The sequence below is a fragment of the Streptomyces sp. NPDC028991 genome (assembly GCF_055564775.1).
In genome coordinates, this window is record NZ_JBVHVP010000004.1 from 241,995 (window position 1) to 356,118 (window position 114,124).

Annotated in this window: 95 protein-coding genes, 3 tRNA genes and 3 pseudogenes (2 of these 101 only partly in view); 60 read left to right on the top strand and 41 right to left on the bottom strand. The window is 71.5% G+C overall.

The window, feature by feature from the left end; translation table 11 throughout:
* The 7 genes from gnd to ACZ4V1_RS11375 all read left to right on the top strand — a co-directional run.
* On the top strand, nt 1-736 hold the 3' portion of the coding sequence (gene gnd / locus ACZ4V1_RS11345; protein ID WP_468332858.1) for a phosphogluconate dehydrogenase (NAD(+)-dependent, decarboxylating). 140 nt of this gene lie to the left of the window's left edge; 736 of the gene's 876 nt are visible here — the last part of the coding sequence; its start codon lies off the left edge, out of view; its stop codon occupies nt 734-736.
* Nucleotides 737-800: 64 nt separating this feature from the next.
* The gene (gene recF / locus ACZ4V1_RS11350) at nt 801-1,922 is read left to right on the top strand and encodes a DNA replication/repair protein RecF (protein WP_468332861.1); all 1,122 of its coding nucleotides are present in this window, start codon (nt 801-803) and stop codon (nt 1,920-1,922) included.
* Nucleotides 1,919-2,491: a DciA family protein gene (locus ACZ4V1_RS11355; protein WP_468332864.1), complete on the top strand. Its 573-nt coding sequence runs from the start codon at nt 1,919-1,921 to the stop codon at nt 2,489-2,491. The genes recF and ACZ4V1_RS11355 overlap by 4 nt, the downstream gene beginning before the upstream one ends.
* A 469-nt stretch (nt 2,492-2,960) precedes the next feature.
* Complete coding sequence (gene gyrB, locus ACZ4V1_RS11360) at nt 2,961-5,021, top strand: DNA topoisomerase (ATP-hydrolyzing) subunit B (RefSeq protein WP_468332867.1); 2,061 nt, start codon at nt 2,961-2,963, stop codon at nt 5,019-5,021.
* A 42-nt stretch (nt 5,022-5,063) separates the two neighbouring features.
* The gene (gene gyrA / locus ACZ4V1_RS11365; protein WP_468332870.1) at nt 5,064-7,658 is read left to right on the top strand and encodes a DNA gyrase subunit A; all 2,595 of its coding nucleotides are present in this window, start codon (nt 5,064-5,066) and stop codon (nt 7,656-7,658) included.
* A gap of 18 nt (nt 7,659-7,676) precedes the next feature.
* Nucleotides 7,677-8,405 (top strand): DUF3566 domain-containing protein, encoded by a 729-nt coding sequence (locus ACZ4V1_RS11370; RefSeq protein WP_468332873.1) that lies wholly within the window; start codon nt 7,677-7,679, stop codon nt 8,403-8,405.
* Between the two features lie 100 nt (nt 8,406-8,505).
* Nucleotides 8,506-8,582, top strand: a tRNA-Ile gene (locus tag ACZ4V1_RS11375).
* A gap of 641 nt (nt 8,583-9,223) precedes the next feature.
* On the opposite strand, the gene ACZ4V1_RS11380 is transcribed toward ACZ4V1_RS11375, so the two are convergent.
* The gene (locus tag ACZ4V1_RS11380; RefSeq protein ID WP_468332876.1) at nt 9,224-13,513 is read right to left on the bottom strand and encodes an nSTAND1 domain-containing NTPase; all 4,290 of its coding nucleotides are present in this window, start codon (nt 13,511-13,513) and stop codon (nt 9,224-9,226) included.
* Between the two features lie 648 nt (nt 13,514-14,161).
* Here ACZ4V1_RS11380 and ACZ4V1_RS11385 point away from each other — a divergent pair.
* Together ACZ4V1_RS11385 and ACZ4V1_RS11390 are read left to right on the top strand one after the other, a co-directional pair.
* The gene (locus ACZ4V1_RS11385; protein ID WP_468332879.1) at nt 14,162-14,356 is read left to right on the top strand and encodes a ferredoxin; all 195 of its coding nucleotides are present in this window, start codon (nt 14,162-14,164) and stop codon (nt 14,354-14,356) included.
* Nucleotides 14,357-14,525: 169 nt separating this feature from the next.
* Nucleotides 14,526-15,419, top strand: coding sequence for an FkbM family methyltransferase (locus ACZ4V1_RS11390; RefSeq protein WP_468333523.1), 894 nt, complete (start codon nt 14,526-14,528; stop codon nt 15,417-15,419).
* A gap of 76 nt (nt 15,420-15,495) precedes the next feature.
* Here the strand turns inward: ACZ4V1_RS11390 and ACZ4V1_RS11395 are convergent, their stop codons facing one another.
* Together ACZ4V1_RS11395 and ACZ4V1_RS11400 are read right to left on the bottom strand one after the other, a co-directional pair.
* Nucleotides 15,496-16,254, bottom strand: coding sequence for a glycosyltransferase family 2 protein (locus ACZ4V1_RS11395; RefSeq protein ID WP_468332882.1), 759 nt, complete (start codon nt 16,252-16,254; stop codon nt 15,496-15,498).
* 359 nt (nt 16,255-16,613) lie between these two features.
* On the bottom strand, nt 16,614-16,991 hold the full coding sequence (locus ACZ4V1_RS11400) for a DUF6344 domain-containing protein (RefSeq protein ID WP_468332885.1): 378 nt from the start codon (nt 16,989-16,991) through the stop codon (nt 16,614-16,616).
* Between the two features lie 338 nt (nt 16,992-17,329).
* Between ACZ4V1_RS11400 and ACZ4V1_RS11405 the strand changes: the two genes are divergently transcribed.
* Both ACZ4V1_RS11405 and ACZ4V1_RS11410 read left to right on the top strand, forming a co-directional pair.
* On the top strand, nt 17,330-17,458 hold the full coding sequence (locus ACZ4V1_RS11405) for a DLW-39 family protein (protein WP_003999697.1): 129 nt from the start codon (nt 17,330-17,332) through the stop codon (nt 17,456-17,458).
* Between the two features lie 336 nt (nt 17,459-17,794).
* Complete coding sequence (locus tag ACZ4V1_RS11410; protein WP_468332887.1) at nt 17,795-19,108, top strand: hypothetical protein; 1,314 nt, start codon at nt 17,795-17,797, stop codon at nt 19,106-19,108.
* 13 nt (nt 19,109-19,121) lie between these two features.
* Here ACZ4V1_RS11410 and ACZ4V1_RS11415 read toward each other — a convergent pair whose 3' ends face one another.
* A complete protein-coding gene (locus ACZ4V1_RS11415; RefSeq protein ID WP_468332890.1) occupies nt 19,122-20,798 on the bottom strand; it encodes a protein kinase domain-containing protein in 1,677 nt (558 codons plus the stop codon).
* An 87-nt stretch (nt 20,799-20,885) separates the two neighbouring features.
* On the bottom strand, nt 20,886-21,434 hold the full coding sequence (locus ACZ4V1_RS11420; protein WP_055422154.1) for a helix-turn-helix domain-containing protein: 549 nt from the start codon (nt 21,432-21,434) through the stop codon (nt 20,886-20,888).
* 180 nt (nt 21,435-21,614) lie between these two features.
* Between ACZ4V1_RS11420 and ACZ4V1_RS11425 the strand changes: the two genes are divergently transcribed.
* Nucleotides 21,615-21,687, top strand: a tRNA-Ala gene (locus tag ACZ4V1_RS11425).
* Between the two features lie 159 nt (nt 21,688-21,846).
* Here the strand turns inward: ACZ4V1_RS11425 and ACZ4V1_RS11430 are convergent.
* Nucleotides 21,847-22,053, bottom strand: a pseudogene (locus tag ACZ4V1_RS11430) (hypothetical protein); the annotation flags it as partial.
* 243 nt (nt 22,054-22,296) lie between these two features.
* Here ACZ4V1_RS11430 and ACZ4V1_RS11435 point away from each other — a divergent pair.
* Complete coding sequence (locus tag ACZ4V1_RS11435) at nt 22,297-23,283, top strand: endonuclease/exonuclease/phosphatase family protein (protein ID WP_468333525.1); 987 nt, start codon at nt 22,297-22,299, stop codon at nt 23,281-23,283.
* Between the two features lie 462 nt (nt 23,284-23,745).
* Nucleotides 23,746-24,522, top strand: coding sequence for an isoprenyl transferase (locus ACZ4V1_RS11440; RefSeq protein WP_055422156.1), 777 nt, complete (start codon nt 23,746-23,748; stop codon nt 24,520-24,522).
* Between the two features lie 200 nt (nt 24,523-24,722).
* Here the strand turns inward: ACZ4V1_RS11440 and ACZ4V1_RS11445 are convergent, their stop codons facing one another.
* Nucleotides 24,723-25,424 (bottom strand): DUF5324 family protein, encoded by a 702-nt coding sequence (locus ACZ4V1_RS11445; protein WP_468332895.1) that lies wholly within the window; start codon nt 25,422-25,424, stop codon nt 24,723-24,725.
* Between the two features lie 318 nt (nt 25,425-25,742).
* Here ACZ4V1_RS11445 and ACZ4V1_RS11450 point away from each other — a divergent pair, with 318 nt between their 5' ends.
* The gene (locus ACZ4V1_RS11450) at nt 25,743-26,276 is read left to right on the top strand and encodes a peptidylprolyl isomerase (RefSeq protein ID WP_468332898.1); all 534 of its coding nucleotides are present in this window, start codon (nt 25,743-25,745) and stop codon (nt 26,274-26,276) included.
* Between the two features lie 136 nt (nt 26,277-26,412).
* Complete coding sequence (locus ACZ4V1_RS11455) at nt 26,413-27,300, top strand: rhomboid family intramembrane serine protease (RefSeq protein WP_468332901.1); 888 nt, start codon at nt 26,413-26,415, stop codon at nt 27,298-27,300.
* Nucleotides 27,301-27,576: 276 nt separating this feature from the next.
* On the opposite strand, the gene crgA is transcribed toward ACZ4V1_RS11455, so the two are convergent.
* Nucleotides 27,577-27,831 (bottom strand): cell division protein CrgA, encoded by a 255-nt coding sequence (gene crgA / locus ACZ4V1_RS11460; protein WP_468332904.1) that lies wholly within the window; start codon nt 27,829-27,831, stop codon nt 27,577-27,579.
* A 121-nt stretch (nt 27,832-27,952) separates the two neighbouring features.
* Between crgA and ACZ4V1_RS11465 the strand changes: the two genes are divergently transcribed.
* The 9 genes from ACZ4V1_RS11465 to ACZ4V1_RS11505 all read left to right on the top strand — a co-directional run bounded on the left by ACZ4V1_RS11465 (nt 27,953) and on the right by ACZ4V1_RS11505 (nt 36,051).
* The gene (locus ACZ4V1_RS11465) at nt 27,953-28,732 is read left to right on the top strand and encodes a DUF881 domain-containing protein (RefSeq protein WP_468332907.1); all 780 of its coding nucleotides are present in this window, start codon (nt 27,953-27,955) and stop codon (nt 28,730-28,732) included.
* A gap of 45 nt (nt 28,733-28,777) precedes the next feature.
* Nucleotides 28,778-28,975, top strand: a complete 198-nt coding sequence (locus tag ACZ4V1_RS11470; RefSeq protein WP_174532177.1) for a hypothetical protein — start codon at nt 28,778-28,780, stop codon at nt 28,973-28,975.
* The gene (locus ACZ4V1_RS11475) at nt 28,972-29,610 is read left to right on the top strand and encodes an aminodeoxychorismate/anthranilate synthase component II (protein ID WP_468332910.1); all 639 of its coding nucleotides are present in this window, start codon (nt 28,972-28,974) and stop codon (nt 29,608-29,610) included. The genes ACZ4V1_RS11470 and ACZ4V1_RS11475 overlap by 4 nt, the downstream gene beginning before the upstream one ends.
* The gene (locus tag ACZ4V1_RS11480) at nt 29,607-30,647 is read left to right on the top strand and encodes a class E sortase (protein WP_468332913.1); all 1,041 of its coding nucleotides are present in this window, start codon (nt 29,607-29,609) and stop codon (nt 30,645-30,647) included. The genes ACZ4V1_RS11475 and ACZ4V1_RS11480 overlap by 4 nt, the downstream gene beginning before the upstream one ends.
* Nucleotides 30,648-30,660: 13 nt before the next feature.
* Nucleotides 30,661-31,434 (top strand): class E sortase, encoded by a 774-nt coding sequence (locus tag ACZ4V1_RS11485; RefSeq protein WP_468332916.1) that lies wholly within the window; start codon nt 30,661-30,663, stop codon nt 31,432-31,434.
* A gap of 400 nt (nt 31,435-31,834) precedes the next feature.
* Nucleotides 31,835-32,269, top strand: coding sequence for a hypothetical protein (locus ACZ4V1_RS11490; protein ID WP_468332919.1), 435 nt, complete (start codon nt 31,835-31,837; stop codon nt 32,267-32,269).
* Between the two features lie 120 nt (nt 32,270-32,389).
* Nucleotides 32,390-34,840, top strand: a complete 2,451-nt coding sequence (locus ACZ4V1_RS11495) for a glycoside hydrolase domain-containing protein (protein ID WP_468332922.1) — start codon at nt 32,390-32,392, stop codon at nt 34,838-34,840.
* Between the two features lie 3 nt (nt 34,841-34,843).
* Nucleotides 34,844-35,377, top strand: a complete 534-nt coding sequence (locus ACZ4V1_RS11500) for a hypothetical protein (protein WP_468332925.1) — start codon at nt 34,844-34,846, stop codon at nt 35,375-35,377.
* A 2-nt stretch (nt 35,378-35,379) separates the two neighbouring features.
* Nucleotides 35,380-36,051 (top strand): M15 family metallopeptidase domain-containing protein, encoded by a 672-nt coding sequence (locus ACZ4V1_RS11505; RefSeq protein ID WP_468333527.1) that lies wholly within the window; start codon nt 35,380-35,382, stop codon nt 36,049-36,051.
* Nucleotides 36,052-36,187: 136 nt separating this feature from the next.
* Here ACZ4V1_RS11505 and pknB read toward each other — a convergent pair whose 3' ends face one another.
* The 6 genes from pknB to fhaA all read right to left on the bottom strand — a co-directional run bounded on the left by pknB (nt 36,188) and on the right by fhaA (nt 44,437).
* The gene (gene pknB / locus ACZ4V1_RS11510) at nt 36,188-38,206 is read right to left on the bottom strand and encodes a Stk1 family PASTA domain-containing Ser/Thr kinase (protein WP_468332928.1); all 2,019 of its coding nucleotides are present in this window, start codon (nt 38,204-38,206) and stop codon (nt 36,188-36,190) included.
* Nucleotides 38,207-38,395: 189 nt separating this feature from the next.
* Nucleotides 38,396-39,868 (bottom strand): peptidoglycan D,D-transpeptidase FtsI family protein, encoded by a 1,473-nt coding sequence (locus ACZ4V1_RS11515; protein WP_468332931.1) that lies wholly within the window; start codon nt 39,866-39,868, stop codon nt 38,396-38,398.
* A complete protein-coding gene (locus ACZ4V1_RS11520) occupies nt 39,865-41,301 on the bottom strand; it encodes an FtsW/RodA/SpoVE family cell cycle protein (protein ID WP_468332934.1) in 1,437 nt (478 codons plus the stop codon). Before ACZ4V1_RS11520 ends, ACZ4V1_RS11515 begins: the two co-directional genes overlap by 4 nt.
* Before the next feature lie 27 nt (nt 41,302-41,328).
* On the bottom strand, nt 41,329-42,876 hold the full coding sequence (locus ACZ4V1_RS11525) for a Stp1/IreP family PP2C-type Ser/Thr phosphatase (RefSeq protein WP_468333530.1): 1,548 nt from the start codon (nt 42,874-42,876) through the stop codon (nt 41,329-41,331).
* A gap of 141 nt (nt 42,877-43,017) precedes the next feature.
* Nucleotides 43,018-43,536, bottom strand: coding sequence for an antibiotic biosynthesis regulator FhaB (fhaB, locus tag ACZ4V1_RS11530; RefSeq protein ID WP_121748050.1), 519 nt, complete (start codon nt 43,534-43,536; stop codon nt 43,018-43,020).
* A 10-nt stretch (nt 43,537-43,546) separates the two neighbouring features.
* Nucleotides 43,547-44,437: an antibiotic biosynthesis regulator FhaA gene (gene fhaA / locus ACZ4V1_RS11535; protein ID WP_468332937.1), complete on the bottom strand. Its 891-nt coding sequence runs from the start codon at nt 44,435-44,437 to the stop codon at nt 43,547-43,549.
* Between the two features lie 579 nt (nt 44,438-45,016).
* Between fhaA and ACZ4V1_RS11540 the strand changes: the two genes are divergently transcribed.
* Nucleotides 45,017-45,103, top strand: a tRNA-Leu gene (locus tag ACZ4V1_RS11540).
* Nucleotides 45,104-45,211: 108 nt separating this feature from the next.
* On the opposite strand, the gene ACZ4V1_RS11545 is transcribed toward ACZ4V1_RS11540, so the two are convergent.
* Nucleotides 45,212-46,120: a dioxygenase family protein gene (locus ACZ4V1_RS11545; protein WP_468332940.1), complete on the bottom strand. Its 909-nt coding sequence runs from the start codon at nt 46,118-46,120 to the stop codon at nt 45,212-45,214.
* Between the two features lie 359 nt (nt 46,121-46,479).
* Here ACZ4V1_RS11545 and ACZ4V1_RS11550 point away from each other — a divergent pair, with 359 nt between their 5' ends.
* From ACZ4V1_RS11550 to ACZ4V1_RS11575, 6 genes and pseudogenes are all read left to right on the top strand, one after another.
* Nucleotides 46,480-47,949 (top strand): DUF2252 domain-containing protein, encoded by a 1,470-nt coding sequence (locus ACZ4V1_RS11550; protein WP_468332943.1) that lies wholly within the window; start codon nt 46,480-46,482, stop codon nt 47,947-47,949.
* 50 nt (nt 47,950-47,999) lie between these two features.
* Complete coding sequence (locus ACZ4V1_RS11555) at nt 48,000-48,815, top strand: hypothetical protein (protein ID WP_468332946.1); 816 nt, start codon at nt 48,000-48,002, stop codon at nt 48,813-48,815.
* Nucleotides 48,816-48,864: 49 nt separating this feature from the next.
* Entirely contained in the window at nt 48,865-49,194 is a 330-nt protein-coding gene (locus ACZ4V1_RS11560; RefSeq protein WP_376674595.1) for a rhodanese-like domain-containing protein, read from the top strand.
* A gap of 346 nt (nt 49,195-49,540) precedes the next feature.
* Nucleotides 49,541-50,500 carry a DUF5819 family protein gene (locus tag ACZ4V1_RS11565; RefSeq protein ID WP_468332949.1) on the top strand — a complete coding sequence of 320 codons (960 nt, stop codon included), beginning with the start codon at nt 49,541-49,543 and terminating at the stop codon, nt 50,498-50,500.
* A pseudogene (locus tag ACZ4V1_RS11570) lies at nt 50,497-51,759 on the top strand (HTTM domain-containing protein); the annotation flags it as partial. The gene ACZ4V1_RS11565 and the pseudogene ACZ4V1_RS11570, both read left to right, overlap by 4 nt.
* 352 nt (nt 51,760-52,111) lie before the next feature.
* Nucleotides 52,112-52,873, top strand: coding sequence for a TrmH family RNA methyltransferase (locus ACZ4V1_RS11575; protein ID WP_468332952.1), 762 nt, complete (start codon nt 52,112-52,114; stop codon nt 52,871-52,873).
* A 48-nt stretch (nt 52,874-52,921) separates the two neighbouring features.
* Here ACZ4V1_RS11575 and paaN read toward each other — a convergent pair whose 3' ends face one another.
* Nucleotides 52,922-54,613 carry a phenylacetic acid degradation protein PaaN gene (gene paaN, locus ACZ4V1_RS11580; RefSeq protein WP_468332955.1) on the bottom strand — a complete coding sequence of 564 codons (1,692 nt, stop codon included), beginning with the start codon at nt 54,611-54,613 and terminating at the stop codon, nt 52,922-52,924.
* A gap of 184 nt (nt 54,614-54,797) precedes the next feature.
* Here paaN and ACZ4V1_RS11585 point away from each other — a divergent pair, with 184 nt between their 5' ends.
* A complete protein-coding gene (locus tag ACZ4V1_RS11585) occupies nt 54,798-56,312 on the top strand; it encodes a 3-hydroxyacyl-CoA dehydrogenase (RefSeq protein WP_468332958.1) in 1,515 nt (504 codons plus the stop codon).
* Complete coding sequence (locus ACZ4V1_RS11590) at nt 56,309-56,911, top strand: TetR/AcrR family transcriptional regulator (RefSeq protein WP_468332961.1); 603 nt, start codon at nt 56,309-56,311, stop codon at nt 56,909-56,911. The genes ACZ4V1_RS11585 and ACZ4V1_RS11590 overlap by 4 nt, the downstream gene beginning before the upstream one ends.
* A gap of 39 nt (nt 56,912-56,950) precedes the next feature.
* On the opposite strand, the gene ACZ4V1_RS11595 is transcribed toward ACZ4V1_RS11590, so the two are convergent.
* Nucleotides 56,951-57,454 (bottom strand): Lrp/AsnC family transcriptional regulator, encoded by a 504-nt coding sequence (locus ACZ4V1_RS11595; RefSeq protein WP_468333533.1) that lies wholly within the window; start codon nt 57,452-57,454, stop codon nt 56,951-56,953.
* A 189-nt stretch (nt 57,455-57,643) separates the two neighbouring features.
* On the opposite strand from ACZ4V1_RS11595, the gene pdhA (ACZ4V1_RS11600) reads away from it, so the two are divergent.
* The 6 genes from pdhA (ACZ4V1_RS11600) (at nt 57,644) to ACZ4V1_RS11625 (ending at nt 64,985) form a co-directional block, all read left to right on the top strand.
* Nucleotides 57,644-58,813: a pyruvate dehydrogenase (acetyl-transferring) E1 component subunit alpha gene (gene pdhA / locus ACZ4V1_RS11600; RefSeq protein ID WP_468332964.1), complete on the top strand. Its 1,170-nt coding sequence runs from the start codon at nt 57,644-57,646 to the stop codon at nt 58,811-58,813.
* On the top strand, nt 58,810-59,814 hold the full coding sequence (locus ACZ4V1_RS11605; RefSeq protein WP_468332967.1) for an alpha-ketoacid dehydrogenase subunit beta: 1,005 nt from the start codon (nt 58,810-58,812) through the stop codon (nt 59,812-59,814). Before pdhA (ACZ4V1_RS11600) ends, ACZ4V1_RS11605 begins: the two co-directional genes overlap by 4 nt.
* Nucleotides 59,814-61,307, top strand: a complete 1,494-nt coding sequence (locus ACZ4V1_RS11610; protein ID WP_468332970.1) for a dihydrolipoamide acetyltransferase family protein — start codon at nt 59,814-59,816, stop codon at nt 61,305-61,307. The genes ACZ4V1_RS11605 and ACZ4V1_RS11610 overlap by 1 nt, the downstream gene beginning before the upstream one ends.
* Before the next feature lie 194 nt (nt 61,308-61,501).
* Nucleotides 61,502-62,485 carry an NTP transferase domain-containing protein gene (locus ACZ4V1_RS11615; RefSeq protein ID WP_468332973.1) on the top strand — a complete coding sequence of 328 codons (984 nt, stop codon included), beginning with the start codon at nt 61,502-61,504 and terminating at the stop codon, nt 62,483-62,485.
* Nucleotides 62,482-63,891 (top strand): molybdopterin molybdotransferase MoeA, encoded by a 1,410-nt coding sequence (locus ACZ4V1_RS11620; RefSeq protein WP_468332976.1) that lies wholly within the window; start codon nt 62,482-62,484, stop codon nt 63,889-63,891. The genes ACZ4V1_RS11615 and ACZ4V1_RS11620 overlap by 4 nt, the downstream gene beginning before the upstream one ends.
* Entirely contained in the window at nt 63,888-64,985 is a 1,098-nt protein-coding gene (locus ACZ4V1_RS11625; RefSeq protein WP_468332979.1) for a potassium channel family protein, read from the top strand. Before ACZ4V1_RS11620 ends, ACZ4V1_RS11625 begins: the two co-directional genes overlap by 4 nt.
* A gap of 27 nt (nt 64,986-65,012) precedes the next feature.
* Here ACZ4V1_RS11625 and ACZ4V1_RS11630 read toward each other — a convergent pair whose 3' ends face one another.
* Nucleotides 65,013-65,861 (bottom strand): ABC transporter permease, encoded by an 849-nt coding sequence (locus ACZ4V1_RS11630; protein ID WP_468332981.1) that lies wholly within the window; start codon nt 65,859-65,861, stop codon nt 65,013-65,015.
* Nucleotides 65,858-66,892 carry an ATP-binding cassette domain-containing protein gene (locus tag ACZ4V1_RS11635; protein WP_468332984.1) on the bottom strand — a complete coding sequence of 345 codons (1,035 nt, stop codon included), beginning with the start codon at nt 66,890-66,892 and terminating at the stop codon, nt 65,858-65,860. Before ACZ4V1_RS11635 ends, ACZ4V1_RS11630 begins: the two co-directional genes overlap by 4 nt.
* Nucleotides 66,893-67,131: 239 nt before the next feature.
* Between ACZ4V1_RS11635 and ACZ4V1_RS11640 the strand changes: the two genes are divergently transcribed.
* Complete coding sequence (locus ACZ4V1_RS11640) at nt 67,132-68,112, top strand: NAD(P)H-quinone oxidoreductase (RefSeq protein WP_468332987.1); 981 nt, start codon at nt 67,132-67,134, stop codon at nt 68,110-68,112.
* Between the two features lie 10 nt (nt 68,113-68,122).
* On the opposite strand, the gene ACZ4V1_RS11645 is transcribed toward ACZ4V1_RS11640, so the two are convergent.
* Nucleotides 68,123-68,356: a hypothetical protein gene (locus ACZ4V1_RS11645; protein WP_468332990.1), complete on the bottom strand. Its 234-nt coding sequence runs from the start codon at nt 68,354-68,356 to the stop codon at nt 68,123-68,125.
* A 686-nt stretch (nt 68,357-69,042) separates the two neighbouring features.
* On the opposite strand from ACZ4V1_RS11645, the gene ACZ4V1_RS11650 reads away from it, so the two are divergent.
* On the top strand, nt 69,043-69,582 hold the full coding sequence (locus tag ACZ4V1_RS11650; protein ID WP_468332993.1) for a bacterial proteasome activator family protein: 540 nt from the start codon (nt 69,043-69,045) through the stop codon (nt 69,580-69,582).
* A 111-nt stretch (nt 69,583-69,693) separates the two neighbouring features.
* Here the strand turns inward: ACZ4V1_RS11650 and ACZ4V1_RS11655 are convergent, their stop codons facing one another.
* Entirely contained in the window at nt 69,694-71,382 is a 1,689-nt protein-coding gene (locus ACZ4V1_RS11655; protein WP_468332996.1) for a protein kinase domain-containing protein, read from the bottom strand.
* 359 nt (nt 71,383-71,741) lie between these two features.
* Between ACZ4V1_RS11655 and ACZ4V1_RS11660 the strand changes: the two genes are divergently transcribed.
* Complete coding sequence (locus tag ACZ4V1_RS11660; protein WP_468332999.1) at nt 71,742-73,364, top strand: protein kinase domain-containing protein; 1,623 nt, start codon at nt 71,742-71,744, stop codon at nt 73,362-73,364.
* Nucleotides 73,365-73,455: 91 nt separating this feature from the next.
* Here the strand turns inward: ACZ4V1_RS11660 and ACZ4V1_RS11665 are convergent.
* Nucleotides 73,456-73,840 (bottom strand): annotated as a pseudogene (locus ACZ4V1_RS11665) (pyridoxamine 5'-phosphate oxidase family protein); the annotation flags it as partial.
* Nucleotides 73,841-74,426: 586 nt separating this feature from the next.
* Between ACZ4V1_RS11665 and pdhA (ACZ4V1_RS11670) the strand changes: the two are divergent.
* Genes pdhA (ACZ4V1_RS11670) through ACZ4V1_RS11680 form a run of 3 tightly spaced genes read left to right on the top strand, consistent with a single transcriptional unit; the run spans nt 74,427 to nt 78,139 of the window.
* On the top strand, nt 74,427-75,677 hold the full coding sequence (pdhA, locus tag ACZ4V1_RS11670) for a pyruvate dehydrogenase (acetyl-transferring) E1 component subunit alpha (RefSeq protein ID WP_468333002.1): 1,251 nt from the start codon (nt 74,427-74,429) through the stop codon (nt 75,675-75,677).
* Between the two features lies 1 nt (nt 75,678).
* Entirely contained in the window at nt 75,679-76,659 is a 981-nt protein-coding gene (locus ACZ4V1_RS11675; RefSeq protein WP_468333005.1) for an alpha-ketoacid dehydrogenase subunit beta, read from the top strand.
* A gap of 10 nt (nt 76,660-76,669) precedes the next feature.
* Nucleotides 76,670-78,139, top strand: a complete 1,470-nt coding sequence (locus ACZ4V1_RS11680) for a dihydrolipoamide acetyltransferase family protein (RefSeq protein ID WP_468333008.1) — start codon at nt 76,670-76,672, stop codon at nt 78,137-78,139.
* Between the two features lie 45 nt (nt 78,140-78,184).
* On the opposite strand, the gene ACZ4V1_RS11685 is transcribed toward ACZ4V1_RS11680, so the two are convergent.
* From ACZ4V1_RS11685 to ACZ4V1_RS11705, 5 genes are all read right to left on the bottom strand, one after another.
* Nucleotides 78,185-83,692 carry an aKG-HExxH-type peptide beta-hydroxylase gene (locus ACZ4V1_RS11685; RefSeq protein ID WP_468333011.1) on the bottom strand — a complete coding sequence of 1,836 codons (5,508 nt, stop codon included), beginning with the start codon at nt 83,690-83,692 and terminating at the stop codon, nt 78,185-78,187.
* Nucleotides 83,693-83,702: 10 nt separating this feature from the next.
* Nucleotides 83,703-84,011 (bottom strand): trypco2 family protein, encoded by a 309-nt coding sequence (locus ACZ4V1_RS11690; protein ID WP_468333014.1) that lies wholly within the window; start codon nt 84,009-84,011, stop codon nt 83,703-83,705.
* 64 nt (nt 84,012-84,075) lie between these two features.
* Nucleotides 84,076-85,056, bottom strand: coding sequence for a DUF1648 domain-containing protein (locus ACZ4V1_RS11695; protein ID WP_468333017.1), 981 nt, complete (start codon nt 85,054-85,056; stop codon nt 84,076-84,078).
* Entirely contained in the window at nt 85,053-85,400 is a 348-nt protein-coding gene (locus ACZ4V1_RS11700; protein WP_468333020.1) for a GntR family transcriptional regulator, read from the bottom strand. The genes ACZ4V1_RS11695 and ACZ4V1_RS11700 overlap by 4 nt, the downstream gene beginning before the upstream one ends.
* A gap of 101 nt (nt 85,401-85,501) precedes the next feature.
* On the bottom strand, nt 85,502-86,497 hold the full coding sequence (locus tag ACZ4V1_RS11705) for a D-alanyl-D-alanine carboxypeptidase family protein (RefSeq protein ID WP_468333536.1): 996 nt from the start codon (nt 86,495-86,497) through the stop codon (nt 85,502-85,504).
* A 210-nt stretch (nt 86,498-86,707) separates the two neighbouring features.
* Here ACZ4V1_RS11705 and ACZ4V1_RS11710 point away from each other — a divergent pair, with 210 nt between their 5' ends.
* Both ACZ4V1_RS11710 and ACZ4V1_RS11715 read left to right on the top strand, forming a co-directional pair.
* On the top strand, nt 86,708-87,358 hold the full coding sequence (locus tag ACZ4V1_RS11710; RefSeq protein WP_468333023.1) for a GntR family transcriptional regulator: 651 nt from the start codon (nt 86,708-86,710) through the stop codon (nt 87,356-87,358).
* Nucleotides 87,355-88,665 (top strand): MFS transporter, encoded by a 1,311-nt coding sequence (locus tag ACZ4V1_RS11715; RefSeq protein WP_468333026.1) that lies wholly within the window; start codon nt 87,355-87,357, stop codon nt 88,663-88,665. Before ACZ4V1_RS11710 ends, ACZ4V1_RS11715 begins: the two co-directional genes overlap by 4 nt.
* 124 nt (nt 88,666-88,789) lie before the next feature.
* On the opposite strand, the gene ACZ4V1_RS11720 is transcribed toward ACZ4V1_RS11715, so the two are convergent.
* Nucleotides 88,790-89,614 carry a maleylpyruvate isomerase family mycothiol-dependent enzyme gene (locus ACZ4V1_RS11720; RefSeq protein WP_468333029.1) on the bottom strand — a complete coding sequence of 275 codons (825 nt, stop codon included), beginning with the start codon at nt 89,612-89,614 and terminating at the stop codon, nt 88,790-88,792.
* Between the two features lie 220 nt (nt 89,615-89,834).
* On the opposite strand from ACZ4V1_RS11720, the gene ACZ4V1_RS11725 reads away from it, so the two are divergent.
* A complete protein-coding gene (locus ACZ4V1_RS11725) occupies nt 89,835-90,629 on the top strand; it encodes a carbon-nitrogen family hydrolase (RefSeq protein ID WP_468333032.1) in 795 nt (264 codons plus the stop codon).
* Nucleotides 90,630-90,685: 56 nt separating this feature from the next.
* Nucleotides 90,686-91,162, top strand: coding sequence for a DUF2867 domain-containing protein (locus ACZ4V1_RS11730; RefSeq protein ID WP_468333035.1), 477 nt, complete (start codon nt 90,686-90,688; stop codon nt 91,160-91,162).
* A gap of 52 nt (nt 91,163-91,214) precedes the next feature.
* Here ACZ4V1_RS11730 and ACZ4V1_RS11735 read toward each other — a convergent pair whose 3' ends face one another.
* Together ACZ4V1_RS11735 and ACZ4V1_RS11740 are read right to left on the bottom strand one after the other, a co-directional pair.
* On the bottom strand, nt 91,215-91,709 hold the full coding sequence (locus tag ACZ4V1_RS11735; protein WP_468333038.1) for an LURP-one-related/scramblase family protein: 495 nt from the start codon (nt 91,707-91,709) through the stop codon (nt 91,215-91,217).
* 109 nt (nt 91,710-91,818) lie between these two features.
* Nucleotides 91,819-92,412, bottom strand: a complete 594-nt coding sequence (locus ACZ4V1_RS11740) for an XRE family transcriptional regulator (RefSeq protein ID WP_468333538.1) — start codon at nt 92,410-92,412, stop codon at nt 91,819-91,821.
* A 104-nt stretch (nt 92,413-92,516) separates the two neighbouring features.
* Here ACZ4V1_RS11740 and ACZ4V1_RS11745 point away from each other — a divergent pair, with 104 nt between their 5' ends.
* Nucleotides 92,517-92,714, top strand: a complete 198-nt coding sequence (locus tag ACZ4V1_RS11745) for a hypothetical protein (protein ID WP_468333541.1) — start codon at nt 92,517-92,519, stop codon at nt 92,712-92,714.
* Complete coding sequence (locus tag ACZ4V1_RS11750; protein ID WP_468333040.1) at nt 92,714-92,920, top strand: hypothetical protein; 207 nt, start codon at nt 92,714-92,716, stop codon at nt 92,918-92,920. The genes ACZ4V1_RS11745 and ACZ4V1_RS11750 overlap by 1 nt, the downstream gene beginning before the upstream one ends.
* 71 nt (nt 92,921-92,991) lie before the next feature.
* On the opposite strand, the gene ACZ4V1_RS11755 is transcribed toward ACZ4V1_RS11750, so the two are convergent.
* The 3 genes from ACZ4V1_RS11755 to ACZ4V1_RS11765 all read right to left on the bottom strand — a co-directional run bounded on the left by ACZ4V1_RS11755 (nt 92,992) and on the right by ACZ4V1_RS11765 (nt 96,591).
* A complete protein-coding gene (locus ACZ4V1_RS11755; protein WP_468333043.1) occupies nt 92,992-93,243 on the bottom strand; it encodes a DUF6458 family protein in 252 nt (83 codons plus the stop codon).
* Nucleotides 93,244-93,367: 124 nt separating this feature from the next.
* On the bottom strand, nt 93,368-94,666 hold the full coding sequence (locus ACZ4V1_RS11760) for a M18 family aminopeptidase (RefSeq protein ID WP_468333046.1): 1,299 nt from the start codon (nt 94,664-94,666) through the stop codon (nt 93,368-93,370).
* 98 nt (nt 94,667-94,764) lie between these two features.
* A complete protein-coding gene (locus ACZ4V1_RS11765; protein WP_468333049.1) occupies nt 94,765-96,591 on the bottom strand; it encodes an acyl-CoA dehydrogenase in 1,827 nt (608 codons plus the stop codon).
* Nucleotides 96,592-96,753: 162 nt separating this feature from the next.
* Here ACZ4V1_RS11765 and ACZ4V1_RS11770 point away from each other — a divergent pair, with 162 nt between their 5' ends.
* The gene (locus ACZ4V1_RS11770; protein WP_107477858.1) at nt 96,754-97,221 is read left to right on the top strand and encodes an SseB family protein; all 468 of its coding nucleotides are present in this window, start codon (nt 96,754-96,756) and stop codon (nt 97,219-97,221) included.
* 121 nt (nt 97,222-97,342) lie between these two features.
* Nucleotides 97,343-98,314, top strand: coding sequence for a pirin family protein (locus ACZ4V1_RS11775; protein ID WP_468333052.1), 972 nt, complete (start codon nt 97,343-97,345; stop codon nt 98,312-98,314).
* Here the strand turns inward: ACZ4V1_RS11775 and ACZ4V1_RS11780 are convergent.
* The gene (locus ACZ4V1_RS11780) at nt 98,211-98,624 is read right to left on the bottom strand and encodes a hypothetical protein (RefSeq protein WP_468333544.1); all 414 of its coding nucleotides are present in this window, start codon (nt 98,622-98,624) and stop codon (nt 98,211-98,213) included. The two genes, ACZ4V1_RS11775 and ACZ4V1_RS11780, sit on opposite strands and share 104 nt — an antisense overlap.
* A gap of 289 nt (nt 98,625-98,913) precedes the next feature.
* On the opposite strand from ACZ4V1_RS11780, the gene ACZ4V1_RS11785 reads away from it, so the two are divergent.
* A complete protein-coding gene (locus tag ACZ4V1_RS11785) occupies nt 98,914-100,002 on the top strand; it encodes an AI-2E family transporter (RefSeq protein ID WP_468333055.1) in 1,089 nt (362 codons plus the stop codon).
* Here the strand turns inward: ACZ4V1_RS11785 and ACZ4V1_RS11790 are convergent.
* Nucleotides 99,930-102,098 carry a SpoIIE family protein phosphatase gene (locus ACZ4V1_RS11790; protein WP_468333058.1) on the bottom strand — a complete coding sequence of 723 codons (2,169 nt, stop codon included), beginning with the start codon at nt 102,096-102,098 and terminating at the stop codon, nt 99,930-99,932. The genes ACZ4V1_RS11785 and ACZ4V1_RS11790 overlap by 73 nt on opposite strands.
* 180 nt (nt 102,099-102,278) lie before the next feature.
* On the opposite strand from ACZ4V1_RS11790, the gene aspS reads away from it, so the two are divergent.
* From aspS to ACZ4V1_RS11805, 3 genes are all read left to right on the top strand, one after another.
* Entirely contained in the window at nt 102,279-104,042 is a 1,764-nt protein-coding gene (gene aspS, locus ACZ4V1_RS11795; RefSeq protein WP_468333061.1) for an aspartate--tRNA ligase, read from the top strand.
* 72 nt (nt 104,043-104,114) lie between these two features.
* Nucleotides 104,115-104,315, top strand: a complete 201-nt coding sequence (locus tag ACZ4V1_RS11800) for a Scr1 family TA system antitoxin-like transcriptional regulator (RefSeq protein ID WP_468333547.1) — start codon at nt 104,115-104,117, stop codon at nt 104,313-104,315.
* Nucleotides 104,312-104,524: a DUF397 domain-containing protein gene (locus ACZ4V1_RS11805; protein ID WP_468333064.1), complete on the top strand. Its 213-nt coding sequence runs from the start codon at nt 104,312-104,314 to the stop codon at nt 104,522-104,524. Before ACZ4V1_RS11800 ends, ACZ4V1_RS11805 begins: the two co-directional genes overlap by 4 nt.
* A 9-nt stretch (nt 104,525-104,533) precedes the next feature.
* On the opposite strand, the gene ACZ4V1_RS11810 is transcribed toward ACZ4V1_RS11805, so the two are convergent.
* From ACZ4V1_RS11810 to ACZ4V1_RS11820, 3 genes are all read right to left on the bottom strand, one after another.
* Nucleotides 104,534-104,899: a PH domain-containing protein gene (locus tag ACZ4V1_RS11810; RefSeq protein ID WP_468333066.1), complete on the bottom strand. Its 366-nt coding sequence runs from the start codon at nt 104,897-104,899 to the stop codon at nt 104,534-104,536.
* A 104-nt stretch (nt 104,900-105,003) separates the two neighbouring features.
* Nucleotides 105,004-106,620, bottom strand: a complete 1,617-nt coding sequence (metG, locus tag ACZ4V1_RS11815; RefSeq protein ID WP_468333069.1) for a methionine--tRNA ligase — start codon at nt 106,618-106,620, stop codon at nt 105,004-105,006.
* A 111-nt stretch (nt 106,621-106,731) separates the two neighbouring features.
* Nucleotides 106,732-108,195 carry a VWA domain-containing protein gene (locus ACZ4V1_RS11820; protein ID WP_468333072.1) on the bottom strand — a complete coding sequence of 488 codons (1,464 nt, stop codon included), beginning with the start codon at nt 108,193-108,195 and terminating at the stop codon, nt 106,732-106,734.
* A gap of 265 nt (nt 108,196-108,460) precedes the next feature.
* On the opposite strand from ACZ4V1_RS11820, the gene ACZ4V1_RS11825 reads away from it, so the two are divergent.
* A complete protein-coding gene (locus ACZ4V1_RS11825) occupies nt 108,461-110,557 on the top strand; it encodes a PhoX family protein (protein WP_468333074.1) in 2,097 nt (698 codons plus the stop codon).
* 35 nt (nt 110,558-110,592) lie between these two features.
* Here ACZ4V1_RS11825 and ACZ4V1_RS11830 read toward each other — a convergent pair whose 3' ends face one another.
* From ACZ4V1_RS11830 to ACZ4V1_RS11840, 3 genes are all read right to left on the bottom strand, one after another.
* A complete protein-coding gene (locus ACZ4V1_RS11830; RefSeq protein WP_468333077.1) occupies nt 110,593-111,606 on the bottom strand; it encodes an endonuclease/exonuclease/phosphatase family protein in 1,014 nt (337 codons plus the stop codon).
* 301 nt (nt 111,607-111,907) lie between these two features.
* Nucleotides 111,908-112,846, bottom strand: coding sequence for a hypothetical protein (locus ACZ4V1_RS11835; RefSeq protein ID WP_468333080.1), 939 nt, complete (start codon nt 112,844-112,846; stop codon nt 111,908-111,910).
* Between the two features lie 203 nt (nt 112,847-113,049).
* Nucleotides 113,050-113,514, bottom strand: coding sequence for a hypothetical protein (locus ACZ4V1_RS11840; RefSeq protein WP_468333083.1), 465 nt, complete (start codon nt 113,512-113,514; stop codon nt 113,050-113,052).
* Nucleotides 113,515-113,582: 68 nt separating this feature from the next.
* Here ACZ4V1_RS11840 and ACZ4V1_RS11845 point away from each other — a divergent pair, with 68 nt between their 5' ends.
* On the top strand, nt 113,583-114,124 hold the beginning of the coding sequence (locus ACZ4V1_RS11845) for a PP2C family protein-serine/threonine phosphatase (protein WP_468333086.1). The gene runs 700 nt beyond the window's last position; the window shows 542 of its 1,242 coding nt (coding positions 1-542); it begins with the start codon at nt 113,583-113,585; its stop codon lies off the right edge, out of view.

Here is a 114,124-nt window from a genome sequence, read left to right on the forward strand (position 1 = left end):
GCTCAGCGCCCCGCGCGTGGTCTGGGTCATGGTCCCGGCCGGCGAGGCGACCCAGGCCACCGTCGACCGGCTCGGCGAGCTGCTGGAGCCCGGTGACGTCGTCGTGGACGGCGGGAACTCCCGCTGGACGGACGACGAGAAGCACGCCGGGGAGCTGGCCGCCAAGGGCATAGGCTTCGTCGACTGCGGTGTCTCCGGCGGCGTCTGGGGCCTGGAGAACGGTTACGCGCTGATGTACGGCGGCGACGCCGAGAACGTCGCCAAGGTGCAGCCGGTCTTCGACGCCCTCAAGCCGGAGGGCGACTTCGGCGCCGTGCACGCCGGCAAGGTCGGCGCGGGCCACTTCGCGAAGATGGTCCACAACGGCATCGAGTACGCGATGATGCAGGCCTACGCCGAGGGCTGGGAGCTGCTGGAGAAGGTCGACTCCGTGGAGAACGTCCGCGAGGTCTTCCGGTCCTGGCAGGAGGGCACGGTGATCCGTTCCTGGCTGCTGGACCTGGCGGTCAACGCGCTCGACGAGGACGAGCACCTGGGCGGGCTGCGGGGTTATGCACAGGACTCCGGCGAGGGACGCTGGACCGTGGAGGCGGCCATCGACAACGCGGTGCCGCTGCCGGCGATCACGGCGTCGCTGTTCGCGCGGTTCGCGTCCCGGCAGGACGACTCGCCGCAGATGAAGATGATCGCCGCGCTGCGAAACCAGTTCGGCGGCCACGCGGTCGAGAAGAAGTAGCAGATACCCGAAGGTCAACGCCTGAAGGTCAACACCCGAAGGTTGGGGAGGTCGGCGAACGACCATGCACGTCACGCATCTGTCGCTGGCCGACTTCCGTTCGTACGCCCGGGTCGAGGTCCCGCTGGACCCGGGCGTCACCGCCTTCGTCGGCCCGAACGGGCAGGGCAAGACGAACCTCGTCGAGGCGGTCGGCTACCTGGCAACCCTCGGCAGCCACCGGGTCTCCTCCGACGCCCCCCTGGTGCGCGTGGGCGCCGAGCGCGCCGTGATCCGCGCCCAGGTCCGGCAGGGAGAGCGGCAGCAGCTGATCGAGCTGGAGCTGAACCCGGGCCGCGCCAACCGAGCCCGTATCAACAGGTCCTCCCAGGTCAGGCCGCGTGACGTGCTGGGCATCGTGCGCACCGTGCTGTTCGCGCCCGAGGACCTCGCGCTGGTGAAGGGCGATCCCGGTGAGCGACGCCGCTTCCTGGACGAGCTGATCACTGCCCGCTCCCCGCGCATGGCCGGGGTGCGATCCGACTACGAACGGGTCCTGAGGCAGCGCAACACCCTGCTGAAGTCGGCCGCGCTCGCCCGCCGCCACGGCGGCCGCACGATGGACCTGTCGACGCTCGACGTCTGGGACCAGCACCTCGCGCGCGCGGGTGCCGAGTTGCTGGCTCAGCGCCTCGACCTGATCGCCGCCGTGCAGCCGCTGGCGGACAAGGCGTACGAGCAGCTGGCCCCGGGTGGTGGTCCCGTCGCCCTCGAGTACAAGCCGTCCGCGCCCGGTGACGCGCACACGCGCGAGGATCTGTTCGAGCAGCTGATGGCCGCGCTCGCCGAGGCTCGCAAGCAGGAGATCGAGCGGGGCGTCACCCTGGTGGGGCCGCACCGGGACGATCTGCTTCTCAAACTCGGTCAGCTGCCGGCCAAGGGGTACGCCTCCCACGGCGAGTCGTGGTCCTACGCCCTGGCGTTGCGGCTGGCGTCGTTCGATCTCCTCAGAGCGGAGGGCAACGAGCCGGTCCTCGTCCTCGACGACGTTTTCGCCGAGCTGGACGCCCGGCGCCGGGAGCGGCTGGCCGAGCTGGTGGCGCCCGGTGAGCAGGTGCTGGTGACGGCCGCGGTCGACGACGATGTTCCGGGTGTGCTGGCGGGTGTGCGGTTCACGGTGGCCGAGGGTTCGGTGGAGCGCGTATGAGCGGGGACGAGCCGGTCCCCGGGGGGCCCTCCGATGAGGGCGCGAACGGCAAGGGCGGCCCGGAGCCGTCGGGCGTCGACCTCGCGCGGGTGGCACTCAGGGCGGCGCGGGAGGCGGCACGGGCGCGTGGTGACGCGGCGCAGCAGAAGAAGCAGGCACGGCGCGGCGGCCTGCGCTCCGGGGCGCGTGCCGACGGCCGTGATCCGATGGCGTTGGGTTCGGCGATCAACCGGCTGATCACCGAGCGCGGCTGGGAGACGCCGGCCGCCGTGGGCGGGGTGATGGGCCGCTGGCCGGAGATCGTCGGTGCGGACGTGGCCAAGCACTGTGTGCCGGAGCGGTACGACGAGGACGAGCGGGTGCTGGTCGTCCGGTGCGATTCGACGGCGTGGGCGACGAATCTGCGGCTGCTCGCCCCGACGCTGGTGGCCCGCCTGAACGAGGATCTCGGACACGGGTCGGTGCGGGTGATCAAGGTGCTGGGGCCCGGTGGCGCCGGTGGTCCCGGTCGTCGTTACGGGCCGCTGCGCGCGCCCGGCAGCCGGGGCCCGGGCGACACCTACGGGTGAGCCGCGGGCGCGGTGTGCGGGCGGTCTGACGGTGGTCTGACGGTGGTCTGGCACCCCGTCAAAGGTGGGTGATGTACCTCACATAATTGGGTGTCTGCGGTGGGTGTGAACCGCCGACACTCTCTTCGTCACACAACCGCACGCGGTTGCGAATCACGATCTGACTCCCAAGTAGCCAAGGGTTGACGCCTCGAAGCGCTGAGTGCCGTTGTGAGCCTCTTGGGGCCCCCATCCCCATATCGGGAGTCGGACGAGCCTCGTTCAGGGCGGCACATGCGGACTCAGGTACCGGCAAACCCCCATCAGTGTCAGTGGTACCGGTAGAATGGAAGACAATCCCGCCCCGAACGTGGGGACCGTCCGGGACTAGCTGAGCAACGCTGATCAAGGCTTACCAACGCAACATGCCGCAGCCGCTCCGGCAACCTGCCGACGAGCCCGGCTCGTGCTGTGCCAGAAAGGGCGCTTCGTGGCCGATTCCGGCAACCCCAACGAGAACAACCCGTCCACCGACACCGGCGTGAGCGACGCGGTGAGCACCTCGAACGCCGAGGCGCCCGCCTCGTACGACGCCAGTGCCATCACCGTCCTCGAGGGCCTGGACGCGGTCCGCAAGCGACCCGGCATGTACATCGGCTCGACCGGTGAACGTGGCCTGCATCACCTGGTGCAGGAGGTCGTGGACAACTCCGTCGACGAGGCGCTCGCCGGCCACGCGGACACGGTGGACGTCACGATCCTCGCGGACGGCGGTGTCCGGGTCGTCGACAACGGCCGTGGCATCCCGGTGGGCATCGTCCCCTCCGAGGGCAAGCCCGCAGTGGAGGTCGTGCTGACCGTGCTGCACGCGGGCGGCAAGTTCGGCGGCGGCGGCTACGCGGTCTCGGGTGGTCTGCACGGCGTGGGTGTCTCCGTCGTCAACGCCCTCTCCACGAGGGTTGCCGTAGAGGTCAGGACCGACGGCTACCGCTGGACGCAGGACTACAAGCTGGGTGTCCCCACGGCACCGCTGGCCCGGCACGAGGCCACCGAGGAGACCGGCACGTCGGTCACCTTCTGGGCCGACGGTGACATCTTCGAGAGCACCGACTACTCCTTCGAGACGCTCTCCCGGCGCTTTCAGGAGATGGCCTTCCTCAACAAGGGCCTGAGGATCAACCTCACCGACGAGCGTGAGTCGGCGAAGGCCACCGCCGGCGCGGACGAGGCGGGCGAGGACGAGAAGCACGAGGTCAAGACCGTCTCGTACCACTACGAGGGCGGCATCGTCGACTTCGTGAAGTACCTCAACTCCCGCAAGGGAGAGCTGGTGCACCCCACCGTGATCGACCTCGAGGCCGAGGACAGGGACAAGAGCCTGTCGCTCGAGATCGCGATGCAGTGGAACGGCGGTTACACCGAGGGTGTCTACTCCTTCGCCAACATCATCCACACCCACGAGGGCGGTACGCACGAGGAGGGCTTCCGTGCGGCGCTGACCTCGCTCATCAACAAGTACGCGCGCGACAAGCGCCTGCTGCGCGAGAAGGACGACAACCTCACGGGTGACGACGTCCGCGAGGGTCTGACGGCGATCATCTCGGTGAAGCTGGGCGAGCCGCAGTTCGAGGGCCAGACCAAGACCAAGCTGGGCAACACGGAGGTCAAGACCTTCGTCCAGCGGGTGGTCTACGAGCGCCTGGCCGACTGGCTCGACCGCAATCCGAACGAGGCGGCGGACATCATCCGCAAGGGCATCCAGGCGGCCACCGCGCGCGTGGCGGCCCGCAAGGCCCGTGACCTGACCCGTCGTAAGGGCCTGCTGGAGACGGCGTCGCTGCCGGGCAAGCTGTCCGACTGCCAGTCGAACGACCCGGTCAAGTGCGAGATCTTCATCGTGGAGGGCGACTCCGCCGGCGGCTCGGCCAAGTCCGGCCGTAACCCGCAGTACCAGGCGATCCTCCCGATCCGCGGCAAGATCCTCAACGTCGAGAAGGCGCGCATCGACCGGATCCTGCAGAACCAGGAGATCCAGGCGATGATCTCCGCGTTCGGCACGGGCGTGCACGAGGACTTCGACATCGAGAAGCTCCGCTATCACAAGATCATCCTGATGGCGGACGCCGACGTCGACGGCCAGCACATCAACACCCTGCTGCTGACCTTCCTGTTCCGCTTCATGCGGCCGCTGGTCGAGGCCGGCCACGTGTACCTGTCCCGTCCGCCGCTCTACAAGATCAAGTGGGGCCGGGACGACTTCGAGTACGCGTACTCCGACCGTGAGCGCGACGCGCTGATCGAGATGGGCCGCAACGCCGGCAAGCGCATCCGCGAGGACTCCGTGCAGCGCTTCAAGGGTCTCGGCGAGATGAACGCCGAGGAACTGCGCATCACGACCATGGACCAGGAGCACCGCGTGCTCGGCCAGGTCACGCTGGACGACGCCGCGCAGGCCGACGACCTGTTCTCGGTGCTGATGGGCGAGGACGTCGAGGCACGGCGCGCGTTCATCCAGCGCAACGCCAAGGACGTCCGCTTCCTCGACATCTGAGTCGGTCTCAGCTGACCGCACCAGGAAGGATCTTCACCAGCAATGACCGACGAGAACACTCCTGTGACGACGCCCGAGGGTGACGCCCTGGCGATGCGTGTCGAGCCCGTCGGGCTCGAGACCGAGATGCAGCGCTCGTACCTCGACTACGCGATGTCCGTCATCGTCTCGCGTGCGCTGCCCGACGTCCGCGACGGCCTCAAGCCCGTGCACCGCCGCGTGCTGTACGCCATGTACGACGGTGGCTACCGCCCCGAGCGCGGCTTCTACAAGTGCGCCCGCGTCGTCGGCGACGTCATGGGCAACTACCACCCGCACGGCGACTCCTCCATCTACGACGCCCTGGTCCGCCTCGCCCAGCCGTGGTCGATGCGGATGCCGCTCGTCGACTCCAACGGCAACTTCGGTTCGCCGGGCAACGACCCGGCGGCGGCCATGCGGTACACCGAGTGCAAGATGGCGCCGCTGGCCATGGAGATGGTCCGGGACATCGACGAGGAGACCGTCGACTTCACGGACAACTACGACGGCCGCTCCCAGGAGCCGACCGTCCTGCCCGCCCGCTTCCCGAATCTGCTGATCAACGGCTCGGCCGGTATCGCGGTCGGCATGGCGACCAACATCCCGCCGCACAACCTGCGCGAGGTCGCGGCCGGCGCCCAGTGGTACCTGGAGAACTACGAGGCCTCGCACGAGGAGCTGCTGGACGCGCTCATCGAGCGCATCAAGGGTCCCGACTTCCCGACCGGCGCGCTGGTGGTGGGCCGCAAGGGCATCGAGGAGGCCTACCGCACCGGGCGCGGTTCGATCACCATGCGCGCGGTCGTCGAGGTCGAGGAGATCCAGAACCGCCAGTGCCTGGTGGTCACGGAGCTGCCGTACCAGACCAACCCCGACAACCTCGCGCAGAAGATCGCCGACCTGGTGAAGGACGGCAAGATCGGCGGGATCGCGGACGTCCGTGACGAGACGTCGTCCCGCACCGGCCAGCGCCTGGTCATCGTGCTCAAGCGGGACGCGGTCGCCAAGGTCGTGCTGAACAACCTGTACAAGCACACCGACCTGCAGTCGAACTTCAGCGCCAACATGCTGGCCCTGGTCGACGGCGTCCCGCGCACCCTCTCCCTGGACGCGTTCATCCGACACTGGGTGAACCACCAGATCGAGGTCATCGTCCGGCGTACGAAGTTCCGCCTGCGCAAGGCCGAGGAGCGGGCGCACATCCTGCGCGGCCTGCTCAAGGCCCTGGACGCCATCGACGAGGTCATCGCGCTGATCCGGCGCAGCGACACCGTGGAGATCGCGCGCGGCGGCCTGATGGACCTCCTCGTCATCGACGAGATCCAGGCCAACGCGATCCTGGAGATGCAGCTGCGCCGCCTGGCGGCGCTGGAGCGCCAGAAGATTGTCCGGGAGCACGACGAGCTCCAGGCGAAGATCACCGAGTACAACGAGATCCTCTCCTCCCCGGTCCGCCAGCGCGGGATCGTCGGCGAGGAGCTGACCGCGCTCGTCGAGAAGTACGGCGACGACCGCAAGACCAAGCTGATCCCGTACGAGGGCGACATGTCCATCGAGGACCTGATCGCCGAAGAGGACATCGTCGTCACGGTCACCCGGGGCGGCTACATCAAGCGCACCAAGACCGACGACTACCGGGCCCAGAAGCGCGGCGGCAAGGGCGTACGCGGCACGAAGCTCAAGGAAGACGACATCGTCAACCACTTCTTCGTGTCCACCACGCACCACTGGCTGCTGTTCTTCACCAACAAGGGCCGGGTCTACCGGGCGAAGGCCTACGAGCTGCCCGACGCCGGCCGGGACGCGCGCGGCCAGCACGTGGCGAACCTGCTGGCCTTCCAGCCGGACGAGACGATCGCCCAGATCCGCGCGATCCGCGACTACGAGGCGGTCCCCTACCTGGTCCTGGCCACGAAGGCGGGTCTGGTGAAGAAGACGCCGCTCAAGGACTACGACTCGCCGCGCTCGGGCGGCGTGATCGCCATCAACCTGCGCGAGCAGGAGGACGGTTCGGATGACGAGCTGATCGGAGCCGAACTGGTATCGGCCGACGACGATCTGCTGCTGATCAGCAAGAAGGCGCAGTCGATCAGGTTCACCGCCTCGGACGACACGCTGCGCCCGATGGGGCGTGCCACCTCGGGCGTGAAGGGCATGAGTTTCCGTGAAGGGGACGAGCTGCTCTCGATGAATGTTGTTCGAGCCGGTACGTTCGTGTTCACTGCCACCGACGGCGGGTACGCGAAGCGGACCTCCGTCGACGAGTACCGCGTCCAGGGCCGCGGCGGCCTCGGCATCAAGGCTGCCAAGATCGTCGAGGACCGTGGGTCGCTCGTGGGTGCGCTGGTGGTCGAGGAGCACGACGAGATCCTCGCCATCACACTCTCGGGCGGTGTGATTCGTACGCGAGTCAGCGGGGTCAGGGAGACGGGCCGTGACACCATGGGTGTCCAACTGATCAATCTGGGCAAGCGCGATGCCGTCGTCGGCATCGCACGCAACGCCGAGGCGGGACGCGAGGCGGAGGAGGTCGACGGCGATGTGGTCGTCGACGAGACCGCCGAGGATGCCGCGACCACCGGCACGGACGAGGGTGAGGCGCCCTCGGCCGAGTAGCACGAGGAGAGAGTCATCGTGAGCGGAGCCACGGGCGCCGGATCGGCCGGTACCTCCAGGGGTACGGAAACGGACGGCGGCGGCCGTGGCTTCGCCGCGCGTGCGACGGATTCGCACACGACTCAACTGCGCAAGATCGACGACGACGCGACCGATTCGCACTCGGCGAGCTCGTCCAAGACGCATGGATCCCAGGGGGGAACTGTGACGGACACCCGAGGCCAGCAGACTGAAACGGCGGCCTCGCCGCTGCCGGGAGACCGGCAGCCCCAGCAGCCCGGCGGGCCGTACCACCCGCCGCAGGCCTACCAGACCCAGGGCGGCAACGCGTCCGCCGCGGTGCGCCGTCCGCGCACCGGTGCCCGTACCACGCCCCGCGTGCGCAAGGCACGCCTGCGCGTGGCGAAGGCCGACCCGTGGTCGGTGATGAAGGTCAGCTTCCTGCTCTCCATCGCGCTCGGCATCTGCACGATCGTCGCGTCCGCCGTGCTGTGGATGGTCATGGACGCCATGGGCGTCTTCTCGTCGGTCGGCAGCACGGTCTCCGAGGCGACCGGCTCGAACGAGTCCAACGGCTTCGACCTGCAGTCCTTCCTGTCGCTGCCCAACGTGCTGCTGTTCACGACGATCATCGCGGTCATCGACGTCGTCCTCGCGACGGCGCTGGCCACGCTCGGCGCGTTCATCTACAACCTGTCCGCCGGCTTCGTCGGCGGCGTGGAGCTGACGCTCGCCGAGGACGAGTGACCGCCGCTCGCCGGTCGCGCGACAACCGATTTTGGGACTGCCCGCCTCGTGCGCTAATCTTCAGGAGTCAGCGCGCGGGACATACACCGCAGAGCGCGGCGGGGCTATAGCTCAGTTGGTTAGAGCGCATCCCTGATAAGGATGAGGCCACAGGTTCAAATCCTGTTAGCCCCACCAGCGAAAAGACCCCCAGTCGGTAGCGGCTGGGGGTCTTTGACATCCATGGCCGGCATCAGCCGATGCGACCATCCCGGTCACCGGTCACCGGTCACCGGTCACCGGTCACCGGTCACCGGTCACCGGCCACCGGCCATCGGCCGTCGAGTCGGCCCAGGCAGAGACGGGCAGACGGTGTGGGCCGAAGGCGGACGGGACGGCTGCGGTCTCCGGTCTCCGCTCTAGGTGGGTGACCAGGTCCGTCGTTTGGATCAGGGTCGGGGCCTTCTGCCGAGCAGGTGTTCCGCCGGCCGCTCCCCGTAGTCGCGCTCATGACAGACTCGGCGGCGTGTCGGAGCCCCGGCGTATCGGCTTTCGGGGAATCTCGCCCAGGGCCAGGGCCAGGGCCAGGGCCAGGCCCAGGGCCGGACGGTGGACCGTCGGCTGTACGACAGGATGCGGGCCACCGGCACCGAGACCTCACGGGCACCGGGGCGCCGAAGTTCCCGAGCGTCACCGCGTTGCGTCCTGAGTTGCCGGACACCTCCAGCCATTTCCACGGCCGACGGGACGCGAAAGCGCCCGACCGCTGGCGACGGGGGATGCGCCAGCGGCCGGGCTGTGGCCAAGGCTAACAAGACCGGGTGCCTGGTGGGGGACATTCACTCATCGCACGGGCGCTCGTACGAGAGGCGGGGCAGGTATTCGTGCCACTTCTCCTCGGTCAGCACACCCTGAGTGGCCGAGCAGATGCGGTCGATGGCGTCGCCCACGCCCAGGTTCCACAGCCGGACGGTGTCCGTGCCGCTCGACACCCCGAACATGTGACTCACGGGGCTGAAGGACAGGAAGTTGCCCGAATTGGCGTTGGGGCTCATCGACTCCCCGATGGCGGCGGCCTCGGCGGGCGTGCGGACGTCCCAGAGCCGGACCGTGTTGTCGTTGGACCCGCTCGCCAGGGTGTCGCCGTCCCGGCTGAACGTCAGCGACACCACCGAGTCGGTGTGGCCGGCGAGCGTCGAGTCCGGCGGGGCCGTTTCGCGGGGGTCGGTGACGTCCCAGAGCCGGACCGTGCCGTCGTCGCTGCCGCTGGCCAGCGTATGGCCGTCCGGGCTGTAGGACAGCACGTTGACCGGTCCGAGGTGCCCCGTACGGGGCGCGCCGAGGCGAGCGGCGTGACGGGGGTCGGTGACGTCCCAGAGCCGGACGGTGTCGTCCGCGCCGCCGCTCGCGAGAGAGCGGCCGTCCGGGCTGAAGGCGAGGGCGTTGACGTATCCCTTGTGCCCGGTGAGCGGCTTGCCCAGTGGGCGGGGACGGGACGGGTCGTCGGTGTTCCACAGCTGGATGGTGCGGTCCTCGTAGGCGGTGGCCAGTGTGTGGCCGTCCGGGCTGAACGCCAGGGTGTCGGGGCCCGCGTAGCGGGTGCGCAGCGCCACGGGCGGCCCGTGCGCGGTGGGCCTGGCCGGGTCCGTGACGTTCCACAGCTGTACCGCGCGGCTTCCCGTCAGCACCGCCAGGGTGTCGCCGTCCGGGGAGAACACCAGGGAACGTACGTCACCCTCGGCCGGTCTGAAGGGTTCGCCCAGTGATCCGGGCCGGCCGGGGCTCGTCACGTTCCACAGCCTGATCCTTCCGTCGCGCGCCGCCGTGGCCAGTACGTGCCCGTCCGGACGGAAGGCTCCGATGCGGCCGATCATGTCCGAGGTCGGCAGCGACCACAGGCGGACCTTGCTGTCGCCGCTTCCGGTGGCGAGCGTGCGGCCGTCGGGGCTGAAGCCGAGGGCGTACATCTCGCCGCTGCTTCCCGCGAGGGGCACGCCGATCTGGGACGGGTAGGCCGGGTCGCTGACGTTCCACAGGCTCGCCGTGCTGTCCGCGCTGCTCGCGGCGAGCATGTCCCCGTCCGGGCTGAAGGCCACGGACCAGACGGGGCCGGTGTGGCCGGTCAGCGGCGAGCCGATCCGTGTCGCGTCGCGTGGGTCGGCCACGTCCCAGAGCCGGACGGTGTCGTCCGCGCCGCCGCTGGCGAGGGTGCGGCCGTCGGGGCTGAAGGCCACGGAGTGCACCAGGGCGGTGTGGCCGGTCAGCGGCGCGCCGAGGCGAGCGGAGTGACGGGGGTCGGTGACGTCCCAGAGCCGGACCGTGTCGTCGTCGCCGCCGGCGGCGAGGGTGCGGCCGTCGGGGCTGAACGCCACCGAGCGCACCGCCGCGGTGGGGCCCGTCAAGGCGTCGAGCGCCTTCGGCCGGCCTGGATCGGCCACGTCCCACAGCCGGACGGCGTGGTCGTCGTGGGCGGAGGCCAGCGTGCGGCCGTCGGGGCTGAAGGCGAGCAGGTAGACGGTGCCGCCGTGACCTGCGAGGGGAGGGGCGAGCGGGCGCGGGCGGCTGGGGTCGGTGACGTCCCACAACCGGATGGTGCCGTCGTCGGAGGCACTGGCCAGGGTGCGGCCGTCCGGGCTGAACACCGCGGAGCTCACCCAGCTCGAGTGGCCGGTGAGGGGCTCGCCCAGCGGCTTGGGACGAGCGGAGTCCGACACGTCCCACAGGCGTACGGTCCGGTCGTAGCTGGCCGTCGCCAGGGTCCGTCCGTCCGGGCTGAAGGAGGTGAGGTAGACGGCGCCGGTGTGCCCGAGGAGCGGCGTGGCCAGCGGCGCGTTCACGATCGAGATCAGCCGGTTCCGCACGTCCTCGTCGTCCGGCCGCAGGCGGTGCGCCGCCAGGTCGAGCTGGGCCGAGAGCGACGGGTCCGTGTACTGGACCCGGTCCGCCTCGGCCACCACCTGCTCGAACACCGCGTCGTTGCGCTGCTGCCAGGCGACCACCGCCGAACCGACCGCCACGAGCGCCAGGACGACGAGCGCCGACACCGCGGCACGACTGATCAGGACGGAGCGCTTGCGCAGCCTGACCGCGGCGGCCAGGAACTCCACCGCGCTCCGGGTCAGGAAGGTGCCGTCGGCCGACTCCGCCCAGCCGCGGGCGCGCTCGAGCCGGGAGCCCCGGTAGAGCAGGGAGGCGTCCCGGTCCGACTCCTCCCAGGCCCGGCCGTCCTCCTCGAGCCGCTGGCGCAGCAGGTTGCCGGTGCGGTCCTCGTCGATCCAGTCGCGCAGGCGTGGCCAGGCGTGGAGCAGCGCCTCATGGGTGATCTCCACGGTGTCCGCGTCGAGTGTCACCAGCCGGGCGCGCACCAGTGCTTCGAGCGACTCCTCCGTCTTGCCGGGATCCCTCGACTCCTGCGCCAGCCGGCGCCGGGCGCCGCGCCTGCGGGTGGCCTGGGTGTCCTCGCTCACCCGGACCAGCCTGAGCAGGAGCAGCCGCGCGGCCGTGCGCGCCGCCGGGTCGAGGCCCGACCAGGCCCGCTCGGCGGTCGCCGCCACCGCTCCCTGGATCCCGCCGGCCGCGCGGTACCCGGCCAGTGTCAGCCGGCCCGCCTTGCGGCGCTGCCAGGTGGCGAGGAGGGCGTGCGAGAGGAGCGGCAGCACGCCCGCGTCGTGCGCCCCACCCGGGCCGCCGCTGCTCACCTCCCGGATGATCAGTTCCGCCAGCCCGGGTTCGAGCTCCATTCCCACGGCCCGGGCCGGGCCGTTCACCGCCTCGCGAAGTTCGGCGGTGGTCAGCGGTCCGAGCACCATGTGCCGGTGCTGCAGCGCGTCCGCCAGTTCGGGATGGCGCAAGCACTGCTCGTAGAAGTCCGCGCGTACGCCGAGGGCCACGAGTACGGGCGCCGGGTCCTGCGGACCGCCGGGTGCGCACGCGGCCTGGAGGAGCCGGACGAACGCGCGGCGCTCCGACTCGTCGGTACAGAGGGTGAAGATCTCCTCGAACTGGTCCACGATGACGACCGGCCGTGCCGTCGGGGCTGCCGGGGCTGCCGGGGCTGCCGGGGCTGCCGGTGCCGCCGGTGCCGCCCCGGACCCTGGCCTCGACTCCGGGGGCGGGGGCGGGGGCGCCTCCGAATCCCGTCCCGGTTCGGGGCCCGGCTCCCGTTCCGGTTCGCGTCCCGGCTCCCGTTCCGGTTCGGGGCCCGGCTCCCGTTCCGGTTCGCGTCCCGGCTCCCGTTCCGGTTCGCGGCCCGGCTCCTGTCCCGGTTCGCGTCCCGGCTTCCGTTCCGGCTCCGTCGCGGCCTCCGCCCTGTCGCGGGCCCACGCGGCGAAGGCGTCTCTGGCCGCACGCGCGGTTTCCGGGGCGTCCGGGCCCCCCTTCGCCGCGCTCTCGGCGGCGGATACGGCGGCGACGACGGGCGCGAGCTCGGGTATCCGGCGGGCCAGCTCCCCGAGCGGATCGCCTCCCGGTACGAGTTGGAGCACCTCCCTCGGCGACCCGCTCCCGTCGTCCAGCGCGCCCTTCCGCAGGGCGGGCACCAGTCCGGCGTTCAGCAGGGAGGACTTGCCCGCCCCGGACGCGCCTACGAGCATGACCAGGCCGCCCGAGCCCTCCGCCGCGCGGAGCTGGGCGACGAGGGCGTCCGTGCTCCGCTCCCGCCCGAAGAACCAGCCCGCGTCCTGCTGACGGTACGCGGCCAGGCCGCGGTAGGGACAGACACCGCCGGGAGCGGCCGGGGCCTCGTCCGGGCCCTCCTCACTCCCGGCGGACGGCGCGGGGCGCTCGCCGGTCGGGTCGGCCACCGCCCGCTCCCACAGGCGCTGCCACTGGGCCAGGTCGTACAGGCCCGCGGAGACCGGTACGGGTCGCGCGCGCCGGGCCTGGGGGATGAGGACGTGCAGCACGGCCGCGAGGGCGGGGAACTGGGCGGGCACGTTCTTGGCTCGCCGCCAGTCGCTGATCCGCTGGGCGGAGACCCGCACGGGCCGCCCTCGTTCGTCGACCCGCTGGAGCCGGACGACCGCCTCGGACACGCGTTTGAGGGGAGGGTTGCCTGCCTCCTTGTACAGCAGTGCGAGACGTTCCGCGAAGGCCGTGCGTGCCCCTGAGTCGAAACTCAAGGTCTCCACTCCTTACTTCCCCCGCACCTGGACGTCCGGACCGGAAAACTCACTCTATACACCTGACCTGCGGCTACGTCATGTCCGCTGCAGCGGAAGCTCCTCGGCGGCGACCTCAACTGGCAGGATCACGTCGCAGTGGCGAGTCGCCCGCCCGGCACCCGGACAGGTCAGCGGCCCAGTGCCTGGAGAGCCACCCCGTAAGGCCGCACGTTCTCGGTCACCTTTCGGTGGCACCGCCCTCCCCGACCCGGTCCGGTACCGCGTACAACACGCCGTCGGCATGGCTTGGCTCCGGTCCCCACGAGGGGAGGGACCGGTGCCGAACCATGCCGACGGGCGCGGACGGCCGCGGCGGGCGCCGATCGCTCCTCGGCACTACGGCCGGCGGGCGTCGTGCGTCGGGCGTCGGGCGTCGGGCGTCGTGACCAGCAGACCGCGCTCGGACCAGCAGACCGCTCCCGGTGTGCTACTCGCCGGTGACGCCGCCCCGGATACCCGCGGTCAGTTCGCGCCCGGCCTCGGTGGCGTCGTGGAAGATGCCGGACGATCTTGTGAACGTCGGTCCAACGGACAAGCGGACAAGGCGGATTCAATGCGGTGCTCCGCGGGCAGGCACGTCGTAATGGTTTCGATTCGAGCGCCGCTGGAGTGTGTATGAGGATCTCCGTCGACCCGGAGCAGTGCTACGGCTCCGGCGACTGCGTCCACCGGGCTCCGTCCGTCTTCACCCAGGTGGACGGCCTGGGTGCCGTGATACCCGGACGCGAGAACGAGACCGACGCGCCACGGGTACGCGAGGCGGTCGAGGGGTGCCCCTCCGCCGCGATCGTCATCACGGGGGAGCACTGAGCGCCGGGGAGCGTTGAGCGTTGGGGAGCACTGAGCGTCGGAGGAGCAGTGGGTGGCCCGAGGGGCAATGGGTGGCCGAGGAGGGTTGAGTATCCGGGGAGGGCCGGGTGCCCGGGTAGGGCCGGGCGTTTCCGTGGCCGAGGGCCTGGTCACGCTCGGCAGCCGGTACGTGCGAAACGGCCCCGGCACGTTCGGGAAGGCGGCGCTCGCCGCGCGCTGGCTGAACCCCCATCTGCGCGAGCAGCCCCGCCGGCGAGTCGTCAGAGTGCGTTCCGGCGCACTGTTCGCCGTGGACACCCAGGACCTCATCCAGCGGTACCTGTACCTGTTCGGCGCCTGGGAGCCGCACATGACGGCCTGGCTGCGGCACCGGCTGCGGCCAGGGGACGGCTTCGTCGACGTCGGGGCCAACATCGGCGTCTTCAGCGTGCTCGCGGCACGGCTCGTCGGTGACGGGGGGCGGGTCGTCGCGATCGAGGCCTCCCCCGCCTTCCACCACCGCCTGGTGCGGCACGGCCAGCTCAACGGATGCCGCAACATCCGCGCGCTCAACGCCGCCGTCTCCGACGGCCACAAGACCCTGACCTTCGTCCTCGCCAGCTCGCACAACATGGGTGCGAACAGCATCGTGCCGTACGACGGCCCGGCGGAGTCCACCTTCGAGATCGAGGCCCGGCCGCTGCCGGAGCTGCTCGACCCGGCGGAGATCGCGAGCGCCCGGGTGATCAAGATCGATGTCGAGGGCGCGGAGGGGAGCGTCGTCCGCGGCCTGGCGCCGATGCTGGGCAGCCTGCGGCCCGACGCGGAGATCAGTGTCGAGGTGACGCCCGAGCGCATGGCCCGGCTCGGCGACTCCATCGACGAACTGCTGACGGTGATGCGCGACGCCGGCTTCCACGTCTACCGGCTGGCCAACGACTACGCACCCGAGAGCTACCCCGCGGCACTGGGCGGCGTGCCGGGAGGGGCCGACGAGCCCGGAGTGCCGGTCCGCTGGCGGGGACCCGTGGTCGAGGAGAGCGACCTGATCTTCTCCCGGGTCGACGCGGAGACGCTGCCTTGACCGCTGCCCTGCTCTGACCGCCGCCCTGCTCTGACCGCCGCCCTGATCGCCGCTCCGTCTTGACCGCGCGTGGGTTTCAGGCGCCGGCGGGAAAAGGCCACCTGAAGGACGCCAGCGCCCGCGCCCTGGCCTCCACGACGGCCATCCGCACATCGCGGTCGGCGGGGTCCACGTGGGCGGCCTGGCCGGTCACCTGGCCCTCCCACTTGCGGTAGAGAAGGCCCACCTCTTCGGAGAACCACCCCCGGCTCACGCAGTTGAGCGCCAGCAGCAGGCCCGTGTCCTCCGAAGCGGGCAGGGCCATCCAGCCGCCGAGAGCGAGCAGCAGGTCGCGCCGTACCAGGAGCGTCGCCGGGTGGACCTGGGCGCGGAAACCGTTCGCCTTCCAGTGGTCGAGCACCTCCCCGCACTCGATCGGCCCGTGCTCCGGGTCGCCCGGGAATCCGGCCGTCGAGCCGTCGGGCAGGAGGTCCAGGACCCGGGACGTCGCCCACCCGAGCGTCGGATCGGCCTCGAGGGCGGCCAGGTCGCGGGCCAGGGCGCCCGGTGAAAGCTGGTCGTCGGCGTCCAGGGTCTTCACGTAGTCGCCGTCCGCGTGGGCCAGGGCCAGCGTGCGGGCCACACCCGGGCCGCCCTGCCGTCCCTGCCGGAAGATGACGCGCGGGTCGTCGGGCACGTGCGGCCGGACACCGTCGGTCCGCCCGTCCTCCTGGATGACCCAGCACCACTCCCAGCCGGCGGGCAGCTCCTGCGCGCACAACGAGGCGTGGGCCTCCGGCAGGAAGGGGGCGGAGGGGCCGTGGACGGCCGTGACGATGATGACGCGCCGGTTCACGGCGGCACTCACCACCTTTCCGGGCGAGTGGTGAAGAGCAGGTCGTCCGCGATCACTTCGTAGGCCTTCGGCACTGGTACTCACCGGTCAGCTTGGTCGGGCACGGGTCTGGTCACGGTCCGGGGCCTGGTCACGGTCCGGGCCTGATCGTGATGCGGGCCTGATCGTGATGCGGGCTTCAGCCTAGGCATTCCTCACGAGGACCTGACGAGTGGGTTGACCCGGAACATGGCGGCGGCCCGGCTGCTCTGTCGAGCGGCCGGGCCGTTTCTCGCGTGTGGTGCTGTACGCAGATCGCCGTGACGTCTGGTTCGGGCGGTGTGGGCGGCGTGGCGAGTGCCTGGCGCGCGCCGGGCCGCTCAGCGTTGGAGTGGCTCGGTGTGCTGGGCGGTGGTGTGCCGGGCCGGGGAGGCCGCGGTGTCGTCGCACAGGAGGTCGGTGGACGTGGCGGCGGCTGCGTCGGCGACCGGACGGTGGCGGCAGTTGGGGGCCTTGCCGTGCGCCTCGGCGCGGATGCGCTGTTTCATCGTGGGGGGCAGGGAGCCGGTACGTGACCAGGACCAGGGTGCCGCCGCCGCGGGTGCCGCCTCGGGGGAGGCGCTCTCGGTGTTGCTGTGCGTTCCGGTCTGCGGTACGGCCGCGGAGGCGGTCGTCGTGATGAGTCCGAGCGCCGTGCACAGCGCGAGGAAGGCGGTGACGATGGTGGTCCACAGCGTCATGACCTTGTTCCGGGCCATAACCCCTCACTTTCGGGTTGGGCGAGTTGCGTACTTTCCTCATGATGTGTATGTGCGCCGCGAAGTGGTGGACCGACGCCCGTGGCGCGTCGATGTTCAGATGAACACCACCCGGATGGACGCAAGAGGTCGGAAAAGGTGCCCAGGCGGGAGGGATGCGGGCAAAAGTCACGTTCCGTCAGGGTGTGATCACCCTCCGATCGGAACGGCTTGGTCCGCTCTTATTGGGCTCCGACGGCGGGCAGTTGGCCGCCGACACAGGTCACCGATCGGTATCGGCCGGTGTGTATAGTCGGGCGGCAGAGGTCCCCTACGTCAAGGAAAGACGAGGTAGCGCGGTGAAGAAGCTTCTCCTGGTCGCACTGGCCGCCATCGGCGGGCTCCTCGTGTACCGCCAGATCCAGGCGGATCGCGCCGAGCAGGATCTGTGGACGGAGGCGACTGACTCCGTGCCCACGGGTTCGTGAGTACGACCGACATCCGGTCCTGAGCAGACCCCGGCCGTCATACGGTCGGGGTTTTGTGTTGCCCGGATTCCGCTGCCCGGATTGCGTTGCCTGGTTTCCGCCGCCGGTGTTCCGTGCGGGGGCGCGGAAGCGCGGGATCGCGCGGCAGGATGGGCACGGTCCGGTCCAGGCGGCGGCGGCAGTGCCGGTGAGCGCGAGGGGTGGCGGGTGATGGGGCGGTGGTGTACGGCTTGGTGGGGCACAGGGTCGGGGCATGCCGGGTCGGGGCGTACCGGGTCAATGCGAGCCGAGTCGGGGCGTACCGGGCCAGGGGGTGCTGGAACATGGCGTACCGGAATGTGGCGTGCCGGTTCAGGGCGTACCGAATCCGGGACTGACCGACCGCCTACGTCCGTGCGCTTGGCGGTCGTGACCGTCGTACTGGCCGCGACCGCCGCCCTGCCCGGTGGAGCGGCGCTCGCCGGAACGTCACCCGGCTACGCCTTCGCCGAGGACGCCCGGCGGATCGCGGGCGCGAGCGGCACTTCGGACGCCGTACGCCTGGAACCCGGTGCCACGTACCGCAGTTCCCTGCCGAGATCCGGCGCTCGCTACTACCGCATCGAACTCGACGCCGCCTCGGACGCCTACGTCTCCGTCACCGCCGTACCCGGCTCCGACGGTGAGGTCACCGCAGTCGACGGTATCCGGGTCTCCGTACAGGACGCCGACGGCGGTTCTTGCTCCTCCGACAGCGCTACCTTCGGCGCCGCCCACAGTCCCCGCCCCGTCACGGCCCGGGGCATGCGTGAGATCGCCCCCGGTGAGACCCGGTGCCAGGAGCCCGGCACCTATTACGTCGCGGTCGAGCGGTCCCGCCCCCAGGACTCCCCGCCGGAAGCCTGGGATCTGGAGCTCACCGCCGTCACCGAACCGCGCCCGGAGCGGACCGGCGCGACCACCGCACCCGAGGCCTGGGACTCCGCCTCCCCGGAGCCCCTCACCGGCGAGCCGCGCCGACGCACGGGCGGCGGCGGCTTCGCCCACGCCACTCCCCTCGGGCAGGGAGCGTGGCGCGACGACATCCGGCCCGGGCAGACCCTCTTCTACGAGGTGCCGGTCGGCTGGGGCCGCCAGTTGTACGCGACCGCCGAACTCGGCAGCTCCGGCGCAGGCTCCGGCTATGCCACCAGCGCCCTGCACCTGGCCCTCCACAACCCCGTGCGCGGGGAGGTCGACGACACCGCGCGGGGATACACCGGCCGCCCGACGTCGGTCGGCCTCGCTCCGCTGCCACCGGTGTCCTACGCCAACCGGTACGCCACCGACGGACAGGCCCGCGCGATGAGGTTCGCCGGCTCCTACTACCTCGTGGTGCACCTCGCGGCACAGGTGGCCGACGACTTCGGCGAGGGCCCCTTCGGGCTGACGCTGCGCGTACGGCTCGGCGGAGCGGCGCAGGCCGGCCCGGAGTACGCGGGGGAGTCCGAGCCGAAGGGTGTCTTCGAGGTTTCGGCCCAGGACCGGGCGGCCGCGTCGGTGGACGGTGGCGCGGACGACGACGTCGCCATGAAGGCGGTCGCCGTGGGCGGAATCGGCACCGGCAGCCTGCTGCTCGTGGGCCTGGGGTTGTGGACGGCGGCGGCGCGGCGCGGGCCGGTCAGGCGCTAGTGGAGGCCCGGACTCAGATACGGGTGAGGGCCCAGAAGCCCACGGCGTAGCAGGCCAGCGCGAGGAACAGGAGCGGTACCGCCACTCTGGCCGGAGGACCACCGGCACGGCGTCGCCGCCGCGCCGCGCGGTGCTGCGGGTACGACTGGGCGGGAGACCGGCGTGACTGCGGGCTCTGAGCGGTGTACGAGGCGGTGGGGGCGTCGGCTCGCTGCTGCGGGTGCGGTGCCAGTGCCTCGGCGGGGAGCGGCGGCGGGTACGGGGGCCGCGGCTGTTGCGGGTTGTGCGGGAGGGCCGGGGGCTGTGCGTGCGCCTGCGGAAGGGCGGGCGCAGGCGAGGAGGGGACGGTCTGCTGTGGGGGCGGCAGATGAAAACTGCCGGTCTCCGACATGGTGGGCGGGTGCGCGGGTCCGGGGTCCGTCACCGGCGAGGTGCCGGCCGGGGTGGACGGCACGTGGCCGATGGGTGGCGGAGCCTCGGCCGGGACCGGCGTGCCGTCCGGGGCGGGCGACGGGCGATCCGGGACCGGCAAGGCATCTGCGGCAGACGAAGCACGGCCCGGGACCGAGGCAGACGAAGTACGGCCCTGGACCGAGGCGGGCGTCGGATGGCCCGGGACCGAGGCGGGCGTCGAACGGTCCGGGACCGGCGAGGCGTCGGCGGCGGGTGACGTAGGTGCCGGGACCGGGGTGCCGCCCGGAGCGCCGGGAGTGCGGCCCGGGGGCGGCGATGGCGTGTGGTCGGGGGGCGATTCCGGGCGGGGGCGCTGCCGTGGGTCCGTCGGGGTTTCGTCCACCCCCGACGCCTTCCTGAACGGCCCGTCGGGGCCGAACCCGGTGGGCAGCGGGCCGACTTGGTCGAAGATCTCGATCAGCTCGTCGTCGGGGCCGGGTTCCGGCAGCAGCTCGGCCGCCGCGGCCAGTGCCTTGCGCGCCCCCGTGGCGGTGCGGAACCTGGCCGGTGGGTCCGGCTGCACCAGCGTCGCCACGACCTGCCACAGCGGCTCCGGGATCCCCTGCGGCGCGGGCGGCGTCCCGTGTTCGGCGAAGTACTGCACCAGCGCCTTGGCGTCCGGCTTCGCCCCCTCCAGCAGGTACAGGGCGACCAGGCCCACGGCGAACAGGTCGGCCGGGAAGTCCGGCTCCGCGCCCATCATCTGCTCCGGCGCGAGATAACCCGGCGTCCCCACCACGAGGTTGGTCTCCGTCAGCCGGGGCTCGCCCAGCCGCATCGCGATACCGAAGTCGGACAGCCGCAACCGGGGCCGGCCCGTCCCGGTCGCTTCGAGCAGCAGGTTGGCGGGCTTGATGTCACGGTGCACGACGTCCTCCGCGTGCACCGCCGCCAGGCCCGCGAGGAGCTGGTCGAGGAGGGTGCAGACGAAGGCGGGCGGCAGGGGACCGTAGTCCCCGACCAGGTGGACGAGCGAGCCGCCCGTGACCAGGTCCATGGTGAACAGGACCTTGTCGTCGTCGGCGGCCCAGCTCGCGGGTGCGAGCACATGGGGATGATCGATCCGCATTGCCTGCTCGCGTACGAACCGCAGCAGCGAGTGCGCGTCCCGCTGCTGGAGCACCTTGGCGGCCACGTACCGCCGGCGGCGATGGTCCCAGGCACGCCAGACGGCACCGACCCCGCCCCGGCCGATCGGATCGACCAGCTCGTACCGGCCCGCGAACACCTCACCCATGGCTGTGCGCCGCTCCTCCCCTGGGACCTGTCGCGCCACTCCCGCGGCCCGGCCGCCGTACCCCCTTCCGGCTACCGGGCCCCGGGGTCAGTTCTGGTGGGACTGGTAGTGCGCCACCGCGTCCGAGGTGCGGCCCGCGCCGTACACCCGCAGGAACTCCGCCAGCTCCGGGTGGGACGGGGCCAGTGCGTCCGCCGCGTCGATGATGTCCCCGGCGGCCGCCACCGAGCGCAGCAGCGACTGGATCTCGCGGACCACCCGCTTGACCGTGGGCGCCCCCGAACTACTCGTGGTCGTGGTGGTGTTGCTGAGCACCGAACCCCCCTGCGACTTCTTGATCTCGTCCATGCGCTCCGTCGCCTCGGCCGCGCTCACACTGCCGTCCGCGACCTGCCCCGCCAGGTCCTGCAGCAGCTGCACCCGCTGAACCACCGCGGGGTTGCCGATCTTCGCCCGCTGGCCGCTCATCAGCTGCGACAGCATCGGTGCGGACAGCCCCAGCACCCCCGCGAGACGAGCCTGGTTCAGACCAAGATCGTCGATGAGCCTGCGGAAGAGCGCCCCCAGCGGCTCCCCATACCAGTTCCGCTGCAGTTCCCGCGCTCTTGCGGTGGCTTCCTGCTGTGCGGCGTCCATTGCGTCTCCCCATCGCTTCCCCAAAAACCGCAGTTCGCTCCAGCGAACCACGCCGAGCATCTTACGGAGCGTGGTGTTTCCCCGGGAGCCCCAATCATTTGTGAGATACGGGGGGCGACCCGGTACTCTTGCTCTGCGGCGCCCGCCGGACCGAGATCGACCGGCTCGGACGCCTGCTACGGGGCCTTAGCTCAGTTGGTAGAGCGCTGTCTTTGCATGGCAGATGTCAGGGGTTCGACTCCCCTAGGCTCCACTCCACAGCCCCTCCGAACTGCGGAAACGCGGTTCGGAGGGGCTTTTGCGTGCCGGTGGGTCGGCACGGTGGTGCCGACGGGGATCCGAAGAGCCCCGAATCCTCCGGCGTTTGCGGAGCTCTTCGTCCCCTGGCGTCCCCCGCTTCCCCCCCCGTCCCCCACGGCTTCGTGAGGTGATCGTCGGCGCCGAGGCCGCAGCCGCAGCCGAGGCCGACGCCGCTGCCGCAGCCGAGACCGAAGCCGAAGCCGGAAGCCCTGCCGCCGAGGCGGCCGGCGGCGGTGAGCATCAGGATCGGCATGCAGCTGCCGGAGGCCACGCGCATGGCGTCGAGGCTACGGGCCGGTACATATCGCCGGCGTACCGAAAACCGCATACGTGCCGGCAACACCACGTCACTTTCACTGGCGGCAGGGCCCTGGGCCCGTAGCGGACGAACACGGAACACGGCAGTGAGCGAGGACGGGACGATGACGCGGGTGGACATGGCGGAGTCCGGACAGGGCAGTCCGACGGACACCGGAGTGCCGGGTGCCGGGTGCCGGGTGCCGGAGCCGGCGTCCCGGCGTACGGCCCCGGCGGGACCTGGCGCGCGAGCCTGCGCCGGGCGATCCGCAACTGCTTTCGGCCGGGTCCCTCGAAGCGCGGCCCGGTGCTCGCGGCACTGGCACTGTTCCTCGGCCTGTTCCTGCTGCTGTACCCGGAGATCCCGAATCGGATCGGTGGCCTCGGCAGCCTGGTGGCGACCTTCCTGCCGTGGTTCGGCCTGTTCGTCCCGGTGCTGCTGGCCGGGGCCCTGTGGCGCCGCTCCCCCGCCGCGGTGATCGCGCTGCTGCTGCCGGTCACGGTGTGGCTGAACCTCTTCGGCGGGCTGCTCGGCGACAAGGCCCACTCGGGCGGCGACCTCACCGTGGTGAGCCACAACGTCGGCGCCGACAACCCCGACCCCGCCGGCACCGCCCGCGACCTGAGCTCCTCCGGTGCGGACGTGCTGGCACTGGAGGAGATCACGCCGCAGGCCAGGGGCACGTACGAGAGGGAACTGGCGAAGGCGTACCCGTACCGCACGGTGCAGGGCACGGTCGGGCTGTGGAGCAGGCTGCCGCTGTCCGGCACCCGGCCGGTCGACATCGAGCAGGACGCCGGGCCGCTGGGGGAAACCAAGCCGGCCGAGACCAAGGCGGCCTGCAACCGGGCCCTGCGCACCACGGTGGCCACGGACCAGGGGCCGCTGGCGGTGTACGTGGCCCACCTGGGGTCCGTGCGGGTGAACCCCCGGGCGGGCTTCTGGACGGACTCCCGGGACCGAAACGCGCGGGCGCTCGGCGAGGCCGTCGCCGCCGAGCGGAACGAGCGGGTGGTGCTGCTCGGCGATCTGAACGGCACCACCGACGACCGCGCCTTGGAGGGCATCACCTCGCGGCTGGACTCGGTCCAGGACGTCGCCGGGGACGGCTTCGGCTTCAGCTGGCCGGCGAGGTTCCCGGTGGTGCGGATCGACCAGATACTGGTCCGCGGCGTGGAGCCGAAGAGCTCGTGGCTGCTGTCGGCCACCGGCAGCGACCACCGGCCGGTGGCGGCCGGAATCAGCTGGTGAGCGACGCGCGCAGCCGGTTCGAGTCCGTCGGCCGGCCGTCGCGGTGACCGGAGTGCGGAAGACCCGGGGCCGGGCCTCCGCGGTTCAAGTACGAGGTTCGGCCGGCCTGCCGGACCGAGGACGGTCCTCCGCCGGTGACGGTCGATCTCCGAAAGTGATGGGAAACACGAGGCCGTTCCCCTCGGAGATGAGAGAGCCGAGGACGCCCGCAACCGCCCCACCAGGCAAGAAAGTTGACCGAACTCCTCGGCGGACCGCCGCGCCGCACCGCCGCACCGGAGCGACCGCCGCCCCTGGGCGCGCCCCGACGCCCCAGCGCCCCGCCGAGCACCAAGGGGGAGCTGTCTGCTCTTGATATCGTCACCCCACAGGGCACCAGCGCCACACCCCTGCGGCGCGGTGCCACGTGGCTCATCGCCGTCGGAGCCGCCGGTCGCTGCCGACGAGGTGGAAGGGGTAACGATGCGGGCGAAGGTACGGGCCGCTCTCGACGCGCTCTATATGAAGCGGCTGGTCAGGGAGTTGGAGGGACGCCCACGCCCCCAGCACATCGGCATCATGCTCGACGGCAACCGCCGATGGGCCAAGATGTCAGGGATCGACGATCCGCGAGAGGGCTACCGGGCCGGCGGAGCGAAAGTGCAGGACTTCCTGCGCTGGTGCGACTCCGCACAGATCGAACACGTCACCCTGTTCATGCTCTCCGACGACAACCTCCACCGGCCCGAAGACCAGCTGAACCCGCTCATCGACATCATCGCCGAGGTCGTGGAACGGCTCGCCGCACCGGGCAACCCCTGGCCCGTCGAAGTCGTCGGCGCCCTGGACCTGCTGCCCGCCGAGTCCGCGACCCGCCTCAAGACCGCCACCGCCGCCACCCAGGGCCGCAAGGGCGGCACCAAGGTCGACGTCGCGGTGGGCTACGGAGGCCGACGAGAGATCGTCGACGCCGTCCGCTCGGCCCTCACCGAGCACAGCTCCCAGGGCGGGGACATCGACGAGTTCATCGAGACCTTCACCATGGAGCACATCTCCAAGCACCTGTACTCCAAGACCCGGTCCGAGTCCGACCTCATCATCCGCACCTCCGGCGAGCAGCGCCTCTCCGGATTCCTGCTCTGGCAGTCCGCCTACGCCGAAGTCCACTTCTGCGAGACCTACTGGCCGGACTTCCGTGAGATCGATTTCCTGCGCGCCCTGCGCTCCTACTCGCTGCGTGAACGCCGCTACGGCCGCTGAGCGACAGGTCAGCGGTCTCAACCGTTCCCACGGCCTGAAGACCGTTCTCACGGTCTCAACCGTCTCAATCGCTCCAGCCGCTCCAGCCGCTCCAGCCGCTCAACGGTTCACGGGTTCACGGTTTCACGTGAAACATCACCGCGGGACGGGGGACCCTGAAGTCTCCCGCCCCTCGGCGATGTGAAATCCGTCGACGAAGATCAGCGGGGCTCGTCGCCCTCCGCCGCCTCCTCCTGCGCCTGCTTGGCCTGCACCTCGGGATCGAGAATCGCCTCACCGGTGCCGTCCACCGACGTCAGCCGCCCCGACTCGGGAACCTCCGTCGCCTCGGGCGGCTCCACCAGCCAGTCCGGGTTGGCCTGCTTGTCCCACCACTTCCAGGCAGCGAAGGCGCCCCCCGCGACGACACCAGCCACCGCCAGGGCCCTGGCGATACGCCCGGCCCTGGCCCGGCGCCGATGCCTGCGCGTCAGCTTCTCGATCTCCTTGGCCGTGACCTGGCCCCGCAGCGCGGCCAACGCGGCGGCACCCCGCGCGGCGGCCTCATCCCTGACGGGCCCTGCCGCAGCCACCGCCTGCTCGATCACCGGCCGGGAGTAGTCGGCCGCCTGCCGGGCGGCCAGGCGGGTACGGACGGCGGCCTCCTGAGCGGCCGCGTCCATCTTCGGCGGCACATGTGTACGGGCCTGCTCCAGCCGCGGCGCGACATGCGCGCCGTACTGGTGACGGGCCTGGCACGCGGCCTGCGACACCTTGGGCGCCAGCCGTCCGCGCGCCTCCTGTGCGTAGTGAGCGGCCCTGTCCTTGGCCGTGTCGGCGTAGGGCGCCACCACTTCCGCGGCGTGCAGCACGCTGTCCTTCGCCGAACCGGTCGCGGCGCGCACGCTGTCGATGCGGGTCACGGGTTCCTCCTCCTCGGTGGCGTACGGTAATTCGACTTTCCACCCTTTTACGGATCATGCCTGCGGACGCACTGCCAGGCATGTGAGGGCGGGCATCCGGGTCACAGACGATGTCTTGGGGCTCTCTGGGGCCCTCTGGGGCAAATGGTGACGAAGTTGCGAGCAAGAGTCGATCAACATCAATAACGGGTGAATGCCGGGTAACGGGAGCCTGCCGACGACAATGCCACGGATCGGCGCCCCGCGCTCGTAAGCCAGAACTACTACCTCCGACCGTGCAAGGATCGACGAGCACGACAGGACGACGGAAGGCACAACGTGGCCGAGCAGCTCTACGCCACCCTGAAGACCAGCCAGGGCGACATCGAGATCCGGCTTCTTCCGGACTACGCCCCGAGGACGGTCAGGAACTTCGTCGAGCTCGCCCAGGGCGACCGGGAATGGACCCACCCCGCCACCGGTGAGAGGTCCACGGACAAGCTCTACGACGGCACGGCCTTCCACCGGGTGATCAGCGGCTTCATGATCCAGGGCGGCGACCCGCTCGGCAACGGCACCGGCGGCCCCGGCTACCAGTTCGAGGACGAGATCCATCCCGACCTGGCCTTCGACAAGCCCTACCTGATGGCCATGGCCAACGCCGGCCCGGACACCAACGGCTCCCAGTTCTTCATCACCGTCTCAACCACGACCTGGCTGAACCGCAAACGCACGATCTTCGGTGAGGTGACTGACCCGGCAAGTCAGAAGGTCGTCGACGCCATCGCCACCACCCGGACCAACCCCCGCACCGAGCGCCCCCTCGACGACGTCGTCATCGAGTCCGTCGTCGTCGAGACCCGCCAGGACTGACCAGGACTGACCTCCCCGCACACAGGGCAGGAATGGCAGGAACCAAACGCCCCGCTCATCCGTAGAGATGAGCGGGGCGGTGCATTTGCCCACACCGCTGCCCACAGGGCGACCGAAGGACGACCGAGGGGAAGCCATGGACCACGCCGCGGCCGGCGCACCGGACGCCGAGAGCACGCCCGGCTGCTACCGCCACCCCGACCGGGAGACCGGCATCCGCTGCACCCGCTGCGAACGCCCCATCTGCACCGACTGCATGGTCAACGCCTCCGTCGGCTTCCACTGCCCCGACTGCGCCACCGGCCGCACCGGCGGCGGTCCCGCCCCCGCCGCCTCCCGCCCCCGCACACTGGCCGGCGGCACCATCGCAAGCGACCCCCACCTCCTCACCAAGATCATCATCGGGCTCAACGCGGCGGTCTTCATCGCCGTCCACGCCCTGCCGTCGTCCTTCCTCAGCGACATGGTGCTCATCGGGCGATGGCCACCCGCCCCCTTCGTCCCGACCGAGGGAGTCGCCGAGGGCGAGTGGTACCGCCTGGTGACCACGATGTTCACCCACGAGGAAATCTGGCACATCGGCTTCAACATGCTCAGCCTCTGGTTCCTCGGCGGCCCCCTGGAAGCAGCCCTCGGCAGAGCCCGCTACCTCACGCTCTACCTCGTCTCCGGTCTGGCCGGCAGCGCCCTCACCTACCTGCTCGCCTCGCCCACCACGGCCACCCTCGGTGCCTCCGGCGCGGTATTCGGCCTCTTCGGCGCGACCGCCGCCCTCGTCCGCCGCCTCAACGCCGACATGCGGCCGGTCGTCATCCTGCTGGTGATCAACCTGGTCTTCACCTTCACCTGGGCCAACATCGCCTGGCAGGCCCACATCGGCGGCCTCGTCGCCGGCGCCGCGATCGGCTACGCCATGCTCCACGCCCCGCGCGAGCGGCGGACGCTCGTCCAGTACGGCACCTGCGCCCTGGTCCTCGTGGCTGTCGCCGGGTTGACCCTGTTGAGGACCGCTCAGCTCACCTGAGCGCGCGTTGTCCACAGCGGGTGGCGGATCTTGTGCATACCGTGCGGGAACAAGTGTGCCCCCTGTCACTGACTTGCGTTTCCGCAGGTCAGGCAGGGGGCGAACGTATTTTCGGTTGCCGGTACTTCCGTCACACCGGCGTCAATGCCCAGCGGGTTATCCACAGATCGTCTTTCTTTTCCCCATGTGGATAACGCCTGTGGATAACCCCGTGGATAGCCCTGGGGAGAGCTGTGCCCAGCCCGCGGCCCGTCTACTGCCCGGGCTCCAGCCCGGCTACTTCCACTGCGTGGAGACACCGAATCCGGCGGCGATGAAACCGAAGCCCACCACGATGTTCCAGTTGCCCAGCGCGTCGATGGGCAGTGAACCGTCGGTGACGTAGAAGACGACGATCCAGGCGAGACCGATGACGAACAGGGCGAGCATGACGGGCGCCACCCAGCTGCGGCTGGTCAGCTTGATGCTGGTCGTCTGCTTCGAGGGCGGCGGCGTGTAGTCGGCCTTCTTGCGGATACGTGACTTCGGCACGAGGGTCTCTCCTGTCGATGCGCTGCGTGGCCGCGCAGGGAACGGGGTCGGGGACTCTGAGCGCTCCCCCGGGCGTCCGTTAGCGTAGTGCTTCCGTGGCGCCGAAGGAGATAAGGGTACGTTGAGCAATTCTGCCGACTCCCCCGGGACGGGATCCAGCCCTGCCCGCGGGCGCCGATTCCGGCCCGTGCGGGTGCTCACGGCAGCCGTCTTCGCACTCGCGGGACTCATATTCTTCACCAGCTTCAATACGGCCAAGGGCACCAATATCCGCACGGACGCCTCTTTGCTCAAGTTGTCCGATCTCATCCACGAGCGCAGCCAGGAGAACGGTGAGCTCGAGGAGTCCAACGCGTCCCTGCGCGACGAGATCGACGGGCTCGCCGAGCGCGACGACGGAAGCACCAAGGCGGAGCAGGACAAACTCGCGGAGCTGAAGAAGAAGGCGGGTACGCAGAAGCTGCGCGGCGAGTCGATCTCGGTCACGCTCGACGACGCCCCGCCGGACGCCACCGCCAAGCTCCCCGGCTATCCGGAACCCGAGCCCGACTACCTGGTCATCCACCAGCAGGATCTGCAGGCGGTGGTGAACGCGCTCTGGCAGGGCGGCGCCGAGGGCATCAAGGTGATGGACCAGCGGCTGATCTCCACCAGCGCGGTGCGCTGTGTGGGCAACACCCTGATCCTCCAGGGCCGCGTCTACTCGCCGCCGTACAAGATCCAGGCGGTGGGGGACCCGGAGCGGCTGAAGGAGGCGCTGGCGGCTTCCCCGGCGATCCAGAACTACATGGTGTACGTCAACGTCTACGGGCTGGGCTGGAAGGTCGAGGACGAGGGGCGGGCGACGCTGCCCGGCTACTCGGGCACGGCGGATCTGCACTATGCCCAGCCTGTGGATTGACGCCGTTCCGCAGGGCCCCGCGCCGTTAGTCTGGTGCGGTACGGCGTGAGTCTGGCGCCGTGGTGCGACGGAAGGGACGGCATGTACGGCTGGATCTGGCGGCATCTGCCGGGGAACGCGTGGGTGAAGGCGCTGCTCTCGCTCGTGCTGGCGGTGGCCGTGGTCTACGTCCTCTTCCAGTACGTCTTCCCGTGGGCCGAACCGCTGCTTCCCTTCAACGATGTGACGGTGGACAACCAGTGAGCGCGCGCATCCTCGTCGTCGACAACTACGACAGCTTCGTCTTCAACCTGGTCCAGTACCTCTACCAGCTGGGCGCCGAGTGCGAGGTGCTGCGCAACGACGAGGTGTCGACGGCACACGCCCAGGACGGCTTCGACGGCGTACTGCTCTCTCCCGGCCCCGGTACGCCCGAGCAGGCGGGGGTCTGCGTCGACATGGTCCGGCACTGCGCGGCGACCGGGATGCCCGTCTTCGGCGTCTGCCTCGGCATGCAGGCGATGCAGGTGGCGTACGGCGGTGTGGTGGACCGGGCGCCGGAGCTGCTGCACGGCAAGACCTCGCCGGTCGAGCACGCGGGCCGGGGCGTCTTCGCGGGTCTGCCCTCTCCCTTCACGGCGACGCGGTACCACTCGCTGGCGGCGGAGCCGGCCACGGTGCCGGCCGAGCTGGAGGTGACGGCCCGTACCCACGACGGGATCGTGATGGGGCTGCGCCACCGGGAACTGCCGGTCGAGGGCGTGCAGTTCCATCCGGAGTCGGTGCTGACCGAGCACGGGCACCGGATGCTGGCCAACTGGCTGGCGGAGTGCGGCGACCAGGACGCGGTGGCGAGGTCGGCGGGGCTCGCCCCGGTGGTGGGCAGGGCCACGGCGTGACCGCGCTGCGCCCCGAGCGCGACACCGGCGCGGCCGGTGACCAGGGATCCTCGTACGGGCAGCCGTACGGGGATTCCGGTGCGTTCGGGGGCGGTTGGCACGAGGACGTCGCCTCGGAGGTGCCGTACCGGCCGGTCGTCGGCGACGACGAGACGGTGGCGCTGCGGATTCCGGACCCGCCGCCGGAGCGGAGAACCACCGCTCCACCCGTGGGCGGCGGTCGCGCGGCCCGCAGGAAGGCCGCGAAACGGCGTCACGGACGTCGTGGTGCCGCCCGGGGCCCGTTGGCGGCAGCGGAGCCGGACGAGGCGCCGAAAGCGCCTCTGTCGCGCGTTGAGGCGCGTCGGCAGGCGCGTGCCCGCAAGCCGGGACCCGCGGTGATCGCCAGCCGTGCGATAGGTGAGGTCTTCATCACGACCGGCGTGCTGATGCTGCTGTTCGTCACGTACCAGTTGTGGTGGACGAACGTGCGGGCGCAGGCGCAGGCGGACCAGGCGGCGAGCAACCTCCAGGACGACTGGGCGAGCGGCAAGCGCAGCCCGGGGACGTTCGAGCCGGGGCAGGGCTTCGCGCTGCTGCACATTCCCAAGCTGGACGTCGTGGTGCCGATCGCGGAGGGCATCGACGAGAAGAAGGTCCTGGACCGGGGCATGGTCGGGCACTACGCCGAGGGCGGGCTGAAGACGGCGATGCCGGAGGCGAAGACGGGCAACTTCGGGCTGGCGGGGCATCGCAACACGCACGGTGAACCGTTCCGGTACATCAACAAGCTGAAGCCGGGCGACCCGATCGTCGTGGAGACGCAGGACAAGTACTTCGTCTACAAGATGGCGTCGATCCTGCCGGTGACGTCGCCGAGCAACGTCAGTGTCCTCGATCCGGTGCCGAAGCAGTCCGGTTTCACCGGTCCCGGCCGTTACATCACCCTCACCACCTGCACGCCGGAGTTCACGAGCAAGTACCGGATGATCGTCTGGGGCAAGATGGCCGAGGAAAGGCCGCGCAGCAAGGGCAAGCCGGATGCGCTCGTCAGTTAAGGGCGGATGACCAGTGGCAGCGACCACCGACACGGAGCACGAAGAGCACGCCGGCGCGGACGGCCCACCGGAGCCCTCGGCACGCCGCCGCGGCCGCGGTCCGGGGCGGATCGCCGCGCAGGCCGTCAGCGTCTTCGGCGAGCTCCTGATCACCGCGGGCCTGGTGCTCGGCCTGTTCGTCGTCTACTCCCTGTGGTGGACGAACGTGGTCGCCGACCGCGCGGCGGACAAACAGGCCGACAAGGTCCGTGACGACTGGGCCCAGGACCGGGTCGGTCCGGACGGTCCGGGGGCGCTGGACACCAAGGCGGGCATCGGCTTCCTGCACGTGCCGGCGATGGGGAACGGCGACATCCTCGTGGAGAAGGGCACGTCGATGAAGGTCCTCAACGACGGCGTGGCCGGTTACTACACCGACCCGGTCAAGTCGGCGCTGCCGACCTCGGGCAAGAAGGGCAACTTCTCGCTGGCGGCGCACCGGGACGGGCACGGGGCCAAGTTCCACGACATCGACAAGATCGAGAAGGGCGACCCGATCGTCTTCGAGACCAAGGACAAGTGGTACGTCTACCAGACCTACGCGGTCCTTCCCGAGACGTCGAAGTACAACGTCAAGGTCCTCGACGCGGTCCCCGAGGAGTCCGGCAGGAAGAAGGCCGGCCACTACATCACCCTGACGACCTGCACACCGGTCTACACGAGCCGGTACCGGTACGTGGTCTGGGGCGAGCTGGTGCGCACGGAGAAGGTGGACGGGGAGCGGACTCCGCCGGCGGAACTGCGCTGACCGCCGGTCCCCGCCGCCACCGCGCAGGCGGACCGGATGCGGCCGTTGCGACGGCAACGCCCCCTTCTTGTCATGTCCGGCGACTTCGGTAGGGTGATCTTCGGGCCGACCACCCGGGGGGAAGAGTTGTTCGTAGATGCCGTGCCGCTGTCGGCCCGTCCTGCGCGGGTGTCATCGGATCCATGCCGCTGACGCGGCAGACCGCGACTCCTCGTACCCACAGCCGCGGTGAAACGCGTGCGGGCCACTCCCGGCCGGCCGCCCCCGGAACTCCAGGCCCCGCCGGACGAGCCGACCAGCTCGTCGAGCCGGGTCCCGCCCGGCCCAACGGAAGAGAAGCGCTCCGGCTTGCCCGGGGCCGCTCCGCCATGCCCGAAAACAAGTCAAGAGGAACCCTGGCATGAACAAGAAGTCCCTGGTCGCCGGCATATTCGCGCTCGCCGCCGCCCTCCTTCCGCTGAGCGCGGCCCCGGCCCAGGCCGCGTCGAATCCGTGCGGTGGCCCGTACCAGACCATCGCCTACGTCGACGGCCGCCTGCCGGGCGACAGCGGCAACGACGACGGCGACATGGTCGCCTACGCGGGCGGCACCGGATACCTGTGCGTCGTCTTCTACAACGGGACGCCGGGCGGGGCGAACGAGATGTACTTCAACGTCTGCCCCGGCACGACCAGCGGCGGGGGGTGCGGCACCGACCACGGTTACTACGGCTCGTACGCCGGTCCGATCCGCATCACCGACACCGGCTGCTTCACTGCCGCGTACATGCTGCGGAACGAGAAGGACACCACCTGGCTCATCAACGGCAAGCGCAGCTACGGGCCGCGCTGCTGATCCGTGACGCTCAGGGCCGGCCCGCCCGGCCCTGATCCGGGGACGCGCACACGGCACGGGCCCGCTCCCTGCCTGAGCAGCGCGTCCCGCCACCTCCCCATCGCGCAGAGAGGGTCCCGCGTGGATCAGCAAGTCCTCAGAGCCCAGAAGTGGGTCAACGAGAAGTACGGAAGCATCGCCGGCTACCAGCGCTGTCCCGAGGACGGCCGTACCGGCTGGGCGACCATGTACAGCCTGACCATGGGCCTCCAGCACGAACTCGGCATCAGCCCGGTCGTCGCCAACTTCGGCCCGGGAACCTACTCCCGCGTGGAGGCCCTGGGCGAGATCGGCTTCGGCTGGGACAACAACCGCGACCTGCTGGCATGCGTCCAGTTCGGCATGTGGTGCAAGGGCTACTGGGCCGTCGAGCCGGAGAGCGAGGGCTGGTTCACCGGCGTCACCCGGGAAGCCGTCAAGCAGCTCCGCTCCAACATGGGCCTGCCCGAGGGGGAGGGCACCCTCAACGCGAAGATCATCAAGGCGATCCTCAACATGGACGCCTACGTCGTCGTCGCCGGCGGCAGCGAGGAGATCCGCGGCATCCAGCAGTGGCTCAACGGGGCCTACTGGAACAAGAGCGCCTACACCATCGGGCCCGCGGACGGGATCTACTCCCGGGACGTGCAGAAGTCCCTCATGATCGCCCTCCAGTACGAGCTGGGGGTCGCCGGTCCGAACGGGAACTTCGGCCCCGGCACGCAGGCGGCTCTGCGCTCCCACTCCGTCGCCCAGGGCGACTCGGGCACCCTGGTCCGGATATTCTCCGCCGCCTGTGTCTTCAATTCCCCCACCTACGACGCCGATTCGAACGAGGTCCGCACCACCTGGCGCTCCTCCTTCGACGCCAGGCTCGCCGAGTGGATCAGTGCCTTCCAGAAGTTCAACAAGCTGAGCGTCAACGGGGACGGCGACTTCCAGACCTGGTCCCAGCTCCTGGTCTCCATGGGCGACCCCGACCGGCCGGCCACGGGTTCGGACACGCGCTACGAGATCACCCCGTCGCGCGCGAAGTGGCTCAAGGACCACGGCTACGAGATCGTGGGCCGCTACATCTACGATCCGCCGGGTTCCACGCTGGACAAGGAGATCAAGCCCGGGGAACTGGACACGATCTTCTCGCACGGGCTGAGCGTCTTCCCCATCTACCAGGACAACGCCCGCGAACTGGACGACTTCACCTACGCCAACGGCTACCAGCACGGCCTCAACGCCCACGAGCTGGCCAGCGGCTACGGCTTCAACCCCGGCACCACCATCTACTTCGCCGTCGACTACGACGCCACCCAGGAGGCCATCGACGGCTCCCCGAAGGGCGTCATCGTCTACTTCCACGGCGTGCAGGCCGCCCTCGCCAGCAAGGGCAAGAAGTACAACCACGGCGTCTACGGCTCCCGCAACGTCTGCATCAACGTCACCAACAAGACGTTCGCCCGGTACTCCTTCGTCTCCGGAATGTCCTGGGGGTTCTCCGGCAACCTCGGCTTCCCGATCCCAAGGAACTGGTCGTTCAACCAGATCAAGGAGTTCAGGGTCCAGAACGGGACCGACTCCTTCGACCTCGACCGCGACGTCGTCTCCGGCCTCGACCGTGGCGTGTCCTCGGTCAACGACAAGGCCGGCCCGGCGGACGACTTCATCAGCTACGTCCAGAAGCTGTACGACCTGGCCGGCTCCTACGGAGCCAGCGGTCAGAAGCGCAGCCAGCTCGTGATGGAGTACATCCGCCACCACGAGTACGGCGACAAGGACACGCTGAACAAGATCGGCTGGTGGTACCTGATCGGCGCGTACGACACGGGATTCGTCGACTACTGCAACGCCCGCGGCATGTCCGTCAAGAAGACGTTCAAGGACCCCTTCACCGGCTACGACCTGGGCGCCGAGCACATGATGGCCACGGCCAACGCCCACCTCCTGACCGACCAGCCGTCCGACAGGCAGGGCGCCAACGGCGGTGACGTCGGCGGCTGGGCCGGTGACCTGATGACGTTCTGGTCGGACTGGCGGAACTCCGAGACGGAGTACGCCGATCCCCTCGCGTTCTGCCACGCCAAGCTCGCCGTGCCCGGAGTGTCGTCCTCGTTCGGCTTCAACGACCTCATCGAGGACGCCGACGGCTACCTGATCGCCCGCGCGGTCCGCGGCAACAAGACCGTCGTCGAGGCCGTCAAGGGCCTGTACCAGCAGGGTGGCGGCGGCCTGAGCCGCTTCAACGACTACTTCACCCAGCGCTGGGGCAACGCCACCGACTGCAAGCAGTCCGCCCACAACGCCCTGACCGCCTCCGACACCGTCCTGGGCCCGGCCCGCAAGCAGCTCATCAGCCTCAAGGGTGCCGTGCTGCCGGCCGTCTACCAGAATGCCCCGGGTGGTTTCGACAAGCTCCAGAACTTCGAGCAGGGATTCGTGGACGCTCTTCTCGCCCGCATGGGCATGGAGGAGCGCAAGGCGGCGCAGTACCGGTCCAACCACGAGGCGTTCCTCAAGGCGGCCCGCAGCCGTACCGCCTCGCGTTCCGCCAAGGGCTGACGCATGACCCAGGGAAACAAGACCTTCCGGCCCGAGCGGCTCGCCTACCTGGGCGGGCTCGCGGTGATGGGCATCGCGCTGCTTCTCCTGCTCGGCACCGGCGGCCTCGTCGTGGCCGCCGTGGCCGGGGTTCTGTGCCTCGGCGTGATCGCCGGAGGCCGCAGTGGCGTCCGGGCCGTCCGCGAAGGCAGATGGGCGCACCCCCGGACCTGGCTGTCCCTCGGCGTGGCCGGTGTGTCGACCGGTGTCGGCGGATTCGTGGTCGCCTACCTGACCGGGATCCTCTCCGGGGGCCTGGATGTCGAGGAGGCCTGCGTCCACGGCCATGGCGTCCGCTACGACGACGCCTACCGGGAAGCGCACGCGGAAGAGTTCAGCCGTTGGTTCCCGCTGCACAGCAAGTGCAACGAGAACTTCGATCTTGTTCCCTCCTGGGTCAACCCGGCCATTGTGTTCTTCGCCCTGCTGGCGGCGATCGGCGTGCTGTGCCTCGCCGCCGCGGTGGCGACTGCTCTGAGACCAAGGAGAGACGGATGAAGATGGGTGAACTGACGAGACGCCGTTTCGTCGGAGTCACGGCCGGCGCGGCGGGTACGGCCGCCCTCGGCTCGCTGCTGACCGCCGGACAGGCCACCGCGGCCGACGGGGCCGGTACCGCCGGTTCCTGGGCGAAGGGCCGCACCGCCAACGGCTGGCCCGTCCTGGAGAAGGCGGAGTCGTTCGGCATCGAGGGCAGTGACCAGAAGGTCGGACTCGCGGGCGGCGACGCCGCCGTGGTCCTGCTGTACGTGGCGCGCCGGTTCCACTATGAGATCGGCACACTGCGGGACGGCGATGTCCACGGATGGCTGGGCGAACGCCGGGTCTCGACGGACTACGAGTCGAACCACCTGTCCGGCACGGCGATCGCCGTCCGCCCTCTCTCGTACCCGGTCGGTGCGGAGAACGGCCTGTACCCGAACGAACTCGTCGTGGTGCGGGACATCCTCGCCGAGCTGGACGGTGTCGTCGCCTGGGGCGGGGACCTCACGCCGGTGAAGGAGTCCCACTTCGAGATCGCCGTCAAGCCCGGGCACCCGCGGCTGAAGGGAGTCGCCCGCAAGATCGGCGGCTGGCAGCAGGGCCCCGGGGACGAGGGGGCCGGCGCGACGGACGCGTTCGATCCCGCGCGGCGCGAGAAGGCCCGGTCCTTCGCACGACGCTCGGCGTGAGCAGTCGGCGTGAGCAGTCGGCGTGAGCAGTCGGCGTAAGCAGAGCGCGTAGCACCGCTTCGGACCGGAGAGAGCCCCGGTCCCTCCGCTCGGAGGGGCCGGGGCTCTAGCCGTGTTCGTGAGTCACCGGGGTGCGTCAGTCGTCGTCGCCGCGGAGGCCGCCGATGATGCCGCCGTTGTTGTTACCGCCGTTGTTGCCGCCGTTGTCGCCGCCCACGGTCGTGAGGGTGATCGGCGTGGCGGCCGGGTCGTCGACCTCGGTGCCGGGCTGCGGGTTCATGGCGATCACCTTGGCGTTGTCGTCACCCGGGGCGCCGGGCGTGAGCTGGACGTTGGTGAAGCCGCTCTGCTGCAGGATCTGCTTCGCCTGGCCCAGGGGCGTGCCGAGCTTGACCTCCGGGACCTTGGTCTTCTCCACGGCCTTGCCGACGACGATCGTCACCTGCGAGCCCTTGTCGACCTGCTGGCCCCCTTGCGGGGTGGTGGAGATGACCTTGTCGACCTGGTTCGGGTCGTTGGTGGGCTGGTCCGTGCAGGTGGCTTCGAGGTCGTTGTTCTGCATCTGGGCCTTGGCCTCGTCGCAGCTGCGGCCGACGACGTCGGGCACGGTGGCCTTCTCCTCGGCCTTGGCGACCTCCAGGGTCACCGTGGAGCCCTTCTCCAGCTCGTTGCCCGGGTCGGGGTCCTGGCTGAGGACGGTGCCCTCGTCCTGGGAGGACTCGGTCTGCTTGGTCTCGACCTTGAAGCCCTTCTCCGTGAGCTGCTGGGTGGCCTCGTCGACGTTCTTGTCGATGACGTTCGGCACGGCGACCTTGGGGGCGCCGGTCGAGACGACCAGGTTGACGGTGGACTTCTTGTCGACGCTGGTGCCCTGCGCTGGGTCCTGCGAGCAGATGTTGCCCTTCTTCTGGTCCTCGCAGGGCTTCTGCGTGAAGGCCAGTTCCAGCTCGGCGTTGGTGGCCTGTTGCTGGGCGTCCGCCTTGGCCAGTCCGACGAAGGCGGGCACGTCGACCTTGTTGTTGCCCGGTCCTCCGCTGCTGAACGCGTACTTGCCGATCAGGATCGCGCCGACGAGGACGAGGATGCCGGCCAGGACCAGGAAGATCGTGGAGGTGTTCGACTTGCGCGGCTGCTGGCGGCGCCGGTCGGGGCGGTCGTCGTAGCCGTAGGCGCCGTCGTCCGGGTTCATGGGCGGCAGCATGGTCGTGGCGCCGCCGCCCGCGTCCGAGCGCAGGGCGGTGGTCGGCTGCTCGTCGGGGTAGGCGCCGTAGCCCCCCGCGGCCATGGCGCCGAGCGCCGCGGTGGCGCCGACCGGCTGGCCGTCGAGGCAGGCCTCGATGTCGGCGCGCATCTCGTCGGCCGACTGGTAGCGGTAGTCGGGGTCCTTGACCAGGGCCTTCAGCACGATCGCGTCCATCTCGGGCGTGATCTCGGGGTCGAAGACGCTGGGCGTCTGCGGTTCCTCGCGGACGTGCTGGTAGGCGACGGCCACCGGGGAGTCGCCCACGAAGGGCGGACGCACGGTCAGCAGCTCGTAGAGCAGGCAGCCCGTGGAGTACAGGTCGGAGCGGGCGTCGACCTGCTCGCCCTTGGCCTGCTCCGGGGAGAGGTACTGGGCGGTCCCGATGACCGCGGCGGTCTGGGTCATGGTCATGCCGGAGTCGCCCATGGCGCGGGCGATGCCGAAGTCCATGACCTTGACCTGGCCGTTGCGCGTGAGCATGACGTTGGCCGGCTTGATGTCGCGGTGGACGATGCCGGCGCGGTGTGAGTACTCCAGCGCCTGGAGGATGCCGATGGTCATCTCCAGCGTCCGCTCCGGCAGCAGTTTGCGGCCGGAGTGGAGCAGCTCACGGAGTGTGGAGCCGTCGACGTACTCCATGACGATGTACGGGATCGACACGTTGTCGATGTAGTCCTCGCCCGTGTCGTAGACCGCCACGATCGCGGGATGGTTGAGCGAGGCGGCCGACTGGGCCTCCCGGCGGAAGCGGGCCTGGAAGGACGGGTCGCGCGCGAGGTCCGCGCGGAGCGTCTTCACTGCCACGGTGCGGCCGAGCCGGGTGTCGTGCGCGAGGTATACCTCCGCCATGCCACCACGGCCGAGCACCTGGCCCAGCTCGTACCGGCCGCCGAGGCGACGCGGCTCTTCCATGGTTACTACCAGCCCTCTCCGTCGGTCCCGACCGGCATGCTTGTACGGTCGGAGGCTGCCGTCCGGCCTACCGTACCCGGCTCGCTCCGGGTGACCTGGCCAAGCCCGATACCCGATACAGGACCGGTATCGCAACGTGCGCCTATGTGAAGGGGACGTGACCGGAGTCACGTCCTGTTCAGCCCGTGGTCACTCCTTGCTCTCCAGAACGGCTTCCATCACGTTCTTCGCGATCGGCGCCGCGAGGCCGCCGCCGGAGATGTCGTCACGGACGGCGTTCTCGTCCTCGATCACCACGGCCACGGCGACGGGCGCGCTGCCGTCGTCGCCCTTGGCGTAGGAGATGAACCAGGCGTAGGGGTTCTCCTTGTTGTCGACACCGTGCTGCGCCGTACCGGTCTTGCCGCCCACGGTGACGCCGTCGATCCGCGCGTTGGTTCCCGTGCCGTCCTCGACGACGGTCTCCATCATGTCCTGGAGGATCTCGGCGTTGTCCGCGGAGAGCGGCTCGCTCATCTCCTCGGGTTCCGTTTTCTCGATGGTGTCGAGATTGGGGGCCTGGAGTTCGTCCACCATGTACGGCTTCATCAGGGTGCCGTCGTTGGCGATGGCCGAGGTGACCATGGCCATCTGCAGCGGGGTCGCGGCGGTGTTGAACTGGCCGATGGAGGAGAGCGCGACCTCCGAGGGCACCATGTCGTCGGAGAAGACCGAGGCGCTGGAGCGGACGGGGACGAACTGCTCCTCGTTGAAGCCGAACTTCTCGGCCGTCTCCAGCATCTTCTCGTTGCCGAGGTCGGAGCCGATCTTGCCGAAGACGGTGTTGCAGGACACGCGCAGTGCCTCGCGGAGGGTGGCGTCCTCACAGGGGAGGTCGCCCTCGTTGGGCAGTTCGGTGGTGGTGCCGGGCATCGTCCAGGGCAGGGGGGAGTCGGTCTTCTCGTCCGCCGAGTCGTACAGGCCGTGCTCCAGGGCGGCCGCCGCGGTGAGCACCTTGAAGGTGGAGCCGGGCGGGTAGACCTCGCGCAGGGCGCGGTTGAGCATCGGGTCGTCCGGGTTGTTCTTCTTCTGGAGCCTGTTCCAGGCCTCGCCGGCCGCTTCGTTGCTGCCGGCGATCGACGTGGGGTCGTACGAGGGGTAGGAGGCCATCGAGAGGATCTTGCCCGTGGAGGGTTCGAGCGCGACGACGGCGCCCTTGGCGCCCTGCTTCTTCAGGCCGTCGTAGGCGGCCTGCTGGGCGGCGCTGTCGAGGGTGGTGACGACGTTGCCGCCCTCGCGCTTCTTTCCGGTGATCATGTCGAGGGTGTTGCGGAAGAAGAGCCGGTCGTCGTTGCCGGTGAGGATGCCGTCGTCGATGGCCTCGAGCTGGGTGGCGCCGTAGGCCTGGGAGACGTACCCGGTGACGGGCGCCCACATGGCGCCGTCCTTGTAGGTGCGCTTGTACTTGAAGTCGCCCTCGGTGGTGGCGTGGCCGGTGATGGCCTTGCCGTCGACGATGATGTCGCCGCGCGGTGCGGCATAGCGCTCGATGGCGACGCGGCGGTTGTGCTCGTCCTCCTTGAGCTCGTCCGCCTGGACGTACTGGAGCCAGTTGTCGCGGATGAGCAGGGTGAGGACGAGGAGGCCGCAGAAGATCGCGATGCGGCGCAGTGGCTTGTTCACGGTCGGACCACCTGGGTCATCTCGGCATCCGGGTTGGCGGGAGCGGCGGGTGCCGGTCTGCGGGCGGTGTCGCTGATGCGCAGCAGGATGCCGATCAGGGCCCAGTTGGCGATGACCGAGGAGCCTCCGTAGGCCAGGAAGGGCATCGTCATACCGGTGAGCGGGATGAGGCCCATGACGCCGCCGGCGACGACGAAGACCTGGAGGGCGAAGGCGCCGGAGAGGCCGATGGCGAGGAGCTTGCCGAACGGGTCGCGGGCGGCGAGGGCGGTGCGCACGCCGCGCTCCACGATCAGCGCGTAGAGCAGGAGCAGGGCCATGAGGCCGGCCAGGCCCAGTTCCTCGCCGAAGGTGGCGAGGATGAAGTCGGAGTTGGCGGCGAACCGGATGAGCTCGGAGTGGCCCTGGCCCCAGCCGGTGCCGAGGGTGCCGCCGGAGCCGAAGGCCCACAGGGCCTGCATGGCCTGCTCGGAGTGGCCGACCTGGCCGGCGCGGGAGAGCGTGTACTCCTTCATCGGGTCGAGCCAGGCGTCGACGCGCTGCTGGATGTGGGGTTCGAAGGTGGCGACGCCGACCGCGCCGACGGCGGACATCAGCAGACCGAAGACGATCCAGCTCGTCCGCTCGGTGGCGACGTACAGCATGATCACGAACATGCCGAAGAACAGCAGCGAGGTGCCGAGGTCGGTCTCGAAGACCAGGATGAGGATCGAGACCATCCAGACGACGAGGATGGGGCCGAGGTCGCGGCCGCGGGGCAGGTAGAGGCCCATGAAACGGCGGCTGGCCAGGGCCAGCGCGTCGCGCTTCACCATCAGGTAGCCGGCGAAGAAGATCGCGAGGACGATCTTGGCGAACTCTCCGGGCTGGATGGAGAAGGAGCCGACCTGGATCCAGATCTTGGCGCCGTAGATGTTCTTGCCCAGGCCCGGCACCAGGGGGAGCAGCAGCAGGAACAGCGCGCTGACCATGGAGATGTAGGTGTAGCGCTGCAGGACGCGGTGGTCCTTGAGGAAGATCATCACGGCGACGAACAGGGCGATGCCCATCGCGGTGTACATCAGCTGGCGAGGCGCGGCGTTGCCGGCCTGCTGGATGTCCTGGAGCAGCTCGGACTGGTCGAGGCGCCAGATGGCGACGAGTCCCAGTCCGTTGAGCAGGGTGGCCAGCGGCAGCATCAGGGGGTCCGCGTACGGCGCGAACTTGCGTACGACGAGGTGTCCGACGCCGGCCAGGAGGCCGAGGCCGAGGCCGTAGCTCAGCAGGCCGGCGGGCACCTCGTCGTTGATGGCCAGTCCCACGTTGGCGTAGGCGAAGACCGGGATGACGACGGCGAACACGAGCAGGGCCAGCTCGGTGTTGCGCCGGCTGGGGGCGCCGATGGCGCCGATCGTGGACGTGTGGTGCGTCGGCGAGTTGGAAGTACTGCTCATCGTGTGACGGGGCCTCTCACGGCTTGCCTACTGCTTACCGCACAGCGAGACGACCTTCTGCTCTTCCTCCGAGAGGGTCGGGCCGGAGCCTGGAGTGGGTGCGGTCGTGGACGGGGACTCGGACGATTCGGGGGCCTTCGGTGACCCCGACGGGTTCGGGGTCGGTGAGGCCTTGGACGTGAAGGAGGCGGGGGTGGTTCCCGTGGTGCCTCCGGCCTCGCCCTCGCCCGTCTTCGCGTTCTTCTCGGTCTCGGCGGTGCGCCGGTCGGCCTGCTTCTTGCAGGCGGAGGCCTGCACTGCCAGTTCCTCGATCTTCGCCCGGGCGTCGGCCAGGTCACTCTCGGGGATGGTGGCCTCGACCAGTTTCTGCTGGTACGGCGGCAGGTACTTGAGTTCGATCTCGGGGTGGTCCTTCTGGATCTCCGAGAGGGAGACCCAGGCGAGGTCCTGGCTGATGCCCCGGTACAGCGCGAGGTGGTCGTCCTTGGTGCCGACGTAGTACTGGGTCTGGGTCCAGCGCCAGCCGCCGTACGTGCCGCCGCCGATGACGGCGAGGGCGAGCACGGTGTAGAGGGATCTCTTCAGCCACTTGCGGCTTTTGCGGGGTTTGGCGAAGTCCTCGGGGCCGTAGTCGTCGAAGCCGCCGGACGGGATGTAGCCGGTGGTGTCGCCGCTGCCGGGCGGGCCGAACTCGCCGCCGCCGCCCCGCTGTCCGCCCTGGCGGCCGAGGCCCGCGGCGCGGCCGGCGGGGGTCTGCATGATGCCGTTGTCGCCGAACTGGGCCTGGTTCTCGGCGACGGCGCCGACCACGATCGGGGTGTCGGAGAGCTGGCCGGCGAGGGTGTCGCCGGTGTCCAGGTCGAGGACGTCGGCGATGATGACGGTGATGTTGTCGGGGCCGCCGCCGCGCAGGGCGAGCTGGATCAGCTCCTGGACGGTCTCCTGGGGGCCCTGGTAGCTGGCGAGGGTGTCCTCCATCGTCTGGTGGGAGACGACACCGGAGAGTCCGTCGGAGCAGATGAGGTAGCGGTCGCCGGCCCTCACCTCGCGGATGGACAGGTCGGGTTCGACGTGGTCGCCGCTGCCGAGGGCGCGCATCAGCAGGGAGCGCTGCGGGTGGGTGCCGGCCTCCTCCTCGGTGATGCGTCCTTCGTCGACGAGGCGCTGCACCCAGGTGTGGTCCTGCGTGATCTGGGTGAGGACGCCGTCGCGCAGGAGGTACGCACGGGAGTCGCCGACGTGGACGAGGCCGAGGCGCTGGCCGGTCCAGAGGAGGGCGGTGAGGGTGGTGCCCATGCCTTCGAGGGCGGGGTCCTCCTCGACCATCTGCCGCAGCTGGTCGTTGGCGCGCTGCACGGCGGTGCCGAGGGAGGTGAGGATGTCGGAACCCGGCACGTCGTCGTCGAGGGCGACGATGGTGGAGATCACCTCGGAGGAGGCGACCTCGCCGGCGGCCTGGCCGCCCATGCCGTCGGCGATGGCGAGCAGGCGCGGACCGGCGTAACCGGAGTCCTCGTTGCCCTCCCGGATCATGCCCTTGTGCGATCCGGCGGCGAAGCGCAGTGACAGACTCATGCGCACCTCGCCCGTCGGCTCCGGGTACAGCCGGTCGTGTCGAGCCACACTGCCCACCCTCCGGTCGGGAGCGCGCCGGGGCCCGGCGTGCCGGCCGCCGCTGCGTGCTCGCTCCGCTCGCGCTCATTCATTGGTGTAGCACTACTTCCGCAGCTCGATGACGGTCTTGCCGATGCGGATCGGTGACCCCGGCCCGATCGGTGTGGGGGTCGTCAGCCGGGACCGGTCCAGATAGGTGCCGTTGGTGGAGCCCAGGTCCTCGACGATCCACTGGCCGTTCTGGTCGGGGTAGATCCTGGCATGGCGGCTGGAGGCGTAGTCGTCGTCCAGCACGATCGTCGAGTCGTGTGCCCGGCCGAGCGTGATGGTCTGGCCCTGGAGGGCAACGGTGGTGCCGGTGAGGGTGCCCTCCGTGACGACCAGTTTGGTGGGGGCGCCCCGGCGTCCCCGGCCGCCGCTCTGCTGTTGGCGCTGCGGTGGAGGCGCCTGTCCTTGGCGCGCGGCGGCCTGCTGCGGTCGGGCGGCGTCGCGCCGCGCTCCGCGCTGGGTGACCCGCGTGCCGAACAGGTCGCTGCGGATGACCTGCACGGCCACGATCACGAACAGCCACAATACGGCGAGAAAACCCAGCCGCATGACCGTGAGGGTCAGCTCTGACATTGCCCCCGGATCACCCTTCGGCTTGCCTGTAGATAACGGTGGTGCTGCCCACGACGATCCGCGAGCCGTCGCGGAGCGTAGCGCGGGTGGTGTGCTGCCCGTCCACCACGATGCCGTTGGTGGACCCGAGATCCTGGATCGTCGAGGGCGTTCCGGTCCGGATCTCGCAGTGCCGGCGGGAGACGCCGGGGTCGTCGATCCGCACGTCGGCCTCGGTGCTGCGTCCGAGCACGAGCGTCGCGCGGGAGATCTGGTGGCGGGTGCCGTTGATCTCGATCCAGTGGCGGGTGCGTCCGCCGGCCGCGGGTGCGGCCGGGGGCTGCTGGCCGCCCGCGGGCTGCGGGTAGCCGTATCCGCCGGGGCGTCCGCCGGGTGGCGGCGCGGCCGGCATGGGCGGGGCGCCCGCGGGGGCGGCGGCCGGCGGGTAGCCGTAGCCACCGCCCGGGCCGCCGGGTGTGCCGGGGCGCCCGGTGGGGGCGGCGGGCGCGGCGGGGCCCGCGGGTGCCGGGCCGCCCTGGTGGCTGCTGGAGGAGGCGAGCGTACGGCTGCGCACCCGGTACAGGCCGGTGTCGAGGTCGTCCGCCTTCTCCAGGTGGACCTTGATCGGTCCCATGAAGGTGTAGCGCTGCTGCTTGGCGTAGTCGCGGACCATGCCGGCGAGCTCGTCGCCGAGCTGGCCGGAGTACGGGCTGAGGCGCTCGAAGTCGGGCGTGCTCAGTTCCACGATGAAGTCATTGGGTACGACGGTGCGGTCGCGGTTCCAGATGGTCGCGTTGTTGTCGCATTCGCGCTGGAGCGCTCCCGCGATCTCCACGGGCTGCACCTCGGACTTGAACACCTTCGCGAAGGTGCCGTTGACCAGACCTTCGAGACGCTGCTCGAACTTCTTCAGGACTCCCATGGGGCACCTCCTCCGTCGCTGCCGTCCTGTCCACTGCCTTGCGTACTGCTGCCTTGCGTACTGCTGCCTTGCGTACTGCTGCCTTGCGTACTGCTGCCCTGCGTACTGCTGCCCTGCGTACTGCCTACGCGTGTACCGCTCACCCGCGCACTGTCTACCTGGTACTGCTTACTGATCGTATCCACGCGCCGGTCGATCGGCTGGTTCCCCCTGTCGGCCCGGTCGACGGGTGTCGACGCCTCTCGGAGTTCCCGCCGGAGCTCCCCTTCGAACTCTCCGGGTCCTCCGGGATGCTCTCCCGCAGGTACTCATGCCCAGGATCGTAGAGGCGGCCGCAGACCAGTGTCCCGCACCTGACTGCGGACCCCTACCGGCTACTGGGGAGACGGGCCGGACCGGTACGAGGTTGATACGTGAACGGACACGGGCCGGGACGAGTGCCCGAAGGAGGGCGGGTGCCCTGCTCCCCGGGCCTGCCCCGCCTGGGAAGGGATGTGAATCCACCCCTTCCAGCGTGCTAATGTTCTCGTGTCGGAAGGCGCCGCACCGCAAGGGACGGGGCCGGAAAACACACCCAATGCGCGGGTGGCGGAATAGGCAGACGCGCTGGATTCAGGTTCCAGTGCCCGAAAGGGCGTGGGGGTTCAACTCCCCCCTCGCGCACCAGCCGGAAGCCCCCCAGGTCTCGGACCTGGGGGGCTTCCGCATGCCCGGACCCCGCGCTGTGGGGCGCTGTGGGGGATCCGTGGGACGCGGTGCGCTGTGAGGAAGGTCTCAGGACTCGCGGCGCCACAGGGCCGGCACGTTGGGCGGCTCCCAGCCGGCCATCGAGGTGTGCGCCTGGAGGCAGCGGTAGGAACCGCCGCCGTACGTGACGGCGTCGCCGGCGGCGTAGGAGCGGCCGGTCGCCCAGGTGCCGTTCGGCGGGTCGGTGGGCGGGTCGGTCGGCGGGTCGGTGGGGCCCGGATCGCCGTTCACGTTCAGGACGAAGTCGAAACTCGCCTCCTTTCCGCCGCCGGCACCGCGGACGTTCATCAGCAGCGCGGGGTCGAAGAGGGCGTCCGTGCTGTTGCGGGGCTCACCGGGGAAGTAGAGCTGGGTGGTCAGTACGGGCCTGCCGGGGGCCTGCGCCTTGACGTGGATGTGCCGGGTGCGGCCCGGGTAGAGGCCGGGGACGATCGTCCGCAGCGAGAAGGCGCCGGTGGCGTCGGTGAACTGGTGGCCGCGGAAGGCGTATCCGGCCATGTCGTAGGCGCCGGCGTTGTCGGCCTGCCAGAAGTCGAGGAGCACCCCGGACAGCGGGACGCAGTTGCGGCCGAAGACGTATCCGCTGACGGTGAGCCGGGTGCCGGCGGTGCCGGGCGTCACCAGGTTGGTGCGCAGCGGGGAGTTCGGTTTGAAGTAGGGGCCCTCCATCTGGTCGGGCGTCGGGTCGTCGCCGTCGTCGCAGAAGGGGGTCGGCGGCAGGGTCCGGCCGGTGGAGGAGCGGGCGGCGTCCCGGGCGAGCGCGAGGGAGCCGGTGGCGAGCAGCGGGACGGCGGCGCCCGCGGCGACGGCCGCCCTGAGCAGCGTCTTGCGGCTGATGCCACGGTCGCCGTCGCCGTCGCCGTCGCCGTGGCCGTCGGCGTCGGGGCCGGGGACGACGCCGGGTTCGCCGGGGGTGGTGGGGGTGTCGGAGGTCATGGCGGTTCCTCGGTCTCCTCGGTGGGGGTGGTCCCTGGGGAAGCTGGGCGGGACGTGCGACATCCGGGACGTCGGGGACGGGGAGCGCGTCCGTCCGGCGCGGGGCAGGCTGTCGTCGCTTCGGCGAGCGCGCTCCGTGCTGATCGCTGGAAACCGTATGCGCCCCGGTGGGGGGCCGGGCACCCCCTGCTTCGCCCCCTGCCCGGCGTTATGCGGGACGGGGGGCGCTGTTGGACGGGGGGCCGGGGCCCGTGTACGGGCGGTTCGCCCGGGGGTACGGTCGTGGCGCGCCGGTGCCCGGAGAGGGCGCGGCGCGGACACGGGTACGGCACGGGTGCGAGTACGGGGAGGCGGCCGCGATGACCGAGGCGACGGCGGGGACGACGGCGGAGGCGACTGCGGGGACGGCGACGGGTTCGCGTCCGGGTGCGGAGCCGCAGGGGGGCGTGCGGGTGCCCGTCGTGCCGGGGTTCGCGCGATGGCCCGTCGGCGGCTCACCGAAGGCGGAGGGCAAGGAACTGCGTACGCGCGTTCCGCGTTCCGCGCACGCCGACCTCCGCCTGGGCGCCGCCCGCCCGGACGCGGTGAGCGCGGTCGAGGCATCCAACCGCGGCCGGATACCCGGGCTCACCCCGATGCGAGTAGGACGGATGGCGGCCACCCCGTTCGCCTTCCTGCGCGGGTCGGCGGGGCTCATGGCGTACGACCTGGCGCGTACGCCGACGACCGGGATCGGTGCCCAGCTCTGCGGCGACGCGCACGCCGCCAACTTCGGTCTCTACGGCGACGCCCGCGGCGGCCTGGTCATCGACCTGAACGACTTCGACGAGACGGTGCACGGCCCCTGGGAGTGGGACCTCAAGCGCCTGGCCGCATCGATCGTCCTGGCGGGCCGGGAGGCCGGTGCCGACGAGGACACCTGCCGCGAGGCCGCCCACGACACGGCGGGCGCCTACCGGCGCACCATGCGGCTGCTGGCGAAGCTCCCGGCGCTGGACGCCTGGAACGCCATCGCCGACGAGGAGCTCGTCTCCCACACCGACGCCCACGATTTGCTCGGCACGCTGGAGCGGGTCGCCGAGAAGGCGCGGGCCAACACCAGCGGGCGTTTCGCCGCCAAGTCCACCGAGGCCACCGAGGACGGCGGGCGGCGCTTCGCCGACGCCCCGCCGGTGCTGCGGCGGGTCCCGGCCGGTGAGGCGGCGGCGGTCGCGGCCGCCCTGGAGTCGTACCTGGCCACGCTCTCCGAGGACCGGCTCCCGCTGCTGGCCCGGTACGCGGTGCACGATGTCGCCTTCCGGGTCGTGGGCACCGGCAGCGTGGGCACGCGGTCGTACGTCGTGCTGCTCCTGGACCACCGCGGCGAACCGCTCGTGCTCCAGGTGAAGGAGGCCCGGCCCTCCGTGCTGCTGCCCCACCTGAGGACCGCCGGTTTCGACGCGCCCGACGTCGAGCACGAGGGGCGCCGGGTGGTCATGGGGCAGAAGCGGATGCAGGTGGTCAGCGACATGCTGCTGGGCTGGACCACGGTCGACGGGCGGCCGTTCCAGGTGCGGCAGTTCCGCAACCGCAAGGGCAGTGTGGACGCCACGGCGCTGGCCGCCGACCAGATGGACGACTACGGCCGCATGACCGGCGCCCTGCTGGCCCGCGCCCACGCGCACAGTGCCGACCCGCGGCTCGTCGCCGGGTACTGCGGCAAGAACGACGAGCTGGACGAGGCGGTGGCCGCCTTCGCCGTCGCCTACGCCGACCGCACGGAGGCCGACCACGCCGAGCTGGTCACCGCGGTGCGGGCGGGGCGGATCGCGGCGGAGCTGGGGGTGTAGGGCTCCCGCGACCCGGTGGGGCGGGCGGCATCGTGGCCTAGGCTGGACGGGTGACGACGCCGGAAACTGAGCCCGAGCAGGGGGGTGCGCCGCGTCCCGAGGAACGGCTGGAACAGGCCGTACGGGCCGCCGAGCAGGCACTCATCGAGTACGAGATCGCACTGGAGACCTTCCGAGTGGAGGTCGAGAACTTCTCCCGGCTGCACGAACAGCGGCTCGGTCCGGTGTACGCGCGGCTCGAGGAGCTGGAGGCGCAGATCCTGGAGGCCAGGGCCGCCCGCACCGGTGATGCCGACGACCGGCGCCGGGCCGACGAGGCGCGGTCCCGGCTGATGCCGATCCCCGGGGTCGAGGAGCTGCTGAACGGCTGGATGGACGGGGACGGGCTGTTCCCGGAGGCCACGGCGATGCTCACGGACCAGCAGGTACGCCCCCCGCAGCGGGTGCGGCCGGGTGAGGAGGCCCGCAAGCTTTACCGCGAGCTGGTCCGCAAGGCCCACCCCGACCTGGCGCAGGAGGACGAGGAGCGGACCCGGCGCGAGGAGTTCATCACCCGCGTCAACGCCGCCTACGCCCGTGGCGACGCGGGCCGGCTGCGGGAGCTGGCCGCGGAGTGGGCCGCCGGCCCGGCGCCCGAGCGCCGCCCGAGCCGAGGAGAGGAGCTGTACGCCCGCCTCGAGTGGCTCGACCGGCGCAAGGAGATGCTCACGCTGCTCGCCAAGGAGCTGGAGGAGAGCGCGATCGGCGGCATGCTCCGGCTGGCCCCGGACGACCCCGACCGGCTGCTGGAGGAGATCGCCGAGCAGTTGGCGACCCAGGTGCGGGAGCGGGAGGCCGAGCTGGCGGCGGCGCTCGGGCGGGCCTGAGCCGGACGGTGGCTCCGGTAGCGTCTGAGGCATGAGTTTCGGAGCTGGTGTGCCCACGGTGGAGGTCACGGACCTCAAGGACGGCGACTTCCTGCTGGACGTCCGCGAGGACGACGAGTGGCAGGCGGGTCACGCCGCCGGGGCACTGCACATTCCCATCAGCGAGTTCGTGGCCCGTTACGGTGAGCTGACCGAGGCCGCGCCCCAGGACGGCCGGATCCACGTGATCTGCCGCTCCGGCGGTCGCTCGGCGCAGGTCACCATGTATCTGGCCCAGCAGGGCATCGACGCCGTGAACGTGGACGGCGGCATGCAGGTGTGGGCCGCGGCAGGCCGTCCCGTGGTGGACGGGAAGGGCGAACCGGGGCACGTTCTCTAGGGCCGCCCGTCCGCCCGTCCGTCCGTCCGTCCGTCCGTGCCGGGTTTGTCGGCGGGGTGTCTCCGAGGCATCTCCACGCCTCTCCTGGGCGTCTCCTGGGCGTCTCCGAGGTGTCTACGCTTCGCCTCCGGATCGCCCGGTGCCGCCTCGGGTGGTTGGCGCGCGGTGGTGGATGTGGTGACGGGTGTGGTGACGGCCACGTTGCGGTCGGTCCGCCGGGGCTGTGCGGGCGGGCGGTCCTGAGTACCGTTCCCGTTCGAACGCTGCCGAGCAGCCGCACGAGTGGTGCGCGGGCGCCAGGCGGCGGGGCGGACGGAACGACGGATCGGGACCGGAACGGGGCGGAATGGACGCGTACGACACAGGCTCGGACGCCCGGCAGGGGCGGGACGAGCCGGGGCGCCGGAACGCACTGAACCGACCGGACCGACCGGACCGACCGGACCGACCGGTTGAAGGGACCGGCGAGGCCGGCGGGATCGGCGAGACCGGCACCGAGACCGCGTCCGGGCACGGGACCGGCACCGAGACCGCGCCCAGGCCCGGGACCGGCACCGAGACCGGGCCCGAGCCCGAGATCGGCACCGGCACCGTGCCCGGGACCGGCACCGAGACCGGCACCCTCGCGGCCACCGCGAAGCCCTCTGCCGGTGTCGCGGCGCTCTCCCCGCGCTACCAGGTCGCTGCCGTGGTCGCCCTCGCGGTCGTCGCCGTCGCCGTCTGCGCCCACATAGGCCTGGTGTTCCTGCACGTGGCCCCGTCGAACACCCTCACCAAGCAGCACGGCGCCGCGGTGGACGAGTGGATCTTCCCGGAGTTCGAACAGAACTGGAAGCTGTTCGCGCCCAACCCGCTCCAGCAGAACGTCTCCGTCCAGGTCCGCGCGGAGGTGAGCACGGCGGACGGCGCGATACGCACGACCGGCTGGTACGACCTGTCCGCCGAGGACGGCCGGAGCATCGACGGCAATCCGCTGCCGAGCCACACCCAGCAGAACGAACTCCGCCGGGCCTGGGACTTCTTCGTCGCCACCCACGACTCCGACGACCGTCCGGTGGGCCTGCGGGGCACGCTGTCCGAGACGTATCTGCGCCGCATCGCGGTCCTGCGCCTGGACCGGAACGACGCCGCCGGACCCGGCGGTGTCGTCGAGCGCGTCCAGTACCGTTCCCGGACCACCAACGTGGAGCCGCCCTCGTGGAGCGGTGAGAAGGTCTCCGACCGGCCGGCCTACCGTGAGCTGCCCTGGTGGCCGGTGTCCGGCGACGAGAAGGCCGGCGACGCGCGTGAAGGGGGCGCCGCGTGAACGGCATCGCCCTCTCGGTCTCCCGCGGCATCGCCCGGGTCACCGGCGCCGCGCTCGGCCCGTACCAGACCGCCGTGATCCGCATCGGCTTCAGCGCCACCTGGCTGCTCTTCCTGCTGCGCGAAATTCCCCACCGCTACGAGCTGTACGGTCCCGACAGCCCCTGGAGCCACGGCCTCGCCGAGCAACTGATCGCGGACAACGGCGCCTTCACGGCGCTGATGTGGTCCGACGGGCGGGCCTGGTTCGAGATCGTCTACGCGTTGGCCGTCCTGAGCAGCGTGCTGCTCCTGCTCGGCTGGCGTACCCGCACCATGTCCGTCCTCTTCATGGTCGGCGTGCTCTCGCTGCAGAACCGCAGCGTGTTCATGGGGGACGGCGGCGACAACGTCCTGCACCTGATGAGCATCTACCTGGTCCTCACGCGCTGCGGCCAGGTCTGGTCCCTGGACGCGCGCCGGGCGCGGCGTGCGGACGAGGCACGCGCGCGCGGGCAGCGTGTCGTGGACCGGGCCGGGCCGGTGCTGTGGTGCGTGTTCGGCTTCGTGCTGCTCACGGTGACGCCGGCGGGCGGGCTGGACGGCGACTGGTTCGTCCCGGCGCTGCTGTGGGCGGTGTGGGTCGCGCAGGGCCTGTGGTGGGCCGCGGGGCGCGGTGCCGGGAGCGGCGAGCCGCGGGCCCTGCTCGACGTGGTCACCAACATCGTGCACAACGGCGCACTGGTCGTGATCATGGCCGAGGCGTGTCTGATCTACGCGACCGCGGGCTGGTACAAGATCCAGGGATCACGCTGGCAGGACGGCACCGCGGTCTACTACCCGCTGCACCTCGACTACTTCTCGCCCTGGCCCGCCCTCTCCGACGCGCTGGCCGCCAACGGCACGATGGTCATGCTCATCACCTACGGCACGGTCGCCGTGCAGGTCGCGTTCCCGTTCACGCTGTTCAACCGGCGGGTCAAGAACGTGCTGCTGGCCGCCATGATGACCGAGCACGCGGTGATCGCCGTGGTGCTGGGGCTGCCGTTCTTCTCGCTGGCGATGATCGCCGCCGACGCGGTCTTCCTGCCGACTTCGTTCCTGCGCCGCCTCGGCCGCTGGGCGGCACGCGCGCGTGCCGGGACGCCGGGCCGGCTGACGGCCGGGCGGGTCGGGGGCCGTACGGCGATGGTGCCCCGGCCCCGTGCGCGGACGGGCCACGAGGTCACAGGGGTCCCGGGCGCCCGGGACGAAGGCGCTCGGGACGGAAGTGCTCGGGACGGAAGTGCTCGGGGCGGAAGTGCTCGGGGCGGAAGTGCTCGGGACGAAGACGCGTGGGACGACGTCACAGAGGATGCGAGCCGGGCGGCGAAGCTGCCGGAGCCGAAGGTGGCGGAGCCGAAGGTGCCGGAGCCGAAGGTGCCGGAGCCGGAGCTGCCGGAGCCGAAGGTGGCGGAGCCGGAGCTGCCGGGGGCGGAGCTGCCGGAGCTGGAGCTGCCGGGGGCGGAGCTGCCGGAGCCGAAGGTGGCGGAGCCGAAGGTGGTGGAGCCGGAGCTGCCGGAGGCAAGGGTGCCGGAGACAAGGACGCCGGGGACGAAAAGGGCACCGAGTACGGGCACGTAGGCTGCCGGGCATGACCGACCCAGACCCGCTGGCCGCCTGGCGCCGGCACGCCGGGCCGTGCGTGCTGCTCGACGGGTTCCACGCCCTCAAGCACGCGCTGCGTTTCGGCGCCGAAGTCCCGGTGGCCGTCACCGCCGACCGCGCGGGCGCCCTCGCCCTGGCCGCGGAGCTGGCGCCGGACGTGCGGGAGGCGCTGGACGGTCTGCTGGTCGAGGTGGAGCACGAGGAGTACGCCTCGCTCGTGTCGCGCCCGCATCCCACCGCCGTGGCCGCCCTGGCCGTACGGCCCTCGCGTACGGCCGGACTGCGGGCGCTGGCGCACACGCCCCGCCGTGCGCCGGTCGTGGTCCTCGACCAGCCGCGCAATCTCGGCAACGCGGGGGCGGTGATCCGGCTGGCCGCCGGTTTCGGGGCGACCGGTGTGGTCACCACGGGCCCGCTCGACCCGTGGCACCCCACGGTGGTGCGCGGCGGGGCGGGGCTGCACTTCGCGACCGCCGTGGAGCGGCTGGAGGTGGCGGAGCTGCCGCACGGGCCGGTGTTCGCGCTGGATCCGGAGGGCGAGGACATCCGCGGGCTGAAGCTGCCGGACGACGCGCTGCTCGCCTTCGGCTCCGAGCGCAGCGGGCTGTCGCGGGATCTGCGCGCGCGGGCCGACCATCTGGTGGCGCTGCCGATGCGCCCCCAGGTCTCCAGCTACAACCTCGCGACCAGTGTGGCCATGACGCTGTACCACTGGAGCGCCGCCGGGGGCGCGGTCCGGAGCTCCTAGTGCCGGTCCGGCGGATCAGGCCGCGGGAAAGGCCCTGACGAAGCACTCCTAGGCCTGGCGCCGGACCTCCACCACCCGGAAGCGGTTGGCCACGAACGCGCCGTCGCACAGGGCGGCGTTGGCCGCCGGGTTGCCGCCCGAGCCGTGGAAGTCGGAGAAGGCGGCCGTCTGGTTGACGTACACCCCGCCGGTGAGGTTGAGGGACAGCTGGGCCGCCTCCTCCAGGCAGGCCTCCTGCACGGACTGCTCGACCTCCGCGTCGGTCGTGTACGCGCCCACCGTCATCGCGCCCTTCTCCCGGATGCTGTGCCGCAGCAGCTCCACGGCGTGCCGTGCGGAGTCGACGGCGACGGCGAAGGAGACGGGGCCGAAGCACTCGCTGGTGTAGGCGGCCTCGTCGTCGGGCTTGGCGCCGTCCAGTTTGACGATCACCGGGGTGCGCACGACCGCGTCCGGGAAGTCCGGGTTGGTCACCTCGCGCGAGGCCAGGGCCACCTCGCCGAGGCCGGCGGCGGCCTCCAGGCGGGCCTTGACGTCCGGGTTGACGATCGCGCCGAGCAGGGCGTTCGCGCGGGCGTCGTCGCCGAGGAGTCCGTCGACGGCGCGTGCCAGGTCGGCGGTCACCTCGTCGTAGGTCTTCGGGCCCTGGTCGGTGCGGATGCCGTCGCGGGGGATCAGCAGGTTCTGCGGGGTGGTGCACATCTGGCCGCTGTAGAGGGAGAGGGAGAAGGCCAGGTTGGCGAGCATCCCCTTGTAGTCGTCGGTGGAGTCGACGATCACCGTGTTCACGCCGGCCTTCTCGGTGAAGACCTGGGCCTGGCGGGCGTTGGCCTCCAGCCAGTCGCCGAAGGAGGTGGAGCCGGTGTAGTCGATGATCCGGATCTCGGGGCGGGTCGCCAGGGTCTTGGCGATGCCCTCGCCGGGACGCTCGGCGGCCAGCGCGACCAGGTTCGGGTCGAAACCGGCCTCGGTGAGCACGTCGCGGGCCACCCGCACGGTGAGCGCGAGCGGCAGCACCGCGCGCGGGTGGGGCTTGACCAGGACCGCGTTGCCGGTGGCGAGGGAGGCGAACAGGCCCGGGTAGCCGTTCCAGGTCGGGAAGGTGTTGCAGCCGATGACCAGGCCGATGCCGCGCGGGACCGGCGTGAACTGCTTGGTGAGCGCGAGCGGGTCGCGCTTGCCCTGCGGCTTGGTCCACTCCGCCGCGTCGGGGGTGCGGGCCTGCTCCACGTACGCGTACGCCACGGCTTCCATGCCGCGGTCCTGTGCGTGCGGGCCGCCCGCCTGGAAGGCCATCATGAAGGCCTGTCCGGAGGTGTGCATGACCGCCTGGGCGAACTCCATCGTCCGGTCGGCGATCCGCCGCAGGATCTCCAGGCAGACCATCGCGCGCAGCTCCGCGCCCGCGTCCCGCCACGCCCTCTGGCCGGCCTTCATGGCGGGCAGCAGCACGTCGAGGTCGGCGTGCGGGTACTCGACGCCCAGCTCGACGCCGTACGGGGAGACCTCGCCGCCGACCCAGTCGTCGGTGCCGGGCTGGCCGAGGTCGAGGCGGGTGCCGAGCAGGGCGTTGAAGGCGGCCTTGCCCGCGGCCATGTCCAGGCTGCCGTTCTCCCCGTAGGCCTTCGGGTGCTCGGGGTGGGGGGACCAGTACGCGCGCGTGCGGATCGTCTCCAGTGCCAGATCCAGGGTCGGCCGGTGCTGGGCGATCAGCTGGTGTGCGGTGAGTTCGGCGGCCATGCGGGACCAACTCCTCGTCTTTCACGAACTCGCCGTCGACTACTCGTCGACTCTCCGTCGAGTCCGTGGACCTGGGGGAAACCTGGGCAGAAACAGGCGGACACGGCTAGAGTAACCGAACGATCGGTCGGGACAAGGGGGACCGCCGCATCTGTGGAAAACCCCGTGCGGGAGGATCGCGCACATGACAGCACTCGACCTCAGCAGCCCCGTGGCCGTCGTCGGCACCGGCACCATGGGCCAGGGCATCGCCCAGGTGGCGCTGGTCGCGGGCCATCCCGTACGGCTGTACGACGCCGTGCCCGGGCGGGCCCGGGAAGCGGCGGACGCGATCGGCGCACGGCTCGACCGGCTCGTCGAAAAGGAACGCCTCACCGGCGCCGAGCGGGACGCGGCCCGCGCCCGGCTCCGGCCCGCCGAGACCCTCGCCGACCTCGCCGGCTGCGCGCTGGTCGCCGAGGCGGTCCTGGAGCGGCTGGACGTCAAGCAGGAGCTGTTCCGCGCGCTGGAGGACGTCGTCGGCGACGACTGCCTGCTCGCCACCAACACCTCCTCCCTGTCCGTCACCGCCGTCGGCGGCGCGCTCCGCGTCCCCGGACGCTTCGTCGGCCTGCACTTCTTCAACCCCGCGCCGCTGCTGCCGTTGGTGGAGGTGGTCTCCGGCTTCGCGACCGACCCCGCGTCGGCCACGCGCGCGTACGAGACGGCCCGCGCCTGGGGCAAGACCCCGGTCGCCTGCGCCGACACCCCTGGCTTCGTCGTCAACCGCGTCGCCCGGCCCTTCTACGCCGAGGCCCTCGCGGTCCACGAGCTGCGGGCCGCCGACCCGGCCACCATCGACGCGGTGCTGCGCGGGTCCGGCGGCTTCAGGATGGGCGCCTTCGAGCTGACCGACCTCATCGGGCAGGACGTCAACGAGTCCGTCACGCACTCCGTGTGGCAGTCGTTCTTCCAGGACGCGCGCTTCACGCCGTCGCTCGCCCAGCGCCGCCTGGTCGAGTCCGGCCGGCTCGGCCGCAAGAGCGGACAGGGCTGGTACGACTACCGGGACGGCGCCGAACGGCCCGAGCCGCACACCGCCGGACCGGCCGGCCGGCCCGCGTACGTCGTCGTCGAGGGGGGCCTGGGGCCCGCCGCCGAACTGGTCACGCTGATCCGTGAGGCGGGCATCGAGGTCCGCGAGGACGACGAGGGCGCCGGCTCGCTCGTGCTGCCCGGCGGCGGCCGGCTCCGCCTCGCCGACGGGCGCACCTCGGCCGAACTCGGCGGTGTCGTCCACTTCGACCTCGCCCTCGACTACCGCCGGGCCACCCGCGTCGCCCTCGCCCCGGCCGAGACCACCCCGCCCCGTGCCCTCGCCGAGGCCACCGGCCTCTTCCAGGCGCTCGGCAAGAAGGTCAGCGTCGTCGGCGACGTGCCCGGCATGATCGTGGCGCGGACGGTCGCGCGGATCGTCGACCTGGCGCACGACGCGGTCGCCCGGGGCGTGGCCTCGGCCCAGGACGTCGACACCGCGATGCGCCTCGGCGTGAACTACCCGCTCGGGCCGCTCGAGTGGGGCCGCCGGCTGGGACCCCGGTGGGTGTACGAACTGCTCGGTGAGCTGCACGTGCGTGAGCCCTCCGGGCGGCACGCCCCGTCCCTCGCGCTGCACCGCCACGCGCACGCCTCCGACGCAGAGGAGGGCACCCCCTCATGAGCACCGCCAAGCGCGACACGTACACGCCCGAGACGCTGCTGTCCGTCGCCGTGCAGGTCTTCATCGAGCGCGGCTACGACGGCACCTCCATGGAGCACCTCTCCAAGGCCGCCGGCATCTCCAAGTCGTCGATCTACCACCACGTCACGGGCAAGGAGGAGCTGTTGCGCCGGGCCGTGAGCCGGGCCCTGGACGAGCTCTTCGGCATCCTCGACGAGGAACACGCGCGCGCGGGGACCGCCGCCGAGCGGCTGGAGTACGTCGTGCGGCGCATGGTCGAGGTGCTCATGGCCGAACTGCCGTACGTCACGCTGCTGCTGCGCGTGCGCGGCAACACCGGCACCGAGCGGTGGGCACTGGAGCGGCGGCGCGAGTTCGACCACCGCGTCGCCGACCTGCTGAAGGCCGCCGCGGCCGAGGGGGACGTCCGCGCGGACGTGGAGGTCCGGCTCGCGACGCGCCTGGTCTTCGGCATGATCAACTCGATCGTCGAGTGGTACCGCCCCGCCGGGCCCGACGGCCGGGGCGGCGCGGGCGAGCGCGAAGTGGTCGACGCGGTGGCGCGGTTGGTGTTCGGAGGGCTGCGCAAGGCCTCGTGAGCGGGATCGGCGGGCTCCACCGGGCTCCCGGCCCGGCGGTCAGCTCTGCGGTTCGAGGTCCTCGGTCTCGAACACCAGCAGGGTGCGCGTGCTGAGGACCTCCGGGATGGCCTGGAGGCGGGTGAGCACCAGCTCGCGCAGCGCCCTGTTGTCCGGGGTGTGCACCAGCAGCAGGACGTCGAAGTCGCCGCCCACCAGGGCGATGTGCGAGGCACCGGGGAGCTGCCGTAGCTGCGCGCGGACCGTGCGCCAGGAGTTCTGCACGATCTTCAGGGTGATGTACGCCGAGGTGCCGTGCCCCGCGCGCTCGTGGTCGACTCGGGCGCCGAAGCCGCGGATGACGCCGTCCTCGACGAGCCGGTTGATGCGCGCGTAGGCGTTGGCGCGCGAGACGTGCACCCGCTCGGCGACCGAGCGTATCGAGGCGCGGCCGTCCGCCTGGAGCATGCGCAGGATGTCCTGATCGATGGCGTCCAGCGGGCGCGGGGGCGGCGGGCCGCCGGCGTCGTCCGGGCCGTCGGCCTCCTCCGGGCGTTCGGCCATTTGTTCAGATGCCATGTGCCCCCACCTCCCTACCATGGACGTACTGCGTCCATCTCAGGCTGTGGAGAACCGTTTGTCCACAGCCTGGGGGTGCCTGTAGCCAAACTGTGCCGGCGACCGAACAATCGGTAGGTGAGGCCCGTCACACCCGTGGCGAGCCCAGAGCCGCTCCCACGAGGAGGTGCCGTCATGACGGTCATGGAGCAGCGGGGCGCTTACCGGCCCACACCGCCGCCCGCCTGGCAGCCCCGTACCGACCCCGCGCCGCTGCTGCCCGACGCGGAGCCGTACCGGGTCCTCGGCACGAAGGCCGCCGAGCAGGCGGACCCCGAGCTGCTGCGCACGCTGTACGCCCGGCTGGTCGCCGGCCGACGCTACAACGCGCAGGCTACGGCGCTGACCAAGCAGGGCCGGCTGGCCGTCTACCCCTCCAGCACCGGTCAGGAGGCCTGCGAGGTCGCCGCCGCGCTGGCCCTCGAGGAGCGGGACTGGCTCTTCCCCAGCTACCGCGACACGCTCGCCGTCGTCGCCCGCGGCGTCGACCCCGTCGAGGCCCTCACCCTGCTGCGCGGCGACTGGCACACCGGCTACGACCCCTACGAGCACCGGGTCGCGCCCCTGTCCACGCCGCTGGCCACCCAGTTGCCGCACGCCGTGGGCCTCGCGCACGCCGCCCGGCTCAAGGGCGACGACGTGGTCGCGCTGGCGATGGTCGGCGACGGCGGCACCAGCGAGGGCGACTTCCACGAGGCGTTGAACTTCGCCGCGGTCTGGCAGGCCCCGGTCGTCTTCCTCGTGCAGAACAACGGCTTCGCGATCTCCGTTCCGCTCGCCAAGCAGACCGCGGCCCCGTCGCTGGCCCACAAGGCCGTCGGCTACGGCATGCCCGGCCGCCTGGTCGACGGCAACGACGCAGCCGCCGTGCACGAGGTCCTCACCGACGCCGTACGCCACGCGCGCGCGGGCGGCGGCCCCACGCTGGTGGAGGCGGTGACGTACCGCGTGGAGGCGCACACCAACGCCGACGACGCGACGCGCTACCGGGGCGACGCCGAGGTCGAGACCTGGCGCCGGCACGACCCGATCGAGCTGCTGGAGCGGGAGCTGACCGAGCGCGGCCTGCTCGACGAGGAGGGAGCCCGGGCCGCCCGCGAGGACGCCGAGACCATGGCCGCGGACCTGCGCGCCCGCATGAACCAGGACCCGCGGCTCGATCCGATGGACCTGTTCGCCCACGTCTACGCCGAGCCCACGCCGCAGCTGCGCGCGCAGCGGGACCTGCTGCGCGCGGAGCTGGCGGCCGAAGCGGAGGCGGAGACCGGGCCCGGATCCGGGGCGCCCGAAGGGGGACACCGATGACCACTGTCGCCGTCAAGCCGGCCACCATGGCGCAGGCCCTCACGCGCGCGCTGCGCGACGCCATGGCCGCCGACCCGGGCGTGCACGTCATGGGCGAGGACGTGGGTGCCCTCGGCGGCGTCTTCCGGGTCACCGACGGACTCGCCGAGGAGTTCGGCGAGGACCGCTGCACGGACACCCCGCTCGCCGAGGCCGGCATCCTCGGCACGGCCGTCGGCATGGCGATGTACGGGCTGCGCCCGGTCGTGGAGATGCAGTTCGACGCCTTCGCCTACCCGGCGTTCGAGCAGGTCGTCAGCCACGTGACCAAGATGCGCAACCGCACGCGCGGCAGGATGCCCCTGCCGCTGACCATCCGCGTCCCCTACGGCGGCGGCATCGGCGGCGTCGAGCACCACAGCGACTCGTCCGAGGCGTACTACATGGCGACTCCGGGGCTCCATGTCGTCACGCCCGCGACCGTCGCCGACGCGTACGGCCTGCTGCGCGCGTCCATCGCCTCCGACGACCCGGTGGTCTTCCTCGAACCCAAGCGTCTGTACTGGTCGAAGGACGCCTGGAACCCGGAGGAGCCGGCACCCGTTGAGCCGGTAGGCCGCGCGGTGGTGCGGCGCCCCGGCCGGAGCGCCACACTCATCACGTACGGGCCGTCGCTGGTCGCCTGCATGGAGGCGGCCGAGGCGGCCCGGGCCGAGGGCTGGGACCTCGAAGTCGTCGATCTGCGCTCCCTGGTGCCGTTCGACGACGAGACGGTGTGCGCTTCGGTGCGGCGGACGGGACGCGCGGTCGTCGTCCACGAGTCGGGTTCCTTCGGGGGCCCGGGCGGGGAGATCGCGGCCCGGGTCACGGAGCGCTGCTTCCACCACCTGGAGGCGCCGGTGCTGCGTGTGGCCGGGTTCGACATCCCGTATCCGCCGCCGATGCTGGAGCGCCACCACCTGCCCGGTGTGGACCGGATCCTGGACGCCGTGGGGCGCCTGCAGTGGGAGGCCGAAAGCTGATGGCACAGGTGCTGGAATTCAAGCTCCCCGATCTCGGTGAGGGGCTCACCGAGGCGGAGATCGTGCGCTGGCTGGTCGAGGTCGGTGACGTGGTCACCGTCGACCAGCCCGTTGTCGAGGTGGAGACGGCCAAGGCGATGGTCGAGGTGCCCTGCCCCTACGGCGGCGTGGTCACCGGCCGCTTCGGCGAGGAGGGGACGGAGCTGCCCGTCGGAGCGCCGCTGCTGACGGTGGCGGTGGGCGAGGGAGCCGCCGACGCCCCGGCGCGGGACTCGGACACCGGCGGCGGCGCGGCCGAGGGCACCGCGGCCGATCCGTCCGGGGCGGACCGGCCCCCGGCCGACCGTTCCGGGGCCGACCGTTCCGGGGCCGACGGGTCCCCGGCCGACCGGTCCCGGGACGATCAGGTGAAGGCCGAGCAGGCGCGGGCCGAGGGATCGGGCAACGTCCTGGTCGGATACGGCACCTCGGAGGCGCCGGCGCGCCGCCGCCGGGTACGGCCGGACCGGCAGGCAGCCGCCCCGGCGGTGACCGGGCGGGCGAACGGCAGGGTCCGCGCCGCCGAGCCGGTGGACGGCCCCGTCCCCGTCATCTCCCCCCTGGTACGCAGGCTGGCCCGGCAGAACGACCTGGACCTGCGCGAGCTGACCGGCTCCGGCCCGGACGGGCTGATCCTGCGGGCGGACGTGGAGTACGCGCTGCGAGCCGCCGCCGCACAGGGCGGCCGTACGGCGGTCCGGGAAGGCCGGGCCGGGACGACCGGCCGGGCACCGGTGGCCCCCGCGTCCTCCGTCGCGCGCTCCGGCGGCGTCCGCACCCCCCTCAAGGGCGTCCGCGGCGCCGTCGCCGACAAGCTCTCCCGCAGTCGGCGCGAGATCCCCGACGCGACCTGCTGGGTGGACGCCGACGCGACCGAGCTGATGCGGGCGCGCACCGCGATGAACGCCGCCGGCGGGCCGAAGGTCTCCCTCGTCGCGCTGCTGGCCCGGATCTGCACGGCCGCCCTGGCCCGCTTCCCGGAGCTGAATGCCACGGTCGACACGGAGGCCCGGGAGATCGTCCAGCTCGACCACGTCGACCTCGGCTTCGCCGCCCAGACGGACCGGGGGCTGGTCGTGCCGGTCGTCCGGGACGCGCACGCGCGGAACGCCGAGTCGCTCACCGCCGAGTTCGCCCGGCTGACCGACGCGGCCCGGGCCGGGCGGCTGACCCCCGGTGAACTGACCGGCGGCACCTTCACGTTGAACAACTACGGGGTGTTCGGCGTCGACGGCTCCACGCCGATCATCAACCACCCCGAGGCGGCCATGCTCGGCGTCGGCCGCATCGTCCCCAAGCCCTGGGTGCACGAAGGGGAGCTGGCGGCGCGTCAGGTCGTCCAGCTGTCGCTCACCTTCGACCACCGGGTGTGCGACGGCGGCACGGCGGGCGGCTTCCTGCGGTACGTGGCCGACTGCGTGGAACAGCCGTCGGTGCTGCTGCGCACTCTCTGACAGCGGTGTCGCAGCGGTGTCGCAGCGGCGTCCGCAGCGGCGCCGAACGCGGTGTCCACAGCGGCGCCGAAAGCGGCGGCAGCCGGCGCGGCAACCGGCGCAGCCCCGGTGCCGGCAGGGGCGCCGGTGCGCGCACCCTGATTGCGTGGCGTCCCCGCGTTCCCTGTGATCGCGCAGGGACGCATACTCGGGGGGTGACCGTGTACGAGCCCTCCCCCGGCACCGCCCCCGCGCCGGGATCCGATCCCTCCGATCCCTCCGGGAAGGACCCCGCCGGGTACGACGCCGTCGTGCTCGCCGGCGGGGCCGCCCGGCGGCTCGGCGGCGCGGACAAGCCCGGCCTGCGGGTGGGCGGCCGGGCACTGCTGGACCGGGTGCTCGTCGCCTGCGCCGGAGCACGCACCACCGTCGTCGTCGCCGAGCCCCGGCCCACCGGGCGCCCGGTGACCTGGGCGCGCGAGGAGCCCTCCGGCGGCGGACCGCTCGCCGCACTCGCCGCCGGCTTGCGGCACACCACGGCGGAGTACGTCGTGGTCCTCTCCGCCGACCTGCCCTTCCTCGCCGGCCCGGCCGTCGGGCGGCTGCTGTCGGAGCTCGCCGCGAGCGACGCCGACGGCGTGCTGCTCACCGACGCCGACGGCCGCGATCAGCCCCTCGTCGCCGCCTACCGCGCGCCCGCGCTGCGCCGCGAACTGGCCGTGCTCGCCCGGGACCGGGCAGACCTCGCCGGGCTTCCGCTGCGCCGCCTGACCGGCGCCCTCCGCCTCACTCGCGTCCCCGACGCCGTCGCCTCCTTCGACTGCGACACCTGGGACGACATCGCCACCGCAAGGGCACGCATCAGGGAGCATGGTCACGTGTTGGACGAATGGATCACCGCAGCCAAGGACGAGTTGGGCATCGACCTCGACGTCGACACCGGCGTCCTGCTCGACCTCGCCCGGGACGCCGCCCACGGGGTGGCCAGGCCCGCGGCCCCACTGACCACCTTCCTCGTCGGCTACGCGGCCGGACGCGCGGGAGGAGGTCCCGAGGCCGTCGCCGAGGCCGCCCGCAAGGCCGCCGCCCTCGCCCAGCGCTGGGCCGAGGAGGCCGCCGACGCCGGGCCCGCCCCCGCGGCGGGCAAACCCGACGTGGCGCCCGACGCCACACCCGACACCCGCCCGGACGCACGATGACCTCTCCCGGCACGCGGGCCGACGAGGAAGCGGAAGACCTCGACGTCGAGGAGGCGCTCGCCCTCGTGAAGGAGAACCCCGGCCCGCCCCACGGCGACCACGACCGCACGGCGCCGCCCGGGCCCACCGCACACCAGGGTTCCCACGGCCCGCACGGTCAGCACGGTGCCCCCGGCGAGCAGGCCGGTTCCCAGCACCGCGCGACTCCCTGGCCCGAAGCCCGGGCGACCGCCGAGCGTGCCGCCCGGGCCGCCGTCCGGGCCGCCCGCCGCGCCCCGCTCTCCGCGCCCCTCGACGCCGCCCTGGGCCTCACCCTGGCCGCACCCCTCGCCGCCCTGACCGACCTGCCCTCCTTCGACACCTCCGCGATGGACGGCTGGGCCGTCGCCGGCCCGGGCCCCTGGTCGGTGCGTGACGAGGGCGTCCTGGCCGGACACGCGGAGCCCGCGCCCCTCACCGACGGCGAGGCCGTGCGTATCGCCACCGGCGCCCGCATCCCCCTGGAGACCACCGCCGTCCTGCGCACCGAGCACGGCCGCACCGACGGCAAGGGCCGGCTGCAGGCGACCCGGGAGGTCGTCCACGGCCAGGACATCCGCCCGCGCGGTCAGGAGTGCCGCAGCGGCGACCAGTTGCTGCCGGTCGGCACCCTGGTGACGCCGGCCGTACTGGGCCTCGCGGCAGCCGCCGGATACGACACGCTCACCGCGGTCCACCGCCCCCGCGTCGACGTCCTGGTCCTCGGCGACGAACTGCTCACCGAAGGCCGCCCGCACGACGGCCTCATCCGGGACGCGCTCGGCCCGATGCTGCCGCCCTGGCTGCGGGCCCTGGGCGCCGACGTCCGCGCGGTCCGCCGGATCGGGGACGACGCCAAGGCCCTGCACCGCGCCGTCACCGCCTCCGGCGCCGACCTGATCGTCACGACCGGCGGCACCGCCGCGGGCCCCGTCGACCACGTCCACCCGGTCCTGAGCCGCATCGGCGCCGAACTCCTCGTGGACGGCGTCAGGGCGCGCCCCGGCCACCCGATGCTGCTGGCCCGGCTCAAGGACGACCAGCACCTCGTCGGCCTGCCCGGCAACCCTCTCGCCGCCGTCTCCGGACTGCTCACACTCGCCGAGCCGCTGCTGCGCACCCTCGCGGCCCGCCCGGCGCCCGAGCCGTACTCGCTGCCGCTGCTGGACGCGGTGCAGGGGCACCCGTACGACACCCGGCTCGTCCCCGTCGTGCTGCGAGGCGACGGTGCCGTGCCGCTGCACTACAACGGTCCGGCCATGCTGCGCGGCATCGCGGCCGCCGATGCCCTGGCCGTCGTGCCTCCGGGCGGGGCGCGTCCGGGCCAGGAGGCCGAACTGCTCGACCTGCCCTGGGCCACCGGCGGGATCGGAGTGTGTTTCACGTGAAACTACCGGGCCAGGACGCGATCGCCCGCCAGGCGGACGAACACCTCGTGACCCATCGGGTGAAACTCCCGAGGAAGCTGGTGGAGCACCCGATCCGCCAGGTCGGCAAGCGGCTGTCCATCGCTCTGGTGGTCCTGGTGGCGACCGCCTTCATCGTCTACGCCGACCGCGACGGCTACAGCGACAGCTCCGACGACTCCGTCGACCTTCTCGACGCCTTCTACTACGCCACCGTCACCCTCTCCACCACCGGATACGGCGACATCGCCCCCGTCAGTGACGCCGCCCGGCTGACGAACATCCTGGTCATCACGCCCCTGCGCGTGCTGTTCCTGATCATCCTGGTCGGCACCACACTGGAAGCCCTCACCGAGCGCACTCGGGAGGAGTGGCGACTGACCCGCTGGAGGTCCACCTTGCGCGATCACACTGTCGTCGTCGGCTTCGGTACCAAGGGACGGTCGGCGATCCAGACCGTCTGCGCGACCGGGCTGCGCAAGGAGCAGGTCGTCGTGGTGGACCCCAGCGGGAAGGCCATCGAGGCGGCGACGGCACACGGCTACGCGGGCGTGGTCGGGGACGCGACGCGCAGCGATGTGCTGAACCGCGCCGAGGTGTACCGGGCGAGACAGATCATCGTCGCCACCCAGCGCGACGACACGGCGGTACTGGTGACGCTGACGGCCCGGCAGCTCAACCGGGGCGCGAAGATCGTGGTCGCGGTCCGCGAAGAGGAGAACGCGCCGCTGCTGAAGCAGTCCGGCGCCGACGCCGTGATCACCAGCGCCAGCGCCGCGGGCCGCCTGCTCGGGCTCTCCGTGCTCAGTCCCGCCGCCGGCATGGTCATGGAGGACCTCATCAGCCAGGGCAGCGGGCTGGACCTCGTCGAGCGGCCGGTCATAAAGGCCGAGGTGGGCAGGAACCCGCGCGAGACGGACGACCTGGTGGTGAGCGTCGTGCGCGGACACCGGGTGCTCGGCTACGACGACCCGGCCGTCGGCGGTCTGGAGCTGACGGACCGCCTGATCACGATCGTGCGGGCGACGCCGGCCACCCACGTGGCGCCCGACGCCCGCCCGCTGCCCCGCGACTGACGCGGCGCCGGCTGCGTACCGCGGAGGCTACTTGCGGTTGTAGAGCCGCATCGTCACCGGGCCGAAGACCAGGAGGAGCAGGCCCGCCCAGCCCAGCGTCCAGGCGATCTCGGTGCCGGGCCAGTCGCCCGCCATCAGGCCGCGCACCGCGGAGGCCAGGTGCGTGATCGGGCTGTTGTTGACGAACACCTGCAGCCAGCCCGGCATCGTCTTCGGGTCGACGAAGACGTTGGACAGGAAGGTGAGCGGGAAGATCACCATCATGCTGACGCTCATCACCGACTTCTCGGTGCGCAGCATCAGCCCGAACATCGTCCAGATCCACGAGAAGGCGAACGAGAACACCAGCAGCAACGCGATCCCGGCGACCACACCGCCGAACCCGCCGTCCGGCCGGTAGCCGAGCAGCAGACCCACGACGAGCATCACGACGGACGCGATCGTGTAGCGCAGCGCGTCGCCGAGCAGGTAGCCGACCATCGCCGAGGGCCGCCAGATCGGCAGTGAACGGAAGCGGTCGAAGACGCCCTTCTCGATGTCGACGTTCACCGAGACCCCGGTGTACATCGTGATCATCACGACCGACATCACCAGGATGCCCGGCAGCACGAACTGGATGTAGTCGCTCGGTGAACCCGCCAGCGCACCGCCGAAGAGGTACGTGAACATCAACAGGTTCATGATCGGGAAGGCGGTGACGTCGAAGAGCTGTTCCGGCACGTGCTTGATCTTGAGGATCGCGCGCCATCCGAACGTCAGGGACGTGGACAGGGCGCTGGGCCGGGGTGGCCGCTCCTTGGTGACCAGCAGGGCCGCCAGCGACTCCGTGCTGACCGCGGAGAGTTCCTTGCCCTCGGTGCTCGTGGCCGTACTCATGCCGCCACCTCGTCCTTCGTGTCAGGGCCGGTGCCGGTGCCGGTGCCGTTGCCGGTGCTCTGGCCGGTGTCGTGCCCGGTCAGCGCCAGGAAGACCTCGTCGAGGCTGGGCTGTCCCAGGGAGAAGTTGTCGACGGTGATGCCGGCCCTGGTCAGCTCGCCCAGCGCCTTGGCGGCCTGGTCGGCGGCCGTGTCGCTCGCCGCCACCCCGAGGCGCGCGGTCAGCGCCACCGGGTCGGGCTCCAGCTGCACCTCGGCGACCGGCAGGTCCCGCAGCAGCCGCTCGGCCTCGGGCCGCTGGTCGGCGTCCCGCAGCCGCAGATGGACGGAGCCCGCGCCGACGGACGCCTTCAGTTCTCCCTTGGTGCCCTCGGCGATCACCTTGCCCTTGTCGATGACGGCGATCCGGGACGCCAGCTGGTCGGCCTCGTCCAGGTACTGCGTGGTCAGCAGCACCGTCGTGCCCTGGGCGACGACCGCGCGCACGATGTCCCACACCTGGTTGCGGCTGCGCGGGTCGAGGCCGGTCGTCGGCTCGTCGAGGAAGAGCAGGTCGGGTGTGTTGAGGATGGACGCGGCGATGTCGATGCGCCGCCGCATGCCACCCGAGTAGTGCTTGACCTGCTTCGACGCCGCGTCCGTCAGCCCGAAGGCGGCCAGCAGCTGGTCGCCCCGCTGCCGCGCGGCCGTCTTGCCGTGCCCGAGGAGCCGGCCCAGCAGGATCAGGTTCTCGGTGCCGGTGAGGTCCTCGTCCACGGACGCGTACTGCCCGGTGAGGCTCACCCGGCTGCGTACCTCGTCCGCCTCGCGCACGATGTCGTGGCCGAAGACGTGGGCCTGGCCGCCGTCCGGTCGCAGGAGGGTGGCGAGCATCTTCACCGTGGTGGTCTTGCCGGCGCCGTTCGGGCCGAGGACGCCGTAGACCGTGCCTGCGGGTACCGCCAGGTCCACGCCGTCCACGGCCCGTGTCTCGCCGAACGTCTTCACCAGCCCCGCGGTCTCGATCGCGAGTCCGGACGTGTGCGTACTCATTGATGGTCCTTCCGCGTTCTTCGGCTACGCAGGGGAAGATCTTCACAGTCGCGCAATCTCATCGGTCGCGCACAGGGATTTTCCGGGGGACGGTCCGAAATACCGAGGACGGTCCGGCCCGGAGACGGAGAGCGCTTCGGCCCGGAGACGGAGAGCGCTTCGGCCCGGAGACGGAGAGCGCGCCGTCCGGGCCCCGGGCGGAAGGGCCGGGACAGGGGTGGAGGAGTAGCGTCGCCCTCATGCATGCGATCACGATTTCCGAACCCGGAGGCCCCGAGGCGCTGGTCTGGGCCGAGGTCCCCGACCCGGTACCCGGCGAGGGCGAGGTCCTGGTCGAGGTGACGGCCAGCGCCGTCAACCGCGCCGACATCATGCAGCGCCAGGGCTTCTACGACCCCCCGCCCGGCGCCTCCCCCTACCCCGGCCTGGAGTGCTCCGGGCGCGTCGCCGCACTCGGGCAGGGCGTGTCCGGCTGGTCCGTCGGCGACGAGGTCTGCGCGCTCCTCGGCGGCGGCGGCTACGCCGAGAAGGTCGCCGTTCCGGCCGGTCAGCTGCTGCCGGTTCCGGAGGGCATCGACGTCAAGCGGGCGGCGGCGCTGCCCGAGGTGGTCTGCACCGTCTGGTCGAACGTCTTCATGGTCTCCCATCTCCGCCCCGGCGAGACGCTCCTCGTGCACGGCGGCTCCAGCGGCATCGGCACCATGGCGATCCAGCTCGCCAAGGCGGTCGGCGCGAAGGTCGCCGTGACGGCGGGCACCAAGGAGAAGCTGGAGCGCTGCGCCGAGCTGGGCGCCGACATCCTGATCAACTACCGCGAGCAGGACTTCGTCGCCGAGGTGAGGGAGGCGACGGGCGGCACGGGCGCCGACGTCATCCTCGACAACATGGGCGCCAAGTACCTGGACCGCAACGTCCAGGCCCTCGCCGTCAACGGCCGGCTCGCGATCATCGGCATGCAGGGCGGCCGGAAGGGCGAGCTGGACATCGGCACGCTCCTCACCAAGCGCGCGGCCGTCAGCGCGACCTCGCTGCGCGCCCGGCCGCCGGCGGAGAAGGCGGCCATCGTCGCGGCCGTACGCGAGCACGTCTGGCCGCTGTTCTCCGGTGGTCACGTCCGTCCGGTCGTCGACCGCGAACTGCCGATGAGCGACGCCCCCGCCGCCCACCGGATCGTGGAGGAGAGCGGGCACGTCGGCAAGGTGCTGCTGGTCGCCTCGTAGCGGGTGCGCGTCAGCCGCGCCGCAGGCGGAGGCCGACGAAGGCCAGGGCCAGGCCGAGGCCGATGAGGACCAGCCCGCTGCCCAGGGGCAGGACACGGACCACGGGCTCGGTGGCGTCCTCGGTGTGTGTGCCGGCCTGGGGCCGAGAACGGGACGGGGGCGCGGAGGGCACCAGAGCGGCCTCGCCGGGTGGTACGGCGGTCTCCGGATCGTCGGACAGGCCCGCGTCGCCGTCTTCGTCCATCCGGTGACGGGCGTTCTGGTCCGCGCGGTCCTCCTCCGGCTCCCGCTCCTGCGGCCGCCCGGGCCGCTGCCGCCCCTCGCCCGGCCGGCTCCCGGCCCGGGAGGGCTCCGGGCCGGTTGCCGAGGCGCTTGACGCGGAGGCAGCGGGGGAGGGGGAGGCCGTCGCGGAGCCACGCGCCTCCCCCTCCGCCGGGCCGGATTCCCCGGCGGACGGGGAGGCGGTACCGGCGTCCGATCCGTCGGGGCCGTCGTGACCCTCGTCGCGCTGGGGGTGCTCGTGCCCCTTCCGCCCGTCTTGGCCGCCGGAGCCGTCCGGGTCGGCGGCCACCGCTCCCGGGACCGAGAAGGGAGCCGGCCCGGAAGGAGACGGGGTCACCGCGGGCCCCCGGACGGCAGAGGCAGCCGTCCCCGCCGTCGCGGACCCGGCGCCGTGCGCCACCCCCACCCCGCACGGCGCCACCAGAGCGCTCACCCCCACAACCCCCACCAGTCCCGTCGCTCGCAGTGTGCGCAGCCATGGAGTCACGTCAGTGACCCCCTCCCGGTGATAGCGAGTCGCAGAAATCGACGGAACAAGCCTCACATCCACCCGCCATACCGGCATTACGGACTCCGCCGAACGTGCTCGACCACGCTTCCGTGGGGGCACCGCCCCGTCGCGCCGCGCGGGTGCGAGAGAATGACGGCATGGAGATGCCGAGGAACGACAGGTCGCCGGAGAACCCCCAGATCCTGGTCGTCGGCCAGGACGGAATGGCGCTCAGCGGCGGCGGGGACGACGACTCCCGCGAGATCCCGGTGACCGAGCAGGTGGAACAGCCCGCCAAGGTCATGAGGATCGGCAGCATGATCAAGCAGCTGCTGGAGGAGGTGCGCGTCGCGCCCCTGGACGAGGCGAGCCGGGCCCGGCTCAAGGAGATCCACGCCAGCTCGGTGAAGGAGCTGGAGGACGGACTGGCCCCGGAGCTGGTCGAGGAGCTGGAGCGGCTCTCCCTGCCCTTCACGGACGACGTCACCCCGACCGATGCCGAACTGCGGATCGCGCAGGCACAGCTGGTCGGCTGGCTGGAGGGCCTGTTCCACGGCATCCAGACCACGTTGTTCGCGCAGCAGATGGCGGCACGGGCCCAGCTGGAGCAGATGCGCCGCGCGCTGCCGCCGGGCGTCGGCCAGGACGGTGAGGAGCCGCCCCACCTGGGCGGCCGCTCCGGTGGCCCCTACCTGTAGGCGGTCCCCACCGGCACGGTCAGCCACGCACCGACACGGCGAAGGGCCCGGCAGCACCTGCTGCCGGGCCCTTCGCCATGGGCCGGGTCCTACGTCACGGGAGGCACGGGATCAGGAGGACGGCGGGTTGCCCGTCGAGACCTTGAGCTGGATCTCGGGCATGTCATCGGGGTCGACGTCCGTACCGGGCGTGGGGAACTGGTCCCGGATCGAGCCCTCGCCGTAGGTGTTCTCGTCGACCTCCACGACCTCCATCCGCCAGCCCGCGGCGTTGAAGCACTCCTTGACCGAGCCGATGTACTTGAACGTGAAGTCCGGCACCTTGATCTTGTCGGGGTCGTTGTACGACTCCTCCGGCTCGGTGCACTCGTCCTTCTCGATCGTCTTCGTCTTGTCCGGCCCGCGGTAGCCCGCCGCCTTCGAGTCCGAAGCGGACGCACTGGCGGTGGCGTCCCCGCCCTTGGGGTCGTCCCCGCCGTCGTCCATCGTCAGCGCGCCGATCAGACCGCCGGCCACCAGGACGGCGACCGCGATCGAACCGATGACCACCAGCTTGCCGCTCTTCCCGCCGCCGCCCGACGAGCCGGACGCCGGAGTGGAGGGCGAGAGGTTGTACGGCGGCGGCGTGTGCGCGCCCTGGGGCTGCTGCGGCGCGTACGGCGACGCGGCCGGTGTCGGGTAGCCGCCCTGCTGCGGGTAGCCGTAGGCGGGCGAGGGCCCGGCGGGCGCCGGGGTGCCGTACGGGTTGGGGCCCGGGTTCGGCGTCGGCTGGTACGGCGTCTGGACGGGGCCCGTGGGCACCGGTCCGCTCTGGTCGACCGGCGGGAACACCGCGGAGCCGACGCCCGCGCCGCTCGACGCGTGCGCGCCGGGCACGATGCTCGGCGGGGCCGGCTGGAAGGAGGCGGCCACGCGCAGGCACTCGTCCCGCATCGCCTCGGCGCTGGGGAAACGCTCGTTGGGGTTCTTCTTCAGTGCGCGGGCCACCAGCGCGTCCACGGCCGGCGGGAGGGCGCGGTTGACGGACGAAGGAGCCACCGGCTCCTCCTGCACGTGCGCGTACGCGATGGCCAGCGGCGAGTCCGCGTCGAACGGCAGGCGTCCGGTGACCAGTTGGAAGAGCATGATGCCCACCGAGTACAGGTCGGAGCGGGCGTCCACACCGCGGCCGAGGGCCTGCTCCGGCGAGAGGTACTGCGGGGTGCCGACGACCATGCCGGTCTGCGTCATCGAGGTGACGCCGGACTGCATGGCGCGGGCGATGCCGAAGTCCATCACCTTGACCACGCCGCGCTTGGTCATCATCACGTTGCCCGGCTTGATGTCCCGGTGGACCAGGCCCATCTCGTGGCTGATCTCCAGGGCCGCCAGCACGTCCGCGGTGATCTTCAGCGCCTTGTCGGCGGGCATCGCGCCCTGCTGCCGCACGTCCTCGTCGAGCACCGAGCCGAGCGGCCGTCCCTCGACGTACTCCATGACGATGTACGGCATCGGCATGCCGCCGCCCGCGGCGGAGTCGCTGTCGGACCACGTGTCCTCGCCGGTGTCGAAGACGGAGACGATGTTGGTGTGCGTGAGCTTGGCCACTGCCTGGGCCTCGCGGCGGAAGCGCTCGCGGAAGGCCTGTTCCCGGCCCAGCTCGGTGTGCAGCGTCTTGATCGCGACCTGGCGGTCCAGCACCGAGTCGTACGCCAGGTGCACCGAGGCCATGCCGCCTTCGCCGAGCAAGTCGCGCAGCTGGTAGCGGCCGCCGGCGAGCGCCCGCCCCGCGTACCGGCCCTGTCCGGCGTCCTGGCTCATGTCTCTGCGTCCCCCATGGGCGCCGCGACGCCGGTGGCGGCGGCACGCGCGCTCGCGTTCGTGATCGTGATCGAAAGTGCAATTCCCGGCCAAGTCTGCCCCAGGGCACCGACACGTCAAGCGCGGTGCCCGTTCCGTGACCGTACGCGAAAGAAGCGTCGCGGAAGCGTTACAGCCGACGTACCGCCGGTACACGGAATTTGCACGACAGTACGGAACCAGGGTTTCATGACCGGTCCGTCTCGATGCCGGTCCCGGCGCTCATCTCGGACCGGAGGCCCCCGCGAAGGCTGTAGCGTGGCCGACGGAGACCGTAACAACACCGCGCGCACCGCGGGCAGAAACGACGGCGAGGACTGATGGCACAGCAGCAGCGCGCCCAGGGCCCGTCCGAACCCGAGGCGACTGGCGGCGGTATGTCTGACGCGCCGGAGACCTGGGGCAACGGCGGCCTGGTCGGCGACGGCCGGTACCGCCTGACCCGCAGACTCGGGCGGGGCGGCATGGCCGAGGTGTTCGCCGCCGAGGACGTCCGCCTGGGACGCACCGTGGCGGTCAAGCTGCTGCGCGCGGACCTCGCCGAGGACCCGGTCTCCAAGGCCCGCTTCACGCGTGAGGCACAGTCGGTGGCCGGGCTCAACCACCATGCCATCGTCGCCGTGTACGACTCCGGCGAGGACTTCGTCGGCGGCCAGTCCGTGCCGTACATCGTGATGGAGATCGTCGAGGGCCGCACCATCCGCGACCTCCTGCTCAACGCCGAGGCGCCCGGCCCGGAGCAGGCGCTGATCATCGTCTCCGGTGTGCTGGAGGCGCTCGCCTACTCCCACCAGCACGGCATCGTGCACCGCGACATCAAGCCCGCCAACGTCATCATCACGCACAACGGCGCGGTGAAGGTGATGGACTTCGGCATCGCCCGCGCCCTGCACGGCGCGTCCACGACGATGACGCAGACCGGCATGGTCATGGGCACCCCGCAGTACCTCTCCCCGGAGCAGGCGCTCGGCAAGGCCGTCGACCACCGCTCCGACCTGTACGCGACGGGCTGCCTGCTCTACGAACTCCTCGCGCTGCGGCCGCCGTTCACCGGCGAGACCCCGCTGTCGGTGGTCTACCAGCACGTCCAGGACATCCCGACGCCGCCGTCCGAGGCGTCCGACGCCTGCCCGCCGGAGCTCGACGGTCTGGTGATGCGCTCGCTGGCCAAGGAGCCCGACGACCGGTTCCAGACCGCCGAGGAGATGCGCGGCCTGGTGCAGTACGGGCTGCAGATGCTGTACGAGCAGGGTGGCCACACCGGCACCTGGAACACCGGGCCGGTCGCCGCGCACGACGGCCGGCACACCCCGTCGGCCGGCCTCGGCCTCGCGGGCACCTCGGTGCTGCCGCACTCCGACCACGGCGCGTCGGGCACCCAGCAGATCCCCCAGCCGATCCTGCCGAACGGCGGCTACGGCGGGGGCGACGACGGCGGCTTCGAAGGCCGCGGCAACAAGGGCAGCGGACGCGGCAAGCTGTGGATACTGGCCTTCCTCGCGGTGATCGCCATCGCGGCGGGCGTCGCGCTGGCCCTGAACAACGGCGGGGGCGAGAAGGGTGGCACCGATACGGACAAGAGCCCGTCGGCGTCCACCTCGCAGAGTTCCGACAAGGAGTCGCCCAGCTCGTCGCCCAGCGACGAGGAGACGCAGGAGAGCACCGACCCGGGCACGGAGCAGGGCAACGGCGGGGGCGGCACGGGCGGCGGGGACTACACGCCGTCGTACACCCCGTCGTACACGCCGTCGGAGAGTGTGACGCAGGACCCGACCGGCGATCCCACGGGCGACCCGACGACGGACCCGACGACGCCGACGGACGAACCGACGGGAGACCCGACCGGCGACCCCACGGGCGACCCCACGGGAGGCCCGACGGGCGGCACCGACGGCGGCGCGACCGGCGACCCGGGCGGCGGCGGCGACCCGGCGGTCGACTGACGCGGAACCCACCCCACGCGCGCGTGCGGCCCGGAGACGGGCTCCACGCGCGCGTCGCGTTTCCGGACGGCACAGCGGGGCGTCACGGCGTGCCGCCGGCGCCGTCCGTGAAGTGCACCGAGCCGAACCGCGGCTCGATCCGCAGGTAGACCGGCTCGAAGGGCTCGCCGTCCACCTCGCGCGGCGCGGGGCCGAAGCGCTCGACTTCGCCGGCGCTCGGCTCGTGGACGTCGCACCGGCCCACGACCCGCACGGCCCACGACCCGCACGGTCCACAGGCGCTCCGCGGACCCGGCACAGCCCAGGTTGCCGGCGCCGTACGCGACGACGCTCCCGGCGCACACCTGGTGGTACCCGCAGCTCCTGGGCATGCGGAGCAGGACCCGGCCGTCGGCCACGATGTGCCGTGCGAAGGCGAGGAAGGGCAGGGCACGCATGGTGGTGGCCGCCCGGCCGTAGGCGGTGCGGCCGCGCAGGCCGACGGCGAGCTTGTTTCCGTGCCTTTCCGTTCCCGCACAGTGAGTGCATGCGCTCCGACGAACCGCAGCTCGATCCCCCGGATGTCCTTGAGGACGTAGCCGGAGGCGCCGCCACCCGTCCGGACGGCGCGTCGGCCGCCGTCCCGGCCTCGCCCACCACCTCGATGTCGGGCTCGCCCGCGAGCAGATCGTGCACCCCCCCGCCGGACGACCTCGTGGTCGTCGAGGAGGAATACCCGGATTTCTCCGTCTTCGCGCACGCGCTCAGTCTCACACACCGACTCTTCCCGTGCCCGGGGTGGCCGGGATAACGTGCCGTTGTTCCGGCCCCCTGCGAGGCTGTGACCAGTAAAACTTCCGCACTTCGCCGATTTACTTGGAAATCCGAGTAAAAACGCAGGTCAGGAGGGGTTTCACAGAAATGTGGAGCACTGGGTAACGTGCTGTTCGCAGGGCGCTCGCCGGGGCACCTGTCACGCCTGTTCCCGACCGGGCCGCACCCACCCTTGTGCGACCGCCGGGCCGCAGGTGAGCCGCACTGGCTTCCGGCGAACCCGGGGGCCGGACCGACGGAGGAGCACACGTGACCGAGAGCACTGCCGCGCGCAAGCCGCGACGCAGCGCCGGAAGCAAGGCGACCGGTACCACCGGCACCAAGGCCGGCGCCGCGGGCGCGAAGACCGGCACCACCGGAGCCAAGCGCACCACCCGCACCGCTGCCGCCAAGAAGGGCTCCGAGACGGAGCTGGTGCAGCTGCTGACGCCCGAGGGCGAACGCGTCGAGCCCGCCGAGAACTCGCCCTACGCCGAGTACGCCGGGTACGTCGCCGACATCACCCCCGACGAGCTGCGCGGCCTGTACCGCGACATGGTGCTCACCCGGCGCTTCGACGCCGAGGCCACCGCGCTGCAGCGCCAGGGCGAGCTGGGCCTGTGGGCCTCGCTGCTGGGCCAGGAGGCCGCCCAGATCGGCTCCGGCCGCGCCACCCGCGAGGACGACTACGTCTTCCCGACCTACCGCGAGCACGGCGTCGCCTGGTGCCGCGGGGTGGACCCGACCAACCTCCTCGGCATGTTCCGCGGTGTGAACAACGGCGGCTGGGACCCCAACGGCAACAACTTCCACCTGTACACCATCGTCATCGGCTCGCAGGCGCTGCACGCCACGGGCTACGCGATGGGCATCACCAAGGACGGCGCGGACTCCGCCGTGATCGCCTACTTCGGCGACGGCGCCTCCAGCCAGGGCGACGTCAGCGAGGCGTTCAACTTCGCCGCCGTCTACAACGCCCCCGTGGTCTTCTTCTGCCAGAACAACCAGTGGGCGATCTCGGAGTCCAACGAGAAGCAGACCCGGGTGCCGCTCTACCAGCGCGCCCAGGGCTTCGGCTTCCCCGGCGTCCGCGTCGACGGCAACGACGCGCTGGCCTGCCTCGCGGTCACCCGGTGGGCCCTGGAGCGGGCACGGCGCGGTGAGGGCCCGGCGCTGATCGAGGCGTACACGTACCGCATGGGCGCCCACACCACCTCGGACGACCCCTCCCGCTACCGGCACGACGACGAGCGCGTCGCCTGGGAGGCGAAGGATCCGATCCTGCGCCTTCGCCGCTTCCTGGAGTCCGCAAACCACGCGGACGAGGGATTCTTCGGGGAACTGGAGGCGGAGAGCGAGGCGTTGGGCAAGCGAGTGCGCGAAGCGGTCCGTGCCATGCCGGACCCGGACCGGTTCGCCATCTTCGAGAACGTGTACGCGGACGGGCACGCGCTCGTCGACGAGGAGCGGGCGCAGTTCGCCGCCTACCAGGCGTCGTTCGCCGAGGCAGAGGGGGTCTGACATGGCAGCGGAAAAGATGGCGCTGGCCAAGGCGATCAACGAGTCGCTGCGCCGCGCGCTGGACTCGGACCCCAAGGTCCTGATCATGGGCGAGGACGTCGGCAAGCTCGGCGGCGTCTTCCGGGTCACCGACGGCCTCCAGAAGGACTTCGGCGAGGACCGGGTGATCGACACCCCGCTGGCCGAGTCCGGCATCGTCGGCACCGCCATCGGCCTCGCCCTGCGCGGCTACCGGCCGGTGGTGGAGATCCAGTTCGACGGCTTCGTCTTCCCGGCCTACGACCAGATCGTCACCCAGCTGGCGAAGATGCACGCCCGTTCGCTGGGCAAGGTCAGGATGCCCGTCGTCATCCGCATCCCCTACGGCGGCGGCATCGGCGCGGTCGAGCACCACTCCGAGTCCCCCGAGGCGCTGTTCGCGCACGTGGCGGGCCTGAAGGTGGTCTCCCCGTCGAATTCGGCGGACGCGTACTGGATGATGCAGCAGGCCATCCAGAGCGACGACCCGGTGATCTACTTCGAGCCCAAGCGGCGTTACTGGGACAAGGCCGAGGTCGACACGGAGGCGATCCCCGGACCGCTGCACACCGCGCGTGTGGTCCGCGAGGGCACCGACCTCACGCTGGCCGCCTACGGCCCGATGGTGAAGCTGTGCCAGGAGGTCGCCGACGCCGCGGCCGAGGAGGGCCGCTCGCTGGAGGTGGTGGACCTGCGGTCCATCTCCCCGGTCGACTTCGACACGATCCAGGCGTCGGTGGAGAAGACCCGCCGTCTGGTCGTGGTCCACGAGGCACCCGTGTTCCTCGGCTCCGGCGCGGAGATCGCGGCCCGGATCACCGAGCGCTGCTTCTACCACCTGGAGGCCCCGGTGCTGAGGGTCGGCGGCTACCACGCCCCGTACCCGCCGGCCCGCCTGGAGGAGGAGTACCTGCCCGACCTGGACCGGGTGCTGGATGCCGTCGACCGCTCGCTGGCGTACTGAGGAGAGGGCCGTGACGACGATGACCGAAGGGTCCGTACGCGAGTTCAAGATGCCCGACGTGGGCGAGGGGCTCACCGAGGCCGAGATCCTCAAGTGGTACGTCCAGCCCGGTGACACGGTCACCGACGGCCAGGTGGTGTGCGAGGTCGAGACGGCGAAGGCCGCCGTCGAACTGCCCATCCCCTACGACGGCGTGGTCCGCGAGCTGCACTTCCCCGAGGGCACCACCGTCGACGTGGGTACGTCGATCATCGCGGTGGCCGTCGGTGACGCGGCGGCGGAACCCGTGCCGGAGCCTGCGCGGGCCCCCGCCGAAGGCACGCAGGCCACGCAGGCCACGCAGGCCACGGCGGACACGACGACCGCGCCGGCCGCCTCGGCCGAGGCCGAGGAGAAGAAGCCGGAGGGCCGCCAGCCGGTCCTGGTCGGCTACGGGGTGGCCACCTCCTCGACCCGCCGCCGCCCCCGCAAGAGCGTGGAGGTCCCCGCGCAGGAGGCCTCGGCCGCGATCCAGGCCGAGATGAACGGCCGCGGACCGGCGGCGCCGGTCACCCGCCAGCGCCCGCTCGCCAAGCCCCCGGTGCGCAAGCTGGCCAAGGACCTCGGCGTCGACCTGGCCACGGTCACCCCGACCGGCCCGGACGGCATCATCACGCGCGAGGACGTGCACGCGGCGGTCGCCCCGGCGGCGCGGGCCCCGGAGTCCGAGGCGGCACCGGCGGCACCCGCCGCCGCCCAGCCCGCGGCTCCCGCCCCGGCGGCGGTGTCGTACGACACGGCGCGCGAGACCCGCGTCCCGGTCAAGGGCGTCCGCAAGGCGACGGCGGCGGCGATGGTCGGCTCGGCCTTCACGGCGCCGCATGTCACGGAGTTCGTCACGGTCGACGTGACGCGCACCATGAAGCTGGTCGAGGAGCTGAAGCAGGACAAGGAGTTCACGGGCCTGCGGGTGAACCCGCTCCTGCTGATCGCCAAGGCCCTGCTGGTCGCGATCAAGCGCAACCCGGACGTGAACGCTTCCTGGGACGAGGCGGCGCAGGAGATCGTGGTCAAGCACTACGTCAACCTGGGCATCGCCGCGGCGACCCCGCGCGGCCTGATCGTGCCGAACATCAAGGACGCCCACGCCAAGACGCTGCCGCAGCTGGCGGGGTCCCTGGGCGAGCTGGTGTCGACGGCCCGGGAGGGCAAGACCTCCCCGGCCGCCATGCAGGGCGGCACGGTGACCATCACCAACGTGGGCGTCTTCGGCGTCGACACCGGCACGCCGATCCTCAACCCCGGCGAGTCCGCGATCCTCGCGGTCGGCGCGATCAAGCTCCAGCCGTGGGTGCACAAGGGCAAGGTGAAGCCGCGCCAGGTGACCACGCTGGCGCTGAGCTTCGACCACCGCCTCGTCGACGGCGAGCTGGGTTCCAAGGTCCTCGCCGACGTGGCGGCGGTCCTGGAACAGCCCAAGCGCCTGCTCACCTGGGCGTAGGACCACAGAGGAACCGAGCCGCGCCCCCGGCAGGGGAGGCGCGGCTCAGTTCTGTGCTCCTGGAACTCGCCCTCGCAGAGCGGGTACCGGCGGCAGCGGGGAAAGCCCCGCGGCGGCGCCCGGATCGCCGAGCCAAGCGGCGAGGCGGACGGGGTCCGGCGGCGCCTCCGTCGTCGCGACGCGCGTGTGGACGGCACGCACCACCTCGGGTCGGTGCATCAGTGACCAAGCCGCCGCTGCCGTGTCCCGGTCCGCGCCGGCCGTTCCGGCGACCGTACGCAGGACCAGCCCGAGCCGTGCCCAGGGCTCGGCTCGTCTCGGCCCCTGTTCCACCTGCGCGACAGCGAGGCGGTGTGCGCGGTCCGTGTCGCCGAGCAGGCGGGCCAGATCGGCGGGATCGAAGTCCTCCCGGCCCGGCACGGCGCCGGCACGCCGACCGGGCGTGGGCTCGGCAGCCGCACGGCACAGCGACGCCGTGTAGTCGTTGAGCGCCGGGACGGTCGGGTCCGGGACCACCGTGTCGCCGGCCGGGCTGGGGGAGGGGGCCGGCTGGCCGGATGCCCACCTGCCGGCGAGATCCAGCACGGCGTCGGGATCGGGGCGCACATGGCGGAGCCGCCAGCGGACGCGGTGAGCGGCGACGGCGTCCATGGCGAGAGCGGTCACTTCGTCGGGGACGGCTGCGAGCTGCGTCCGGTCGACGCTGCCGTCGCCCATCGTCGCCACGAAGTCACGGCCGGCCGCCGTCAGGTGCGGGGCCCCGAGGAGCACCTCGTACGCGGCCTGTGCCTGGGTGTGCCAGTACACGGCCTGGAACTGGGAGCGCCGGCGCAGCTCCTCGTCCGCGGCCCGACGAGCGAGGGACCACCAGAAGTCGACCACGCCGAGGAAGGCGAAGACACCGTGGAAGAACCCGGGGAGCGGGCGCGGATCGTCGCGCCACGGTGCGTAGAAGAACCTCGCCTCCGCCTCTTCGCCTTCGTCGTACAGGTCGACGGAGTCCAGGAAGGCGTTCAGCTGCATGTGCCGGAACTCGTGGACCAGCGTGGCGGCCAGTTCCTCGGCGTCCGGCGGTGTGCTGAGCACCGCACCGCCGAACGCGTCGCTCGACGACATGGAGGTCATCGTGGTGCTGCCGGAGGCGGGGCGGGGCGTGAGCGCGGTGAGGGCCGCGGCGAGCGCGTCGGCCCTGCGGGGGACGGTCTCGGCCAGCAGCGTTCCGGCGTCCCACGCGGTGCGCCGCCAGCGTGTGACGGACACGGGATCCAGGCGGCGCGGCGGCAGGGGGCCGTCCGTCTCCCGGTACGGGTCCATGTCCTCCAGGACGAGGCCGAGACGCGCGCTTCCCACGGGGCTGCTCATACGGTGCACCGGCACCCAGTTCTCGGGCCGGGGGTCGCTCCGGCTCGGCAGCCGGACTTCCGTGTCCCCGACGCGTACCACGGCGCCGGCCGACGACGCCACGACGTAGGCGGTGGTGGCGTTCCCCGCCCTCCGGACGTCGGCGGCTCCCGAGCCCGGGAAGAAGACGTAACCGTCCCGCACGGAAACGGGGAGGGCGAATGCCACCCCGGCTGCCAGGGCCGCGGTCGCCGCGACACAGTGGAGGTGCCGGAGGTCCGCGACGGGTACCTCGGGCCGGGTGTCGCCTTCACCGGGAGGGGCGTGCAGGAGGCGGAGTGTGCGGCTCAGCCAGCGGCCGACGGACGGGTGCAGCAGAACCTCGGTGACGGCCGCGGAGTCGGCCCGGTCGGCCCGCAGAAGCAGCTCTTTCACCTCGGACACCATGGGCTCCTCACCGGCCCGGACCGGCCCGGGGGCACCGGAGAGCCGCAGCAGTTCACCCAGGGCCAGTGCCCGGATCCCGCGTTGCTGAGCACGCAGCCGCGTCACCAGGAAACGGTCCTCCCCGCCGGTGGCGAGCAACCGCACGTCCGAGCGGCTGGGGAAGGACGACGGCTCACGGTGCTGCCGGGTGTCCGGTGGCTCTCCGCGAGCGGGGGCTGGGGCGGGCGGTGCCGTTTCACGGGCCGAGTCGGGGGTGTAGCTGACGGACTGGGCGGCGGGCTCCCGGCCGGCCGGAGAGGTGTAGCCGCCGCCCGAGAATCCCCCGCCGCCTCCCTCCGCGCCACCCCGGCTCAGGCGTGGCCGCACGTAACGGGCCAGCAGCCGTGCGGCGGAGGGGGCGGTGACGGCATCGTGGCTCAGGGCCTCCTCCAGGGAGAGCCCCGTCAGGTCGGGCCCTTCGAACGCTGCCGAGTCCTGATCGCTTCGGTCGGCCATGGCGGCGGCCCCTTCCACGGCGCCGGTCCCGCTTTCGACGCAAGCCGCTCCGTCGCCGGCGTGGGGACGTTCCCCGGCGCAGGGCCCCTCTTCGGCGTGGTACTCGTCCGGGCCGCTGGGGTTCGCTCCGCCGCCGGGTGACGACGACCCCCGCCCGGCGAGTTCGGAACGGACCATCGCGAGGTTGCGCGCGCAGCGTTCGATGTCGGGATGGTGCCGCCCCAGCCGCCGGGCGCCCGCCTCCAGAACCGCCGCGTAGTGCTCCGCCGCCCGCTCCGGTTGGCCCAGCAGATGCCAGACGGTGGCGAGTTCGTGCCGGGCGGCCAGGGTGTCCGGGTGGTCGGACCCGAGCCGGCGCTCTCCGATCGTCCAGATCTCGGTGAACTCGTCCCTCGCGTCGTTCAGGCACGCGATGTCCGATTCGTGGTCCCGGACGAGACGGGCGCGCTCGTGCCGGGCGATGAGAACGGCGGGGTGGCCGGGCTCCAGCACGGTGAGGTAATGGCGTACGACGTCGTCGGCGACCTCCTCCGCCTCCTGTGTGTGTCCGGCGTCGCGCAGCGCGCGAACGAGGCTGACCCGGCTGGCGAGCGCCTCGAGATCACCCTCCTGGTCCAGCCCGGTGAACTTGCCGGCTACCTCCCGCAGCTCGGCGACCGCCTCCTCGTACCGCCCCCGCTTGTACGCCAGCGTCGCCAGGTCGTGGCGAATGCGCAGGATGCCACGGGGGTGGGCTCCGGGATCTCTGCGGCGCATGGCGAGTGCGGTGTGCAGTTCGGTCTCGGCGGTTTCGTAGCGGCCCAGTCCGCGTAGTACCCGCGCCCGGCCGGTCCGGGCCGACTGCTGGTAGGGGTGGCCTGCGGGCAGGGCCCGGTCACCGGTCCGGGCAACGTCCCGGTACAGCTCGTCCGCCTGGGAGAGGTCGCCGCTCTCGTACAGGGCCCAAGCCAGGTGCAGACGGGCGGCGATGGTGGCGGGGGCCTCGGCGCCCAGCAGACGCGTCCTGACCGTGCTGAGTCGTCCCAGCTCGGCGACGGCTTCGCCGTACAGGCCCATGTGACTGTGGTACTGGGCCGCCCGCACGGCCGGCTCGGTCACGGCGACGACCGCCTCCGGGTCGACGTCGTCGGCCGCGGTCCGGTCGTCGTCGGGCAGCAGGTCGAGTGCGGCGGCGCAGTGCGGCGCGATGGCCCGCCACCGGGGCCAGTCCTGCGGGCTGCTTGCCCTCAGCGCGTGGGTGAATCGCTGCAGCAGTGCCGTGACGAGTCTCAGCAGCGATGGCTCCCGCGCGTTGAAGTCGTACTGTGCGCGGCCTGCCGCCCGGACCATGGGATGGATCGTGATCCGTCGCAGCGGTCTCCCGTCGGCCGTGTCCTCGGCGCCGCCGATCAGCTCGATCGCGACGAGCTGGAGGCCGGCGAGTCCCTTCACCGCCTCCTGGAGCCGCGGGATCGTGGGTTCGGCGAAGAGGCCGCCGGTCTCGAGCAGTTCCGGAACGAGAAGCTCCTGGTACGGAACGGGTGCGGGACCGAGTGCGGTCAGCAGGCGCAGGAGCGGCCGGGCCAGGTCGGTTCCCTGGCGATGCAGCAGATCCAGGGAGAGTTCCCAGGTGCTCACCATGGCCCGGCGGCTGCGTTCCGCCGGCCCGAGGTCCGTGTCCGGGTCGTACGCCATCTCGGCGAGGCCGTCGCCGAGACTGTGCCGGTACTCGGCGAAGGTCATCGGCGTGGAGGGCGACGGCCACGGGTCTTCCCGGGCGCGTGCCAGGTAGGAGCCGGCGAGGTTGAGGGCCAGCGGCAGACCCCCGAGGTACTCGGCGAGTTCGCGGGCCTCTCGCCGGCCGCCCGCGGCGGGTGCCAGATCGAGCAGCACCTCGGCACCGTCCGCGCCGGAGAGGTGGCCGACGGCGACCTTGTGCACCCAGGCCCCCCAGCGTTCGCGGCGGGACTCGCGGCTGGTGACCAGGACCGTCCCCCACGGATGGGCGGGCAACCGCAGCCATCCGACTCCCTCGGCGGCGCGGAACGGCGCTGCGGCGAGTGCCGAGGGGTCGTCCACGTTGTCCAGGATCAGGAGCCACGGTGCGGTCAGGGCGTCAAGACGCGTCCAGAGCACGTCCGCCGGGTGCGAGCCGACGAAGTCGGCCGTCTGGGCGCCTGCCGCGAAGGCGACCGCCCGCAGCGCCGAGGACAGGACTTCGCTGTCCTCTCCCGACACCCACCAGACCCGGGTGGTGACGTCCGCCATCCGGTGGGCCGCCTCCAAGGCGACCGTGGTCTTGCCGCTGCCCCCCATCCCGGACAGCAGCCAGACCCCGGGTACGGCCGAGTCCCCGTCGGCGCGTCGGGTGAGCGCGTCCACCAGGGAGTCCACCAGCCCGCCGCGTCCCCGGAGCCGGTCCGGCGCGATCCGGCGCTGTGGGACGGCCAGTGGTACGGCGGCCGCTCTGGAAGACGGCGGCGCGGCGGGGACGGGGCCGAGTGACCCGCCGAGCCGGTCCAGGAACGTCGGTTCCCCGGGAAGCACGCCGTGGAGGGTGCTCCGGGCGATGTCGGGCAGCTCACCGGGGGCCAGGCGCCGGCCCAGCAAGCGCTCCAGCGCCACCAGCTCGGGCCTCGACAGCGCCTCGGCCCAGCGGTCCACCCGGACAGCCGCGATGCGGGCGGGGCCGTCGGTGCGGTGATGGCGAGTGACCACGCCGACGAGGTGACCGTCGCAGAGGACGGCCGCGCCGGACATGCCCTCCCAGGCGTTGCGTCCAGGGTCCTGATCGAGTGCGGGTGGGGCCGTGACCCTGAGGTCCAGGGTGCCCTCGCGGCGATTGGAGAGCACCGAGCAGGTCGCGTCCAGGTGTTCCACGTCGCGAAACCTCGTGCCGTTCGTCTCGTCGCGCAGCTTGAAGCGTGGAAACCCCAGAGCGGTGCAGCGCAAGACGGCATCGTGCTCACCGATTCGGCCGAAGGGCACCGAGGGAAGGGCCGCACCGGCAGCGCCCGGGGGGACAGGCACCGTGAGGACGGCGACGTCGATGCCGGCATGCCGCCAGGCCACCGACGCCGTGACCGTCCGCTCCCCGGGGCGGTCCGCCTGGAAGCGCACACGGACGCTCTCCGCGCCCGCGACGACGTGTGCGGCGGTCAGCACCCTCCCCGGGGACAGGAGATAGCCGGACCCGCGTCGGCCCGCCGCGAGTTCGTCCGCGTCACCACGAGCGACGGAGACGATGATCTCCGCAGCCCGTTCGGGCAGGAGCCCTTGGTCCGTCGCCACGCTCCCGCCCTCAGCGCTCGTCGGCGACCTCGTCGCCCGCGATCAGTACCGGCCGCGGCGGGCTGCCGTCCCTGAGGACCGTGGGCGTCAGGGTGACCGTGACCCGCTGCGTCTGCGCGTGCGTGTACTTCCCGCTCGCATCGGCGTCGACGACCCAGAGCCTGACCTTGCCGCTCGCGCCGGCCTCCCGGGCGACCGCGACGGTCGCCTCGATCTCCACGGGGCCGACCTCGAACCTGACGGCCTCGTCGGCGCCCGCAGCCATCGAGGCGGCCAGTTGGGCGCGCAACTCGCCTATCACGTCGGAAAGTTCGATCACTCTTCCCCCCAGCGTCCCGTCGTCCGCATGCTACCCGGGCCGGGCGTCGGCCACGCCTCTGCGGCTAGTGGGTGCGCAGCGCGTTGAGCAGGGCCGCGCCCCGCTTCGCGTCGTCGACGCTCACCGCGAAGTCCGTACGACGGCCCCGGGCCCGTATCACCAGGCACTCCCCGGAGCGCAGCATCACGGTGGTGCCGAGGCCGCTGAGGCGGTAGCCCCAGCCGCCGACCTGGGCGGGCCCGCGGACCTCGGCGCGCGCCGAGTCGATGTCGCCGGGCGCCCAGCTGCGCCTGGGCCAGCCGAGCGGACCGAAGGACACCTCCAGGCCCCGCTCCGAGACGCGGGCCTGTACCGAGGAGAACAGGGCGCAGGACACGGACCCGGCGGCGCAGCCGGCGAACACCGCCCACAGCGGGCCCGGGGCGGCCAGACCGCCGACCAGGGCGACGAGCACGGCCACCGCAGCAAGGCCGGTGACGGCCGCCACCAGTTGGAGCCAGGGGTTGGCGGTCCGGGAGAACCACGCCAGTCGACGGCCCTTCGGCAGGGCCGGTGCGGGGGCGTCACCGCCGGGTGTCGCGTCGTCGTCCGGGGCGCCGGGCCGCCGGATGGCGAGCAGCCATCCGCCCACTCCCGCGAGCGTGGCCAGCACGAGGATCGCGACGACCCAGGCGGTCGGCTGACGGGCCTCGTGCCAGTCCGCGCGGTCCAGGTTGGCCCGGACGACGGCGGCCTGCGCGCCGGTCAGGACGATACCGGTGGGCAGCAGCGTCGCGAGGGTCCACGGACGTGCCGCCGCCGGGCCGGCCCGCATCAGCGGGACGGTGGCCACCGCCGCGGTCAGCAGCCAGATCAGTGCCGGGAAGAGGGAGGCCGCCCACAGGGGCATCGAGCCGTCGGGGGCTTCTCCCTCGAGGTTCCAGTGGGTCGCCAGCCGGTCCGGCAGCCGTCCCCGCGCCACGAGCGGCAGCGCGGCGAGCACGGCTGTGACACCGGCCGTCCACACCGCGGCCGTCGTCCGAACCGTCACCGTCGTGTTCTTCACGGCGTCCCCCTGATCATGTCGATGAGATCGGTCCTGCTGTAGCCCAGCCGCGCCGCCTCGGCGACCAGTTCCCGTACGCGGATCTGCAGCCCGGAGTGCGGCCGGGCGCCCTCCGCCACGGTCACCCCCCGGCCGCGGCGGAACTCCAGGAGGCCCTCGTCCCGCAGGCCGCGCAGGCCGCGCAGCACGGTGTTGACGTTGACGTCCAGGGCCTCGGAGAGGTCGCGGGCCGAGGGGAGGCGGTCCCCGGGGCCGCACTCCCCCTCGGCGATGGCCCGTCGGATGGCGCCGGCGACCTGCTCGTGCAGGGGGCGGGTGTCGTTCTTGTCCAGACTCAGCAGCATGGTGCTAATGAAACTAGCACCATTATCTTCATCGGTACAGAGAGCGGGCCCGTCGCCGTCGCGACGGGCCCGCTCGGGGGTGGGGTGGTGGGGACGGAGTGTCAGCCCAGCCTGGCGAAGCCGTAATTCATGAGCTTCGTCGCGTCCTTGGCGCGCAGGGCCGAGGACGAGGAGGTCAGGACCGTGCCGATGACGGTCTTGCCCTTCCGGGTCGCGGCGAAGACCAGGCAGTACTTGGCCTCCGGGCCCGACCCGGTCTTCACGCCGATGGCGCCGCTGTAACTGCCGAGCAGCGTGTTGGTGTTGGTCCAGGGCGCCATCGTGCGGGTGCCGCCCTTCTTGGTGACCGTCTTCGCCGTGTACTTCTTCGTCTTGACGATCGCGCGGAAGGTGGAGCTCTTCATCGCGCTGCTCGCGAGCTTCGTCAGGTCGCGCGGTGTGGAGTGGTTCCTGCCGTTGCCGATGCCGTCGAACGAGTCGAAGTGGGTGTTCTTCAGGCCGAGGCTCTTGGCGGTGGAGTTCATCTTGCCGATGAACGACTTCACCCGGGCCGCCCGCGTCTTGCCCGAGCCGAACTTGTCGGCGAGCGCGTACGCGGCGTCGCAGCCGGACGGCAGCATCAGCCCGTACAGCAACTGCCGGACCGTCACCTTGTCGCCGACGATCAGGCGGGCGGAGGAGGCGTTCTTCGACACGATGTAGTCGCTGTACGCCATCTGGATCGTGACCTTGGCGTCCAGGTTGAGCTTGGGCTGCGAGAGCACGACCTTCGCGGTCATGATCTTGGTCGTGGAGCCGGTGGAGCGCTTGGTGTCCGCGGCCTTGGTGTAGAGCGACTTGCCGTTCGCGTTGTTCATCACGAAGCCGCCCTTGGCGGCGACCGAGGGCGCGGCGGCGGCCTGCGGAGGCGCGGAGACCCTCCGTACGGGCACGTGTGCAGGCGCGGAGACGGTCCGTACGGGCGCGGAGACGGTCCGTGCGGGCGTGGTGGCGGCCTGTGCGGGCGTGGTGGCGAGGGCTCCGGTCGCGAGGACGGCGCCGCTGGTCAGGGCGACGGCGACGGTCTTGCGGAGACGGGCGCCGCGAATGCTGTTTATCAAGACGAGTACCCCGATTGTGGTGAATTCCCCTGGTGTGCGGCCAAGTTGTGGTCGGTACTGCTTCGGCCGCGTCTGTGCGACACGTGATTAGCACGGATGGTTGCACGGCGGTCGGCGGAGCCCGCCGCGTCCCCCTGACGGGTGGCCGGACGTCCGCATGCCGGACGGGCCCTCTTCTTGCGTCCCTGTTGTATCTATGCTGTCGGCATGACGACGGCAGTGAAGCAACCCCCCGCGGCGGACCGCGTCTACACCCACGTCAAGCAGGGCGTCCTCGAGCGCCGTTACGAGGGCGGGACCCTGCTCACCGAGGGTGAACTCGCCGAGGCCGTGGGCGTCTCCCGCACGCCGGTGCGCGAGGCGCTGCTCCGGCTCGAGGCCGAGGGCCTGATCCGGCTGTATCCGAAGAAGGGCGCGCTGGTCCTGCCCGTCTCCGCGCAGGAGATCGCGGACGTGGTGGAGACCCGGCTGCTGGTCGAGGAGCACGCGGCGCGCAAGGCCGTACCGGCCCCGCCCGGACTCGTGGAACGGCTGTCGGAGCTGCTCGACCGGCAGAAGGAGCAGGCCGCCGCCGGCGACTTCACCGCCGCCTCCGTCACCGACCGCTGCTTCCACGCCGAGATCGTCCGCAGCGGCGGCAACGAGATCCTCTCCCGTCTCTACGACCAGCTCCGCGACCGCCAGTTGCGCATGGGCGTCGCCGTCATGCACTCCCACCCCGACCGGATCGCCAAGACCCTGGCCGAGCACGAGGAGATCCTCGACGCGCTGCGCTCGGGGGACGCGGAGGCGGCCGTCGGAGTGGTCCACCGCCACGTGGGCTGGTTCTCACACCTCGCCCGGGGAGAGGTCCGATGAGTTCGGCCACGTCGGCCGGGACGACCCTGCCCGGTGATCCGCCGGGTGGCCGGCGCGCCATCGCCGTGTGGAGCATCGGCGTCGCCGTCTACTTCGTCGCCGTCATCTTCCGTACGTCCCTGGGAGTGGCCGGCCTCGACGCCGCCGACCGCTTCCACGTCAACGCCTCCGCCCTGTCCACCTTCTCCATCCTCCAGCTGCTGGTCTACGCCGGTATGCAGATACCCGTCGGACTGCTGGTCGACCGGCTCGGCACGAAGAAGGTGCTGGGCATCGGGGTGGTGCTGTTCACGGCCGGGCAGCTGGGCTTCGCCTTCTCCCCCTCGTACGGCATGGCGCTCGCCTCGCGCGCGCTGCTGGGCTGCGGGGACGCGATGACGTTCATCAGCGTGCTGCGGCTGGGCACCCGCTGGTTCCCGGCCCGGCGCGGGCCGATGGTCGCCCAGCTCGCCGGACTGGTCGGCATGGCGGGCAACCTGGTCTCCACCCTGGTCCTCGCCCGGCTGCTGCACGGCATCGGCTGGACGGCGGCGTTCGCGGGCAGTGCGCTGGCGGGTGTGGTCGTCTTCGTCCTGCTGCTGCTCTTCCTGAAGGACCACCCCGAGGGACACGAGCCGGAGCCGCTGCCGCACCAGGGGGCCGCGTACGTACGGCGGCAGATCGCCATGTCCTGGCGGGAGCCGGGGACGCGGCTCGGGCTGTGGGTGCACTTCACCACCCAGTTCCCGGCGATGGTCTTCCTGCTGCTGTGGGGGATGCCGTTCCTGGTCGAGGCGCAGGGGCTGTCCCGGGCCACGGCCGGTGAGCTGCTCACCCTCGTCGTGGTGTCCAACATGACGGTCGGCCTGGTCTACGGCCAGATCATCGCCCGGCACCACGCGGCGCGGCTGCCGCTGGCGCTCGGCACGGTGGGCGCGACGGCGCTCCTGTGGGCGGCGACGCTCGCCTACCCGGCCGACCGCGCGCCGATGTGGCTGCTCGTCGTGCTGTGCACGGTGCTGGGCGCGTGCGGGCCGGCGTCGATGATCGGCTTCGACTTCGCGCGGCCGGCGAATCCGCCGGAGCGGCAGGGCACGGCGTCCGGCATCACGAACATGGGGGGCTTCGTGGCGTCGATGACCACGTTGTTCGCGGTGGGGGTGCTGCTGGACGCGACCGGGGACGACTACGGGGTGGCGTTCTCGTCCGTGTTCGTGTTGCAGGCGCTGGGGGTGACGCAGATTCTGCGGTTGCGGAAGCGGGCGGCTCGCAGGGAGCGGGAGCGGTTGGTCGCGAGCCGGGTGGAGACGGTGCACGTGCCTGTGTAGGCACCGCGCGTGGGGACGGGCCCGCCGGGGGCTGCCGTCCCCAGACCCCCGCTGCCGGCCTGGGCGGCCTCGTCCCCGGACTCCACCGGCTGGGCCGCCCCCGGACGGGCATGGTTCACCGGCGCTACTGCGTCACCACGAAGTTCCGCAGGATCGCCGCCGTCAGGTCCTGGGCGCCCTCCGTCTTGACGCGGTCCGCCACCGCCTCCGGGGTCACGCGGCCGCAGGCCAGGCGGACGTAGGTCTCCCAGTCGAGGGTGAGGGTGGCGGCGGGGCCGAGAGCCGGGGCGGTTTCCAGGGTGCCGCGGCCCTGGATGTCGACGCGGATCGTGCGCAGGAACTCGACCGGGCCGTGGACGTCGAAGACGACGGCGGAGCTGCGCGGTGCCTCGGCGCGCTCGGCGACGACACCCGGCAGCTCGCCGAGCAGCACGTCACGGGCGACGTGCGCGCCGGGGGAGTCGAGGTTGCCGGGGCGGCCGAGGGCCGCGCGCAGGTCCTGTTCGTGCGCCCAGACGTCGAAGGCGTGCCGGCGCATCGCCTCTTCCAGGGTCAGCTCGGTGCCGAGCGGGCCGCGCACCTTCGTGCCGGGGTCCCGCGACTCGTTCCGCAGCTGGCGGTTGCGCCGGATGATCATGTACTCCAGCTCGGACGTCATCTCCGGTGCCGTGTGGTGGCGGCGGACGTCGACCTGCATCTCCATGTAACGCTGGTGGTCGTTGGTGACGTGGAAGAGGTCGCGCGGGAGCGTGTGGATGGGGCGCGGGTCGCCCAGCATCTCGGAGTCCAGACCCATCACGTGGGAGACGACGTCGCGCACCGACCAGCCCGGGCAGGGAGTGCGGCGGTTCCACTCTGCCTCCACAAGCGGCTGGACCAGCTCGGTTATCGCCTCGATGGAGTGAGTCCAGGCGTCGGCGTAGGGCTGGAGGGTGGGATGCAGACTCACGGAACGGGACCCCTCGGCGGTCGGTACACGGGCAGGTTGTGGCGGCGGTGCCAGTGGGAGGTGGCTGCGGTCGGCGTCGTCTTGGGACTCCCCCAGCTCTCGGCTGCGCTCGATCCGGGGGGGGACCCCCAAGTTACGCTGCTGTGCGGCACCCCGGCAGTGCTTTCGTGTGACGATCGTAGGCCCGTGTGGACGGCTCGAATGCCAGGACGGTGGTAGTGTGCGCGCCTCTTTGCTCCAAATCGCTGTGAATGAGGACGAGTCGGCCGAAGTGCGCCGCGTGCGCGCGGCGGCGCTGGTACGGGAACAGGCGGGTGCCGACCTCGTCGTGCTGCCGGAACTGTGGACCACCGGCGCCTTCGCCTTCGAGGAGTTCGGCGCGCGGGCCGAGCCGCTTCAGGGCCCGACGTACGAGGTGATGGCGAAGGCGGCGAGCGAAGCGGGCGTGTGGCTGCACGCGGGATCCGTCCCCGAGTGTGCCCCCGACGGACAGCTCTACAACACCTCTCTCGTCTTCTCCCCTTCCGGTGACCTGGCCGCCGCCTACCGCAAGATCCACCGGTTCGGCTTCGACAAGGGCGAGGCCGTGCTGATGGGCGCGGGGCGGGAGCTGGTGACGGTCCGTCTGCCCGAGACGACCATCGGCGTGGCGACCTGCTACGACCTCCGCTTCCCCGAGCTCTTCCGCGGCCTGGTCGACGCGGGTGCCGAGACCCTCGTCGTCCCGGCGGGCTGGCCGGAGCGCCGCCGGTCCCACTGGACGCTGCTGGCCCAGGCGCGGGCGGTGGAGAACCAGGCGTTCGTCCTCGCGTGTGGAACGGCCGGGACGCACGCCGGAGTTCCGCAGGCGGGTCACTCGATCGTGGTCGATCCGTGGGGCGAGGTGCTGGCCGAGGCCGGTGCGGACGAGGAGGTCCTCACGGTGGAGTTCGACCCGGCGAAGGTGGCGCGGACCAGGGAGGAGTTCCCGGCGCTCAAGGACCGGGTGCTGGGGACGGACACGCCCACGTTCTAGCGACCGCGACTCGGGCCCACGGCAGGCGGGCGCTCCCGTGCCCTAGGATCCCGGGCATGGCACCGACCGGTACCCCCGCCATTCGACGCGTCCGGGTGGGCCCAGCCGGCGCCGACGTCGCGTCGGCGTACGAGCTCCCGGCCGCCGGACTGCCCCGGCTGACACCCGAACAGTGGGTGCGGGCCAGTTACGAGGACATCCCGGTGCTTCTGCGCGAGCTGATCAGGACGGGCTGGGCCGGCGTGCTCGGTCTGCGGCTGGGACCGCGGTCCTCGGCCCGGCATGTCGTGGGGTGGCGCGTGGAGGAGTCCGGGCCGGGCAGGCTCGCCCTGGCGGCCCGAGCCCCGTCGCTGACCGTCCGCAATGTCGTGACCCTCGACGGCTCGCGGCTGGTCTGGGCGACGTACGTGCGCTACGAGCGCCGGGCCGGCCGGGCGCTGTGGGCCCTGGCCGCACCGGTGCACCACCTTGCCGTGCCCCTGCTCCTCGGCCGTGCCGTCCGCCGCGCGACGTGGGGCGCCGCCCGGGTGTGAGGCGCCGGGGTGCGAGGCGCCGGGGTGCGAGGCGCCGGCGGACCGCCGCCCGTCACTCGTCCTCCCGCTCCTTCTCCGCCAGGTGGATCACGCACACCGTCAGCGCGATCAGCAGCGCCGGGTCCGCGTCGTCCCGGACGACGTCCACGCCGTAGGTGTCCCGGAGGGTCAGCCACCGGCGCGAGACGACGGCCAGCAGCTCACCGTCGTACTCGATGGCGAACTCCCGGTCGAGGATCTTGCCGCTGACGTCCAGTTCGGTGCCGTCGGCCAGCGAGACCCGGTAGTGGTTGCGCAGCAGCGACAGCCGTTTGCGCTTGATCCGCGCCAGCGGCTCGCCGCCCCGCTCGATCACCATCGTGTCGCGCAGGGCGAACATCTTCTGGTGGATGTCGACGAGCACCCGGCCCTGGGTGTCCTTCAGCTCCCAGGTGTCCCGCAGCCGCATCGCCTTGCCGTCGACGAGGTACGCCTTGTTGCCGTTGTCGTCCTCGATCCAGTAGTCGTCACCGAAGCCGAGGAGCCGGTCGTACACGAGGAATCTCATGGCGTGATCGCTTCCCCGGCGCCCGCCGCGGGACGCGGCCGCTAGGCCGACAGGCTGAGTGCGCCGGGTCTCCGAGCCCTGAGCTGGTCGGCAGCCGGTCGACGAGAGCTCATGTGCGGGATTCAGGAATTCGGACCTCAGCCCGTCCCCACAGTTCCTCGCTGTGCTCCGCGAAGCGGTCGAACATGCCGCCGCTGCCCTGCCGACGCAGATGCAGGAGCGGGGAGTCGTGTCCCACCAGTTTCGCCAGGTGGGGCGTCACCAGGGCATCGTCGTCGAACCGGAACACGGACAGGCTCACGTGATTGACGGCATCCAGCGGGGCGGAGACGCGCGTTTCCACGCCCTCCAGTGGTCCCAGACGGTCCAGGTGTTCCAGCGTGATGCTGATGCGCGTCGAAACGGACAGGGCCACGTCTTCGATCGTCTCGCGCTGCCGGGTCACATCACCGTTCGGATCTCCGAGCAGAAACCGCACACGACACCCCGACTCCGCCTTCCGCCGGACCGTGTCGGCGAAGTGGGGCACCTGGGACCAGAAGAAGTAGTTCGTGTAGCCGGCGAGAAACAATTCGGCCTCCGCCGACTCCGCGAGCTCGGTCCAGACTGTCGACGGGCACGCGGACCGGTACGGGTAACTGTGGACCAGCTCGCGGTCGGTCCCGGTCTTCACACGGCCCTGCACAGCCTTTGGCCACAACATCTCTTCGTCCACTCCCAGCGCCCGGCAGGCGTCCGCTCGGTTCCTTGCGTGTGGTGTGAGATCAGGATTGCTCAGCCATCGTTCCACTTGCTTCGCAGACACCCCTGGAGACCGAACCCACGCGGTACAGCACCCCACCCGTTGATCTGCCGCTGCGCCTGGAACACGAGCCGACACCGGTGGAGGGGTGCGCGGGATGTGCCGAGCTCACTGCCGTACGTGACCGTGCGCGAGCCGTGGGCGACATGACGGCTGTGACCGACTGCAACGTCTTCCTGCGTCGACACCCCGAAGGTCACTGATGGTGACGCGGGAGGAGATCGGAAGGCGGGTCGAGGACGGCTCCGGACGTGTGGGCATCCTGCATGACGTGATCAGGGACTACGAGGACCCTGCCGAGCCGCCGGGGGAGCGTCGTAAGCGAACCGTCGCCTTCCTGCGGCCGGTGGGCGGGGGCCGCGAGTGGCTGGTGCCGCCGGGGTCCGTGACCCGGAACTCCGGGCCGTGAAGGCTCGCCCGCACTCGCACGGCGCCCTTGTTCCCACTGGCCGGCCCGGTCGCCCGCCCCCCGGGCAGGGTTCAGGCGCCGTAGCCGTTGTGGTAGCCGTCGCGCGTGTGTTGGTGGGGCCGTTCCTCGACGACCGGGGTCGTCGGCGGCATCACGACGCGGCGGCGCCGGGCGATGCTGCTGAACGTCGCTACACCGATCAGGCCGACGATCATGAAGATGACACCGACCAGGTCGAGGTTGACGCCCTGCATGTCCCAGTCGGTCGCGAACGTGAGGATGGCTCCCACGGCGATGAGGATGATGCACCCGCCGAGGCCCATGACTGTTGCCTCCCTGTCAGATCCGGTCGGTTCCGGGTTTCCGGGCGATCCGGTTCCGTGCGGGTACCCCCGGCCGGAACACACATGCGAGGCAGGGGCGTTCCGGCCGGGGCGCGCTCGGGGGTCAGCCCTCCAGGAACGCCACCAGCGCGTTCGCCAGCAGGTACGGGTCGTCGGCACCGCACAACTCCCGGGCGCTGTGCATCGAGAGGATGGCCGCGCCGATGTCGACGGTGCTGATGCCGTGCCGGGCGGCGGTGATGGGGCCGATGGTCGTGCCGCACGGCATGGAGTTGTTCGAGACGAAGGTCTGGAAGGGCACGTTCGCCTTCTCGCACGCGGCGGCGAACACCGCGCGGCCCGAACCGTCCGTCGCGTAGCGGTTGTTGACGTTGACCTTGAGGATGGGGCCGCCGTTGACCCGCGGCTGGTGCGTCGGGTCGTGCCGCTCCGCGTAGTTGGGGTGGACGGCGTGGCCGGTGTCGGAGGACAGGCAGACCGTGCCGGCGAAGGCGCGCGCACGGTCCTCGTACGAGCCGCCGCGCGCGAACACCGAGCGTTCCAGCACGCTGCCGAGGAGCGGGCCGTCGGCGCCCGTGTCCGACTGGGAGCCGGTCTCCTCGTGGTCGAAGGCGGCCAGGACCGGGATGTACGGGAGCTCCGTGCCGGAGGTGGCGGCCGCGGCCAGGGCGGCCACGCCGGCGTGCACGGACAGGAGGTTGTCCATGCGGGGTCCGGCCACCAGGTCCTTGTCGCGGCCCAGGTACGCCGGGGGCTCCACGGAGTGGGTCATCAGGTCCCAGCCGGTGACCTCGCCGCGGGCGAGGCCCGCCTCCTCCTCCAGGAAGGCGATCAGGTCGCCGTCGCGGACGGTGTCGCCCAGGCCCCAGACGGGCTGGAGGTGACGCTGCTTGTCGAGCTTGAGTCCCTCCGCGGACACGGTGCGGTCCATGTGGATGGCGAGTTGCGGGACGCGCAGCAGCGGGCGGTCGATGTCGACCAGGCGGGTCGATCCGTCGCGCAGGGTGAGGCGGCCGGCCAGGCCCAGGTCGCGGTCCAGCCAGGAGTTCATCAGGGGGCCGCCGTAGATCTCGACGGCGACCTGGCGCCAACCGTGCGCGCCGGAGTCGGGCCGGGGCTTCACGCGCAGGTTGGGGGAGTCGGTGTGCGCGCCGACGATGCGGAAGGGGGTGTGGGCGGCGGCACCCTCGGGGACGTACCAGGCCACGATCGCGCCGCCGCGCAGCACGTACTTGCCGCCCGTCGTCCCCTCCCAGGCGTCCGTCTCCGCGACCTGCCGGAAACCGGCCTTCTCGAGCCGCTCGGCGGCGGTCGCCACGGCGTGGTACGGCGTGGGGCCGGCCGCCAGGAAGGTCATCAGGTCGTCGGTGTGGCCGCGGTGGAAGCGGGAGGGTGCGCTCATGGGGTTCACCTTAACGACGTGCGAAGGCCCGCTTCCCGTCGAGCGGGAGCGGGCCTTCGTGAGGGTGTGTGGGGAGTGTGGAGAAGGGCCCTCAGGTCCTAGAACGCCGCCTCGTCCAGCTCCATCAGGTCCAGCTCGACACCCTGGGCGACCTTGCGGGCCATGGTGACGCCGGGCAGGACGCCGGCCGCGAAGAACTTCGCCGCGGCGATCTTGCCGGTGTAGAAGGCCTTGTCCTTCGCGGACGCCGTCGGCAGCTTCTCGGCGGCGATGGCGGCGCCCTTGAGGAGCAGGTAGCCGACGATCACGTCACCGGAGGCCATCAGCAGGCGGGTGGTGTTGAGGCCCACCTTGTAGATGTTCTTGACGTCCTGCTCGGTGGCCGCGAGGTCGGTGAGCATGAGGCCGACGATGGCCTCCAGCTCGACGGCGGCCTTGGCCAGGTGCTCGCGGGCGCCGGAGAGCTCCTCGCCGCCGGTGCCGAGGGCGAGGAACTCCTTGATGTCCTCGGCGAGCGAGTTCAGCGCGGCGCCCTGGTTGCGGACGATCTTCCGGAAGAAGTAGTCCTGGCCCTGGATCGCCGTGGTGCCCTCGTACAGGGTGTCGATCTTGGCGTCGCGGATGTACTGCTCGATCGGGTACTCCTGGAGGAAACCGGAGCCGCCGAAGGTCTGGAGCGACTGGGCGAGCTGCTCGTAGGCCTTCTCCGAGCCGTAGCCCTTGACGATCGGCAGGAGCAGGTCGTTGAGGGCGTGCTCGGTGGCGGCGTCCTCGCCGTTCGCCTCCTTGACCTGGATCTCGTCCTGGACGGAGGCGGTGTACATGACGAGCGCGCGCATGCCCTCGGCGTACGCCTTCTGCGTCATGAGGGAGCGGCGGACGTCCGGGTGGTGCGTGATGGTGACCTTGGGGGCCGACTTGTCCATGAAGTTGGCCAGGTCGGGGCCCTGGACGCGCTCCTTGGCGTACTCCAGGGCGTTGAGGTAGCCCGTGGAGAGGGTGGAGATCGCCTTCGTGCCGACCATCATGCGGGCGAACTCGATGATGCGGAACATCTGGCGGATGCCGTCGTGCTTGTCGCCGATCAGCCAGCCCTTGGCGGGGTGGCGGTCGCCGAAGGTCATCTCGCAGGTGTTGGAGGCCTTCAGGCCCATCTTGTGCTCGACGTTGGTGGCGTAGACGCCGTTGCGCGCGCCCAGCTCGCCGGTCTCGAAGTCGAACTCGTACTTCGGTACGAGGAAGAGGGACAGGCCCTTGGTGCCGGGGCCGGCGCCCTCGGGGCGGGCGAGGACGTAGTGGAGGATGTTCTCCGACATGTCGTGCTCGCCGGACGTGATGAAGCGCTTGACGCCCTCGATGTGCCAGGAGCCGTCCTCCTGCTGGACCGCCTTGGTGCGGCCGGCGCCGACGTCCGAGCCGGCGTCCGGCTCGGTGAGGACCATGGTGGAGCCCCACTGCTTCTCGACGGCGAAGGACGCGATGTGCTTCTGCGCCTCGTTGCCCTCCTCGAAGAGGATGCCCGCGAACGCGGGGCCGGAGGAGTACATCCACACGGCCGGGTTGGCGCCGAGGATCAGCTCCGCGTAGGCCCAGATCAGCGAGCGCGGCGAGGTGGTGCCGCCGATCTCCTCGGGCAGGCCCAGGCGCCAGTACTCGGAGTCCATGAAGGCCTGGTAGCTCTTCTTGAAGGAGGCCGGGACCGGCGCGGTGTTGGTCTCCGGGTCGAAGACCGGCGGGTTGCGGTCGGCGTCGGCGAAGGACTCGGCCAGCTCGTTCTCCGAGAGGCGGGTCAGTTCCTCCAGGACGCTCTTGGCGGTGTCCGTGTCCATCTCCGCGAACGGGCCGGTGCCGTACACCTTGTCACGGCCGAGTACCTCGAAGAGGTTGAACTCGATGTCCCGGAGATTCGGCTTGTAGTGCCCCATGGCGACGGCTCCGTTGAGAGATCGGCGAGGCACTGAATCCTCGCATCTGTACACATACCGACTGCGCGTACCAAGCAGTGGCTACGATGATGCTACCCGTCGGTAATAAGAAGCAACCCCAAGCGGGTCATCTGTGACTCGTTACTCGTTACTCTGTGCGGCATGTACGGCTACGACCAGACCGCGGGCCAACAGCAGCAGCAGTACGCCCCGCCGCAGCAGCCGATGTCCGGCGGGTACGGGCAGCAGCCGCCGTTGTACCCCGAGCCGTCCCCGCCCTCGCTCGCGGACGCGGTGCGCGCCTTCACCACCGGCCAGATGTCCGCCGAGGACTTCCAGCAGATCTTCGCGACCTCGAAGGTCTACTGCCCGCGCGGCGACAACCCGGGCTTCCTCGCGCTGCACAACACCCAGCAGCCGGTGATCCCGATGTTCACCGGACTAAAGGAGCTGCGCCGGTACGCGGGCAAGGAGTCCAAGTACTTCGTGATCACCGGCGCCGAGGTGATCGACCTGCTGCCGACCGGCTACGGCTTCGTGCTGGACATGGAGGGTGAGCACCGGATGGTGTTCGACGCGAAGGCCGTCGAACAGATGGTCGATTTCGCGATGCGTCGCATGTATGGCTAGGCGCCGTCGCGTCACGTCCCGCTTCGTGAGCCCGGAGGGAATGCCCTCCGGGCTTTCTCGGTTACCGGTGGCAGGAAGTTCAATGCTCAACTAAACTGGGTGTACCCGAGGAGGTACCGACATGCCTGCAGTGACCGTCGAGAACCCGTTGACGCTGCCCCGCGTATCCGCACCCGCCGACGCCGTCGCACGTCCCGTGCTCACCGTCACGACCGCGCCCAGCGGTTTCGAGGGCGAGGGCTTCCCGGTTCGCCGTGCGTTCGCCGGGATCAACTACCGCCATCTCGACCCGTTCATCATGATGGACCAGATGGGCGAGGTGGAGTACGCGCCCGGGGAGCCCAAGGGCACGCCCTGGCACCCGCACCGCGGCTTCGAGACCGTCACGTACATCGTCGACGGGGTCTTCGACCACCAGGACTCCAACGGTGGCGGCGGCACCATCACCAACGGCGACACCCAGTGGATGACGGCGGGCTCCGGTCTGCTGCACATCGAGGCGCCGCCGGAGCAGCTGGTGATGTCCGGCGGTCTCTTCCACGGCCTCCAGCTGTGGGTGAACCTCCCGGCCAGGGACAAGATGATGGCCCCGCGCTACCAGGACATCCGCAGCGGCTCGGTCCAGCTGCTGACCTCCCCCGACGGCGGCGCGCTGCTGCGTGTCATCGCGGGTGAGCTCGACGGCCACGAGGGCCCCGGCATCACGCACACGCCGATCACGATGGTCCACGCGACGCTGGCGCCCGGCGCGGAGGTCACCCTGCCGTGGCGGGAGGACTTCAACGGCCTGGCGTACGTGCTGGCCGGACGCGGGTCGGTGGGCGCCGAGCGGCGTCCGGTCCACCTCGGCCAGACGGCGGTCTTCGGGGCCGGCGGCTCGCTGACCGTCCGCGCGGACGAGAAGCAGGACTCGCACACGCCCGACCTGGAGGTCGTGCTGCTCGGCGGGCAGCCGATCCGGGAGCCGATGGCGCACTACGGGCCGTTCGTCATGAACACCCGCGAGGAACTCCAGCAGGCCTTCGAGGACTTCCAGAAGGGGCGGCTGGGGACGGTCCCGGCGGTGCACGGGATGACCGAGGGCGGCCTGTAGGCCGGCAGGGCCCTGCGCGCGAAAGCCCCGACCGGTGAGTGCGGTGCCGGTCGGGGCTTTCCCATGCCTGGCGGGGGCGGGGGCGGGGGCGGGGACGGAGGGCGGGGGCGGGCGGTGGCCACCCGGCCGCCGTGCGGGGTGCCGCGCCCGCCGCGACGAGGAGGGCGGCGGTCTCGGGGTGAGGGCCGTCGTTCGCCCAGTCCAGGGGGGAGCGGCCGGTGCCGTGATCCTCCCGCGGGCCCGGATCGGCTCCGTGCGCCGACAGCTCCCGCACGGTCTCCGTGTGCCCGCAGCACGCCGCCGCGCACAGCGGAGTGCCCTCCGCGCCGACTCCCCTGCTCGCGGTGCCGGGGGGAGGCGCCCGCGTCCAGCGGCCGGCGCACGGTCTCGGTCCTTGCGCTCACCGCGTGCTCCAGGGGCGTATCCGCACGGCGCACCAGGCGGGCTACGCCCGTCGCGGCCGACGAGGAGGTCCGCGTCCGGCCTCTGACGGTGTACGAGCGGCGGTCCCGGGCTGACGGGGCGTCACTCTGACGCCGTGTCACCCGGGCGGTCCGTCCGCGCAGGACAGCCCGCCCGGTGCGTGATCGGCTGGGTGCGTGCAGCTGCTTCCCGGTCCGGTCCGTCGGTTCGCCGCCTGGTGCGTCGTCATCCTGCTCGCCAGCGGTGTCGTCTACGTCGCGATCCGGCTCTGCGTCGAGTTCCGCACGGCGGTGACGCCGGCGCTGCTGGCGCTGCTCGGCACCGCCCTGCTCAGACCGCTGCACCGGTGGCTGGTGAAGGCGCACGTGCAGCGGTCGCTGGCCGCCGGACTCACCTGCGTCGCCGTCGTCGCCGTGGTCGGCGGGGCCGTCTACATCGTGGTGTCCGCGCTCATCGAGACCGGCGACCAGATCATCGCCTCGCTCCGGGACGCGGCCAAGGGGATCACCGACCACTTCGGGGCGGCCGGGACCTCGCTGGACGACATCGCGTCCAACGCGCGCGAACTGCTGGGCAGGTTCGGCGGTACGGCGGCCTCCGGGGTGGTCACCGGGATCAGCGTCGTCGGCGAGATGCTCGCCATGGCCGTACTCGCCCTGCTGCTCGTCTTCTTCTTCCTGCGCGACTCCGACCGGGCCACCGGCACGGTGCGGGCGCTCGCCCCGCCCGGCGGCGCCGACATGGTCGAGGCGATGTCCCGGCGGGCCTTCGGGGCCGTCGAGGGTTTCATGCGGGGCACCACCCTGATCGCCCTCATCGACGCGGTCTGTATCACCCTCGGGCTGCTCGTCCTGCGGGTCCCCGGTGCCGTCGGGCTCGGCGCGCTGGTCTTCGTCGGCGCCTACATCCCCTACCTCGGCGCGTTCATCTCCGGAGCCGTCGCCGTGCTGGTCGCGCTGGCCGACCGGGGGTTCGTCATCGCGCTGTGGGCCCTCGGGGTGGTCCTGGCCGTGCAGGTGCTGGAGGGGCACGTGCTCCAGCCGATGATCCAGAGCCGGACCGTGCAGATGCATCCGGCGATCGTGCTGCTGGCCCTCACGGCGGGGGCGTCGGTGGCGGGCATCCTGGGAATGCTCCTCGCCGTTCCCCTGACCGCCGCCGCGTTCGGGGTCGTCCACGAGCTCCAGGCACGTTACGCCGCCTCGGGGTCGCCGGCGGGGGCACGGCCGTCTCCGGGGCCGTCCTCCGGATCCGGAGACTCGTAGACCTCGTACCAGATGCTCTTGCCCTCGCCGCGCGGGGCGACTCCCCACGCGTCGGCGAGCAGCTCGATCAGCATCAGTCCGCGTCCCGAGGAGGCCATCTCCCCCGGCCGGCGCTTGTGCGGCAGGTCGTCGCCGCTGTCGGTGACCTCCACCCGGATCAGCCGCTCGCCCGGCTCCCCGATGACCTCGGCGACCAGCAGGGCGTCGGCGTCGGTGTGCACCAGGACGTTGGTCAGCATCTCGGAGAGCAGGAGCACCGCGGCGTCCCGCTGCTCCTCGCTGGGCCAGTCGTGCAGCAGGGCGCGCAGGTGCTGCCGGGCGGTGGCGATCCGCGCGGGCTCGGCCTGCGCGACCGTCAGCATGGTGCGGCGCACCGAGGGCCTGGCGACGGTGCTGTCGCCGCAGCCGCAGCCCTCGCCCTGCCGGCACAGCAGCAACAGGGCGATGTCGTCCTCCCGCCGGTCGGCGAGCGGACCCGTGGTGTGGTGCGAGGAGGGCCCGTGCACGGCCTGGACGAGGGAGTCGGCCAGTTCCTCCAGATCGCCGTCGTGCTCCTCCAGGACGACGCGGAGGCGGTGCCAGCCGGTCTGCAGATCGTGGCCGCCGGTCTCCACCAGGCCGTCCGTGCACAGCATCAGAGTGTCCCCGGGTTCCAGGGCGAGCCGCGTGGTCGGGTAGTCGGAGTCCGGGTCGATGCCGAGGGGCAGTCCGCCCGCCGTGGCCAGGATCAGCGCTGTCCCGTCCGCCATGCGCACGACCGGGTCCAGGTGACCGGCCCGGGCGCTCTCCACGGTGCCGGTCGCGGGGTCGACCTCGGCGTAGTAGCAGGTCGCGAAGCGCATGTCTCCGGGGTCGTCGTGGGACTGGGCGAGACCGTGGAAGAAGTGGGAGGCGCGGGAGAGCACCGCGTCGGGGCGGTGGCCCTCGGCGGCGTAGGCGCGCAGGGCGATGCGCAACTGGCCCATCAGTCCGGCCGCGCGTACGTCGTGCCCCTGGACGTCGCCGATGACCAGGGCGAAACGCCCTCCGGGCAGCTGGATCATGTCGTACCAGTCGCCGCCGACCTGGAGGCCGCCGCCGGTGGGGACGTAGCGGGCGGCGACGCCCATGCCGGGGATCTCCGGGCCGAGTGCGGGCAGCATGGCGCGCTGCAGCCCGTCGGTGAGCTCCCGCTGGGTCTCGGCGGCGCCCGCCCGGGACAGGGCCTGCGCCAGCATCCGTGCCACGGTGGTCAGCACCGACCGCTCGTCCGGTGTGAACGCGACCGGGTAGGCGAAGGCCGCCATCCAGGCGCCCATCGGGCGGCCCGCCACGGTCAGCGGCAGGAAGGCCCAGGAACGCCGGCCGAAGCGTTCGGCGAGCGGCCAGGTGAGGGGGTAGCGGGACCGGTACTGCCCGGGGGAGGAGAGATAGACGGCGCGGCCGGTGCGGACCACCTCGGCGGCCGGGTAGTCCGTCTCCAGCGGCATGTTCACGAACGGATTCATGTCGTTCTGCGGCTGTCCGTGGTGGCCGATGACCGTCAGGCGGTCTCCGGAGACCCCGAACACCGCGAGCCCGTCCGGGGAGAATCCCGGCATCGACAGCCCCGCCGCGACCCGCAGCACCTCCTCGGTGGACCGCGCCTCGGCCAGTGCCCGGCCCGCGTCCAGGAGGAACGCCTCCCGGGAGCGGCGCCAGTCACCGGTGACCGCGCTGCGACCGGCGGGTGTGCCCGGCGTCGGCTCGGCGACCTCCTGGAGGGTTCCGGTCAGCTCGTAGGCCTTGCGCACGGGGTCGAACGACGGTTTGGAGCGGCTGCGCACGATCCGGACGATGTGGCCCCGCTCGTCCATGATCCGGATCCGGACCTCGGCGAGGGTGCCCTCGGCGACGGCGAGCTGGACCACCCCGGTGATCTCGTTCCAGTCCACCGGATGCAGCCGGGCCCGCACCTGGGCCTCGGTGAGCCTGGCCCGTTCCGCGGGCAGCCCGAGCAGGCGGGCCGCCTCAGCGTCGACCGTGACCTCTCCCGCGGCGGTGTCCCAGTGCCAGAGACCGGTCGCGAGATCGGCGAGGACGGCCCCCACCTCGGGCAGGGGCTCACCAGTGCGCATTCATCCACTGTAGGAAGAGGTGATCGGAGACTGCCACCGGTCGCCCCCGGGCCCGCGCCGCGTCAATGGGGAGGAGGACAGCTGTGCCCGGCCGGTACGCTGGTGGTTGTTTCACGCTGGGGTTGTTTCACGTGAAACGCGGAACACCATCCCCGATCCACGAAGGCTGGATGAACGACGATGCATCGGTACAGGTCCCACACCTGCGGCGAGCTCCGCTCCTCTGACGTCGGCACCGACGTCCGGCTGAGTGGCTGGCTGCACAATCGGCGCGACCTGGGCGGCATCCTCTTCATCGATCTGCGCGATCACTACGGCATCACGCAGCTCGTCGCCCGTCCGGGCACCGAGGCCTACGAGGCGCTGGACAAACTGACCAAGGAATCGACCGTCCGTGTCGACGGCAAGGTCGTCTCGCGGGGCGCCGACAACATCAACCCCGACCTGCCCACCGGCGAGGTCGAGGTCGAGGTGGGCGAGGTCGAGCTGCTCGGCGCCGCCCAGCCGCTGCCCTTCACCATCAACGCCGAGGACGGGGTCAACGAGGAGCGGCGCCTTGAGTACCGCTTCCTGGACCTGCGCCGCGAGCGCATGCACCGCAACATCATGCTGCGTACGGCGGTCATCTCCGCGATCCGTCACAAGATGGTGGCCCTCGGCTTCAACGAGATGGCGACGCCCATCCTCACCGCCACCTCCCCCGAGGGCGCCCGCGACTTCGTCGTGCCCTCCCGCCTGCACGCGGGCCGCTTCTACGCCCTGCCGCAGGCGCCGCAGCAGTTCAAGCAGCTGCTGATGATCTCCGGCTTCGACCGGTACTTCCAGATCGCGCCCTGCTTCCGTGACGAGGACGCCCGCGCCGACCGCTCGCCGGGCGAGTTCTACCAGCTCGACGTCGAGATGAGCTTCGTCGAGCAGGAGGACGTCTTCCAGCCGGTCGAGCGGCTGATGACGGAGCTGTTCACCGAGTTCGGCGGTGGCCGCGAGGTCACCTCCCCGTTCCCGCGGATCCCGTTCCGCGAGGCGATGCTGAAGTACGGCTCCGACAAGCCGGACCTGCGCGCCCAGCTGGAGCTCGTCGACATCACCGACATCTTCGCGGGCTCGGAGTTCAAGGCCTTCGCCGGCAAGCACGTCCGCGCGCTGCCCGTCCCGGACGTCTCGGGCCAGCCCCGCAAGTTCTTCGACCAGCTCGGCGACTACGCCGTCTCGCAGGGCGCCAAGGGCCTGGCCTGGGTCCGCGTCGGTGAGGACGGCACGCTGACCGGTCCGATCGCGAAGTTCCTCACCGAGGAGAACGTCGCCGAGCTGTCCAAGCGCCTCTCCCTGGCCCCCGGCCACGCGGTGTTCTTCGGCGCGGGCGAGTTCGACGAGGTCTCCAAGATCATGGGCGCGGTGCGGGTCGAGGCCGCCAAGCGCGCCGGGCACTTCGAGGAGAACGTCTTCCGGTTCTGCTGGATCGTCGACTTCCCGATGTACGAGAAGGACGAGGACACGGGGAAGATCGACTTCTCCCACAACCCCTTCTCCATGCCGCAGGGCGGCATGGAGGCCCTGGAGAACAAGGACCCGCTGGACATCCTCGCCTGGCAGTACGACATCGTCTGCAACGGCGTCGAGCTGTCCTCCGGCGCGATCCGGAACCACGAGCCGGACATCATGCTCAAGGCCTTCGAGATCGCCGGCTACGACGCGGAGACCGTCGAGCGCGAGTTCGCCGGCATGCTGCGCGCGCTCCGCTTCGGCGCCCCGCCGCACGGTGGCATCGCCCCGGGCGTCGACCGCATCGTCATGCTGCTCGCCGACGAGCCCAACATCCGCGAGACGATCGCCTTCCCGCTCAACGGCAACGCCCAGGACCTGATGATGGGCGCGCCGACCGAGCTGGACGAGACCCGGCTGAGGGAGCTGCACCTGACGGTGCGCAAGCCCCAGCCGAAGTAGGCTGCGGCGGCAGCACCGCAGCGAAGGGCCCGGAACCGTAGCGAGGTTCCGGGCCCTTCGCCGTCGTCACACCTGACCCTCGCTCCCGTAGAGCGGCTCAAGTTCGAGGACGGAACCGCGGTGGGGCGCTCCGACGGTGCGTTCAACGGCCGCCCGACGCACGACCCTAGGCAGCTCCGCATCCTTGAGCTGCGGTATGGCACCATCCGTGCGCAGGCCCTCCCGCCGGGGGAGTCCCTGGCCTTCATCGACCGACTGCTGGGAGACACATGATCCGCAAGGCCCTCGCCGGAGACGCCTCCGAGCTGGCGTGGTTCAAGAGCAGCTACAGCGACGGCCCCGACGGGGACTCCTGCGTCGAGGTGGCCATCGTCCCCGGCACCATCCACGTCCGCGACTCCAAGTACCGCGACGCCGGCCCACGCCTCGCGCTCGACGCGGACGCGTGGGCGGAGTTCGTGACGTACGCCTCCGGGAGCTGACTTCGTCGGCTACCGGGCCACGAACTGGGTCAGGATCGCCTGGACCTCGTAGATGTCGACGCCCTTGGTGAAGGTCTTCTGGATGGGGGCCTGGGAGCCGGAGAGCCAGATCTTCAGCTCCGCGTCGAGGTCGAAGTGGCCGGCCGTCTCGACCGCGAAGTGCGTGATGCTGCGGTACGGGACCGAGTGGTACTCCGTCTTCTTGCCGGTGATGCCCTGCTTGTCGATCAGGATCAGGCGCCGGTCGGTGAACAGGATGGTGTCGCGGATCAGCAGGTACGCGGCGTACACCTGCTCACCCTGCCCGAGCAGGCGCGCGTACTCCTGCTGCGCCTGGGCCGGGTCGATGCTGTGCGCGTTGCCGAACAGTGCCATGGCTGGTCCCCCCACGTGAGCTGTGCCGTGCGTTCGAGTCTCGCAAACGCGAGAGGCCCGGGAGAAGGTCTCCCCTCCCCGGGCCCCGTGCTGTAGCGAGCGCGTTACGCGGTCGGCTTCTCCTCGAGACGCGGGAAGAGCACCGCGCCCTTGGTGACGGTGGCACCGGCGGGCAGCCGGCCCCAGTCGGCCGCTTCCTGGACCTTCTGGTCCGCGAGACCGCCGAGGGACGCCTCCGCGCCGAGCGAGTCCCAGAGCTTCTGGGAGGTGTCCGGCATGATCGGGTTGAGGAGGACCGCCACCGCGCGCAGGGACTCCGCGGCCGTGTAGAGGATCGTCGCCAGGCGGGCCTTCCCCTCCGGCGAGTCGTCCTTGGCGACCTTCCAGGGCTCCTGCTCGGTGATGTAGCCGTTGACCTGCTTGACGAAGTCGAAGACCGCCAGGATGCCGCCCTGGAAGTCCAGCTCCTCGCCGATCTTCCGGTCGGCCTCCGTGACGGCCCTGGTCAGGCCGTCGTGGATCGCCTTCTCCGCGTCCCCGTCGGCCGTCGCGGCCGGCAGCTCGCCGCCGAAGTACTTGTTGACCATGGCCGCCACGCGGGATGCGAGGTTGCCGTAGTCGTTGGCCAGCTCGCTGGTGTAGCGGGCTGAGAAGTCCTCCCAGGAGAACGAGCCGTCCTGGCCGAAGGCGATCGCGCGCAGGAAGTACCAGCGGTACGCGTCCACGCCGAAGTGCGAGGTCAGGTCCTGCGGCTTGATGCCGGTCAGGTTGGACTTGCTCATCTTCTCGCCGCCGACCATCAGCCAGCCGTTCGCGGCGATCTTCCCGGGCAGCGGGAGGCCCTGCGCCATCAGCATCGCCGGCCAGATGATGGCGTGGAAGCGCAGGATGTCCTTGCCGACCAGGTGGACGTCGGCCGGGAAGGTGGCCTCGAACTTCTCCGGGTTCTCGTTGTAGCCGACCGCCGTGGCGTAGTTCAGCAGCGCGTCGATCCAGACGTAGATGACGTGCTTGTCGTCCCAGGGGACCGGCACGCCCCAGTCGAAGGTCGAGCGGGAGATGGAGAGGTCCTGGAGGCCCTGGCGGACGAAGTTCACGACCTCGTTGCGCGCGGACTCGGGCTGGATGAAGCCCGGGTTCGCCTCGTAGTGGGCGAGCAGCTTCTCGCTGTACTCGCTCAGCTTGAAGAAGTAGTTCTCCTCGCTGAGGAGCTCCACCGGCTTCTTGTGGATCGGGCACAGCTTCTGGCCCGCGTACTCACCCTCGCCGTCGAGCAGCTCACCGGGGAGCTTGTACTCCTCGCAGCCCACGCAGTACGGGCCCTCGTAGCCGCCCTTGTAGATCTCGTCCTTGTCGTACAGATCCTGCACGAACTCCTGGACGCGGTCGGTGTGCCGCTTCTGCGTGGTGCGGATGAAGTCGTCGTTGGCGATCTCCAGGTGCTCCCACAGGGGCTTCCAGGCCTCGGTGACGAGCTTGTCGGCCCAGGCCTGCGGGGTGACCCCGTTCGCCTCGGCCGTGCGCATGATCTTCTGACCGTGCTCGTCCGTGCCGGTGAGGTACCACACCTTCTCGCCGCGCTGGCGGTGCCAGCGGGTGAGCACGTCGCCTGCGACGGTCGTATAGGCGTGGCCCAGGTGAGGAGCGTCGTTGACGTAGTAAATGGGGGTCGAGACGTAGAACGCCTTCGCCCCCTGCTTCTCGTTTCCAGTGGCCGCCATGGTCGAAATCCTACTGGTCGGATGGAGATCGACTCACACGCGTTTCGGGGGGCGGACAGGGGCGGTCTCCCCTGTCCGCCCCCCGTGGGGCGGTTCCGGTGCCTTGGTGTCCTACGGGCGCCAGGTGGCCAGTACGCCCTCGTAGAGCTCCTTGTCGGTGAGCTCCTTGGGGGTCTCGCCGGCGAGGAAGTGGGACGCGTTGCCCGTCTTGAGCTTGCGGAGGTAGTCGAAGGCCTTGTTCTCCGGGTCCCCGAAGGCGACGAAGGAGAAGTGCACGTTCGGGTGGTCGGCCGCCGCCTTGGTGAGGGACTGGGTGGCGGGGGTCTTGGCGTCGGGGGCGCCGTCGGTCTGGAAGACCACCAGGGCGGGGGTGCCGGGGGCTTCCTTCCCGTGGTGGGCGAGGACCGCTTCCACGGCGGCGTGGTAGCTGGTGCGGCCCATGCGGCCGAGGGCGCCGTGCAGCTCGTCGATCTTGTTCTCGTGGTCGGTGAGGGTGAGGTCGCCGGTGCCGTCCACTTCCGTGGAGAAGAACGTGACGTGGACCGTGGCCTCGGGGTCCAGGTGCGCGGCGAGGGCGAGGGTCTGCTCGGCGAGGGCCTGGGCGGAGCCGTCCTTGTAGTACGGGCGCATGGAGGCGGAGCGGTCGAGGACGAGGTGGACCTTGGCGCGGGTGCCGGTGAGGTCGTGCTTCTTGAGGGCGGTGCCGGCGGCCTTGTAGGCGGTGGCCAGGCCGGGGGCGCGGGAGCGGATGCGGGTGGCGGGGGTGGCGGGGGTGGCCTCCGGCTGGGGAGCCGGCTGCGGGTGTGCCTCCGGCTGGGGAGTCGGCTGCGCCTCGGCTTCGCCTTCGGCGTCCGGGTTCCCACCCGCACCGCCCGTGCTGCTTTCGTCGTCGGGTGCGGGTGGCCCCTGTGGGGTCTGCTCGCCGTCGGCGGCTGCGGCTGCGGCTGCGTCGGCGGCTGCGGGTTCGGCTGCGGCCTCGGCCTCGGCCTCGGGGGTCGGCACCGGCTCAGGCTTTGCTTCCGGTTCCGCCTCGGGTTCCGCCTCGGGTTCCGGCTTGAGCTCGGGTTCCGGCTCCGGCTCCGGCTTGATCTCCGGCCCCGGCTCCGGCTCCGGCTTGAGCTCCGCCTTCGGCTCCGGCTCCGGCTTGAGCTCCGGCTCCGGCTTGAGCTCCGGCTCCGCCTCCGGCTTCGGTTGCGGTTCCTGCTCTGCCTCTGCCTCGGCCTCGGGCTCTGCCTTCGGCGTTGCCCCCGGCTCGGGCTCCGGGGCCGGGTCCGGGGACTCGGTCGGTTTCGGGAACGTGAGGTTGGCGAAGGCGGCCTTGACGAGTTCGTGCTCGTCGAGGGAGGTCTCCGCGCGGGGCTCGGGGACCTGGGTAGCCGCCTTGGGGGCGGGGTCGGTGGCCTCCGCCTGGTCCGGAACCTCGGCCGGCTCCGGGGGTGCGGTGGGCTGGGACGGGAGCTTCGGCTCCGGCGCGGTGGCCGGCGGTGCCGTCTCCTGCGTCACACCCTCCGCCTGGGCGGTCTGTTCTTTGCGTGACCGGCCGAACGCGTTCCGCAGGAGAGTGAGAATGCCCATGTGCGCAACCCTTCGCGTGAGTTGATGCCCGTCAATCCCTGGCCAGGACGGACACGTAAGGTTAGCGGCCCCGACTTGTGATCTTGTGCAGGGTCTGCCATGAAAGCCCGGGCGCGTCAAGGAGGGATCGAGTCGCTGCGGCAATTCCCTTCCGGCTTCCGCGGGTTCACCCGCCGTTCATCGCGGCGCCCGTCTCCCGCACGTATGTGCACCTACGGTCGCGCTGACACCAAGGGCATCCAAGGGCTTCTCAGGGGAGAACACAGTGCGCAAGCTGCTGCCGTTGATCGGAACGCCGTCCGGTTCGCATCCCGGCGGCCGGTCCGCCATGACCTGCCGTTTCCGGTGTGGTGACGCCTGCTTCCACGAGGTGCCCAACACCAGCTCCAACGAGTACGTCGGCGACGTCATCGCCGGCGCGCTCAGCCGCCGTTCCATGATGCGTGCCGCCGCCGTCGTCACCGTGGCCGCGGCGGGTGCCGGGGCCGTGGGTGTGGCCGGGGCGCCGTCGGCGCAGGCCGCGCCGGTGGCCGGGAAGGGGCACGGACACGGGCACGGACACGGGAAACCGGACAAGTCGCGAGGCGCGCGCGGACTGCGGTTCACGCCCGTCGCGCCCAACACCGCCGACGCCGTCACCGTCCCGGAGGGGTACCGGCAGGACGTCGTGATCCGCTGGGGGGAGCCCATCCTGCGCGGGGCGCCCGCCTTCGACCCGGAGAACCAGACCGCCAGGGCCCAGGCCGGGCAGTTCGGCTACAACAACGACTTCCTCGCGCTGCTGCCGCTGCGCGGTGAGCACGGCCGGCAGGTACTCGTCGCCAACCACGAGTACACCGACGAGGTGCTCATGTTCCGCGACTACGACCCCGAGAACCCGACCCGGGAGCAGGTCGAGATCGCCTGGGCGGCGCACGGCCTGTCCGCCGTGGTGGTGGAGGAGGAGCGCCGGAGCGGGAAGCTGACGCCCGTCACGCGGCACCGCCTGAACCGGCGCGTCACCGCGACGACCGAGTTCCGGCTGACCGGGCCCGCCGCCGGTTCCGACCTGGTGAGGACCTCCGCCGACCGGACCGGCCGCAAGGTCCTCGGCACCCTGAACAACTGCTCCGGCGGCACCACCCCGTGGGGCACGACGCTGCACGGCGAGGAGAACTTCAACCAGTACTTCGCCAACGGCGGCCGGGCGACGGACAAGCGGTACGGCATCGGCACCGGCGCCACCGAGCGCAAGTGGGAGCGGTTCGACAAGCGCTTCGACGTCGCCCAGGAGCCGAACGAGGTGCACCGCTTCGGGTACGTCGTCGAGCTGGACCCGTACGACCCGGACTCCACGCCACGCAAGCACAGCCTGCTCGGCCGCTTCAAGCACGAGGCCGCGACCGTGCGGCTGACCCACGACGGACGCCCGGTCGTGTACACCGGCGACGACGAGCGGTTCGACTACTTCTACAAGTTCGTCGGCAGCAAGCGGATGCGGCACGGCAGCAGCCGCTGGGCGCGCGAGCACAACCTGTCGCTGCTCGACGAGGGCACCCTCTACGTCGCCAAGCTCGGCGGCGACTCCCCGGCGATCGAGATCGACGGCACGGGCACGCTGCCCGGCGACGGCGAGTTCGACGGCAGCGGCCGCTGGATCCCGCTGGTCACCGCCACCGAGCACGGCGCCGTCTCGCACGTCGAGGGCATGAGCGCCGAGGAAGTGTGCGTGTTCACGCGGCTCGCGGGTGACAAGGCCGGCGCCACGAAGATGGACCGGCCCGAGGACATCGAGCCCTCGCCGACGACCGGCAAGGTGTACGTCGCCCTCACCAACAACTCCAACCGCGGCAAGGCCGGTTACGCCGGTCCGGACGAGGCCAACCCGCGCAACGCCAACAAGCACGGCCACGTCCTGGAGCTGACCGAGCGCTGGAACCGGGCCGACGCCACCACGTTCGCCTGGTCGCTGTTCCTGGTGGCCGGGGACCCGGAGGACCCGGCGACCTACTTCGCGGGCTTCCCGAAGGACCGGGTCAGCCCGATCTCCTGCCCCGACAACGTCGCCTTCGACGACCACGGCAACCTGTGGCTGTCCACCGACGGCAACGCGCTCGGCAGCCACGACGGCCTCTTCGGTGTCGCGACGAAGGGTGACCGGCGCGGGGAGCTGAAGCAGTTCCTGACCGTGCCGACCGGTGCGGAGACCTGCGGGCCGATCATCCAGGACCGGCGGGTGCTGGTCGCCGTGCAGCACCCGGGCGAGGTCGACGGCGCCTCCGTGGCGGAGCCGGCCAGCACCTGGCCCGACGGGCCCGGGACGTACGTGCGTCCGGCGGTCGTGGCGGTGTGGCGCGCGGACGGCGGCGACATCGGCGTCTGAGCACCCCTTCTGAGCGACCCCGAGCGGGGCCGGTGTCAGCCGGCCTCGTGCAGCGTGAGGTCGACGACCAGAGCGCGGTGGTCGGTGTCCGCCAGATCCAGGAACCGGGCACGGTGGGCGGTGAAGTCCTCCGACACCAGGACGTGGTCGATCTGCACGCCGAACGCCGGGGCGGTCCGGGCCGGCCAGGTGACCGTCCGGTCGGCCCCGGCCAGCCGGGCCGCGTCGCGCAGCCCCGTGTCGAGGACGCGGCGGAAGGCGGCGTGGTCCTGGGAGGCGTTGAAGTCGCCGGCGAGGACGGTGGGGGTCCCGCTGCCCTCGGCCTCGGCGGCGACGTCGCGCAGGGCGCCCAGCTCCGCGCGCCACAGGCCGACCTGGTCCGGCAGCGGCGGCATCGGGTGGGCGAGCTGGAGGCGTACGGCGTGGCCGCGTACGTCGGCGACGGCGCCGGGCATGCCCATGGTGCCGGGGACGCCGGGGGTGGCCTTGAGCGGGAAGGTGCTCAGGATGACGGACCCCTCGGAACCGCCGCCCTCGACGGCCTGCCGGTGGGGATAGGCGGCGGCGAGGTCGCGCCGTAGCGCCGCGTCGCACGCGTATTCGCACTCCTGCACGAATACGAGGTCGGGCTTTTCTCGCCGCACCGCGGAGATCAGCTCATCGGTGCCCTGTCCGAACTCGACGTTCGAGGTCAGCACCCGCAGCTCGGCGACGGGCAGCCCGACGGGGTCGCCCGTCTTGCCGTACGGCTCGGTGAACCACGCCAGCAGCCCGAGCAGCGCGACCCCCCACACCGCGCCGGTCCACCACCGGGCGAGCAGCGTCAGCAGCAGACCGGCGCCGGTCGGCACCAGCAGCCAGGGCAGGAAGGCGAGCAGCTGCGGAACGGGTGTGACGCCGTCGCTGTCGGCGACGCGGCAGCCGACGACCACGCTCACTCCGGCGAACAGCAGCCCCGCGCCCCAGGCCCCGAGCCGCCGCCCGGCGCGGCGGTCCGCCGGCCGCTCGCGGGAGTCCGTCCACTCACCGGTCGCCGTGTCGGTGTCCAAGTCCCGGCCTTCCGCTCTCGGTGCGCTGCCCTGCCCGTGCGCTGCCTGCCCGTGTGCTGTGCGTACGTGTGCTGTGCGTGCGTGTGCTGCCTGCCTCCGCGCTGCCGGACGCTCTCTCATAGACGGGCGCCGGGAGCGGAAAGTTGCGTCCGGCGTCCGGTCCCGGCCCGCTACGCCCGCGCGTGGAACTCCCGGACCACCTCGATGCGCCCCACGATGTGCCGGTTGAACTCCTCCGGCCGGGCGGGGCGGCCAGGCAGTCCAGTCGGAGGCCTCGGCCGGGTCCCCCGCGTCGGACGGCTCAGAGCCCGGCCCGCGACCGCCGGGGCGGCGCCGGGTCGACGGCGGCCCCCGCGGACGCCCGGCGCCGGCGCAGCAGATGTCCGTACCGGCCCGTGAGCCAGGAGGCCAGGGCGACCGTGAGACCGAGGGCGACGAGGAGCCAGGAGGCCGTGCGCAGGGTCTCGGTGAGGGCGTCGTAGACGGCGCCCGCGGCCGGTCCGTCGACCGCGCCGTCCACTGCGCCGGGGAGTTCGGTGACGGTGAGCCGTCGGCCGACCACGACGGCGAGGGCGAGCAGCGCCCCGCCGAGGGCGGTGCCGATCCCGGCGGCCGTGACCGCGCGCCGGCGGCAGGCGGCGACGGCGATGCCGGTGACCGCGAAGACGACGGCAGCGAGCGGCAGCCACAAGGCGGCGACGTCGAGCACGTGGTAGCCCTTCCTGAGCCGGTCCACCTCGTGGGCCGGGAGTACGGTCACCGCGGTGTGCCGGATCGGGATGCGCCGCGCGAACGGCACGTTGTCCTCGGTGAGCCGTTCCTTGACCCGGGCGGTGACGGGGGCGAGGTCGACGGTGACCGCGCGTCCGCGTGAGCGTTCGTCCCGCAGGGCGCGCAGTACGGCGCCGTGGACGGTGAGGTTGGCCGCGTCCCAGCCCTCACGGAAGGCCTCGGTCCGGGTGAACGACCGTGCCGCGTCCTGCGCGAAGAGCCGCACGGCGCCGTTCATGGGCCCGGCCGCGACCTCGTCCAGGACACCGTCGCCCACCGTCCCGCCCACCGTGTCGGCGACCGCGTCCCGTACGTCCGGGTCGTCCGCGAGCGGCGCCATGGCGGCGACGTACCGCCCGGTGTCGGCCGGCCCGTACACCGCCCAGCCCGCCAGCGTGCCGCACGGCGCGAGCAGGCAGGCGAGGGCGATCAGGGCGGCCGACAGGGCGTTCCGAAGACGTGGGGACACGCTTCCAGGCAAGGCCCGGGGAGCGGCCCGGGCGACCGGCGTGACTGCATATGGCCCCCTACGACGAGCCGAACGGGCGCCTCACGCGCACCGGAGCGCCGCGGGGCCACGGCCGAGTGCCACCCGTCAGGTGACTGAGCGCCCACCCGTCAGGTGACTGGACGACCGTCAGGTGACTGGACGACCGTCCGGTGGCTCGACCATCAGGTGGCTGGACGCCCCCTCGAGTCCTCGTGGGTGTAATAGCGGTAGAACAACGTGGCGAACACCGCCGCCGCGAGCAGCAGCGACACGACGACGCACGTGAACACGGCCACGCCGCTCTGTGCGTACAGGAACCCGAGCGCGCTGCCCGCGAACGCGCCCCACAGGACCGCGTGGCCCTCGCGCGGCAGCCGCTGGGCCACTGCCCGGACCACGGCGAAGAGCACGACGAACGCGAGCACGGTCAGGAAGCCGAACAGCAGGTTCCAGCCGGTGATGGGGCCGCCGTGACGGTTGATGGACGCGGCCCAGTAGCCGTAGACCAGCCCGATCGCGACGGGCACCGCCCACTTCGCCACCTTGTGGGTCCGCTCGCCGAAGACGTCGGGCACGTCGGGCGTCGTCGTACGACGGCGCGTGCCCGTTCCGGTGGATTCTCCGCGTGCCGGTACCGCGTGAGCCATGAGAGCACTCCTCTCGCCTCGCCCCCGTCTACCAGGGCACACCTGGGAGGGCCGGCCGGCAAGTCAGGATGCGGGCCGCGGGGGCGCGTGTTTCGCTGAGCCGCGTGAGGAGTCGCGACCGCAGGCCGGTGCGCGGCCGGTGGCGGCTGTTCGGCCGGCTCGTCCAGGCCGCCGGCCGGGGCGACGCCGTGTCCCGGCACGAACTGCTCAGTGTCCGCGGGCACAGTGTGGCCTGGCTGTTCCCGTTGCTCATGCTGATCGGTATCGCCGCGGCGGACATCACGACCGGCGCGTTCGAGATCATCTCCTGGACCGTGCTCGTGCCCGGCATCGCCGCCGCGATCTGCGGGGTGTGGTCCACGGCCGCGTACGCGGTGGTCGCCCTCGTCGTCTACGTGTTCGCCGACACCGTCTGGCAGCACCGCGAGGAGACCGGGCTGCCCGGCCTGGTCCTCGTCGCTCTCGGCGGATCGATCGCCGTGGTGGCCGCCGTGCTCCGGGTCGGCGGCGAGCAGCGCATGCTGCACATGCGGGACATCGCCGAGACCACCCGCCGCACCGTGCTGCGCCCGCTCCCCGCGGGTTTCGGCGGTCTCGACCATGCCGCCGC

Bases quoted from the DNA above. Each gene is read 5' to 3' on its own strand.
- ACZ4V1_RS11750 (WP_468333040.1), top strand. From the start codon at position 92,714: ATGGTGACGCGGGAGGAGATCGGAAGGCGGGTCGAGGACGGCTCCGGA.
- ACZ4V1_RS11605 (WP_468332967.1), top strand. From the start codon at position 58,810: ATGACCACTGTCGCCGTCAAGCCGGCCACCATGGCGCAGGCCCTCACG.
- ACZ4V1_RS11400 (WP_468332885.1), bottom strand. From the start codon at position 16,991: ATGGCCCGGAACAAGGTCATGACGCTGTGGACCACCATCGTCACCGCC.
- ACZ4V1_RS11545 (WP_468332940.1), bottom strand. From the start codon at position 46,120: ATGACCTCCGACACCCCCACCACCCCCGGCGAACCCGGCGTCGTCCCC.
- ACZ4V1_RS11590 (WP_468332961.1), top strand. From the start codon at position 56,309: ATGAGCACCGCCAAGCGCGACACGTACACGCCCGAGACGCTGCTGTCC.
- ACZ4V1_RS11385 (WP_468332879.1), top strand. From the start codon at position 14,162: ATGAGGATCTCCGTCGACCCGGAGCAGTGCTACGGCTCCGGCGACTGC.
- ACZ4V1_RS11505 (WP_468333527.1), top strand. From the start codon at position 35,380: ATGGGTGAACTGACGAGACGCCGTTTCGTCGGAGTCACGGCCGGCGCG.
- ACZ4V1_RS11420 (WP_055422154.1), bottom strand. From the start codon at position 21,434: ATGGACGCCGCACAGCAGGAAGCCACCGCAAGAGCGCGGGAACTGCAG.
- ACZ4V1_RS11840 (WP_468333083.1), bottom strand. From the start codon at position 113,514: ATGGCTCACGCGGTACCGGCACGCGGAGAATCCACCGGAACGGGCACG.
- ACZ4V1_RS11440 (WP_055422156.1), top strand. From the start codon at position 23,746: ATGCGGGCGAAGGTACGGGCCGCTCTCGACGCGCTCTATATGAAGCGG.
- ACZ4V1_RS11820 (WP_468333072.1), bottom strand. From the start codon at position 108,195: ATGGGCATTCTCACTCTCCTGCGGAACGCGTTCGGCCGGTCACGCAAA.
- ACZ4V1_RS11415 (WP_468332890.1), bottom strand. From the start codon at position 20,798: ATGGGTGAGGTGTTCGCGGGCCGGTACGAGCTGGTCGATCCGATCGGC.
- ACZ4V1_RS11655 (WP_468332996.1), bottom strand. From the start codon at position 71,382: ATGAGCCAGGACGCCGGACAGGGCCGGTACGCGGGGCGGGCGCTCGCC.
- ACZ4V1_RS11500 (WP_468332925.1), top strand. From the start codon at position 34,844: ATGACCCAGGGAAACAAGACCTTCCGGCCCGAGCGGCTCGCCTACCTG.
- ACZ4V1_RS11610 (WP_468332970.1), top strand. From the start codon at position 59,814: ATGGCACAGGTGCTGGAATTCAAGCTCCCCGATCTCGGTGAGGGGCTC.
- fhaB (WP_121748050.1), bottom strand. From the start codon at position 43,536: ATGTCAGAGCTGACCCTCACGGTCATGCGGCTGGGTTTTCTCGCCGTA.
- ACZ4V1_RS11520 (WP_468332934.1), bottom strand. From the start codon at position 41,301: ATGAGCAGTACTTCCAACTCGCCGACGCACCACACGTCCACGATCGGC.
- ACZ4V1_RS11790 (WP_468333058.1), bottom strand. From the start codon at position 102,098: ATGCGCACTGGTGAGCCCCTGCCCGAGGTGGGGGCCGTCCTCGCCGAT.
- paaN (WP_468332955.1), bottom strand. From the start codon at position 54,613: ATGGCCGCCGAACTCACCGCACACCAGCTGATCGCCCAGCACCGGCCG.
- ACZ4V1_RS11620 (WP_468332976.1), top strand. From the start codon at position 62,482: ATGACCTCTCCCGGCACGCGGGCCGACGAGGAAGCGGAAGACCTCGAC.
- ACZ4V1_RS11810 (WP_468333066.1), bottom strand. From the start codon at position 104,899: ATGGCACTGTTCGGCAACGCGCACAGCATCGACCCGGCCCAGGCGCAG.
- ACZ4V1_RS11775 (WP_468333052.1), top strand. From the start codon at position 97,343: ATGCCTGCAGTGACCGTCGAGAACCCGTTGACGCTGCCCCGCGTATCC.
- gyrA (WP_468332870.1), top strand. From the start codon at position 5,064: ATGACCGACGAGAACACTCCTGTGACGACGCCCGAGGGTGACGCCCTG.
- ACZ4V1_RS11595 (WP_468333533.1), bottom strand. From the start codon at position 57,454: ATGGCCGAACGCCCGGAGGAGGCCGACGGCCCGGACGACGCCGGCGGC.
- ACZ4V1_RS11770 (WP_107477858.1), top strand. From the start codon at position 96,754: ATGTACGGCTACGACCAGACCGCGGGCCAACAGCAGCAGCAGTACGCC.
- fhaA (WP_468332937.1), bottom strand. From the start codon at position 44,437: ATGGGAGTCCTGAAGAAGTTCGAGCAGCGTCTCGAAGGTCTGGTCAAC.
- pdhA (WP_468332964.1), top strand. From the start codon at position 57,644: ATGACGGTCATGGAGCAGCGGGGCGCTTACCGGCCCACACCGCCGCCC.
- ACZ4V1_RS11565 (WP_468332949.1), top strand. From the start codon at position 49,541: ATGGACGCGTACGACACAGGCTCGGACGCCCGGCAGGGGCGGGACGAG.
- ACZ4V1_RS11630 (WP_468332981.1), bottom strand. From the start codon at position 65,861: ATGAGTACGGCCACGAGCACCGAGGGCAAGGAACTCTCCGCGGTCAGC.
- ACZ4V1_RS11525 (WP_468333530.1), bottom strand. From the start codon at position 42,876: ATGAGTCTGTCACTGCGCTTCGCCGCCGGATCGCACAAGGGCATGATC.
- aspS (WP_468333061.1), top strand. From the start codon at position 102,279: ATGCATCGGTACAGGTCCCACACCTGCGGCGAGCTCCGCTCCTCTGAC.
- ACZ4V1_RS11645 (WP_468332990.1), bottom strand. From the start codon at position 68,356: ATGGACGAAGACGGCGACGCGGGCCTGTCCGACGATCCGGAGACCGCC.
- ACZ4V1_RS11550 (WP_468332943.1), top strand. From the start codon at position 46,480: ATGACCGAGGCGACGGCGGGGACGACGGCGGAGGCGACTGCGGGGACG.
- ACZ4V1_RS11575 (WP_468332952.1), top strand. From the start codon at position 52,112: ATGACCGACCCAGACCCGCTGGCCGCCTGGCGCCGGCACGCCGGGCCG.
- ACZ4V1_RS11805 (WP_468333064.1), top strand. From the start codon at position 104,312: ATGATCCGCAAGGCCCTCGCCGGAGACGCCTCCGAGCTGGCGTGGTTC.
- ACZ4V1_RS11635 (WP_468332984.1), bottom strand. From the start codon at position 66,892: ATGAGTACGCACACGTCCGGACTCGCGATCGAGACCGCGGGGCTGGTG.
- metG (WP_468333069.1), bottom strand. From the start codon at position 106,620: ATGGCGGCCACTGGAAACGAGAAGCAGGGGGCGAAGGCGTTCTACGTC.
- ACZ4V1_RS11755 (WP_468333043.1), bottom strand. From the start codon at position 93,243: ATGGGCCTCGGCGGGTGCATCATCCTCATCGCCGTGGGAGCCATCCTC.
- ACZ4V1_RS11715 (WP_468333026.1), top strand. From the start codon at position 87,355: ATGAGTTCGGCCACGTCGGCCGGGACGACCCTGCCCGGTGATCCGCCG.
- ACZ4V1_RS11735 (WP_468333038.1), bottom strand. From the start codon at position 91,709: ATGAGATTCCTCGTGTACGACCGGCTCCTCGGCTTCGGTGACGACTAC.
- ACZ4V1_RS11490 (WP_468332919.1), top strand. From the start codon at position 31,835: ATGAACAAGAAGTCCCTGGTCGCCGGCATATTCGCGCTCGCCGCCGCC.
- ACZ4V1_RS11710 (WP_468333023.1), top strand. From the start codon at position 86,708: ATGACGACGGCAGTGAAGCAACCCCCCGCGGCGGACCGCGTCTACACC.
- ACZ4V1_RS11660 (WP_468332999.1), top strand. From the start codon at position 71,742: ATGGCACAGCAGCAGCGCGCCCAGGGCCCGTCCGAACCCGAGGCGACT.
- ACZ4V1_RS11675 (WP_468333005.1), top strand. From the start codon at position 75,679: ATGGCAGCGGAAAAGATGGCGCTGGCCAAGGCGATCAACGAGTCGCTG.
- ACZ4V1_RS11730 (WP_468333035.1), top strand. From the start codon at position 90,686: ATGGCACCGACCGGTACCCCCGCCATTCGACGCGTCCGGGTGGGCCCA.
- ACZ4V1_RS11740 (WP_468333538.1), bottom strand. From the start codon at position 92,412: ATGTTGTGGCCAAAGGCTGTGCAGGGCCGTGTGAAGACCGGGACCGAC.
- ACZ4V1_RS11640 (WP_468332987.1), top strand. From the start codon at position 67,132: ATGCATGCGATCACGATTTCCGAACCCGGAGGCCCCGAGGCGCTGGTC.
- ACZ4V1_RS11765 (WP_468333049.1), bottom strand. From the start codon at position 96,591: ATGGGGCACTACAAGCCGAATCTCCGGGACATCGAGTTCAACCTCTTC.
- ACZ4V1_RS11650 (WP_468332993.1), top strand. From the start codon at position 69,043: ATGGAGATGCCGAGGAACGACAGGTCGCCGGAGAACCCCCAGATCCTG.
- ACZ4V1_RS11585 (WP_468332958.1), top strand. From the start codon at position 54,798: ATGACAGCACTCGACCTCAGCAGCCCCGTGGCCGTCGTCGGCACCGGC.
- ACZ4V1_RS11760 (WP_468333046.1), bottom strand. From the start codon at position 94,666: ATGAGCGCACCCTCCCGCTTCCACCGCGGCCACACCGACGACCTGATG.
- pknB (WP_468332928.1), bottom strand. From the start codon at position 38,206: ATGGAAGAGCCGCGTCGCCTCGGCGGCCGGTACGAGCTGGGCCAGGTG.
- ACZ4V1_RS11700 (WP_468333020.1), bottom strand. From the start codon at position 85,400: ATGCTGCTGAGTCTGGACAAGAACGACACCCGCCCCCTGCACGAGCAG.
- recF (WP_468332861.1), top strand. From the start codon at position 801: ATGCACGTCACGCATCTGTCGCTGGCCGACTTCCGTTCGTACGCCCGG.
- ACZ4V1_RS11455 (WP_468332901.1), top strand. From the start codon at position 26,413: ATGGACCACGCCGCGGCCGGCGCACCGGACGCCGAGAGCACGCCCGGC.
- ACZ4V1_RS11410 (WP_468332887.1), top strand. From the start codon at position 17,795: ATGTGGCGTGCCGGTTCAGGGCGTACCGAATCCGGGACTGACCGACCG.
- ACZ4V1_RS11355 (WP_468332864.1), top strand. From the start codon at position 1,919: ATGAGCGGGGACGAGCCGGTCCCCGGGGGGCCCTCCGATGAGGGCGCG.